The organism is Rickettsia endosymbiont of Villa modesta (assembly GCF_964026485.1).
Taxonomy (GTDB): Bacteria; Pseudomonadota; Alphaproteobacteria; order Rickettsiales; family Rickettsiaceae; genus Rickettsia; species Rickettsia asembonensis.
Genome location: NZ_OZ032157.1, coordinates 57,672 through 173,014, shown reverse-complemented (window position 1 = coordinate 173,014; position 115,343 = coordinate 57,672). Strand labels below are relative to the sequence as shown.

Genomic DNA, 115,343 nt, shown 5'->3' with positions numbered 1-115,343 from the left:
GGAGTTCACAAGACGAGGAACGGAGCGTATACTTAATACGTGAGTACCGCAGTACTTGTAGAACGACGTAGCCAATTTTGAAGTTCATCGAGTATATCCTTTTAAAACCTCAAAATCCTGCCCTTGGAGAAAAAACTTTTCAGGTAATGTAATTTTTGCTACAAAATTCTTTACATCTTCGCTTTGTAAATAGATTGTAGCTTTAGCATTACTCCGGTCCCCATTATTAGTGCGAGCTGCAAGCAAGGTTACTATCTGCCGTAATTCTTCATGATTTTGTGGGTAAAGCTGTAGCTCAAATTGTTTATTATTAATTGCATCCTCAATTGATGAAAAGCTTTTTGCCGTTAGTTTTATTCCTCCTTCATCTTTAACTATATCACAATTAACGACTACCAAACTTTTAACATCGAGTAAATGTACATAATCTTTTAAAACTTCCTCACTAAAAATACTAAGTTCAAATATATTCTCAGGATCGGAAAGCACGAGCGTCATGAATCTACCCCTTGCCGACATACGAGAATCCTTTTTTTGTATTACACCGGCAAGATTTACTCGGTTAGTACCTTCAGGTAAATTATTATGCAAATCCGCACTATTTAAAATATTTAAACGACTAAATATTTCTTGATATTCCGTGAGAGGATGATTAGAGATAAATAAACCCATAGACTCAAATTCATAAAAAGCTAAAGTATTTTTATCGGCATAATCACTTGATACTAAAATAGTTGGACTTAAACTAGAAACTTTAATTAAACTAAATTGATTAGATTCTTGCTCTTCGTGATATGAAGTTGAATAAGCAAGCAATTTTGAAATACTTGAAAATAATTGCAATCGATTATCATGTAACTCATCAAAACAGCCTGATTTAATTAAATTTTCTAGTAATTTACTATTAATAGCTTTTGGCGGTAATCTTTCAATAAAATCGGTAATTGATTTAAACGCTCCTCTTGCTTTTCGCTCGTCCGTCACTAACTTACCGAAATTTGGCGTAACTCCCTTAATAGCCCCTAAGGCGAAGATTATTGCACTCTCGATGTCATCCCGCGACTTGATCGCGGGATCTTTTAAGTCTTTTTCCTGGATACCGCGGTCAAGCCGCGGTATGACAGGCTTTACACTATGCGGGATGGCAGTATCCGAAGACTTTACACTAAAATACCCTTCAGAAATATTAATATTAGGAGCAATAATTTTTATGCCGCTATCTTTTGCTTCTTGTAAAAATAAATTAATTTTATCATGATTATTTAATTCAAGATTTAAACATGCTACTAAAAACTCAGCCGGATAATTAGCTTTAAGATATGCGGTTTGGTATGAAATAACGCCGTAAGCTGCAGCATGTGCCTTATTAAAACCGTAACCTGCAAATTTAGCCACGGTTGCAAAAATGGATTTAGCTTGAGATTCCGAAATATTATTAGCAATTGCTCCTTTAACGAAGATTTCTTCCTGCTCCTCCATTTCTTTTTTTATCTTCTTACCCATCGCTCTACGAAGCAAATCAGCAGCTCCTAGCGTATAACCTGCAAGAATCTGAGCAATTCTTTGTACCTGCTCCTGATATATCACCACTCCATAAGTTTCTTCTAGGATTGGCTTTAATAGCTCATGTAAATAATTAGGCTGTTGTAATTTATGCTTACAAGCTATATAGGTAGGGATATTTTCCATAGGACCCGGACGATATAAAGCCCCAAGAGCTATCAAATCATGTATAGAATCAGGTTTAAGGCGTCTAAGTGCATCTTTCATCCCGATACTTTCAAACTGGAAAACGCCGACTCCTTTACCTTTACACAACATTTGATAAGTCTTATTATCATCAAAGGTCATGTTGTTAAAATCTACTTCTATCCCTTGCTCTTTAAGTAGTTTCTTACAATCGGTAATAACCGTTAGGGTTTGCAGTCCTAAAAAATCAAATTTAATTAAACCGGCAATTTCGGAATATTTCATAGAATAACCGACTACCAGCATATCGGAATTAGCATCTTTATATACCGGTACTATATCGACTAAATCAGTACCTGCTATTACGATTCCTGCAGCATGAGTTGAGGAATGCCTATGTAACCCCTCAAGAATTAACGAAGTATCAAGTACTAGCTTAATTAACTCCGCTTCACCCTCTAAATTATACAACCCATTACCTTTAGCGGCATTTGCAAGCTCCGGAACTTCACGCATCGCCTGTTCAAGCGTAACGGGATTAACCGCACTAAAAGGTACAAGCTCCGTTAGATAATCAGCGAATTTATAAGGTAAGCTAAGCACACGAGCAACATCCTTAATTACGGCCTTTGCCTGCATTTTACCGAAAGTTATAATCTGTCCTACTCTATTATTACCGTATTTAGAGCGCACGTAATTAATTACTTCTTCACGTCTTTCTTGACAAAAATCAATATCAAAATCAGGCATTGAAATACGTTCAGGATTTAAAAATCTTTCAAATAATAAGCCGAATTTAATCGGATCGAGATCAGTAATAAGCAAGCTCCAAGCAACAACCGAGCCTGCTCCCGAGCCTCTACCCGGTCCAACTAAAATACCCTCTTTTTTACTCCATTTAATAAAATCGGACACAATCAAAAAATAACCGGCAAAATTCATATTACAGATAATATCCAGCTCATAATTAAGACGAGCAAAATATTCGGTTTTCAATTCTTCTTGATTCTGCAGTGGAATATTTTCAGATTTAAACTTTGTAGCAAGCCTTGCAAGCAACCCTTCTTTTGCATCTTTTCTAATTAAATCCGTTTCACTAATATCTTTGGTGGCAAAATTAGGCAGCATCGGCGGGTTTGCATGTGCTGCAAAATAACAACGCTCTCTTAAATTCACGGTATTTTGGATGGCACTAGGTAAATCAGAAAAAAGCTCTATCATCTCATGCGGTGATCTAAAATAACAATTTTCACTAACTGTTTTACGATCAGTATATTCTTTAGTAACACCGGCTGATATACATAATAATACATCATGTGCATCATGCATACTTTTTTCGCTAAACAAAACTTTATTAGTAGCAACAAGCGGAATAGCAAGCTCGGCAGCAATTCTAATATAACTATCTTCAATAAACTGTTCTTCCGGTAGATCGTGTCTCATAATCTCAAAGTAAAAACGATCTCCTAAAATTTCCTGTAATTTACGTGCAAATAGCATCGCTTGCTCTTCGCACCGAGCTAGCAAGCATTTTCCGACAATACCGTCGGTATAACAGCATAACGCTATTAATCCCTCTTGATATTCAATTAAATCTTCAAAATCAATGTGATCGCATAGCTTACGATCATTTTTAGTAAAAGTAAGGCTTGATAGTTTGAGTAAATTTTTATAGCCGGTTTCATCTTTAGCTATAAGTAAAATTTGAGCAAAAATATCTATATCGTATTTTATATTTAGAATAACTCCGTGTATCGGCTGCAGTCCTTTTTTTACTGCATATAATGCAAATTCTAACGAGCCGAATAAATTTCCCTTATCTGCCAAACAAATAGCAGGCATTTTATTTGATGAAGCAAGCTCTACTACTTTCTCGATTGTTAATGCACTTTCTAGAAAAGAATAAGAGCTTTGAGTTCTTAAATGAATAAATTCAGGTCGCATTTTTTATTAATGTTAAATTTTATTGTCTTCATGACACTGTGTCACCTAGTTAGCTTGACCACGGGGTCCAGTCTTTTTTAATTTTTTTTGGATCCCGTGGTCAAGCCACGGTATGACACCGGGTGTGTTTTCCGTTCCATACACCAAGGCTAAATCTTACTCCCGACTGCATAATATCTAAAACCGATTTTTTTCATTGCTTCATTATCTAGTATATTTCTAAGGTCAATGATTATCGGGGATTTTACTAAATCATAAATTCCTTGCCAATTAAGTTCTTTGAATTCTAACCATTCAGTTGCAATAACTATAATATCTACTGATTTACAGGCTTCAGCTACCGAATCTAAATATAGCAAATTTTTATGTTCTAAATTCTTTTTAGCATTTTCAAGACCGATAGGATCAAATGCTTTAACATATACATCTTTATTTAATAAGATCTTTACAATTTCGATGGCAGGACTTGCCCTAACATCATCTGTTTCTGCTTTGTATGTTAAGCCTAAAATTGCTATATTTTTACCTTTTAAATCTCCGTCTAACAAAGTAGCTATTTTATCTACCATATTACTTGGACGCTGCTTATTACTTTTAATTACTGCCTTAAGAATTTTACAATCGATATGATGGTTTTCTACAAGGTTATTTAATGCTAGGATATCTTTTGGAAAACATGAACCGCCAAAACCCGGTCCTGCATTTAAAAAATTTTGACCGATTCTTTGATCAAGTCCTACACCTTTAGATAAATCTTTAATATTACCGCCGATTTTTTCACATAAATCAGCCATCTCGTTAATAAAAGCAATTTTGGTAGCTAAAAAGCTATTGGAAGCATATTTAATAAGCTCGCTCGTCACTAAATCGGTAACCACGAACTTTGCACCTTGTTCTATTAAAGGTGCATAAATTTTTCGCAATATTTCCTCTGATTCTTTATTATTTACCCCGATAACTATACGATCAGGATATAAAAAATCTTCTACCGCACTGCCCTCTCTTAAAAACTCAGGATTAGAAGCAACATTAAATGAAAAGCCTTTTGATTTTAAATAAGCTATAATATTACTGCAACTATCAGGCGGAGCAGTAGATTTTATGACTATTAAACAATCTTTATTTATATGCTCGGAAACTTTATCAATAGCATCATAGACATATTTTAAATCTGCTTCTCCCGACTCTTTTGAAGGTGTACCGACCGTAATAAATATTGCCTCGGCATTTTGAAGTTCATTATTATAAATATTTGTAAATTTTAACCTATTAGCTTCTAAAGCTTGCTTAAGATACTCATCAAGTTTAGCTTCATAAATCGGTAATATTTGCTTATTTAATTTGGATATTTTAACCTCATCATTATCAAGACAAGTAACATTATGACCTAAATAGCTCATAATAATACCTGAGACCAATCCCACATATCCGCTACCGATAAATGTAATATTCATAATTTTTTGTGATTTTTATATTAAATTTTTAGATTATACGCTATATTCAACTAACGTGACAAGCCTAAAGCTTTTATCATATTTCAATAGATTTACAAGCTCAAATGAATTTTATTAAAAAAACCTTTATTAGTATTTTTATAATTCTAATTTCATTATCTTTGGCTATAACTCTGACTGTTTATAGTGCAAATAAAGGACACTTAAATGAACCTTTGAAAAAAATAATTGAATTTTATTTAAGTAAAAATGATATAAAGGCTGTACTACATAATTTAGGATTTAAAGAAAAACGATTATCCATAGATAAAATTTCCTTAAGTCTTATAGATAATGCTAGAGGAGAAATTAACGATTTTAATCTTTTCTTTAATTTCAAAAATTTCTTCTCTAATTCGTTAATAGAGGCTAATTTTAATATTGATAAAATTTCCGTAATCTCAAATAACGATGAAGAGATTATAAACACTTCAACAACCGGTGATTATTCGTTAAATATAATTAAAAAAGCTTCCCTAACCGACATACGACTAACTTCAATAAAAAGTGATATCTTAACCGATGAGCAAGGAGCGGACTTACCTCTAGGAAATGCTTTATGCTCATATAAAACCGCCTATTCTAAAGATAATCCAAAGACCGTTAATTGCAAACTTACCTTTGGGGACAAAGCTTTTTTATCACTAAGCGGTATAATAACCGATAAAAATATCGATGCAAGTGCAGCTGCCACAAATATGCCTTTAATAATTTATCAAACAGTCGAAAAAATTATTCCGGATAACCCTATAATCTCATATTTACGAGAACATATAAAACAAGGTTACATCCAAAACGGAGAATTAAATATTAAATTAGATAAAATATTTTTTAAAAAAAATATTTTAGTAGAAGATAATTTAAAAGCAAATTTACATATCTCGAATTTTGAATATAAATATCATACAGATTTACCGCCTTTGACTAAAGTTGATACTAATATAATCATTTCAGGACCGGAAATAAAATTTCTAATTAATGAAGCATATAGCGGTAAAAGCGTTGTTTCAGACGGTATTATGACTTTCAAATGGGAAGGACCGGATAAATCACAATTTGTTTTTAATGCTACTGCTAAAGGTGAAATTAACGACTTAATTGCCTTTGTTCCAAATGATGCCTATCAAAATATTAAAGCTCAAAATATTGATCTTAAAAAAATCAAAGGAACGGCAAATTCAATAATAGAGCTAATAATTCCTATTAGCCCAAATATCCCTAATAGCTATAATGTTTTGTCGACATTAACAAATATCTCTTTTAACACCTTAGACAATAATATCCTATTACAAAACGGTGAAGCCAAAGGTAGCTTTAAAGACAACAAACTAAATATTAACGGTAAGGGTAAAATTAATAATTATGCAAGCAGCTTTACTTATGATCATGATATATCAGATAAAAATAATGAGTGTTTACTTAAAATAAAAAGTAATATTACGGCAAATAATCAAAGATTTGGAGTATTTAAATTAATTTCAGGCAGCAGCATTTTAAATTTTGAGTATACAAAACAGCATAATAATGAGAGTTTTATTACCGTTAATTCTAATCTTGATAATTTAGAATTCTATATAGATAAAGTATCTATTCATAAAAAATTATATAAAAAAGCTAATTTATATTTATATACTAAATTAAATGATAAAAATTTCGATAGAAATATTGAATTTAACCTGTCGGGGCAGGATAATCTAAAAATTAACGGTAATGCCCTAATTAAGAAAAATATTTATACTATTAATCTAGCCTCTGTTAAACATAATCATACGGATTTAAAAGGAAAAATAATCATAGATAACCATAATCTTAATACGGAACTTTATGGAAGCGGATTAGATTTATCAAATGCTAATATGATGCAGTTTTTAGAAAAAGAGGGAGATTCTACACGTAATATTAATTTAAAAACTAATATATCAAAAATAATTTTAAAGAATAATATAATTCTAGGTAATCTTGATTTAGCAATTAAATGTGATAAAGTACGGTGTTTTTCCGGTTTTCTAAATGCTAATATCGATAATAAAAAAGTTAAGATGTCGCTTACTGCTAAGGACAGTTTTGAACAATGGCTAATTGAATCCGATAATGCCGGAGCATTACTTAAGGGCCTTGGAATGTATACCACTATGCAAAACGGTCAGATTAACATCAACTTAAATACAAGAAGATATGAAGTAAAAAAAGGGGAAATAGTGCCGATATTAGACGGCAAATTTTCTATAAAACATTTTACGGTAGTCGATACTCCTTTTTTAACACGGCTTGTTTCCTTTGTTTCGTTGCCGGGTTTTATTAGTTCAATAACTAATAATAAAAATATTTTATTTGAAGATATGACCGGTAAATTTAATTATAGAGGAAATATAATTACAATTTTCGATACGGAAGCACATGGACCGTTCTTTGATTTTACTATGAAAGGTAATATTGATACCAAACAGCAATTAATTACGGTTAAAGGAAATGTTATTCCTTCCTTTTTCTTAATCAGCACTATTGTAACTAAAATACCGGTAGTCGGTAAAATATTTTCCAAAGTAGCACCTTACTCCTTAAAAATGAACTATAAATAGTTATATTCCGTGTACAAAAAATTATATTTAATCGGTATTTTACTTTTAGGCTTAATTTCCGGTCTTACGTTTAATTTAATTTTTTTCACAATTCCATATCAATTATCCGAAGCAAAATACACCACTGATATAATAGGTTCGATATCACTAGCTGCTTTTCCGTATTGCTTAAAGGTCATATGGTCACCTTTTATAGATAAATACTCTATACCTTTTTTATGTTCTAAATTCGGTCATAGGCGTGGCTGGGCATTGGTATCACAAATATTTTTAATCCTAGCGATGACGGGGTTCTTAAACATAAGCCCTTGTAATAACTTATATATTACTGCAATTATCTTATTTATTATTTCATTCTGCAGTTCTACGCAGGATATTGTACTTGACGCATATAGAATTGAGAGACCTATATCTAAAGAAGAGCTTTCAATGGCTTTTACCTTTAGTAGCATAGGGTTTCGTTTAGGTATGTTACTTGGCAGCGTCGGTGCTTTATATTCATCAATTATTTTCGGCTGGGATACAGTATATAAATTTGCTTTATTTATTACTGTAGTGGGTCCTATAGTAATCTTATGTATCAAAGAACCAAAACCTAAAGAAAAACGTCATACGACTACTAATTTAATAGGATTGCAACAATATTTTGAAGTTATTAAAAAAAGTATTATCTCCTTAAAAAATGAACAACAATATTTATTGCTAATTATATTGTTTGTCTTTTTATATAAAGCTGCGGATTCTATACCTATGGCTATGAGTTCGCCTTTATTTCTAGATTTAAGTTTTACTACTCATGAAATTGCCTTTATTTACAAAGCCTACGGGTTACTGATCATGATCGTCGGAGGAGCTTTAGGCGGCGTTTTAGCTACAAAAATGGGTATATTTCATAGTGTCTTAATTGGTGGAGTTATTCAATTATTGTCACCCCTTATGTTTATGATTCTTGCTACTATCGGCTATGATATAAGGATATTTATAATAACCGTTACAGTACAAAACTTTTGTGCAGGCTTTGCAGGAACTATTATCTCTATCTATTTTGCTAGCCTTTGCAATAGTGAATTTGTTGCCACGCAATATTCTATTATTGCATCTTTTAGCTCTCTTAGCCGTATTATTCTAGCTAGCCTTGGCGGTATTTGTGCAAAATATCTTACTTGGTCTGTATTCTTTTTAGGTAACACTCTGTTTAGCATGTTATTTATACCGATATTTTATAAAATATATAGAAAGAAACTAGACTTTGTGAATATTTCTAAAAAGATATGACAATTATTAAAAAAGGTTTATAATATTGATATATACTTCTGCGAAATGAAGAGTCAAAATTTTTATGAAATTATATAGTTTTCAAGAACATTTATTAGAATTAAAAATAAGACTTCTTAGAATATTTACTGCTTTTATAATTATATTTGCTATTTGCTATTATTTTAGCGACAATATTTATAGTTTTTTATTAAAACCGCTTGCTAAGCTAAGCGGTGATACAGTACGAAATATAATTTATACAGGGCTTACAGAAGCATTTTTTACCTATATTAAACTTGCAGCTTTTACTGCTTTTACTATTATTATACCTATAATTGCTTTGGAGTGTTATTTATTTATCAGCCCAGGGTTACACCGCCATGAAAGAAAAATTATCTCTTTTATTCTTTTTATGTCGCCTATTTTATTTTGGTGCGGTAGTATTTTTGTTTTTTACTTTGTAATGCCGAAAGCTTGGAATTTTTTTCTTAGTTTTGAAAAACGTGATATGATAGTACCGATAGTTTTGGAAGCAAGAATTAGCGAGTATCTAAATTTAGTTATTCATTTAATTATTGCTTTTGGAGTTGCTTTTCAACTACCGGTTGTGCTAATAATATTAAATATACTAAAAATAGTTAAGGTACAAACACTTAAGCAAAAAAGACGCATTGCCGTGGTAATTAACTTTATTATTGCAGGAATATTAACGCCTCCTGACATTTTAAGCCAGTTTGCTCTTGCAATACCGCTACTTTTATTATATGAAACTTCAATAATGATATGTAATTTTATAGAAAAACCGAGGACACTAAATGTTAAATATCAAATGGATTAGAGAAAATCAAGAATTATTCGATGAAAAGCTTAGCCAAAGATTTATTGAACCTATGTCTAGTAAAATTGCTATGCTCGACGGAGAGAAAAGAAAAATTACGAGTTTAATTCAAGAATTTCAGCATGCACGTAAGGTAAAATCAAAGATTTTAGGTAATATGGCCTCTAAAAGCGGCGAAGAGTTTGAAGGGCTACAAAGAGATGTCAAACATATAAATGAGAAGTTGGAAGAACTTGAACAGGATCTAAATAATAATAACGAATTAAATGAACTATTAAATATGCTTCCTAATATTCCGGACGAAGAAGTACCTTACGGAATGGATGAAAGTATGAATAAATTAGTTCGTACTTACGGAGAGACAAATCCGAATGCTTTGAATAAACAGCATTTTGAACTAGGTACAAAATTAAATTTAATGGATTTTGAACAAACTGCTAAAATTTCTGGAGCTAGATTTGTAACGTTAAAAGGTGATTTAGCAAAGCTAGAACGTGCTTTAATTAACTTTATGATTGATGTTCATACTAAAGAGTTTGACTTCTTTGAGATATCACCTCCGGTATTAGTTCGAGATAATGCTATGTATAATGCAGGACAACTACCTAAATTTGCCGAAGAGTCTTTTGCAACAACAAATGGTTATAGACTAATTCCAACCGCAGAAGTATCTTTAGTAAATATAGTCGCCGATACTATTATACCAAAAGAAAAATTACCGATGCGTTATGTTGCTTACACCCCGTGCTTTAGATCAGAAGCAGGTAGTAGCGGTAGAGATACAAGAGGTATGATTAGATTACATCAGTTCGGTAAAGTTGAGCTAGTATCTATTACTACCCCTGAAGAATCAAAAAATGAGCATGAATATATAACTAATGCATCAGAGACTATTTTACAAAAACTGAATCTTCCTTATCGTGTTATGTTACTTTGCACCGGAGATATGGGATTTGCAGCAAAAAAAACCTATGATATAGAAGTATGGCTTCCGGGACAAAAGCAATATCGCGAAATTGCTAGCTGTTCTAATTGTGGAGATTTTCAAGCACGTAGAATGAAAGCAAGATATACGGAATTCGGCAGTAACGAAACTACCTTAGTTCATACTTTAAATGCTTCAGGATTACCTATCGGAAGAACTATGGTTGCAATACTTGAAAATTATCAGAATGAAGATGGATCAATAACTATACCTGATGTCTTGATAAATTACATGGGAGGGTTACAAAAAATCACTACATATAGTGAATAATTGTTTATTAAATATAAATAATAAGGTAAAGTTTTGTGATATACTCGTTTAATTTGAAAATTGGCTATGTAGTGTAGAAGATGCGGTTGCATGAGTTGATTTTTCCGTTGTCACCCCGTGGCTTGACCACGGGGTCCAGTTTATAATACTAAAAATTAGTATTGTAAGTTTTTTGCTGGATACCGTGGTCAAGCCACGGGGTGACATAGTATACAAAACGATAATTTAAATTCAGGTTATTTGTGTTTAGTGATTTACGAAAATTTGACAAAGATATATATAATTATAATGCTCCTCATTTTATACCTATAGCATGTCATTATAATGAAAATACTTTACTCACCAAAGACGGTAAATTACTACAAATTATAAAAATACACGGCATTAACTCAGAGAAAATAAGCGATAACATACAAAATTTACGTGAAATGGTTAGAGCTTCTATAAAAAAGAATATAACCAATTATGATTTTGCTTTTTGGCTACATACAATACGAGAAAAACAAAATTTAGATGATTCTACTCCTTACAAAAAATTATTACCGGCAAATATTCATGCACTATGGCAAAGAAAAAACCATTGGAATGATAAATTCGTTAATACTTTATATATATCTATAGTACATGATTCTGCTAAAGTTGACATCAAAAATTTTCACTCTTTAATAAATTCTTTATCTAATAAATTAATTACTGATTTTGAAAATAACTACTTAGATTCAGCTTTTCAAAAACTAGAAAATATCACTAATAATATTTTAAACGATTTAAACGAATTCGGTGCTGAGAAACTCGGCATAATATTTGAAAATGATAATGTTTTTTCTAATCCTTTATTTTTATATAATCGAATAGCTAACCTTAATAATAATGATTGTTTGGTACCTATAATAGATTTATCCGATGCACTAGGTAGAAGTATTTATACAATTAGCGGCGATAAAATGGTAGTTACGGATCATGAGAAAAATAACAAATTCGCTTCTTTACTATCTATAAAAGAATATCAAGAAACTCCTTCTAATACACTAGATAAATTTTTACAGTTACCGATTGAATTAATAATAACTGAAATATTTTACTTTGTTAGCAAAAAACAAGTAATATCCAAATTGCGTGGTCAAGATCATATTCTAAAAATTACTAATGACCCAACTTTACTTAATCATAAAGGGATTAATAAGCTTGATGCAGCTAATTTAGATTTTCAATTTTGTAATCAGCAAATTTCAATTGCCGTTATAGAAGAAGATGAAAATAAACTAGATGCAGCCGTAGCTAAAGCATCAACCGAACTTTTTAAACTTGGTATTATTCATGTAAAAGAAGATCTTAATATTGAACAAATATTTTGGTCACAATTACCTGCTAACTTTGCCTTTATCCGCAGAATGTCACCATTATCCGTAGAATATATTGCTTCTCTTACCGCTCTTCATAATACTACACTCGGTAATCAATATAATCCTTGGGGTAAGGCTATAACTTTACTGCGAACCGAGAAAGGTACTCCATATTTCATGAATTTTCATGATAAAACGAATAAAGGTAATACTTGCATCTTTGGTACGGAAAAAACCGGCAAAACCGTATTATTGAACTTTCTAATATCAGAATCGACTAAATACGATCCAACAATAATTTATATTTCTAATAAGAATGATTCTAAAATTTTTATCGAGTCAATAGAAGGCAAATGGTTAGAACCGGACAAACAAATTATCAATCCATTTTTAGTAGATGATACAGAAAAATCACAAGCTTTCATTTTAGAATTTTTAAAATTAATCAGCGGTCATTACATTGCACCTCTTAGCAAAATAGAGATATCATTTCTAGAGAAATTAAAAAATAAAATTTTATCAATTGAAAAAGAAAAACGTATTTTTTCTGATATTTTAAAATTAGAGGATTTTAAGGAGGAAGGAGGAATACAAATACTTGATAAACTTAAAGTTTTTACCGAAGGACAATTATATTTCGGGTTATTTGACGGACCATCTCTTAACATTGAAGAAGGGAAAGTTATAGGGTTCAATTTATATAAACTTTCTGATGAGCCGTTTTCTAAACAATTTTACCCAACGGAGAGGAAATTTTTAGAACAATTTAATAATAATTTAAAGAAACATCAAAGTATTAGTGCAGCAGTAATTTATGCTTTTACTTATCATTTAAGCCTAGTTGGCACAAAACCTAAAATATTTGCTGCCGATAATTTTGATAAACTTTACAGACCTGAAGTTTATTATGATAATATAAATTTAATCTATACTAATTTATCTCAAAATAACGGTATTTTCGTCAGTAATTTCAATTTTATTTATCTTAAGTCATATCCAAAATATACTATAAAACCTTGGCTTGATTTAATTAATACGAAAATTATTCTACCGTCTGACGTTAAAATAGAAGATTTAGATAAAATTTTAGGTTTAAGCGAGGCGGAAATACGAAAATTATCACAGCTAATACTTTCTGCAAGAATGTTCTTAATTAATAAGGATAATGAATCGATAGCTTCTGAATTAAGTATTGCCGCTTTAATAGGAATTGTCCGTATTTTATCAAGCAGACAAGAGGAAATGGATATTTATAACAAAATACTTGAACAACACCAAGGTCCTCCGGATAATTGGATTAATTACCTATATAATGAGTTAAATACGGACTGATGTGAATAGCTACTAAAACCATTGGTCATTGCGAGACGGTGTTGCATGCGTGGATACCCAAATCGTCATTGCGAGGAGGCGTTGTTGCGTGGACCGATAAAACCCAATGTGTCACCCCGTGGCTTGTCCACGGGGTCCATAAAAACGATAAAAAATACTAATATTATTAGTATTTTTAACTGGATCCCGTGGTCAAGCCACGGGATGACAAAGGTGAAATTGGTCCACACAACAATGCCTTGCGAGGAGCGAAGCTTTGTTGCAATCTAGTTTTAATTTCATGAGATTGCCACGCTCCTTACAGTCGCTCGCAATGACGGAAAATCGGTCCACACGGGCAATGCTTTCTCACAATGACAACAAAACAACGAACATAAAGAATACTCAAAGTGTTAAAAAAATATTTACTACTTTTCTTATTTTCATTTTTCTCATTTAATGTGCAGGCATCTATTTGGGGTGATATAGCCGATTGTCTTAGCGATCCCTGTAATTGCGGACAAAGCGATAGAACGGAAACTTGGAATAGAGGCAGCAAAAATGAAGTAAAAAGAGGCCCCTTTAAACCAGACACATTATGTCCTCCTTGGAATAAAAGCGACGGTCGCGATAATGATACTTGTTTATTAAAATTTGATTACCCAGGTACATTTATCGGTTTTTTACTTAATAGATGTGCGGAAGAAGCCCCTGATAGTAGTTACTTTACTCCAAAAATTCGTATTAGAGTTCAAAGCTGTAATGCCGCAGCTTGTTGGAATCAAAACTCCACCTTAAATTGGGATGGAGAATGTGTATTATGGCCTACAGGTTACGGTCTACCTCTAACTAGAGTCTGTGCTAGAGTTGCCGTACCGGATATGCCTCCACCTCCCGGAATAAATGCCACACCTTCCCCTGCAGATCCAGGTTATACCGATGGAGTACATCTCAATAAAGTCGGTTATACAGAAACTGATAATAAGATAATAGGTGTAGACGGAAAAATAGTTACTTTAAAATCTCCTAAACTTTGTGCTTATAGCGACCCTGGACTTGTTAACCTTGTTTCAGATTCTGGTGTACATCTTGATCCGATGGACTGGAATCCTAATCGTCAACCTCTTCATCAAACTAACGAACTTAGTCCTATTGCAAAAGTATTAAAATTTTTAGTTGAAACGGTAAAAGGAGCAAGTTTACCAAGTTTATTAGGGCAGCTTCTTGGTATGATAGATCAAGATTCAGAATTTATAAAAGTACTTCAATCAATACTTAACGCAATAGGAGAGGTTTTTAATTTTTTCCCTAGTTTAATAATAACAGTTATTGAAAAACTTGGATCATTAAACGGTTCTGTAGATAGCTATTCTTTTGGTTGTGTACAATTACCTTTAGGACCTTTTCCACCGCCATATTGTCCAAATTTAGATTATATTAGTATTAATGCTAAGGCTAATAATATATGTAGCATAAAAAATACCCCAGAGGATATTCAGAAAGGAAAACCTGTATTTAAACAATCTTCAACTTTGCCGCCTTGTGTAGTATCAAATGTTAACAACAATATTGTTAATAATACCATACGTGTTAGCTTTAGCAATCTTGTTCCGCTTTGCACGAGTTCTACCTCTGATCTCAAAACTTGTGTAGAACCACGTAATACAGATTTTCTTTCAGCAAAAATTACTCATACTAATACGGCTTTTAAAGATTTAATTAAATTATGTAAGAATACTTCAGGAGGTACTCCATGTATTAATACAGAAATTTCTACGCCATGTAGTGTTACGGCTAACGGTTGTAATGAGGGATTTAGAATAGTATATTCGCAGAAAATTGGAAATGTAGAAACACCTAGCGATTATTACATAGAGGATATACCGGACTGTCCAAGTTCTAGTTCAACTACCTGCCAAAAAGTATGGGGAGTTAATATAGGCGAATTTAAGGATGTAAGCGTAAAGTTTCCTAAGATACAAGGGCAAGATACAAATAGCTTAATACCTATAAAGACAGATGTCACCCTAAAAGACAATAACGGTAAAGATAGAAAACTTTATGTCTCTATTAGTAATACCGAAGACGATAAGCAAAATCCTAATAATATTTGCTTATTTGAGTCCGGTCAATTAATAGATTGCGTACCGAGAGTAAATCATTCTTATAGTCTAGCTGCTTATGAATGTTCAAGACAATATGCCGGAATTACCTGTACTAATAACAATGCCATCGATGCTTATTATAAACCGCAATTCATTGCTTCAGTGCAAGTAAGAGAGAAACAAACAGATGGGACTATTAACATTGTAGATGAAACAAGCACTCTTGTAACACCGTTAGCATACGCCGGACCTCCACCTCCCAACCCCACGGACACAGAAAGTATAGTAATGCTTGCCGGTTATAAGTATAGTTCTTCCGTTGCGTTTATACCTAAAGATCCACCAAAAGATCCGACAAATGATAAATATATTGCTATGCCGTTTTCAGGAGAGAATGCTCTAAATCAGTTGACTATTCACGGTAAATATAAAGACGATAAAGAACCTTATGATAGCAATGGAAAACCTGACTCAAGTGCGGTATATTTAAAATATTTAGAATATATAAACGGTAAATATATCCAAGGTGGAACACATGCCTGCTTGATGCCGAAAAATTTCCAACATTGTAATCCTATGCCGATTCCTACTTTACCTGATGGATCACCTATTCCCGGTTACAATAATGACTCGATAAATTGTGTACTTGCTAAACTAAACAATAACAATACTATAAATTGTAAGAATTTTAAAAATACATATAGCCTTAAATATCCAAACCTTGGTTTATGCAGCAAAGATATAAATACAAGTAGCTGTACTCTAAAAGAAACAGTGGAAGGTATTACTATTTATGCTTGCAATATAAATAATATTCCAAGTAACTGCTATACTAATAATAAAAGCCCTAATACTCCAGTATGTGTTTTAAGTAGGGATTATAAAGATAGAATCGAGCCAGGACCTGACAAAGGACCAAAATTAGTACCGTTAGATGATAAATCAAAATATTATACAGTGACATACACAAAAGGAGATGAGAACACTCCTCCTGAACCGACATATGAAGCTAAGACTGAGGATGTAAGAGATAAAACTTGGCAAGAGCTAGATCTTTGTGCTCCTATATTAGTACCTACTTGTGCTAAAATTCCTAGCACAGCTGATGCTCCTTCCGGTAGCACCCACGGTAATGCAGAATGGGATGAAAGCGATATAGGTGAACTTGCAATAGGAAGATGCCCGACGAATTGGATAGTTATTGATCCTAGTAAACCTTTAGAACGCCATTGTTTCTCATACTTTGATAGAAAAGTTGTTGAATTTGAACCTTTAGGTCAAAATGTCGGCTGTAGAGAATCTACAGGATTGCCTATAAAAGTTGGTTATAACGACTTTCCATCAAGTCAATTACCTGAGACCCCTTATAATCCGGTAACTAAAATAGGTGACTATATCTTAAACAAAAAACCGGTACCACAGGGGAGCATTATGGCATTTCCAAAGGATGGGGCATTTATAGAGGCAACAAATAAACCGGAAAATACAATATTGCATACTGTAGAATTCAAAGTAACTTTAGATGCAATAATGGACGATATTGAGTATTTTGAAGTAAAAGATTTATGGTATGATGATTGCACATTAATATATGTCAACGGCCAAAAGCTACTTAGCCTCCCCACTGACGTTAATTCTCTAGATGAGAAAAGGTACTGTAACAATGGAAATGACCAAGGTCAAGCATTACAAGCTAAGAACTTACCGATTGATATAAAGCGTTATTTAAAACAAGGAGAAAATACTATCAGATTCCAGCTAAGAGTTATGTTTGGTGGGGGGCTATATTTCCACATGCAATATAAAATGAAGAGATAAATAAATGAGTTGGATTATTTTTTATACGGTAATCGCTGCTTTACTGGTTCTCGATTTGGGAATAGTACACAAAAAAAATACCGTAATAAGCTTTAAAGAAAGCGTACTTTTTAGTCTTTTCTATTTTGTAATAGCTTGTTTATTCGGTATCTATGTTTACTATAATACGGGAGCAGAACATGCTCGTGAATATTATGCTTTCTTTCTCATTGAGAAAGCTATGTCCCTTGATAATATTTTTGTTATCTCTATTATTTTCCAATTTTTTAAAATTCCCGGGAAATATCAACATCGTATTTTATTTTTTGGTATAATAGGCGTAATAATATTCAGAGCCATAATGATTTACGGCGGTATTATTCTTATAAATAAATTTGCTTGGTTATTATATATTTTTGCCGTAATACTTATTGCTACAGGTATAAAAACTTTCTATGTATCACATAAAACTTTTGATATACAGAATTCTTATATTTACAAGTCAATAGTAAAAAATCTAAATATTACTCCTAATCTTGAAGGGGATAAATTTGTTGTTAAACGTAATAATAAACTATATTTTACTCCCCTTTTTATATCGTTAATGCTGATAGAAGCAATAGATTTAGTCTTTGCTATAGATAGTATACCGGCGATATTTGCAATTACTAATGATGTTTATATAATTTATACTTCAAATATTTTTGCTATTTTAGGGCTTAGAGCGTTATTCTTTTGTTTAGCAGAAATTGTAGAACGTTTCAGTTATATAAAATATTCTTTGGCTTTAATTTTAATATTTATTGGCTTTAAAATATTTATTCATCATTATATAGCAATTCCGGCATATGTTTCGCTCATTGTAACTATTACTTTATTACTATTTGGTATAATTGCTTCCATAATTAGAAAAAATATGATTGACCATTAATAAAGGGGGTATATAATATTTTTTTATTTTTTAAGCAATTATAATGACTAAATTACTAAAATTATTTTTTATTACTATCATCATTTTTAATAACATTGCTTTTGCAAAAGAAACAGGGTTCTATATAGGAGCAGAAGGCGGAATAGTTGAACCGGTCGTTAGTAAATTCCGACATAAACACTCAAATACCGAAATAATTTTAAAAAAATCAAGTATGTATAGCGGAAAAATAGGCTATATAATATATCCACAGATAGCTATTGAATTCTCAGCAACTTATCAACCTAAATATCGTCTGCATTACGTATTACCTCAGCAAAATTTAAGTAATGGTCTCACTATTCCTAAAACCCCAGGTAATACTACCGTATTATCAAATATATATATGCTAAATCTTATTTATGATTTAGAAAAAATAAAAACTTTCACACCTTTTGTAATACTTGGAGGTGGAATAGCACAAGTAAAAGTTAAGCCTACCTCCTCTAGGTGGAGTGTTATAAATGGTGATTATTTTAAAGTAAGAAGAACTCATAAAAATTGTGTTGCGTGGCAAGCAGGTCTTGGAGTCTCACAAGATGTAACTTCAAATTTAAGTATTGATGCAACCGCAAAATTACAAACGGCATATAGCATATAGAGTAAGAATTAATTATGATACGCTTGATATGAAAACAGGACAATTCGTGCCGGCAAATCCTATCAAAAAAAACTATAGCCGTTGGAGAATTTGGCGTAGGATTTACTTATAGATTGCCATTTTAAGAATTCTGTGAAATATTTATATGAAAGCTGCAATGTCATCCCGTGGCTTGCCCCCGGGATCTCAGGACACAGCCTGTGATACAAAATCCCGCGGTCAAGCCGCGGGATGACACGAATAATCCAACTATATAAGGAAAAAATATGTCCTCAAAAACTACTAACTCTTCTTCTACCCCTAACGCTCATGATAAGACAGCAAAAACTACCAAGCCTGTTCTGAATGGTGCGGTTTCAAATCATAACACTTATGATGAAGTACCGTATGAAAGCTACCCATATGCTCTTACAAATCCTTATCACTTAAGTACACTTGCAACTCTTTTCGGTGTGAATGCTCCTGAAGTCGAGAATGCAAAAATATTAGAGCTTGGTTGTGCAGCAGGGGGTAATTTAATACCACATGCAGTTCTTTATCCAAAAGCTCATTTTGTTGGGGTTGATTTGTCTAAGGTACAAATTGACGAAGCAAATAAAAATGTTAAAGAACTAGGATTAAAAAATATAGAGTTCCATCATTGTTCGATAACCGATATTGATGATTCTTTCGGTAAGTTTGATTATATAATTTGCCATGGCGTAATTTCTTGGGTACCAAAAACCGTTAGAGATAAAATTTTTGAAGTTTGTAATAAAAATCTTAGTCCAAACGGAATAGCATATATTAGCTATAATACCCTCCCTGGCTGGAATATGGTCCGTACTATTAGAGATATGATGATGTATCATTCTAGCTCATTTGCAAATGTACGTGATAGAATAGCTCAATCTAGATTGTTACTAGAATTTGTTAAGGATAGCTTAGAAAACTCTAAAACTCCTTATGCAGAAGTATTAAAAACCGAAGCAGGGCTGCTTGCTAAACAAACCGATCACTATTTACGTCATGATCATCTCGAAGAAGAAAATGCTCAATTCTATTTTCATGAATTTATGAATGAAGCAAGAAAGCACAATTTACAATATTTAGCCGATTGTAATCTTTCGACTATGTATCTTGGTAATATGCCGCCAAAAGTAGTAGAGCAGTTAAAAGCGGTGAACGATATAGTTAGAACTGAACAATATATGGATTTCATTACGAATCGTCGTTTTAGAAGCACTTTACTATGTCATAGTGATATGAAAATTAATAGAAATATTAATAATGATGATATAACGAAATTTAATATAATCTTTAATATAGTGCCTGAAAAGCCGATTAAAGAAGTAGATCTTAATAATGCTTCCGAAGCCTTAAAATTCTTCTTAAACGGTAATAAAGATTCTAATTTAACAACTAGTTCGCCTTACATGAAAGCTATTTTATACACTTTCAGCGAGAATCTAAATAATCCGTTAAGCTTTGAGAAAATAACCTCTGAAGCCAATAAAAAGCTACATAATACTAAATTAAACGAAATCAAAGCTGAGCTTTTAAATAATGCAATGAAGCTAGTACTACAAGGTTATATTAGTATTACAAATCAGAAGCATCGAAATAACCCTGAGCTTGATAAGCCTAAAACAACAAAAATGGTGATACATCAAGCAACCCATACACCTTCTATGTGGGTTACAAATTTAAAACATGAACCGATCGGCGTTAATTTCTTTGAGAAGTTTGCACTTAGATATATGGACGGTAAACATGATAAAAAAGCAATCATTGAGGCTGTACTTGGTCATGTAGAAAAAGGCGAATTAACTTTAAGTAAAGAAGGTCAAAAAGTAGAAAATAAAGAAGAAATACGCAAAGAACTAGAAAGCTTATTTACTCCGATGATCAAGAAATTTTCTTCTAATGCTTTGTTGGTGTAATATATATTTCGTCATTGCGAGCGACTGTAAGCATTGTTGCATGGATCGTTTTATGTCATTCCCGCGTAGGCGGGAATCCAGTAAAACCTATAAAAACAAGTTTTTATAGGTTTACTTTGTCAAATATGATTTATATTAAGGTTATTTTCTAGATTCCTGCTTTCGCAGGAATGACATCGATGACGATGTAAGCGGTACTCAAAAACACAAAATAACTCATGTTCATATTTTTTTATTTATTTGCAACATTAATAACTATCAGCAGCTTATGCGTTGTTTTAAGCAAAAATTCCGTATATTCGGTATTATGGTTAATTTTTGCATTTATCAACGGTGCAGGACTTATGATTTTGCTTGGAGCAGAATTTTTAGCTATGATGCTGATAGTGATTTATGTTGGAGCTGTAGCAGTATTATTCTTATTTGTGATAATGATGCTAGATATGCATTTTAATCAGACAATAACACAGTTAGAAGAAAATCTTGCTTTAAGTATTTTTATAGCTCTAATAATGTTTGCTGATTTAGTAACAATTATTTTACTTGGCACTAAAAATATTAATTTCAGTTCGGAGGTATCGTTTGCCATAATAAATAGTATCTCAAATACTAAAGCAATAGGTAACGTGCTTTACACCGATTTTATGCTACCGTTTCAAATGGCGGGGCTTATTTTATTTGTCGCTATGATTGCATGTATTACATTAACGCTAAAGAAGCGTGAGGGAGTAAAACATCAAGGTATTACAAAGCAACTCTCCCATAATAAAAGTAATGTTGTATTGATGACAAAGCCTACTCTAAATAAAGGGGTCGAGAATATTAAATATGAATGAATATATTTCGCTTAATCATTATTTAATCTTAAGCAGCTTAGTTTTTACTATTGGGATGTTTGGATTATTTATGCATCGCAAAAATATTATCAATATATTAATGTCCATTGAGTTAATGCTGCTTGCAGTTAACATAAATTTTGTTGCATTTTCTATATATATGCAAGAATTATCAGGACAAATTTTTAGTATTATAATCTTAACCGTAGCAGCTGCCGAAACCTCAATAGGGCTTGCGATATTACTAATATATTTCCGTAATAAAGGCTCAATTGAAATCACTGACATTAATCAGATGAGGGGATAAGATGTATCAAAATCTTGCCATAATGATCATCATGTTACCGCTTGCATCTAGCGTAATAAACGGGTTATTCGTAAAGATAATAGATAAAAAATTAGCTCAAATAATTGCAACCGGCCTCTTATCTTTATCTGCCTTATTCTCATTAATAATATTTTGCGATGCGGGTCTAGACGGGAATATAATCCATATTAAATTATTACCATGGATTGAGGTTGGAACTTTTAAAGTAAATTGGTCGATTTATATCGATCAGCTCACTAGCATAATGTTCATAGCCGTAATATGGGTATCTAGCGTCGTGCATATCTACTCGCTTGGCTATATGGCGGAGGATAAGGGAATTGTACGCTTCTTGTCTTTCCTTTCTTTGTTCACTTTCTTTATGTTAATGCTAGTATCAGCTGATAATTTCTTACAGTTATTTTTCGGTTGGGAGGGCGTCGGCGTTTGCTCATATTTACTAATTGGTTTTTGGTATTCAAAAGAATCCGCCAATAAAGCAGCGATTAAAGCTTTTATAACTAATAGAGCCAGCGATTTTGCTTTTATCTTAGGCGTAATAACGATTATTGTTTATTGTGGTTCGGCAAATTACAAAGATGTATTTTCATCTGCAGAGTTATTATCTAATACAAAAATATTTTTACAATTTTCTATTCTAGATGTTATTTGCTTGTTATTATTTATCGGCTGTATGGGTAAATCTGCACAGATCGGTTTACATGTATGGCTGCCTGATGCGATGGAAGGACCGACTCCAGTATCTGCACTTATTCATGCGGCAACCATGGTAACGGCAGGAGTATTCTTAGTAGCACGCTGCTCATATTTGTTTGAATATAGCCCTTTAGTTCTACAGTTTATTACAATAATAGGCGGTGTTACTTGTCTTTTTGCCGCAAGCATTGCTATTATGCAAAGCGATATTAAGAAGATTATTGCTTACTCAACTTGTAGTCAGCTTGGTTATATGTTTATGGCTTGCGGGGTATCTGCCTATAATAGCGGGATATTTCACTTAGTAACTCATGCCTTTTTTAAAGCCTTATTATTCTTATCAGCCGGCAGTGTAATACATGCAGTTCATGAGCAGGATATTTTTAAAATGGGTGATTTAAGAAATAAAATGCCGGTAACTTACGGAAATTTCTTAATCGGCTCACTTGCATTGATAGGTATTTATCCTTTGGCAGGGTTTTACTCTAAAGATTCGATTTTAGAAGCAGCCTATAGTAGCGGCTCGTTTATGTTCATTTTTGGGATAGCGGCAGCAATACTTACCGCTATTTATTCAATGAAGATTATTATGTTGGTATTTCATGGTAAAACTAAGCTAGAAAAAGATGTTTTTGAGCATGCCCATGAACCGGCTAAAATAATGAATAATCCTCTTATATTACTTGTCGCTGGGAGCTTTTTTAGCGGTATGATCGGCTATTATTTACTTTCTATGGACAAACCAAACGGCTATTTCCATGAAAGTCTATTTAATTTACATATTTATAAACTACTAATTAGCCACCCGCCTTTATATATAAAATTATTACCTATGGTTGTCGGCGTAGTTGGGATTGTTATTGGTATTTACTTATATAAGTCAAGTACTATTATGTCATATCCATCTTCTTCTATGTCATTCCCGCGAAAGCGGGAATCCAGCAAAAATATTAAAAAAGGCTGGATGTCGTGGTTGGGTCACGGTATGGCATTTATATCCAACATACTAAGAAATAAATATTACTTCGACGAAATATATAATTTCTTAATTGTGAAACCTATTAACTGTTTAGCTTCTTTATTTTATCTTGGCGATCAGAAAATAATCGATCGTTTTGGACCAAACGGTTTTTCACGAGTTGTTAATTGCTTTAGCGTTCTTACTGGTAAAACACAAACAGGATATGTTTTTAATTATGCTTTGTATATTGTATCGTTTATTGTTGTTGTAATTAGCGTTTTCGTTTGGAAAGGTTTTTAGTGTCATACCGCGGCTTGACCACGGTATCCAGCACTTTTGTCACCCCGCGAGCTTGTAGCGGGGTCCAGTTAAAAATACTAAATTATTAGTATTTTTAGTTCTTTTTTGGATACCGTGGTCAAGCCACGGTATGACACCGAATGCGTTTTTCGATCCACGCAAGAATGATATATACTACTAAAAAAACTCATCAAATCTTAAAAGAATGTTAGAATTACCTATTATATCTATCAGTATTTTCCTGCCACTAATAAGCGTGCTATATATTTTGCTGTTTATTAGTCAAAGTAAAAAGGCAGATAAAGCGATATATGTAATGTATGTTGCAGTACTTAGTTCTGTTTTAACATTCATCTCAACTATTTATATTTTAATAGAGTTTGACTCCTCAAACCCCGCTTATCAATTTGTTGAACGCTACGCTTGGCTTGATAAAATCGGGCTTGAATTTCATGTTGGTGTTGACGGTATATCAATATTTTTTGTGGCTCTAACTTCTTTTCTTACTCTTATTTGTATAATCGGAAGCTTATTTACCGTTAAAAAATATATTAAAGAATATTTAGTATGTTTTTTATTAATGGAATCTTTTTGTATAGGGGCATTTACCTCAGTAAATTTATTATTATTCTATCTCTTTTTTGAAGCAATATTAGTGCCGATGTATATTATTATCGGCGTTTGGGGAGGTGAGAATAGAATATATGCGGCTCTTAAATTCTTCTTATATACTTTCTTTGGTTCGGTATTTTTCCTACTTTCATTAATTTATATTTATAGCAAAATTCATAGTTTTGATTTAACCTATATTTCTGAACTTACCTATAACATCCCGTTATTTGCTCAGCAAATTTTATGGTGGGCTATATTTATTGCTTTTGCCGTTAAAATTCCTATGATTCCATTTCATACTTGGTTACCCGATGCACACGTACAAGCTCCAACCAGTGGCTCTGTTATACTTGCCGGTATCTTGCTAAAACTCGGCGGCTACGGTTTTTTAAGAGTATTACTACCGCTATTTCCAAGTGTATCACAAGAATTTGCAATTTATGTAATTTACCTTAGCGTTATTGCTATAATATATGCGTCCCTTGTTGCTCTTGCTCAAAAAGATATGAAGAAGATGATAGCCTATTCATCAATTGCACATATGGGATATGTTACGATAGGTATTTTTAGCTTTACTGAAGCCGGAGTTAGCGGAGCAATATTTCAGATGCTTAGCCACGGCGTGATTTCCTCATGCCTATTCTTAATAGTCGGTACTTTATATGAAAGATTGCACACCAAAGAAATAGCTAAATACGGCGGTGTAGCAAGTAAAATGCCAGTGCTTGCCACATTTTTTATGATTGCAATGCTTGGTTCTGTTGGGCTACCCGGAACTAGCGGATTTATCGGAGAATTTTTAAGCTTGCTTGGGATTTATAAGGTGAACGTAATAGCAACCTTTATAGCGGCTCTCGGCATAATCCTTGGGGCAGTTTATATGCTGAAATTATATACAGAAGTTATGCTTGGTGAAATTACCAATAAAGAAATTATGCATTTCAGAGATTTATATAAATATGAAATAATCTCAATAGCTCCTTTAATATTATTGATTATTTACTTTGGTCTAATGCCCAGTTCTATTTTAAACGTATTTCGTTTATCGGTGGAGAATTTATTGGTTAAATTTTAATTGCTTACAAAAAATATAAATGCTACTCTAATTATAGAACTTAAAATTGAAGTCTATATGTTAAAAGAAATAGGAAAAATAAATAAAAAATTAGATGAAGCAACTAGAGATATAGGTCAAGAAGCTAATAAGTTGGTAGGTACAGAGATAAGTCAAGCTCTTAAGCCTAATGCATCTCGTCACAAAGACGCATTAAAATGATGCTCAAGCCAAACTTAAAGGCGATAATAATCAACAAGATAATACAGAATTAACTGGGGCTACACCAGAAGAGCATCATGAAAATTAAATTTAGTGTTGCAATGTCATTCCTGCGGAAGCAGGAATCCAGAAAAAAACAACTTACAGTATTGGTACAAAAATTATATATTTAATAAAAAGCATATAAAAATTCTATATGTTTTACTGGATTCCCGCTTCTGCGGGAATGACATAGTAACAAAAACATGCTATCACTTCATCAATTACAATTTAATCTAGAACAAAGAAATTTATTTGATCTATGTATCACTTTTCTTCCTTCTTCTATCACCTATATAAAAGGAGCTAATGGTTGCGGTAAAAGCTCACTACTGCGAATGATAGCAGGGATTATGCAACCGAGTAGCGGTAATATCTACTATAAAAATAGTAATATCCACAATATCCCTAAACCATACTGCAATTATATCGGTCATAATCTAGGTCTAAAACTCGAAATGACTGTTTTGGAGAATCTAAAATTTTGGTCGGAAATTTATAATTCTGCCGAAACTCTATACGCCGCTATTCATTACTTTAAATTACAAGATTTATTAGATGAAAAATGCTATAGTCTATCTAGCGGAATGCAGAAAGTCGTAGCCGTATCAAGGCTTATTGCCTGCCAATCTGACTTATGGCTACTTGATGAAGTTGAAACTAATTTAAGCAAAGAAAATAGAGATTTGCTAAATAATTTAATTGTTATGAAAGCAAATAGCGGAGGTATTGTTCTTCTATCCTCTCACCTAGAAAATTCCATAAAATCTGCACAGACATTACAGCTGGATATATGAAATTTCGAATGCAAAGTTCGAGATTTCATGGTATAATCTTCTCAAAGATAAAATTATAATTTATGAAAGCTATTGTTAAACGCCCTCATTATTTAGAAAAGATAACAACACAATTTTTAAGTCATAAAATTGTAGCTCTTTTAGGACCAAGGCAATGCGGCAAAACTACTTTAGCCCGTCAATTTGCGAAAGGACAAAAAGAAATACATTTTTTTGATTTGGAAGATATAAGAGATTTAGCTGCTTTAGAAAATCCTTATATAGCTCTTGAAAGTAAAAAAGGCTTAATTATTATTGATGAAATTCAAAGATTACCGGATTTATTTCCTATTTTGCGAGTTCTAGCTGATAAAGATACAGAGCAGTGTTTTTTAATACTCGGTAGTGCTTCAAAAGATTTAATTAGACAATCGTCAGAAACACTTGCAGGCAGAATAGCTTATATAGAAGTGCATCCTTTTTCTTTATTAGAAGTAGATAATGTAGAACAATTACATCTATTCGGTGGATTTCCAAATTGTTATCTCTATCCAAAAACAGGCTTTGATTGGTTAGAACAATATATTAGGACTTTTCTAGAGCAAGATATTCCAAACCTTGGCTTCTCTATTCCGCCTGCTACATTACGTCGTTTTTGGACTATGCTTGCTCATTATCACGGAAATATTTTTAATGCTTCTGAAATTGGGAAGTCTTTAGGAGTGAGTGACCATACCGTCAAAAATTATCTAGATATTTTATCAGGTACTTTTATGGTGCGTCAATTATATCCTTGGTTTGAAAATATTTCCAAACGTCAGAAAAAACGACCTAAAATATATTTTACTGATTCAGGAATATTTCATCATTTAATTGATATTTATTCACCTGAGCAATTATTAAGACATCCAAAACTAGGAGCAAGCTTTGAAGGATTTGCTCTAGAGCAAATAATACGCATTTTTAATAAACGCAGTGAGGATTGTTATTACTGGGGGATACATCAAGAAGGAGAACTAGATTTATTTATAAGACATAAGGGTCTAAAGCTGGGTTTTGAGTTTAAATTTAGCGATGCTCCTACTCTTACTTCTTCGATGTATAAAGCCATAGACTATTTAAAATTAGATGAATTATTTGTTATATATCCAGGTAAAAAAAGATATCAATTAGGAAGCAATATAACCGTTATGCCGGTTAAAGATATAGTAACGCTTGTGTAATTCTATAGTACTGGATCGTTTTTACTCTATGTCATTCCTGCGAAAGCAGGAACCCAGTTAAAATAAAGCTTTTAGAAGCTTTATTTTAAAAAGATAATCTAATTAAAAAAATCTTTAAAACCAAGATTTTTTTAAAATCTCGCTTTATGATGGATCCCTGCTTTCGCAGGGATGACATCGAGAGCTTTTTCAAAAACTATCCGGTACTATAACTATAATTACCTATATTCATAATCCTTATGTAGCTTATTAGCGAGTGCCTGCTCCCATTTGTCACCGTTTTGCAGTAATCTTTCTTTATCGTAAATAAGTGCCGTATGAGTTAGAGTTGCAAACTCAAAATTAGGACCTTCAACTATCGCATCTACAGGGCAAGCTTCTTGGCATAACCCGCAATAAATACATTTTGTCATGTCTATATCATAACGAGTGGTACGTCTACTGCCGTCATCTCGTTCATCCGCTTCAATCACTATCGCTTGTGCCGGACAAATTGCCTCACAAAGTTTACAAGCAATACAACGCTCTTCACCGTTTTCATAGCGACGCAGTGCATGCTCACCCTTAAATCTAGGACTAACAGGACTTTTTTCATAAGGATAATTTATGGTAACTTTGGGCTTAAAGAAATACTTTAAAGTCAAAGCCATTCCCCTTATTATCTCATATAGAAAAAATGATTTTAAATAGTTTATCATAATATTAAAAAAATACCTGTCATCCCGTGGTCAAGCCACGGGATGACAATGTAGAGCAATGATACTCTCCCCCTCTAAACACCAGGCAAATTATCAGTGTAAAAAAGCACACTCGACACTAACACCGCCCAAAATAAAGTTAGAGGTAAAAATACTTTCCAGCCGAGTCTCATTAATTGGTCATAACGATATCTCGGCAAGGTTGCTCTAATCCATAAAAAGCAGAACAATAAGAATCCGACCTTAAATACAAACCAGAAGAACCCCGGAATACAATCTAACCATGATATATTAAACGGCGGTAAGTAACCTCCTAAAAAGAAAGTCGTAGTCATTGCACTAACTAATATCATATTAGCATATTCACCTAGAAAAAATAAAGCAAATCCCATAGAGGAATATTCAACATTATAGCCGGCTACTAATTCCGATTCTGCTTCAGGTAAATCAAAAGGCAATCTATTTGTTTCGGCAAGCACCGAGATAAAAAATACGACACCCATAGGTAGTAGCATTAAATCAATCCACCACAGCATTGTTCTTTGTGCTTCAATAATCCCACTTAAATTGAGAGTACCGGTAGTAAGTAGCACGGTAATAATAACTAGTCCCATCGATACTTCATAAGAAATCATTTGGGCCGAGGAACGTATAGCACCAAGGAAGGCATATTTTGAGTTACTAGCCCAACCGGCAATAATAATGCCGTAAACGCTTAAAGAAGATATAGCAAGAATATATAAAACACCGACATTAATATCTGCAAGAACTACGCCCTTTGCAAAAGGTATAACTGCCCAGCCGATTAAACTTAATATAAAAGTTATCATCGGTGCTAAAATAAATAATATTTTATCGGAATTGGTTGGAATTATCGGCTCTTTGAATAAAAGCTTAACCGCATCAGCAATAGGCTGAAGTAATCCAAACGGACCCACGACATTCGGTCCACGTCGTAGCTGCATTAATCCAATAACACGACGTTCTGCATATGTTAAATACGCAACGCATAAAATTAAAGGGATAGTGATCGCCACCACCTTTAGAGCGATTATAATTAACGGGAAAATATATTCAAAAAAGAGTTCTGTCATAATGTTATTTGATTGTCATCCCGCGACTTGATCGCGGGATCTAAGCAAAATTATTTTATAATATCTTCATATAAATCATACCAATTAGGGTTGTTAGCTTCTATTAAATCTAATTTCCATTTTCTTTTATATTCTTTTAAGCGTTTCTCACGACTAATTGCTAGATTAATATCATTAAACTGTTCAAAATAAACTAATTTATCTAAATTATATTTTGTAGTAAATCCCTTTATTATTTTTTGTTTATGTTGCCAAACACGTTTTATAATATCAGAAGTAACGCCGATATATAAAGTATCGTCATATTTATTTGAAAGTATATAAACATAGTATTCTTTCATGTTTATTTTTAATTATTAGATCCCGCGATCAAGTCGCGGGATGACAATTTCCTCTTGCTTCCTTAGCCTCTATGCACTTAGCCATAGTGACCGAGTTTTTACTAATTACATCAGTCATATAATAATTAATAGGTTCTGTAGTTATAGGCTCTTTTGATAACTTATCTTTAGAGCTAAATTTAGCAAATTTACTCTCTACAATTTTATCAATATTAGCAAATATCTTATATTCTTTAGCAAGCCTTACTCTTACTTCTTGTAAATCACTCATTCCGATATCTATTTTCAGATAACCGGCAAGCTCTTTAATAATTTCTATATCTTCTTTAGCTGTTCCTACAAGCGATACTGCTTTTTCCACTATTTGAGGTCTTCCTTCTAAATTTACGTAAATTCCGCTCTGCTCTGTATAAGCAGCCGCAGGTAAAATTACATCAGCATTCGCAGCACCTGCATCCCCATGATGTCCTTGATATATTATAAAAGCCGATTTTAGCTTATCAAATGGGAGTTCATCAGCTCCAAGTAGGTAAGTGAGTTCTAACTCTTCAAGCTTAATAGGATTATTAAAACCGATGTCAAGACCGCCGACTATAGAAGCATGGTTATGCAATATATTAAAGCCCTTCCAATCATCACGCATAATATTATATTCAGCCACTATCTTATGAATAAGCGACAATATAGCATATCCGTCATCTCTTGCATATACGCCGTCACCCACTATAATCATCGGATATTTTGCTGCTTTTAAGGATTTCGTAAACTCATGAGTACCAATGGCTAGTTCCTCAATAATCTTAATATCACTTCCTAAATCTTGAATTTTATAAGTTTGATTATGCCCTTCGCCTATCCGCACTACTTTTAATGAGCCGGCACGTACTCGCATGCCTATTCTGCTGTTTAATACCGGAGCTATCTGTCTTGGATTCGCTCCGATCAGTAAACATAAATCAGCCTTTTCTACGCCGGCAATAGTTGTATTAAATAAGTAGTTTCCTCGCTCGTTTGTATCTATTTTATAGTTAAACTGATTAACGCTATAATTATTACAGCCAAGCTTTTGCAGTAATGTTTTTAATATAAACATTGCTTCAACAGAAGCAAGAGCACCTGCAATAGCTGCAATTTTCTCCGGTTTTATAGATTTAATTTTATCTGCTATCGTTTTTAAAGCTTCGTTCCAGCTGGTTTCTACTAACTTACCGTTTTTTCTGATATAAGGGCGATCTAAACGCTGATATTTCAAACCGTCATAACTAAAACGGTTTTTATCTGAAAGCCACTCTTCATTTATTTCTTCATTAACACGAGGTAATATTCTCATTACCTCATCGCTTCTACTATCTATACGAATATTGGAACCTTCAGCATCATGTACGCCAATGCTAGCAGTATGTTTTAGTTCCCATTTACGAGCTTTAAAAGCATAAGGTTTGGAATTTAAAGCACCTACCGGACAAATATCTATCATATTACCGGATATTTCGGAATCGAGCGTTTGCTCTAAATATGAAATTACCTCCATATGCTCGCCACGATGGATAGCTCCCATTTCTTCTATTCCGGCTATATCATTTGCAAATCTAATACATCTTGTACATTGTATACATCTAGTCATCGCTGTTTTAATCAGCGGTCCCATATATTTATCTTTAATAGATCTCTTATTTTCATGAAATCTATTAGTACCTTTACCGTATCTAAAAGCCTGATCCTGCAAATCACACTCACCGCCTTGATCACAAATAGGGCAATCTAGAGGATGGTTAATAAGTAAAAACTCCATCACCCCTTCACGTGCTTTTTTTACCATAGGCGTATCGGTGTGAATAACCATACCGTTACTTACCGGCATTGCACAAGAAGCTATAGGCTTGGGTGATTTTTCCATTTCAACCAAGCACATACGGCAATTACCGGCGATTTTTAGACGCTCATGATAACAAAAATGAGGAATTTCTTTACCTGCTTGTGTACAGGCTTGATAAACGGTGCTACCTTCTGATACTTCTATTTCAGAGCCGTCTACGTTCAGTTTTATCATCTTATTTAATCCAATAAGTTATAGGGTTTGGGTATGCCTGATCCTCTATCATATATTTAAAACCGATGGCAACACGAAGTACATACCAAACAGCAAGTGCAAAGTATAGTACTACTCCAATAATGATAAACGTAAATATGAAACATACAATCCACCCAAGTACCCCAAGGCAAAAAGTACGAAATAAAAACATATAATGACTAACTGCAAAATTATCACCTTTATCTTTATTGAGATATGCAAAAAATACCCCTATTAATGGTAATATAGGTGCTACTATCCCGCATAAATATAATATATATACTACAATTAAGTTTTTCTTACCGCTCTCGGTATATTCTTTAAGATGCTTGTCCATATGTTTTTCCTTTTTATGTCGTTCCTGCGTGGCTCGAGAAAAGTGTTGGATGTCATTCCTGCGAAAGCAGGAATCCAGTACTTTTTTATGTCATACCGTGGCTTGACCACGGTATCCAAAAAACAACTAAAAATACTAATAATTTTAGTATTTTTAACTGGATCCCGCGATCAAGTCGCGGGATGACATTAGTTGTGACTAGATTCCTGCTTTCGCAGGAATGACATAAACGACCCGCCCCGTACAACAATGCCCCTATCCTTTCAAACTCTCTACCACAAAATGCATAATACTGCCGTGCTTTATATAATTTATCTCATTATCCGTAAATATTTGCAATATCAAATCGATTGTTCTTGTTTCGCCAGTTTGTTTTTTTATCACGCATTTAACAGGATTATAAGGCTTTATTTGTTCAGTTAAGCCTATAATATCAATAGTTTCCGAACCGTCTAACTTTAAATCTAATCTTGTATTATTGCCGGTAAAAGTTAGCGGTAAAATACCCATACCAACTAAATTTGAACGATGTATTCGCTCAAAGCTCTCGGCAATCACTGCCTTTACTCCAAGCAATTGCGGACCTTTTGCCGCCCAATCTCTAGACGAACCGCTACCATATTCTTTACCGGCAAAAATCACTACAGGTACATCATTAGCTTTATAGTCCATAGCCGCATCGTAAATAGTTTGCTGCGTACTACTTAATTGGTTTATAGTAAAGCCGCCTTCTACTCCCTTACACATTTCGTTTTTTATGCGGATATTAGCAAATGTGCCACGCATCATCACTTCATGATTCCCTCTACGTGATCCGTAAGAGTTGAAATCTAGAGGCTCTATATGATGGTCCGTTAAATATTTAGCAGCAGGGCTGGTTTTACTAATACTTCCTGCCGGCGAAATATGATCGGTAGTAATAGAATCACCGAAAATTGCTAGAATTTTTGCAGATTTTATATCTTTTATATTATTCTTGCTGCCTATATCCTCAAAATAAGGCGGATTATTAATATAGGTACTGTTCTTATTCCAGTTATAAGTAGAGCTAGTTGTAATCTGTAAATCTTTCCACTCTTTCGTTCCGCTAAATATATCGGAATATTTTTCTATAAACATAGAGGCATTAATTGAATTTGCAATAACTTCATCTATCTCTTCTTTGCTTGGCCAAATATCTTTTAAATAAATATTTTTTCCTATCGGCTGATTATTTAAATCTATATTAAGAGTGCCACTAAGTGCATATGCTACTACTAAAATAGGCGAACTGAGATAGCTTGCTTTAGTAAGTGGATTAATTCGCCCTTCAAAATTCCTATTACCAGATAAAACAGAAGCAACGACTAGCCCGTTTTTGTTAATAGTTTCCTCTATTTCCGGATTTAGAGGTCCGGAATTACCGATGCAAGTAGTGCAGCCATAACCTACTAGATTAAACCCTAATTCATCTAAATATTTATCAAGACCGCTAAGCTTCAAATATTCCGTTACGACTTTTGAACCCGGAGCAAGAGAAGTTTTAACCCAAGGCTTTACCTTTAATCTTTGTTCTAGTGCTTTTTTAGCAAGAAGTGCTGCACCAATCATCACGCTAGGATTAGAAGTATTAGTACAGCTAGTAATTGCTGCAATTACCACATCGCCGTTACCGATTTCGTAATTCTGATTTGCTACAACATACTTTTTATCAATGTCTTTATTTTCTAAAGCAAAATTTGGTAATTCATGTTTAAAACTGCTTGCTACATCATTTAGATTTACCCTATCTTGCGGGCGTTTTGGACCGGCGAGTGAACTTTGTACTTTCGATAAATCTAGCTCTAAAATTTCGGTATATTCTGCCTCATGCTCAAAATCATACCAAAGATTCTGCTCGTTTGCGTATTTTTCTACTAATTTGATTTGCGTTTTTTCTCTACCTGTTAGCTCTAAATATTTTATAGTTTCTTGGTCAATCGGGAAAAAGCCACAAGTAGCACCGTATTCAGGCGACATATTAGAAATGGTAGCACGATCGGCAATCGTTAGATTTTTTAGCCCCTCACCGAAAAACTCAACAAATTTACCTACTACTTTCTTTTTCCGTAGCATCTCGGTAACGGTTAAAACTAAATCGGTTGCTGTAGCTATGCCTGTTAATTTTCCTGTTAGTTTTACCCCAATTACTTCCGGTAGAATCATAGTAAGAGGTTGTCCAAGCATTGCAGCTTCTGCTTCTATTCCGCCAACTCCCCAACCAAGCACCGATAACCCGTTTACCATGGTTGTATGGCTATCAGTTCCAACTAAACTATCAGGGTAAGCAAGTCCGTCTTTATGCCACACGACTTTTGCTAAATATTCTAAATTTACCTGATGACAAATACCCGTACCAGGCGGCACTACTTTAAAATTATTAAATGCCTGCTGCCCCCATTTAAGAAATGCATAACGCTCTATATTACGTTTCATTTCCATCTGTACGTTTTTATCGAATGAATCCTTAGCTGCATAAGAATCAACGCTTACGGAATGGTCTATTACCAAATCAACAGGAATAAGCGGGTTAATTTTTAACGGATCGCCTCCTATTTTCTTCATCGCATCACGCATAGCAGCCAAGTCTACAATAGCAGGCACACCAGTAAAATCCTGCATCAAAACTCTTGCCGGCATAAAATCTATTTCCGCATCAGATTTTTTAGTTTTTAGCCATTCTTTAAATACAAGTAAGTTTTGTTTTGAACCATTAGAACGTAATACATTCTCAAATAACACTCTTAAACTATATGGAAGCTTTTTTAAGGGAAGTTCGATATCGCTTGCCGCTTTATTTATATCGTAAATTTTGTAGGCAGTATTATCAATTGATAGTTCTTTAAGATATTCTAAATTATGCACTTTTGACATTTGTTTCTCACTTGATTGCGTGAATTGGTTTTCCTATTGTCATCCCGTGGCTTGACCACGGGATCCAGTAAAAACATCAAAGCAATATAATAAGCTTAAATTGCTGGATGCCGTGATCAAGTCACGGCATGACACCTTAAACCTTATCCCAAAACGTAGATTTTTCAAACAAATTAATGTTGTTCTGATAAAGGTTTTTGAAGTTCTAGAAGCTTAGTTGCTATTTCTGCTTCATTTAAATTTGTAACGTTAATAGCAGTTTCCGTTGCTATATTAACATAACTTCCCGTTACTTCGGTTACACCGCCGGAAACAAGATAAGTAATTTGTGGGTTGTGTATATCATCTATATAAACCTGTACTAAACCGGCTTTTAAACTAACGATCATCGGAGCGTGATTCGGCAGCACTCCAAACATACCCTCCTCACCCGGCATTGTTACCATTTTAGCTTGCTTTTCAAATGCAATACTTAAAGGAGTAATTATTTTGACTAGAGTTGTTTCGTTCATATTTTGGTTTATCCTTAATGTCACCTAGTTCGCTTGACCACGGGGTCCAGAAAAACAACTTGCTATATTGCTACTTTCACTGGATCCCGCAGGTACAAGCCACGGGATGACAATGACTACATCTTCAGAGTTTTCGCCTTCTCAATAGCCTCGTCCATAGTTCCGACCATATAAAAAGCAGCTTCCGGTAAATCATCGTATTTACCCTCTACAAGCCCTTTAAAGCCTGCTATAGTATCAGCTAAATTAACAAATTTGCCTTCAGCTCCGGTAAATACTTCAGCGACATGGAAAGGCTGTGATAAGAAACGCTGTATTTTTCTAGCACGCGACACGGTTAGTTTATCTTCTTCGGATAGCTCATCCATACCTAAAATAGCAATGATATCCTGCAACGATTTATAAGTTTGTAAAATCTGCTGCACTTGTCTTGCTACGTTATAATGCTCTTCACCGACAATCATCGGGTCAAGTACCTGAGAATTACTATCTAACGGGTCAACTGCCGGATAAATTCCAAGCTCGGCTATCTGACGGCTAAGTACTGTTGTAGCATCTAAATGTGCGAAAGAAGTAGCAGGAGCAGGATCGGTTAAATCATCTGCCGGTACATATATAGCCTGCACGGAAGTTATTGAGCCGTTCTTAGTAGAGGTGATACGCTCCTGTAGCTCTCCCATATCAGTAGCAAGAGTAGGCTGATATCCTACCGCTGACGGAATTCTACCAAACAACGCCGATACTTCAGAACCTGCTTGAGTAAAACGGAAAATATTATCTACAAAGAATAAAACATCTTGCCCCTCATTCATATCTCTAAAACTTTCCGCAATGGTCAGACCGCTTAACGCAACTCTTGCCCTTGCTCCCGGCGACTCATTCATTTGTCCATAAACAAGAGCTACTTTTGAATTTTCCGGTTTCTCAAGGTCAATCACACCGGAGTCAATCATTTCATGGTAAAGATCATTACCCTCTCTAGTTCTCTCACCAACTCCTGCAAATACCGTATAACCGCCATGTGCCTTAGCTACGTTATTAATAAGCTCCATAATTAACACGGTTTTACCGACCCCTGCACCACCGAATAATCCTATCTTACCGCCTTTAGTATAAGGAGCAAGTAAATCAACAACTTTAATACCGGTTACTAATATATTACGCTCGGTTGACTGATTGGTAAAATCAGGAGCAGACTTATATATAGAAGAAATATTTGAGCTTTTAATGTCTCCTTTACCGTCAATCGGCTCACCTACAACATTCATAATACGCCCAAGCGTCTCAGTACCTACAGGAATACGAATAGGACTGCCTGTATCTATTACTTCTACACCCCGCACTAATCCTTCAGTAGAATCCATAGCAATACAACGCACCGTATCATCGCCTATATGTTGTGCTACTTCCAGCACTATCCTTTGTGTATCGTTATAGCACTCTAGAGCATTTAAAATTTCCGGTAACTCACCGTTATTCGTAAATTTTACATCCACCACCGCTGAAATAATCTGAGTAATTTTACCGATATTTTTTGTCATAATTTTTTCTTTTGTTTTGTCATCCCGTGGCTTGACCACGGGATGACACAGTCTTATATCTACACCGCCTCAGAGCCGGCTATAATCTCTATCAACTCCGTAGTAATAATAGCCTGTCTTGATCTATTCAACTTTAAAACTAATTTACTTATTAAATCATTAGCATTATTTGTTGCATTTTCCATAGCGGTCATTCTCGCTCCCTCTTCACTTGCTCTACTTTGTAGTAAAGCATAATTTATTTGGGAATTCACATATAAATTAATTAGATTAGAAATTAGATTTTCTCCCTCATACTCATAGTGGTCATTCTCTATTTTAGAATCATCATGATATTTTTCTACCGGTAAAACCTGTTGTCTAGTCATAATTTGAGTCATTGCGTTCTTAAATTTATTAAAATATATAACACAATTACTAACTTCTAGATTTGCGACTAGCGACATAATTTTTTGTTTTACTTCCAGCATCAGATTTTCATCATGAATTTTGGGTAACTCAAAATAACTATCAATATAATTTGCATATTGCCTTTTTAGTGCTTCGTAACCTTTTTTTCCTATAATGATAAGCTTTATTTGTTCGCCTTTATTTTCTAACTCTTTAATATCATTCTTAACTTGCTTAATTATACTGTAATTAAACGTTCCGCATAAACCACGCTGTGATGTCATAACTATCAATAAATTTGCTTTATTCGGTATAGTATTAAAAAATTTCTGCTCTTCTATAGATAACTCATACATATAAATTGATAATATATCGGACATCATTTTACTAATAGCCTCAATATAAAAATTTGAATTGGCTATTTGACTTTTTATTTTTGCCATTTTAGAAGCTGATACTAGTTGCATTGCTTTAGTAATCTTTTGTGTAGATTTAACGCTTTTAATTCTAGTTCTTAATTGCTTTAAATTTGACATATAGTTTTATTTCTTTATAAACCTATGTCACTCCCGCGTAGGCGGGAATCCAGTAATTAAAAAATACAAACATACTAAATTTTTAAAATTAGAAGCTCGATTTATCTCGCTTTAAACTGGATTCCCGCCGTTGCTGGAATGACATAGAGTACGGTAATAACATAACACTAATTAACCTGCTTTCACAAATTCCTTAACGAAATTTTCTAAAAATGCTTTTAGTTTCTGCTCGGTTTCTTTGGTTATACGTTGCTCGTTTTTTATTGATTCCAAAATATCTTTTTTATTTAACCTTATCTCCGTAAGCATTTTATCTTCAAATTCTTTTACTTTCTGAAGCGGTACATCATTTAAATATTTCTTAGTTCCGACATAAATACTTACTATTTGTTCTTCTACCGGAAAAGGATGATATTGAGCTTGTTTTAATATCTCAACTAATCTTTTACCGTGATCGATTTGTGCTTTAGTGGCAGGGTCTAGATCTGATCCAAATTGCGAGAAAGACTCCAGCTCTCTAAATTGAGCAAGTTCTAGCTTTACCGAACCTGCTACCTGCTTCATAGCCTTTATTTGTGCTGCAGAACCAACACGGCTTACTGAAATACCGACATTAACGGCAGGTCTTACGCCTTTATAAAATAACTCACTTTCTAAGAAAATTTGACCGTCGGTAATTGAAATAACATTTGTTGGGATATATGCGGATACATCACCTGCCTGCGTCTCGATTATAGGAAGAGCAGTAAGTGAACCGTTGCCTTTTTCCTCTGACATTTTAGCAGCTCGCTCAAGCAACCTTGAATGCAGGTAGAACACGTCACCGGGATAAGCTTCTCGCCCGGGCGGTCTTCTAAGTAATAATGAGATTTGTCTATATGCGACGGCATGCTTACTTAAATCATCATAAATAATAAGTGCATGCATACCGTTATCACGAAAATATTCGCCCATACTACAGGCAGAATAAGGGGCAATGAATTGAAGAGCTGCAGCTTCCGAAGCAGTAGCCGAAACAACGATTGTATAGTCCATTGCTCCAGCATCTTCTAGTTTTTTTACTATCTGTGCAACACTTGATCTTTTCTGCCCAATAGCTACATAAATACAATAAATTTTATCGCTTTCATTAGTAAGTGAATGAGCTTGTTTTTGATTAATAATAGTATCAACCGCTATCGCCGTTTTTCCGGTTTGTCTATCACCGATTATTAACTCTCTTTGCCCTCTACCTATCGGAATTAACGAATCTATAGCCTTTATTCCGGTTTGTACAGGTTCGCTTACGCTCGTTCTGTCTATTATTCCCGGAGCCTTCATCTCGATATGTCTGTACTCTTTACTTGCAATATCGCCTTTGCCGTCAATAGGGTTACCAAGAGCATCAACAACACGACCAAGCAAAGCTTTTCCTATCGGTACTTCTAAAACTTCTTTAGTTCTTTTGACATTATCGCCTTGCTGTACTTGGTTATCATCGCCCATAATTACAGCACCGACGCTATCATTCTCCAAATTTAAAACAAGACCCTTAACACCGGATTTAAACTCTACTACTTCACCGGATTTTACATTAGCAAGACCGTAAATTTTAGCTATACCGTCACCGACCGAGATTACCTGCCCAACTTCTTCAAGTTCACTCAAGCAATTAATATTGGCTATTTCCTTTTGTAATATTTCAGCTACTTCAATAGGCTTTAGTTTCATGTGGGGTGACTCCTAATTACGCGTTGTCATCCCGTGGCTTGACCACGGGATCCAGTTAAAAATGACAAAATAATATATAGCTTTAGATTGCTTATGGATCGCGTGGTCAAGCCACGGGATGACAATAGTACTCAAGCAGCAACCCTAACTTTCTTTAAAGCTTTCGTTATTTTCTCTAAACTACCTTTTATTGAGTAATCTTGCAACATACTATCATATTTAATTACAATACCTCCGATAATAGTAGAATCAATGTTAAAAATTATTTCTGTTTTTTGATTTAATTCTTTTTCTATACGAGATTTAATCCACTCTTGCTCTTTAGGTTGTAACTTATTTGCAGAAATAACCTGAACTATCTTTATGTTTTTACTTTCATATAGTAAAGTATTATAAGCATCTACTATATTAGATAAAATAGCAGTACGAGAATTTTTTACCAATAACAATAAAAAATTATTCACTATTTTGTTAAATTTAGTATTTTTTACTAACGAATTAACCACATTAATTTTATCATCCTTATTTACTATAGGAGAAAATAGGAATTCTCTAATATCAAAATTATCGGTAATTATACGATTTATAGCGGTAATTTCTTCAAAGATTTTATCTTGTATATTATCAACCATAGCATTATTAAATAACGCCACTGCATAATTCTCGATTAAATTATCTTTGTTCATACATGTATTGCCCTATCAAATGCAGCTAACACCGACTCGTGCATCATTTCCGATAAAGTCGGATGCGGGAAGATAGTATTAATTAAATCCAACTCCGTTCCTTCTAAATTTTTTGAAACCACATATCCTTGTATTAATTCTGTTACTTCCGAACCTATCATATGAGCTCCGAGTAACTCACCGGTTTTAGCATCAAATATAGTTTTAATTAAGCCGTCGCTATCACCGCTTACTAAAGCCTTACCATTAGCCATAAAAGGAAACCTGCCTATTTTAAGCTCATAACCTAAAGCTTTCGCCGCTTCTTCCGTAAGTCCGACGCTTGCTATTTGCGGCGAAGAATAAGTGCAACCCGGTATATTATGCTTATTGATAGCATGGGGCTTTAAGCCAGCTATACTTTCCGCTGCAATAATCCCTTCATGGCTTGCTTTATGAGCTAAACAAGGTACTCCTGCTACATCCCCTATAGCATAAATTCCCGATTCTGCAGTTTGCATTAGTCCGTTAGTAACTATATAGCCATTTTCTATTTTAATTTTGGTCTTTTCAAGTCCTAAATTTTCTGTATTTGCCGTAATACCTACTGCCATAAGTAAGATTTCAGCTTGTAATTTTTGTGTTTTACCGTATAACTCTAGCTCAACTTCTATCTTATCTTTTGATTTTGTTTGCTTAATTAACTTAGCATTTGTAATAATTTTTATTCCCTTTTTCTCAAAATTCTTATGAGCGATTCCGGCAATTTCCGTATCTTCAGCAGGTAATATTCTATTATGTGCCTCAATTACGGTAACATCCACACCAATACTATTATAAAATGAAGCGAATTCTATACCTATTGCACCTGAGCCGACAATAATCATAGATTTCGGTACATGCTGCGGTATCATAGCTTCTTTTGAAGTCCATATTTGCTTGCCGTCAGGCTCAAAGCCTTTTAAAACTCTAGATCTTGCTCCGGTAGCTATAATAATATTATCTGCTTTTACTATAGGTTTATCATTTATACTTATTACCTTACTTCCTGCAAGGCTTGCTACTCCGTCTATCACGGTAACTTTGTTTTTTTTTAGTAGTAACTTAACGCCGCCTGCAAGTTTATTTGAAATCTCTCTTGAGCGTTCGACTATTTTCTTAATGTTGATTTCAGCACCTTTAGAATCAATTCCATAATCTTTAGCATGTTTTATATATTCAAAAACCTCAGCAGATTTAAGCAGGGATTTAGTCGGTATACATCCCCAATTAAGGCACACCCCTCCTAAATGTTCTTTTTCTATTAATACAACTTTTTTCTTTAATTGTGCTGCTCTAATTGCCGCAACATATCCACCAGGACCACCGCCTATAATGGCTACATCGTATTGTTCCATTTTATTTTTGTTTTGTTAATTAGGTTTATTGCCATCTCTGTATGAACTTATGTCATTCCCGCGAAAGCGGGAATCTAGTACTTTAAAGATTTTTTAAAAAGCTCGATTTATCTCGCTTTACCCTGGATTCCCGCCTACGCGGGAATGACACTAGAGTATACTACTCTTCAGCATCCATCTGTTTTTTTCATGCACCTTAATCCGCCCGATAATCATATCGGCTGTCCCTTCATCACCTTCTGCTTGTGCTACTTTGAGTCCCTTATATAATGTATCTCTAATAATATCTTGATCTTTTGTTAGACTTTTAAGCATTTCGTTTGCTGTTACGTTTGGATTTGCCTCATCTATAGATGCAAGCTTTATTAAATTTGATAATGCGGGGACTTTAGCACCTAAACTTCTCACTCTTTCAGCAAGTTCATCTAAGCTTTCAGCTAAATCTTCATATTGTCCTTCAAATAATAAATGTAGACTTCTAAACTCTGCTCCTTCTACATTCCAGTGATAATTCTGTGTTTTAAAATATAAAGCATAACTATCTGCTAAAATTTGTTCTAAAGCTTTTACTACTTGCATAATATCCTCAAATTTTTATGAACTTTTTGACTTTATAACATTTCTTTAGATACTTCAAGAGATAACAGGGTTTATATAAATTCCTGATATATTTCTTTTCTGTGTTTGATTGCAATAATAATTACCGTAGATGTTTCTTGTTCAATACGGTATATACTTCTTTTACCTGAAGAATTGGTAGTATTAGATATTAATTATCCATAAGAACATTGATTATTCGCTCATCTAAATATTCATTTTCCAACTTTTCAAGTTAAAGAAGTATATAATACGATAATCACTTATTCGGAATCTTCTATGACCTTTCAAACTATAGCGTAACGGTTTGCCAAAAGCTATGGGATCAAACATTAATCGTTCTTCAATTGCACATTTGATAAGAGTTTTTGCATTGGAGTAAAGCATTGGGATATGCTTATTTGTTACTTCTTCTAGATAACATATTTTATAATTCATTTCCACGCTTCTTCGTGAGAGTAAGTTTTAGCATTCTCTTTATCAAGCTTTTTAGCAACTTTTGACAGAAATAAATCTTCTCTCATTTCAAGAGCTTCAAGTGTTAATTCTCTGACTAAACTCGATAAAGATTTATTTTCTTGAACTGCTAAATTACTAAGCAAAGTGGAAATTACCGGCTCAAAAGTCACATTAACTCTTGGACTTTTAGACATATAGAATTATTTTTATTGATTAGTATTATTATTGTAACACTTTTACATCACTCAAACAATAAAATTATCAATTAAGACTAAAATTGCAATGATTAAATATTAATTTTTATTAGTAATTTCTTGACTAATCTATTAGTTTTATCTATTGTGCCACCTTGATTTAAAACTTAAGGATAGAACGGCATGAATTACATATTACACTTTTCTTTAACTACCGCAGCAAGACTTACTAATACAATAAAAATAATTGGTGGTCAAGGATATCACATGTTTAAAATAGGGCATAATGTGGCCAGTTACTATCTAACTCCTCCTACCTTTAGTTTAATTGAACCGACTTGCCATAAAGAGAATATATTAACAACTCTGTGTAATAAAGGAATTGAATTATTAAATACTGAAACAAGCAATTTTGTATTTGAAGGAATGTTCAAAATAAAGGAAGTATTAACTGCAAATAAAGCTATTATTACAGCGATTAATGATAATAAGACTATACGGGATTATATATTGCAAAAACAAGGTAATAAGACTTATATATATGAGGAACGCTTGCTTAAAATATGTCAAGAAAATCTTCAAGGAAATCTTACTATTGAGGGTATACTTAATATCACAGGGGATAATAACCCTATTATAGGAGATATTAAAGGGTGCGAAATATTTGAAGTAGCGAAAGAAAATGCTCTACAGGCGATTCTCTCAGAAATAAAGGATTTAATAGCTAACCCGATATCTAGCACTACTCAAGCAAGTGATATTAATACAACCGAGGGATGGACAGAGTCCGTAACAGAATATTTATCTGAAATGGCGACTAATGCAGTTAATAATACAATAACAAATTCTACTGCTGAAATTTCTGAATCAATCTTTTCCGATAACACTGAAAGTTGGACTGAAACGGAAATAAATTTAATTAATAACACCGTAGCAAACCTTACTACTACTGCTTTCAATTCAACTTATAACCCTCAAGAAAATATGTTTGATGAGAGTGATAACGATACTTCCTTAGTTGCTCCGTATATAAAATATGGTATAGCTGGAATTGCCGTTATAGGTGTAGCAATAGTTGCAGGATTAACTTGGTATGTTAGAAATAAAAACGCAAAAAAAGCTAAATTAAAACAATATATTGATGAAATTGAAGCTGAAAGAGCTGCTGAAGATAAACTTGCTGCTAAAGATACTGAAGAGCATAACGCTCCTATACTTAACAACAACACAGAGCATAATGATCACACTACGGTAGATATGACCGGACTCTCCTATGAAGACGAAGGTACTCCTGTATAGATAACTTAGAGTTTTGATTTTTAATCAACAACCAATAGCAAATTCACTGTTGGTTGTTCCTCGAAAATAAACATTGAAATTTATTTCAATGCTTTATTTATCAATTCCTTTAGCTTTTCTTTTGCTGCTTCTTTAGAACGTCTTCCTGCATAAGAATCATAAGGTTTAGTATCTTCAATGAAATGTACAAAGAAAACTGTTCTATCATTTTTTTGTAACCAACCTACAAACCACCCTATTTGACGATCTTGTAGTTTTACGGTTCTATCTTCATTAAGGCGGTTGCCACTACCTGTTTTGCCGTAGAGCTTCCACCCATCTGCAAAATCTTCAATAAACATAATATTTTTTGTCATTTCCTGAGCTTTAAGGCTTACAGGTAATTGATTTGCAACAAGTTTTTGAAGAAAAGCTATTTGTTCTTCCGGTGAAATTTCTAAAGAACTAGAAAGCCATGAATTAGTTAAACCGTTATTCTTTCCTTTATCTCCTGAAATATCTTGGTTACCGTAATTAAATTTTGTCACATAACTATGAAATTTTTCATAACCTAATTCTTTAGTAATAAGACGTGAATACCAAAGACAGCTGTTTTTTATCCAGCTTTTAGGAGTTTGTGACTGCTTCCAAACTTCAAGATAATCGTCGTATCCTTCTTTAAAAGGTAACTCCGGATGAGTTTCATCAATTAAAAAACCATCATCGTAACCCATCAAGCTTAAGACAATTTTAAATGTTGAACATGGAGCATAGTGTGATTTGCAATCACCATCCTCCTTGATAAATTTGTCATTTTCTTTAACTAAAAAGCAATCTGCTCTAGTTATAAAAGGTATAGTAAGTGATATTAGGGCAGTTAGATATAAAATAATTTTTTTCATAGGTTAAAATAAAAATAGGTGGTTTTGTTGCATAATACCGATGTCATTCCCGCTAGGCATTGTTGCGTGGATCGGAAAACACGCTCGGTGTCATCCCGTGGCTTGACCACGGTATCCAGTTTAAAAATAGTAAAACAACATAGACTCTAAACTGTATTTCTGGATACCGTGGTCAAGCCACGGGATGACAGTATACTTAATAAATCTCTTGAGACTGATCCTCTTTACTAGGCACATAATCAAAAATATCATTATTATCGTGATTATCGATCATATCTTCATTCTCAAGCATCTGAACATTATTTACTTTAAATGCTTCTATAACAGTGCCACTTGGCGTAATTTTACCGGTTGCTCTATCTACGGCGATTAGCTTAATTGAATCTGGAACTTTGAAAGGCAGCGATGGCTCATCCTTATAAGCATTACTCATAAAATCAATAAAAATCGGCAATACTACGTTTGAACCTGTTGCTCTTTTTCCAAGCTCTTTCGGTGTATCATAACCCACATAACTGCCGACTACTATTTTTGGCGTAAAGCCTACAAACCATGTATCTTTACTATCGTTACTAGTACCGGTTTTTCCACCGATAATTTTCCCTAACTTCTTCGCAGCATAACCTGTTCCTCTATCTATTGCTCCTGTTAAAAACGAAGTAATTTGATAATCGCTAGCTTCATCCGTAACTCTATAAATATCTTCTTTCGGTATTTCTAATATTGCGATATCTAAATTGGCGTCCGAAACATTACAAGAAAGACATTCTCTATCATCTCGCCTATAAATAATTTTACCGTTACGGTCTTTAATTAATTCTACAAAATGAGGTTCAACTTTTTTACCGCCATTAGCAATAATTGCATAGGCATTAGTCATTCTGCTAAGTGTGGTTTCAATTGAACCAAGTACCATAGAGTAAACTTTTTTTGGTTCATTATTAATACCGAATCGCTTAATTATATCAACGATTTTTGTAAGTCCTACAGCAGTTGCAACTCTTACAGTTATAAGATTACGAGATTTTTCAAGACCGGTACGCATAGTGATTTCGCCTAAAAACTTACCCTCATAATTTTTAGGACGCCAACTAGGCATACCCGGACCTTGCGAAATCTCAATAGGTCCATCGTTAAAAATCTGATTCGGCTTAATACCGTTTTCAAGAGCTGCTAAATAAACAAAGGTTTTACTCAAAGAACCCGGTTGACGAAGTGCTTGAGTTACTCTATCAAATTTACTTGTAGAAAAATCATATCCCCCAACACTTGCAAGTACCTGTCCGGTATTCGGGTTCATAACCATAATAGCCCCGTTTACTTCAGGAATCTGACGCAAAGCATAAGTACCTTTTATGGGTTCAACCACTATTACATCGCCTTTTTTAAGCAAAGTCTTCACTGATTTAAGATTACTTCTTGCCCATTTCATTTCAGCAATAGGAATCTTAGATTTACTGCCGTCTATAAGCCCAATCTCTGCATGATTATCGGTCATATCCAGAACTACAGCTAATTTATACTCTAAAAGCGATGGAGGAGTCGGTAGTTTTTTTAGCTCCTCTTGCCAATTATCAAGAGGAATATTAGCTATAGGCTTTCTAAAACCACGCCTTCTATCAAACTCTCTCAGACCTTTTCTTAGAGAATTTTCGGCTAATTGCTGCATCTTTGCATCTAAAGAAGTGATAATAGTAAGACCTCCGGTATAAAATTCTTCCTTACTATTTAACATCCTAATTACTTCTTCTCTAACCTGTGCAGCATAATAATCTGCCGTAACAGTTTCTTCTTTAGCTCGTTTACGTAAAACTATCGGGCTATCCATAGCTTCTTTCGCAGCATCTTTTGTTATGTAACCATCTTCAAACATACGTGCTATTACATAATCACGACGAGCTTTTACTCTAGCGTAGTTTCTCTCTGGATTAAGTTCGGAAGGGGCTTTAGGCAGTGCCGCAATAAAAGTTGATTCTGCAATAGTAAGTTCCTCTACGGATTTATTAAAATAATTTTGTGCAGCTGCCGCAACACCGTAAGCACCACGACCAAAGAATGTTTGATTAAGATATAATTCTAAAATTTGATCTTTAGTAAATACTCTTGAAATCATATAAGAAAGAATCGCTTCTTTAATCTTACGTTCAAGAGAAACTTCGTTAGTTAGCAGAAAATTTTTAACCACTTGCTGAGTAATTGTAGACGCTCCTTCCATACGCCTATGATGTAAATAATTAGATATATTTAAAAATGCCGATCTAACTATTCCAAGTAAATCGACGCCGGGATGGTTATAGAAATTCTTATCCTCAGCTGCAATAAAACTTTCTATTAATGAACTCGGTACACTATTAATCGGTACAAATACACGACGTTCAAAAGCGTATTCCTCCATTAATTTACCGTTACTAGAATAAATACGCGTTACCGAGGGGGGATAATAACGTGCAAGCTGCGAGTAATCAGGTAAATCACGCGAATAGTGATATATTATATACCCCACAACCGCACAACCTATTAGAATAAGCACGGCAAAAATTTTTAAACAAAAAAACAGAGATTTATACATTTAATAGATAATATTTTTTTACATTATAATAGAATATAGGTATTGCCCGCATGGATACCGATGTCATTCCCGCGTAAGCGGGAATGACATAAAGAGCATTTAAATTATACACTTTATAGGCAGTGCAAGAAATTTGTCAGAAAAACTGATTATTTCATCACCGTTATAAAGTATAATGCCATGCATAATTTGTGGGGCTAATGCTTCTGATAAATCTTTAAGACCCGTAAAATGCCGGCTTTGAATAGTTTCTGTGGCTTTACATTCTATGCCGCAAAATACATCGCCTTTATATAAAAGAAAATCAACTTCTTTTCCTAAATGTGTACGATAAAATGCTTGTTCTATACCCGTAGTTAAGGTTAATATTTTTCTCAGTTCTGCCCATAACCATGTTTCAAATATTGTTCCATAATAAGGACTATTTAACAATAAGTTAGGACTTGTTATGCCGTTTAAATACGATGCATAACCTGAATCATTCATATAAATTTTAGAGGTTTTTATTAATCTTTTACGTGTGTTACTAAACCAAGGCGTTAATTGATTTACTTGAAAAGTTGTTTCTAAAATCTCTAAATATCTTGATATTGTTCTTTGATCCAGTCCTATTTCAATGCTTAAATTTTTTTGATTTAATAAATTACCGCTTTGTAAACCAATTAAGCGAAAAAGTTTAGCAAAGGAAACAACATCTAAAAATTTATTTATATTTCGTACATCTCGCTCAATATAGGCTGATTGATAAGAAGAAAACCAACGTTCTCGAAATCTTTCTTGCTTTTTTAATACAACTTCCGGAAATCCACCATAGAAAATATATTCATTTAAAGATTGGTTATTTATTTTTGGTTTATATTCTAACTCTTTAGTCCATTTGTCTTTTAATTCAGGAATAGTTGCTCCTGAAAAAATATCTAATATAAAAGAAGAAGGGTTATTTTGATTTAAAATTTCTCCTAAACTTAACCCTTCAAGATGTATTATGTCAACACGTCCTGCCAAACTTTCAGATACTCCCGGATAAGAAAAAATATTAGCAGATCCAGTTAAGAGAAAACGCCCCGGTCTCTTATCTTCATCAATTGACTTTTTTATAGCCTTTAAAAGATCAGGGACTCTTTGAATCTCATCAATAGCAAGAGGATAACTTGCATTTTTTATAAATCCGTGAGGATCATTAGTTACTGCTTCTAATTGCGAAATATCATCTAAAGTAATATATGACTTAAAAATTCCTTCGTCATATAATTGTTTTACTACTGTAGACTTACCTACTTGCCTCGCTCCAATAATAAGAACTGCAGAAAAATCTTTTAATGATTGCTTTACAAATGATGTTATATGTCTTTTGATCATGTTGTAAATAATATCATACATGAGCTATTATTTACAACATTTATTTTTGTAATATGTAAATTACATAATTAAACTATCTCTCCACTTAAACTATTCATTCCAGCTTTGGTAATTTTTACATCAATGATTTTACCAAGTAAAGATTTATTAGGGTTTTGGATATATACGGACTGCATGTATGGAGTTTTACCTATTATTTGATCATCGAATTTACCACTACGATCAAATAGAACTTTCATAATACTACCGACACAACTTTCATTAAAAGCTAGTTGCTGAGCCATGAGTTCTTTTTGCAATATAGTTAATCTCTCTGATTTTATGTGTGCCGGAATTTGATCTATTCTAGTCGCTCCCGGCGTACCGGGACGAGGACTATATTTAAACGAATAGCACTGACCGTATTTTACTCTGCGGACCAAATCTAAAGTATCCTCAAAATCTTCATCCGTTTCACCGGGAAAACCGACAATAAAATCAGAGGATAAAACTATATCGGGCCTTGCCTCTCTTAAGCGATTAATTATATCAAAATAATAATTCCGATCATGCTGACGGTTCATGGCTTTTAATATTTTATTTGAACCTGATTGCACTGGAAGATGTAAAAACGGCATTAATTTAGCCTCAGTACCGTGCAGTCTTATTAGATCATCAGTCATATCTATCGGATGTGATGTCATATAACGCAGTCTCTCTAAATTTGGAATTTGTGCTAGATGTCTAAGTAAATTGGCTAGACTAAATGTTTTATCTGCAGGACCTTTACCGTGATAAGCATTGACGTTTTGGCCAAGCAGCATAATTTCTTTAGCACCGCTGCTAACTACTTTTAACGCTTCTCTGTACACCTGTTCTACGTTTCTTGAAAATTCAGCCCCTCTTGTATATGGTACCACGCAGAAAGTACAAAATTTATCGCATCCTTCTTGTACTGATATGAAGGCACTCGCTCCTTGCGGGTATAATTGCTCCGGTAGATTATCAAATTTTGCTTCTTCAACAAAATCGAGATTGATTAAATATTTTTCGTGTCTAACGACTTTTGAGATTAATTCGGGTAGGTTATAATAAGATTGCGGCCCCACTACAATATCAACATAAGGAGTTCTTGAGAAAATCTCTTCACCTTCCGCTTGAGCAACGCAGCCCGCCACAACTATTATTGCAGAGTTTAAGCCTTGTTTTTTTCTCGTATCTTGTAGTTTCTTAATACGACCAAGTTCAGAATAAGTTTTCTCGGCTGCTTTCTCTCTGATATGACAGGTATTTAGAATAATAACATCAGCATCTTCTATATTTTCTGTGGGTTCATAACCGAAAGGATAAAGCAAATCTTGCATCTTAACGGAGTCATAAACGTTCATCTGACATCCGTAGGTCTTAATATAAAGCTTCTTACTCATAAAATTTTTAATATTATAAAAAGTTTTATATTATACTCTATTTAAATAATTTTATCAAATTTTAAATGAGCTGGAAGCAGGATTCATAATCAGCGAATTAATTTAATATTAGCATCTTTTATTTTTAACTCTGCCCATATTTTATCAGCAGTATATATTGTAGTATTAAGTTTAATACCTAAAGCTATACAAGCTCTATCTCCAAGAGACAATCCTTTATGCTGCGTATATGCCTGTAACTCCGCAGCATATTTTGCTTGCTCTAAATCAAACGGAATAATTACTGCTATAAAATCCGTAATTAAAGTTAATGTTTCTGCCGTATCTATATTAGTGCGTTTTAAAGCAGTTAACACCTCGGTAATGTTCACAGTCGACATAATCGTATATGACAGTAGCGGTTTTATTATTTCGCCACCTCTTTCATTTTGAATTAAGGCAAGTAAAGCTGAGGCATCTAGTACTATATTATTCATGTTGTGCCTCTGCTCTTCTTGTTTTAATTAGTTCATCCACTAGAGAAATTTTTTCTCCTGCACTATCCGTATAATCTTTTACTTTTGCTTGCAGCTTTGCTAAAGCCTGACTCGGAGTAGTAATATAAATTACATCTTCTTTCATATGTAGTACTATATCATCGCCAGTTGAAAGATGAAGATTTTGCCTAAAAGCTGAAGGAATAATAACTCTACCTCCTTCACCAAGCTTAGTACGCATAACTTCTTCAAAATTCTCTTTTTTATTAATTTTGTCCTTTATTTGCTTTTTTGCCATGTTAATAACACTTTTGTAAAAAAAATTATTTTTACCTTGTTTTTTAAATATTGTCAAATAAAAGCAAAAATGTCTTTTAAATATTTTTTGGACTATAAAAAAGAAGCATTGCAAAATAAGGATTGATAGCTTGAAAAAACTTCGTCATTGCGAGGAAAAATTGAAAATTTTGACGAAGCAATCTAGTAAAAAATTCTGATTTACAGAATTTTTTTATTATTTTTCCTGGATTGCCGCGTCGCTTCGCTCCTCGCAATGACGGTTTGGGTATCCATGCAACAATGCCCATAATTTACTGATTAATTCTTGCTGTGCATATTCTTTCGGTGATTTCTTTTAATTTTTCTATTCTCTCTATTAAATAAAGCAGTTGTTCTTTTGGAAGTGTTGAGAGATAAGAAATTAAGTAGCGAATTATAGGAAGGATATTTTTTTGGAAGAAATAGTGTTTAAAATTAAGATAATTTTTGTTCAGTATACTTCTTTAACTTGAAAAGTTGGAAAATGAATATTTAGATGAGCGAATAATCAATGTTCTTATGGATAATTAATATCTAATACTACCAATTCTTCAGGTAAAAGAAGTATATATACAAAATTAGTAAAAATCAGTGGAGATTTTGTTATTATCTATGCGTTATCCATTATAATATTAGCTAGCCGTTAAAACGGTTAAGCGTTTCAAATTAAAACATATAGCATTCATAAATTCCGAGAATTGATTTTTGGCAATACCAATATATCTGACACGTTTATTATCTTGTGAGAATACTCTTTCAAAAGGTGCTCTAATTTTTGTATAATATCTATCAAGGTCAAAATTTTTATCTTTCATGTTATTTTTCTTTACAGCACAAAGATGCACTTCTTGCCTAGTTGCTGTATCTTTGGTAGACTTTGTACAATATGCTTTATCTACATATGCAGCACCGGAGCGTGGCATAACGTGTTTAAAACCTTTGCTATCAGTAACATTTGCAGAGGTAACTGCAACCTTATTAATAATCCCTGATTGGATATCAACGCTAACATGTTTTTTATAACCATACCAAAACTTATTACCTCCTTTACAACCAATTTTAGCTTGTTTATCATTCGCAACTTTGGGCAAAGTCTCATTATTTAGCTTGTCATATTTTTGCTTCCTCAACTCATCACGTTCCGTCCAAAGACTAGCTTTTGAGATCAAATGAGAGGCATCTACAAAGGTAAATACCTCGCTCATATAACCTTGCTTTCATAGTTGTTCTCTAAAGTTTGCAAATATTTTTGATAGTAAGTTAGTACCTATTTTCTTACGTATTTTACTAAACACACTATAATCTGGAGTCGTCTCTGTAAGAGCAAAATCACAAAACCATTTGCCGGCATTACTATCAGCCAAATAACGTTCTAATTCTCGATCAGATAAGTCTTCCATAAATTGTAGAAGTAAACATTTAAATAACCTCAATGCTCCATAGCCTTTATAATTAGCTTCAGTTTCTATCGCTAATAACTCTCTTGCAACTGCTTTGAAATTAAATTAACTTTTAAATTTACGATATTGATGTTCCGGGCTAACTAATTCATCTAAACTGACCATTGTTATTTGATGCTCTGACATTTTTTACTTTCTTATTTTTTTATCACATTATAACCTTTTACTCTTCATAGCTCAACACTCCCATAGAACGTCAATATGGAGTAATCTATACATTAGCTGGGGTAATCAAGCTGTTACACAGACTTGGTTTTAGTTATAAGAAACCTAAGTTAATTCCTGGAAAAATAGATTTAGCTAAGCAAGAGGAATTTAAGCTGCAATATAGTTTGCTAAAAAATAATTTAGCTAAAGATGAGTCTATTTATTTTATGGATAGTGTTCATCCTCAATACCAAACTCGAGCAAAATTTGGTTGGATTAGAAAGAATGTAGTTAAAACATTACCAAGTTTCAGTGGTTGGAAGCGTAAACATATTATTGGTGCTATTAATCTTAAGGATTTAGAGGTAGTAACAACTGACAATCCTAAGGTTAATGGTGATTATATTATTGAATTTTTAAAGAAATTAGAAGCAAATAATCAAGATAAAAGTAAGATTTATTTGATATGCGATAATGCTGGATATCATAGGTCAAAAAAGGTAAAAGAATATCTACAATACAGTAAAATAGAGTTACTATTTTTGCCAGCATATAGTCCTAATTTGAATCCAATTGAACGACTGTGGAAATTTATGCATTCTGTTGTAAGTAACAATAAATTTTATGCGAATTTTGAGACATTTACTGATTCTATACGAATATTTTTTGAAAATATTGAAAAATATAAAAATAAAATTTCTTCATTGGTAAATGACAATTTTCAAACCATTGTGCCTAATCATTTTAACAACTCTTCATGTTGAAGAAGTATATTATGGTAGATAGTAATGCTTCAGATGACGAAGAAGATGAGAATAATAACGGTAATAATAATGAAGTAGCCCGCCTTCCTTATGGTGATAATGGTGAAGTTGATGGGCTTGGTATTGTCTCTCAACATCTAGAAGTTTGACGTTGCGATGTCATTCCTGCGAAAGCAGGAATCTATTTTGTCATCCCGTGGCTTGACTGGCGTTGTTACATGGATCGATTTTTCAGTTGTCATACCGCGACTTGATCGCGGTATCCAGCTTTAAATACTAATGATCATTAGTATTTAAATTATTTTTCTGGATCCCGTGGTCAAGCCACGGGATGATACATTACACCGAAAAAGAATTACCGCAGCCACATTTTGCTTTAGCTTGTGGATTACTAATGTTGAAATATGAACTGCCGAGTTCCTCTATAAAATCTAAAGTACAATCTAGCATAAATTTTTGAGAGATAGGATCAATAATAATTGTAGCATTATGTTTAGTAATGACATAATCATCTTGCTCTATATTATTTTTTGAGACTAGTTCGTAATTATACATAAGTCCTGAACAACCGCCGCTATCAACAGAAACTCGCAGTACTAAATTCTTATTTTTTTCTAGCTCTATTAACTCGCAAACTCGTTGAAAAGCTCTATCCGTAATTGTTATCGTCACAAAAATTACCTTGTAAAAGTCTTGTAAATTATATAATATAATGAATATTTTTTCAAGATGGCGTTGTGGTGTAGCTTTGGTACAGAGGTTCTATGTCATTCCCGCCTACGCGGGAATGACATAAGAGACTCATAATAACGCCTTTCAAAATAAAGGATAACAATGCTTGCTTCATACGCTTCTGATCCTCTTAAAAGTAGGGGAAGGTTATATAAAGAAATCCCTACCTCTTATAGAAATGAGTTTGAACGTGATCGTGATCGCATTATTCATACCAATGCATTTAGGCGTTTGCAATATAAAACTCAGGTTTTTATTAATCATGAGGGAGACCATTACAGAAATAGGCTAACTCATTCCCTAGAGGTTTCGACTGTCGCACGTTCGGTTGCTAATACTTTAAATTTATCAAGTGATTTAGCTGAGACAATAGCACTTGCTCACGATCTTGGGCATACGCCTTTCGGTCATGCGGGAGAGAGAGCTTTAAATGAATGTATGAAAGAGTATAACGGCTTTTCCCATAATGCTCAATCTTTGAAAATATTAACACTACTTGATAAGAGATATGCGGCTTATAACGGAGTAAATTTAACATGGGAAGTTTTAGAAGGAATCGTAAAACATAATGGTCCTATAACTGGTGAAATAAATGAATATATAGCGGAGTATAATAAACAAAATGATTTAGAGCTTAGTACTTATGCGTCGGCAGAGGCTCAAATAGCAGCACTTGCCGATGATATTAGCTATATTTCGCATGATTTAGAAGATAGTATCGGTGCTAAAATTATTGATTTTAATAGTCTTGCTGAACTTAAATATATTGACCAACATGTTTTTGAGATTAAAACAAAATTTAAGAATATTAGCTCCTCTTGTCTGATTTATGAGGTAGTACGTAAGCTAATACATGAATTGATTACCGATTTATTATGGCAAACAAAAGAAAATTTAAATAAAGAAAAAATTACTAATATAGACGAAATACGTAACTTAAATTATCAGATAGTGGATTTTACCGAAAAAACTAATGACCGTATTAAGGAAACTAAAAAGTTTCTGCATGAGCGAGTTTATAAAAGTAATAAAATTACGGCCATCAGCCTTAAATGTACTAAAATTGTTCAAGGTCTGTTTAAGGTTTATATGGATGATATTAATTTATTACCGGTTAATTGGAAAATGCTAATAGATTCTAATGAAACATATAGTAAAGCTAGAGTTATTGCCGATTATATAGCAGGTATGACCGACCGTTTTGCCATTCGAGAATATAATCAGCTTTGTTCGCTGAATTTTAATAATATCTAAAAACTTAATTATGAATATATTTAATCAATTAAAACAAGATATAATTGCGGCAAGTAGGCAATTATATAATAATCAAGGAATAGCAAATAATGCTACTATTGAAACTCCGAAAGATAGTTTTAACGGCGATTTATCAAGTAATATTGCAATGATTATTGCTGCTAAAGAAAATATTTCTCCTCGGGAAGTGGCTTTAAAGTTTAAAGAAATTCTTATAACATTACCTTATATTGCAAGTATAGAAATAGCAGGACCCGGCTTTATTAACTTTACTATAAAAGCCGAAACTTGGCAGATAGCAATTAAAGATATTCTACAGCACGAAGAAAAGTTTTTTGAAATTGATATAGATAAAAGCAGAAATATTAACATCGAGTATGTTTCGGCAAATCCCACCGGTCCAATGCATATAGGGCATGCTAGGGGTGCGGTATATGGTGATGTGCTAGCTAGAATTTTGCAAAAAGTAGGTTATTCCGTTACAAAAGAATATTATGTTAATGATGCAGGTTCGCAAATAAATGATTTAGTTAGTACGGTATTATTACGTTATAGAGAAGCTCTGGGCGAGAAAATTACTATCCCTACCGGTTTATATCCGGGCGAGTATTTGATTCCGCTTGGGCAAATTTTGGCGAAAGAATACGGTAATAAATTATTAACTATGAACGAGAATGAAAGATTCAAAATAGTCAAAAATTTTGCCGTAGAAAAGATGCTTGATTTAAATAAAAAAGATTTAGCGGATCTCGGTATTAAACATGATATATTTTTTTCTGAACAGTCATTGCATGATAAAGGCGAAATAGAGGAAACGGTGAAATTACTTACCGGTATGGGGCTGATTTATGAAGGAACACTCCCTGCTCCTAAAGGTAAAGTTCACGATGAATGGGATAACAGAGTTCAAAAATTGTTTAAATCTACTGACTATGGTGATAGTCAGGATCGTCCTATAGAAAAAGCTGATGGAAGTTGGTCTTATTTTGCTTCCGATCTTGCATATGCTAAGGATAAAATAGATAGGGGAGCGAGCCACCTAATTTATGTACTTGGTGCTGATCATAGCGGGTATGTTAAAAGAATTGAGGCAATAGTTAAGGCTCTAGGCAAAGAGCAGGTTAAAGTAGACGTTAAAATCTGTCAATTGGTCAATTTTGTTGAAAACGGTGTGCCGGTTAAAATGTCAAAACGTCTTGGGAGCTTTGCTAGTGTACAAGATGTAAACCATGAGGTAGGGCAAGACATCATAAGATTTATGATGTTAACAAGGCAAAATGATAAGCCGCTTGATTTTGATTTAGTAAAAGTGAAAGAACAATCAAGAGAAAATCCTATCTTCTACGTACAATATGCTCATGTAAGAACAATATCGATTTTATCGAAAGCTATGGAACTAATGCCTGAATCTTATAATGACTTTGAAGAAGGCAAGTATGATTTATCGCTGTTATCGTCAGAAGAAGAAATTGAGATCATAAAACTTTTGGCTAGCTGGACCAAAACATTAGAAACATCTGCAAAATATTTTGAACCGCACCGCATTGCATTTTATTTAATAAACTTAGCTTCAAAATTTCATTCTATGTGGAATTTTGGTAAAGAAAATAGCGATTATAGATTTGTAATTGAGAGCAATAAAGAATTAACTACTGCTCGTCTTGCTCTTGCAAGTGCCATACAGAAAGTTATAGCTAGCGGCCTTGAAGTGATAGGTGTAGAGCCTATGAAAAGTATGTAGTTCTTTTCTTAGATGTTGTTGCGTAGATTGATGTCATTCCCGCGGAGGCGGGAATCCAGCAAAACATGTAAAAAACAAGTTTTTTATATGTTTATTTTGTCAAATATGTAATTTTTTACCAATATTAAGATTATTTTTTCTGGATTCCCGCCTCCGCGGGAATGACATACAATATGATCAATAATATTTTTATTAAAATATTTCTAGTGTGCTTGATATGTATATCCGCTATTTATTTTGGTTATCAATATTACCAGAATAGCAAGCCGGTAATTACTATTTATCCTGATGAGCTGCCTACAAAAATAAAACCGTCTATAATAGAAAATAACCAAATAGCAGCAGTACATAGTAGTATATATGAAAATCTTATTGCTAAAGATACAAATATTAAAACCGTAAAATTGCTTCCTGACCCTGAGAAACCTATGAATATAGATTCTCGTAACCAAAGTCAAAGCAATGAATCTTTTGATGAAATATCTAACCTGATCGCATTAATAGAGCCAAATAATAACGCCAAAAATGAAACGGATTTAAATATAATAAAGCTTGAAAAAGGAAGTAAGGATAAGGTTAGTAATGCTAAAAATTGTAAAAATAATGAGAGTTATAAAATACAGCTTGGTTCGGTAAAATCTGAAGCAGAAGCAATGCAAGAAGGGGAAAGAATAAAAAAGAAATTCCCAAAAATTCTTAAAAATGTTGTTATTACAACCAAAAAAGTTAAATATGACGACGGCAAGTTTTTCTATTTAATCTTAGCCGGTGATTATGGTAGTCTTAGTCAAGCTAAAGCAGTTTGTAAGAAACTAGCTTATAATAAGCAAAGTTGTGTGTTGAAGTGATACTTTAGTGTCACCCCGTGGCTTGTCCACGGTATCCAGTTAAAAATACTAAAATTATTAGTATTTTTTATTGTTTTTATGGACCCCGTGGTCAAGCCACGGGGTGACACAGTGGGTTTTACTGGTCCACGCAACAATGCTACGCGGGAATAACAAACGATCCATGCAACAACAACTGCTTGTAATGACGATAAATAAAAATTAAATAACTTATGAAAGAAGCTAAAATAGAAAATATTGACTTTGGTAATGCGTTATCGGAGCGTTATCTTGCTTATGCGTTGTCAACGATTATGTCACGTTCGCTTCCTGACGTACGCGATGGACTTAAGCCTGTACATCGTAGGTTGTTATACGCAATGCTACAGCTAAGACTTGAGCCGAATTCTGGTTATAAAAAATGTGCAAGAGTGGTAGGTGACGTAATAGGTAAATACCACCCGCACGGTGATGTGGCAGTGTATGATACCTTGGTACGTCTTGCTCAGCATTTTTCGCTTCGTTATCCTTTAATTGACGGGCAGGGTAATTTCGGCTCTATAGACGGTGATAATGCAGCAGCTATGCGTTATACCGAATCACGCATGACGGAAATATGTACTTTATTAATGGTAGACATTGATAAAGATACGGTAGATTTTCGCCCTACTTACGACGATTCAGATTTAGAACCGATAATAATGCCGGCAAGTTTTCCGAACTTACTAGCTAACGGTTCGGAAGGTATAGCAGTCGGTATGGCAACCAATATACCGCCGCATAATTTACATGAGTTATGTGATGCTCTAATGCATTTAATCGACCACCCGAAAGCTGAAATTAACGATATAATGAACTTTATCAAAGGTCCTGATTTCCCGACCGGCGGCATAATTATTGATAAAGCCGAACTTATAAATGCTGCATATACTACCGGACGCGGTAGTTTTAGAGTGAGAAGCAGATGGGAGAAAGAGGAGCTAAGTTACGGTACATATCAGATAGTCGTAATCGAGATACCTTATCAAGTTCAAAAATCAAAACTTATAGAACAAATAGCGATATTACTAAAGGATAAAAAAATCCCGCTTGTTAGCAATATTAGAGATGAATCAACCGACATTATAAGATTGGTTATAGAGCCGAGAGATCGGGGATGTGATCCACAAATAGTTATGGAATCTCTATTCAAGCTAACGAATTTAGAAAGCCGTATTCAGCTAAATATGAATGTGATCGGCAGTAATAACGTGCCGAGAGTAATGAATATTTTAGAGGTTTTACAAGAGTTTTTAGCTCATAGACAAAATATTGTTACTCGCAGGTCAACTTATCTTTTAAACAAAATCAAGCATCGTTTAGAAATTCTAGAAGGTCTTAGAATAGCTTATCTAAATCTTGATGAGATAATTAAAATTATTCGTGAAGAGGATGAGCCGAAAGCTATAATGATGAAGCGGTTTAAACTAACCGAAATACAAGTAGAAGCAATATTAAATACTCGTCTTCGCTCACTTCGTAAACTTGAAGAGCAGGAAATCATTAATGAGCATAGTAACTTGCAGAAGCAGCAAGCTATATTAGAAGAGATTTTAAATAATCCAAAAGAATTATGGAAAGTAGTAAAAAAGGAAATAAAAGCAGTACAAACGAAATTTGGATTAAATACAGTAATAGGAGCTAGACGTACAAGCTTTGAAGAAGTAACGCTTATGAATCAGGTAGTTGATATAACGGCGTTTATTACTAAAGAACCGATTACTATTATTTGCTCAAAAATGGGATGGGTGCGTTCATTAAAAGGTCATAACACCGATTTATCGACTATTAAATATAAAGAAGGTGATGCAGAGAAGTTTATTATAGAGGCTTACACGACCGATAAGATACTAATAGTAAGTTCGGAGGGTAGGTTTTTTACTTTGCTTGCCGATAATATTTCTAAAGGTAAAGGAACAGGAGAATCTATAAAGCTGCTTGTGGATATAGGCAATAACGATATTACTAATATTTTAGTCCATAAACCTGATCAGCTTTTATTACTCGCAAGTAGTGTAGGTAAGGGGTTTTTAGTTAATTCAAACGAAGTAATGGCTCAAACAAAAACAGGAAAGCAAATTATGAACATGCCTGATGGTCACACATGTATAGCGTGTTTACCTGTAAACGGGGATAGTATTGCTTGCATCGGTGAAAGCCGTAAATTACTGGTATTTAATATAGATGAGATACCGGAAATGAAAAAGGGGCAAGGCGTAACGCTGCAAAAATTTAAGAATGCAAAGTTACTTGATATTAAGATATTCAATAAAGAAGATGGTTTAAGCTGGAATAACAATGGAAAAGTAAAACTTGAGAAAAACATCATTGCATTTTTAGGAAAAAGAGGTAGTACCGGTAAATTACCGCCTATGGGCTTCCCTAAAAATAATAGATTTTCATCATAATTATAATAAAGATTGAGTGTATACTTCTTTAACTTGAAAAGTTGGAAAATGAATATTTAGATGAGCGAATAATCAATGTTCTTATGGATAATTAATATCTAATACTACCAATTCTTCAGGTAAAAGAAGTATACACTATCAAGTGCTCTATTCTGCCAGGCAGTAACTTCCTCTAAAATACCATCAGTTACCTTTGATATTAACTCAGATGATACCTTGGTAGCATATAGTTCTTCTAAGTGTCCTTGTATTTCCCTAATGGTCATTCCCCTAGCATATAAGGATATTACTTTATCATCAAATCCTTCAAATTTTCGTACTCCTTTTGGAATGAGTTGAGGTTCAAATTCTCCATCCCGATCCCTTGGCACTTCTACTGTCAATTTACGACCTTCAGGATCTATTAAAGTCTTTTCATAATTGCCATTACGTCTATTCTCTGACTCCTTGGCATTCTTAGAATGCTTCTCATAACCTATATGAGATTCCATTTCTTTCTCTAAAATCTTATTTACTATCTGCTTTTTAAATTCCTGAAATATCCCTTCTTTGCCAAATATCTCAGATGGATCACTTTGTGATAGTATTTCTGATACTACTTTTTCTATAGTCGGATTTGATACTTTGCTCTTATTCTTCATATTAGCCTCATGTAAGTTGTTTTAATTAATTTTATTCTTAACTATTTTTACAACTTACACAAACTTTCTAACACCCTCTTATCTTGTGAGAATACTCTGTCAAAAGGTGCTCTAATTTTTGTATACTTCTTTTACCTGAAGAATTGGTAGTATTAGATATTAATTATCCATAAGAACATTGATTATTCGCTCATCTAAATATTCATTTTCCAACTTTTCAAGTTAAAGAAGTATATAATATCTATCAAGGTCAAAATTTTTATCTTTCATGTTATTTTTCTTTACAGCACAAAGATGCACTTCTTGCCTAGTTGCTGTATCTTTGGTAGACTTTGTACAATATGCTTTATCTACATATGCAGCACCGGAGCGTGGCATAACGTGTTTAAAACCTTTGCTATCAGTAACATTTGCAGAGGTAACTGCAACCTTATTAATAATCCCTGATTGGATATCAACGCTAACATGTTTTTTATAACCATACCAAAACTTATTACCTCCTTTACAACCAATTTTAGCTTGTTTATCATTCGCAACTTTGGGCAAAGTCTCATTATTTAGCTTGTCATATTTTTGCTTCCTCAACTCATCACGTTCTGTCCAAAGACTAGCTTTTGAGATCAAATGAGAGGCATCTACAAAGGTAAATACCTCGCTCATATAACCTTGCTTTCGTAGTTGTTCTCTAAAGTTTGCAAATATTTTTGATAGTAAGTTAGTACCTATTTTCTTACGTATTTTACTAAACACACTATAATCTGGAGTCGTCTCTGTAAGAGCAAAATCACAAAACCATTTGCCGGCATTACTATCAGCGAAATAACGTTCTAATTCTCGATCAGATAAGTCTTCCATAAATTGTAGAAGTAAACATTTAAATAACCTCAATGCTCCATAGCCTTTATAATTAGCTTCAGTTTCTATCACTAATAACTCTCTTTCAACTACTTTGAAATTAAATTAACTTTTAAATTTACGATATTGATGTTCCGGGCTAACTAATTCATCTAAACTGACCATTGTTATTTGATGCTCTGACATTTTTTACTTTCTTATTTTTTTATCACATTATAACCTTTTACTCTTCATAGCTCAACACTCCCATAATATGTTTTCTTATCCCTTCATCACTCAGTAATAACACTTTCGATATCTCATCAATACTATAGCTATCATCATACATGAGAACAGCCTTGATTCTATCACAAATCCTCTTATCCCTTTCGCTTCTATGGTAAAGCTTTAATTCTTCTTTTTCTACTGATGTTAATTTTCTATAAATCATTCTTACTTAATAACACTTGCTGACTTCTTTGACAATTTTTCATTTACTAGAGGTATATTACGTTTGAGAGTAGTTGTCCTTCAAACTCTATGAGAGCTGCAGTAATAATAGGCTCTTTAATTTCTGCATTATTTGGCGTAGCCGTTCTAAAATATTGTACTAGCAAAGAGTAAAGAACCTAAGAAGCTCTACCTTGAGTAATAGACCCATTTTGTGACGGGCGTGAGGAGCGAAGTCTATAACTAATAGGCAAGCCAATGAACAACAAAGACATTGTTGCGTGGACCGATAAAACCCACGGGCTCCATAAAAACAATAAAAAATACTAATAATTTTAGTATTTTTAACTGGATCCCGTGGTCAAGCCACGGGATGAGACAGAGATAAAATTGATCCGCACAACAATGCTAACAACGAAGCACAAAGTGGGGATCAGTTTACTATACTCATTAAATAACGATGATAGGATTTTAATAACACATCATATTTTTGTTTAGAAAAAACAGGATATGGTACTATATAGATAGTATTAGAAGAAGGAATCGCTTTTTCAAGCTTATTTAGCATAAAAGGCATATTATAATTATGCTCTACTAAAATTATTGAAGTAAGATTGTAAGTTACAATAAAATCAACCTCTTTCTTAATATTATCTTCTTCAGACATTATTTTATTCGGAGCAAGTATTACCTGCTGTTCTATAACATTACGTTCCTTTAACAAATTTTTTAATTGCTCTGTAGATTCTATACCGATAATAAATAATATAGGTGCATAGCCTGCTTTAAGCAAAGCAATACCGGTTTCAATTTTATGTCCTCCTCCTGCAAATACTATTATTGCATTAGTGGTATTACTATTGAGCTTATAAGAATTTATTAAATATAAATAATAACCAAGACCACCAACCCAAAGAGCAAAAATTGCTAAAATTGTGAGTAAAAATTTTCTGATCATTTAAATATTTTATTAAATTCAGTTTGAATAATTTTATCAAATTCAGACATTTCAATATGAATTCCTAACTGATTTAAAGATGTTACTAAAGAATTTTCAAGTCCACAAGGAATAATCCCACTAAACTTACTTAAATCTGTTGAAATATTTATAGCTACACCGTGATATGTAACCCATTTTCTTACTCTAACACCTATTGCAGCAATTTTAGCAAATTCATCTTTTCTTACTTTTACCCAAATTCCTACTTTATCTTTAATAATATATGCTTTAATTCCAAAATAATTTAAGCTATTTATAATCCATTCTTCAAGCATTTTTATATATAGCTTTAAATCTTTGTGTCGATTTGGTGAAGCTAAATTAAGAATTGGATAAATAACACGCTGACCCGGTCCATGAAAAGTAAATTTACCGCCACGTCCTGTGTAAATTACCGGAATATCACCGTAATTTAATAATTCTTCTTGTTTATAATTAGTACCGGCTGTATATACTTCCGAATGTTCAACTAAATAAACAATTTCCGGCTCATTATCACTAATTACTTTGTTAACGTAATCTTCCATTAATTTCAAAGTAACCCGATAATCCATAAGATTCGGTATAGTTATAAATTGTAGCATATTATAAATGTGTCATACCGCGAGCTTGTAGCGGTATCTATATATTAATTTTTTGTATACTGCCACAAGCTCGCGGTATGACATCAACTTTGTTGTATCATATTAATTACTTAACTCAGATTTATATTTCAATATTAATGCATCTAAAATTGCTATGGTTTCAGCATCCAAATCGCCAGAAAAATTACTAGGACGAAAATGTATTTGAAACGAAATTATAACATCTTTCATTTTAGAATCTAAAATTCCGGTAGCTTCGAGTTTATAACCGTATGTAATAAATTTTTGCTGAATTGCTGCAATATCGGTTATGTCGATTTGCGGCAATAGATCGTTAAACACTTGTTCATCATACCAAGCTCCAATATCGTTATCATATAATAGTTTCCAAGGAAATAGCGGACCAGGGTCCTGTTTTCTACCTGGAGCAATGTCAGAATGCCCAACCACTCTAGTAGGTTTAATATCATATCTAGCGATAATCTGTTTACACAAACTTATGACACTATTAATTTGTTGCTTTGAATAAGGCAGCCAGGTTATATTATTGTTTTTTGCATTTACTTCAAAAGCAGGATTTACGATTTCAATACCGATTGATGTATCATTAATACGCTCATGACCTTGCCAGTAACTTACTCCGGCATGCCATGCTCTATCATGCTCTTCTACTAATTGAAATATATGTTCAGGGTTTTCATTGTTTATTAAATAATGGCTACTTAACTTTTCACCGGTTAGAAAATCTAAAGACTGCTTAAAATCACACTGTGTATAATGTAGCACTAGGAATTTAATACGTTTATCAAACCCCACAGCTCTATAAGATGTTTTATCGATTACTATCATAGTTTAAAGGATGTTAATCTTAGTTAAAAAACGGCTTTGTTGCATGGCTCTTATGTCATTCCTGCTTCCGCACATGAAGGGCAATTTAAAAGTATAAATACAGCAAACTTTTGAAATTAAAAGCTCGATTTATCTCGCTTTATGATGGATTCCTGCTTTCGCAGGAATAACATCAAGCCGTTTTTTGAGCCATGCAACAAAGCTTTGTTCCTCGCAATGACAATTTGGTATCTAATACAACAAGAATTGATAGCTCCAACAAGAAAAATTTTGATGGTGCCGGATATCGGATTTGAACTGATGACCTACCGCTTACAAGGCGGTTGCTCTACCACTGAGCTAATCCGGCATATTAATATGATTATAGAGAAAAATATATAAAAAACGTTATCGTATGGATCTAAAAACGCGCTCGGTGTCATACCGTGGCTTGACCACGGTATCTATTTAAAAATACTAAAATTATTAGTATTTTTTATTATTTTTATGGACCCCGTGGTCAAGCAACTAGGTGACATACAGTGGGTTTTACCGGCATACGCAACAATGCCTGCTCACAATGACGAAAATACACTATAAATTAAGCTTCTTTAGCTTCCTTTTTATTTGGTCTAGCTTTGCGGTTTTTTGCTTTAACTTCCATTTCCTTTTTAACTTTCTCAGGAAGAGTAACACCTGCTTGCTCAATAAATTTTGCGACTCGCTCGGTTGGTTTAGCACCGGTGCCAAGCCAATATTCTATACGATCTTTTTTTAAAACCACACGCTCACTATTATCTGAAGCAAGCATTGGATTATAAGTTCCGACTTTTTCTAAAAAGTCACCGTCACGAGGTGCTGTTGCGTTAGCTACTACTACACGGTAAAAAGGACGCTTTTTAGCACCGCCTCTAGCTAAACGAATTTTTACTGCCATATATTACTTACAATTATTTTATTTTTTCTTCTTTAAAAAGAACATGTTTTCTAACTACTTTATCATACTTACGAAAAGAAAGCTTCTCGGTTTGGGTTTTCGGATTACGTTTTTTTACCCAAAAAACACCTGTGCCAGCAGTACTTACTAGCCTTACCAAAACATTTTTATTTTTCTTTGCCATTAGCTGACACCTTAAATCAAGATATTATTTTATTATTACTCAAGAAAAGCAGAATAAAACGAAATTGAAAAATAGTCAAGTAAAATACTTTACACAGAGAATAATACATACTCCAATAATAGTAACGAAGTTTTATTTGGAAAAGAGCAAGGCGTTTCATATTTTTTGACCGCAGCGTAGATAAACTACGTGAGGATCAAAAAATATGAAACAACGACGCCAATTTTTCAAATAAAACGAGTTACCGTCCAAATAAGCGTTCGATATCCTTAAGCTTCAACTCAATATAAGTAGGTCTGCCGTGATTACATTGACCTGAAAACGGCGTATTTTCCATTTGACGCAGTAAGGAATTCATTTCATCTGCCGATAATTTTCGTCCTGCTCTAATAGAGTAATGACAGGCATAAGTTTCCGTCACATGCTCTATTAACTCCGTCAAAGCTATATTCTCACCGAAATCCGATAAATGATCAGCGAGATCCTGAATTAACTTTTGTACGTTTACATCTCCAAGGATATTTGGAATTTCAGTCACTATAATAGATTTCTCACCGAATTTTTCTAGAGTTAAACCAAGTTTATATAGTTTTTCTCTATTTTCATATAAACAATCTGCTTTTCTTTCATTTGGCAGTTCTACTATCTCAGGAATAAGCAAACGCTGTTTTATTAACTCTTCCGTTTTAAGATAATCTTTTATTTTTTCATATCCTAAACGTTCATGTGCTGCATGCTGGTCGGTAATTACTATACTATCTTCGGTTTGTGAAATAATATAAGTAGTATGAAGTTGTGCTTTAGCTGCCCCAAGTTTATATTGTTTATGGGCTTGCTGCTCATGTTCTATACGTCTTTCTACTTCTTGTTCTATTTTAGCGTGCGGTAATGTATCGATTAGTTTTTGACAAGCAGTATTTGGCGTAGGTTTAAAACTAGGCGACATAGCAGGTTTATAATCTGCCGGTTTACTATTCACGCTTACAGCCTTACTTACTGACGGTTGTTTGTTAACTAAAGGATTTTTAAATAACTGAAGAGCATCAGAGGCGATAGTAGTAGAAGTAACATGGCTTTTATTTATTAAAGCATTTTTAATTGCTTCTATTAATAAGTTTCGTACATAATTCGGGTCATGAAACCTAACCTCTGCTTTTGCTGGATGTACGTTAACGTCAACAAGTTGCGGATCAATTTGTAAGAATATAGCACATAACGGATAACGATCACGAGCTAAATAATCCTGATATGCTACCCTTAAAGCTACTTGTAGCAACTTATCTTTTACCGGTCTATTATTGATAAATAAAAACTGATCTTCACTTGAAGCTCTATTATACGTCGGGATACTAGTATAGCCGCAAATAGAGAAATCAGGAGTTTTGAAATCTATATAAGCGGCATTTTTTATAAAATCATCACCTATTACATCAATTATACGCTGTTTTAGGTTAGTTTCTGCATCTTTATTTTGTCCTTTAAACTTTAGCAGATTTCTGTCATCATGCGTTAAGCTAAAAGAAATTTCAGGATGTGCTAGAGCGATTTTCTTAACCACGTCTGCGGTTGCTGCAAGTTCAGTCTTATCGGCTCTTAGAAATTTTAAGCGAGCAGGTGTTGCAAAAAATAAATCACGTATCTCTATTTTAGTACCTTCATTATGGACAGAAACAGTAACTTGTTTTTCATTTCCACCGATTAACTTAATCTGAAATGCTTTGTCAGCCCCTTGTTTCTTAGAAGTAATTAGCATTTTGCTAATGGCAGCAATAGACGGCAGTGCTTCACCTCTAAAACCGAAAGTATGAATATTTAGGAAATCGCTTTCATCAAGCTTAGAAGTTGTGTGACGTTCAACGGCAATTTCTAATTCCTTATCAGTCATACCGATACCGTCATCGGAAATAATGATTAGATTTTTACCGGCACGTTCTAAAATAATATCTATTTTGGTACTACCAGCATCAACAGCATTTTCAACTAATTCCTTTACTACCGATGCGGGTCTTTCTATAACCTCACCGGCAGCAATTCGGTTGATAGTACTTTCTGAAAGAAATTTGATAGTCATTTTGTTACTAATTTAAATTTCTTACTACAATATGGGCAGATAACTTCCTTTTTTTCTTTATCTATCTCTAAATAAACTTTTGGATGGTCATATGGAGGTTCTTTGCCCTGGCAAGATACAGATGCATCAACGCTATTAACAATTTCCATAGATTTATACATTATTTCTTTAAGTGAAATCTAGTATAAGTTACTTTTAAATAAAAGACAAATAATACTTGATTAACTATGTCATGCCGTGGCTTGTACCGGCTAAATCGTCATTGCGAGCAGCCGTAGGCTGCGTGGCAATCTCATGAAATAATAACAAAACTCCTGAGATTGCGGACGTACAATTGCTACGCAATTTCCTCGCAATGACGGTTTAGCTTACAAGTCGCAGAATGACACACGACAGGAGGTGAAAATGAAAGACAAAGTAGTAGTTATTACCGGTTCTACTAGCGGTATCGGGCTTGAGATAGCAAAACATTTTGTAAAACTTGAGTCTAAAATAGTTATTAACGGTTTTGCAAAAGAAGATGAAGTAGCCAAAATTTTAGCAGAATTGAAAGAGCTTGGTGCAAGTAGCGTATTTTATCAAGGAATAAATTTGGCAGAACCTGAAGAAATACGTTCTATGTTTGAGAGAATAATAAAAGAATTCGGTAAAATAGACATATTAGTAAATAATGCCGGTATTCAGCATGTTGCTCCTATCGATGAATTTCCTGAAGATAAATGGGAACAAATTTTGCGTATAGATTTAATAGCCTCTTTCTATACTACGAAATATGCAATACCGATTATGAAAAAAAACGGTTTCGGGCGAATTGTTAACATCGCTTCCGCTCACGCATATGTTGCATCACCTTTTAAGTCGGCATATGTAGCAGCAAAGCATGGTATCCTTGGGCTTACCAAAACCGTTGCTTTAGAAGTGGCTGAGAATAATATTATAGTTAATGCTATCTGTCCCGGTTATGTCAACACACCGCTCGTGCAGAATCAAATAGCAGATACTGCTAAAGCTAGACATATCAGTGAAGAATCGGCACTCCGGGATGTAATCCTTAAATCTCAAGCTACGAAAAAATTTGTAGAAGCTGATGAAATAGCAAACTTAGTAATATTCTTATGTGATGAAAAAGCATCATCAATAACAGGTAGTAGACTCTTGATAGACGGCGGCTGGACGGCACAGTAGTTTTTAATTCTTAATATTTGTTAGTTATTGAGAAATAACTAACAATAAAAACTTCTTGCAAAAATTTAATTTACTCCTTTACACTTGAAATAAATCAAAATTTATTCAAGGAGGAATTTATGCCAGAAAAAAAACATCTACATTTTCAAACTGAAGAAATTGAATTAAATAGAGTAAAAAATGCCAAATTAATTCATTTTAAAGATGAACTGGGTAGACCCATAGATGGGCAGTTAGTTATAGGAGAAGTTAAAGAAGTAAAAGAAAAAGAATTTTCTAGACCCGTAGAAGTTGAGGTAAAGCGTAATTTGGGTAAGTTTAAAAAAGCTCTAGCCTATCTTGGAATTATTAAAAATACTAAAAAAGTTATTAAAGAAGAAAACTATACGGAAAAAGTAGTAAGCAAAGAAGAGAAAATTATAGGTACTTATGAATTAGGCAATTTTACTAATGATAAGAATTCCATAGAGAATTTTTTAAACAACTTAGATTTTCATGAAGAAAAACTTTACGCATATGATCTTAGCGGTAAAAAAATTGGAGAGGTAGGTGATTTTGGAAAAGTAGTATTAGATGAGAATATTAAGCTTGATGAAACTATTCTTCAAAAAAATGGAAAAGTATTTGCTATTGAAAAAAATGGTAAATTCTTAGATTTAGAAGGCAAAGCTTTACAAAATCAAAATAAGTTTATACAAAAAAGTAGTGGAGTTTATCATTTAAGCACTTCTACAGACATAAAATATTTTGACAAAGATGAAGATATTAAGACTTCAAGAGGTATTACGAATCTTAACACAAAGCCTGTAAAAAGTGCTCTTAAAGGTAGCAGAGAAGCTACAAAAATAGGAGAAAAGCTACGAAAACAACAAGAAGAACAGAAATTTGCAGGAATTAAAAAGCCAAAAGGAGCTAAACTTACACAAGTAGGAATTCCGGTAGTTCCCACTAGAGGATAACTAAGTTATAAGTGCTTGACCATTATAACGTGTATATTATCATAGTTATGACCAAATTAATATGCACGTTATAATAGTCATAATAAATATATGAAAAGGATTTATGAAGTAGTAATAAAAAATCACCTGTACGAAAACAAGCAAATGATTTTTATAGAAGGAGCCCGTCAAGTCGGTAAAACTACTTTAGCTAAAAAAGTAATAGATAAAAATTACTACTTAAATTGGGATGAAGAAAAGGCTCGTTTGCTAATTCTAAAAGGAACAACAGCAATAGCAGATTTTATAAATCTACATATTCCGGATCAAAATAACCCTATCGTGATTTTTGATGAGCTACATAAATTCTCAAACTGGCAAACTTTTTTAAAAGGATTTTATGATGTTTATGGAGAACAAGCTCACATTATAGTTACCGGCAGCTCAAAGCTTGGAGTATATAAAAAAGGCGGTGATAGTATGATGGGGGAGATATTTTCCATATCGTATGCACCCTTTGACACTAGCTGAAGTAATAGAAAATTTTAGTAGTCTAACCAAAGAAATAAATCTACCAAAAAAAATATCTGAAGAACAATTTGAATCCTTATTTAAATTTGGTGGTTTTCCTGATCCTTATCTTAAGAATTCTTCCACATTTTGGCATAGATGGAAGAAAACTAAAAATACTCAGCTTTTTAAAGAAGATATTAGAGAGTTAACACAAATCCAAGAGTAATCCAAATGGAAGTCTTAGGAAACTTTTTGACTTCCTCTATAGGAGGACACGCATCTTATAGCTCTCTTGCAAATAAAATTAAAGTATCAATTCCAACCATTACAAGATGGCTTGAATCATTTGAGTCATTTTTTTATAGTTATCGTATTTATCCATGGTCCAATAATATTCCTAGAAGTTTAATAAAAGAGCCGAAAATATATCTATGGGACTGGTCGCTTATAGAAGATATGGGAGCAAAATATGAAAATTTTATTGCAAATCATTTATTAAAATTCTGTCATTTTTGGAGTGATTTAGGATTTGGTGAATATGAATTATATTTTATTAGAGATAAACAAAAGAAAGGAGTAGATTTTTTAGTAAAAAAAAATAACAAACCATGGACGTTAGTTGAAGCTAAAACTTCTTCAAATCAAGAATTAAACTCAAATTTAAAATATTTTCAGGGAGTGTTGAGCTATGAAGAGTAAAAGGTTATAATGTGATAAAAAAATAAGAAAGTAAAAAATGTCAGAGCATCAAATAACAATGGTCAGTTTAGATGAATTAGTTAGCCCGGAACATCAATATCGTAAATTTAAAAGTTAATTTAATTTCAAAGCAGTTGCAAGAGAGTTATTAGCGATAGAAACTGAAGCTAATTATAAAGGCTATGGAGCATTGAGGTTATTTAAATGTTTACTTCTACAATTTATGGAAGACTTATCTGATCGAGAATTAGAACGTTATTTCGCTGATAGTAATGCCGGCAAATGGTTTTGTGATTTTGCTCTTACAGAGACGACTCCAGATTATAGTGTGTTTAGTAAAATACGTAAGAAAATAGGTACTAACTTACTATCAAAAATATTTGCAAACTTTAGAGAACAACTACGAAAGCAAGGTTATATGAGCGAGGTATTTACCTTTGTAGATGCCTCTCATTTGATCTCAAAAGCTAGTCTTTGGACAGAACGTGATGAGTTGAGGAAGCAAAAATATGACAAGCTAAATAATGAGACTTTGCCCAAAGTTGCGAATGATAAACAAGCTAAAATTGGTTGTAAAGGAGGTAATAAGTTTTGGTATGGTTATAAAAAACATGTTAGCGTTGATATCCAATCAGGGATTATTAATAAGGTTGCAGTTACCTCTGCAAATGTTACTGATAGCAAAGGTTTTAAACACGTTATGCCACGCTCCGGTGCTGCATATGTAGATAAAGCATATTGTACAAAGTCTACCAAAGATACAGCAACTAGGCAAGAAGTGCATCTTTGTGCTGTAAAGAAAAATAACATGAAAGATAAAAGTTTTGACCTTGATAGATATTATACAAAAATTAGAGCACCTTTTGAAAGAGTATTCTCACAAGATAATAAACGTGTCAGATATATTGGTATTGCCAAAAATCAATTCTCGGAATTTATGAATGCTATATGTTTTAATTTGAAACGCTTAACCGTTTTAACGGCTAGCTAATATTATAATGGATAACGCATAGATAATAACAAAATCTCCACTGATTTTTACTAATTTTGTATATATACTTCTTTTACCTGAAGAATTGGTAGTATTAGATATTAATTATCCATAAGAACATTGATTATTCGCTCATCTAAATATTCATTTTCCAACTTTTCAAGTTAAAGAAGTATATAAGAACGTATACCTCTAGTAAATGAAAAATTGTCAAAGAAGTCAGCAAGTGTTATGAAGTAAGAATGGATTTATAGAAAATTAACATCAGTAGAAAAAGAAGAATTAAAGCTTTACCATAGAAGCGAAAGGGATAAGAGGATTTGTGATAGAATCAAAGCTGTTCTCATGTATGATGATAGCTGTAGTATTGATGAGATATCGAAAGTGTTATTACTGAGTGATGAAGGGATAAGAAAACATTTAATAGATTATCATAATGCTCAGAAGCTTAAGCCTGGAAATGGCGGTAGTGATAGTAAACTTACTAGACAGGAGGAAGCAGAGTTAATAGTTCATCTAGAAAATAATAATTATGTGTATGCTAGAGATATAGGTTTGTTCATAGAACGTCAATATGGAGTAATCTATACATTAGCTGGGGTAATCAAGCTGTTACACAGACTTGGTTTTAGTTATCAGAAACCTAAGTTAATGCCTGGAAAAATAGATTTAGCTAAGCAAGAGGAATTTAAGCTGCAATATAGTTTGCTAAAAAATAATTTAGCTAAAGATGAGTCTATTTATTTTATGGATAGTGTTCATCCTCAATACCAAACTCGAGCAAGATTTGGTTGGATTAGAAAGAATGTAGTTAAAACATTACCAAGTTTCAGTGGTTGGAAGCGTAAACATATTATTGGTGCTATTAATCTTAAGGATTTAGAGGTAGTAACAACTGACAATCCTAAGGTTAATGGTGATTATATTATTGAATTTTTAAAGAAACTAGAAGCAAATAATCAAGATAAAAGTAAGATTTATTTGATATGCGATAATGCTGGATATCATAGGTCAAAAAAGGTAAAAGAATATCTACAATACAGTAAAATAGAGTTACTATTTTTGCCAGCATATAGTCCTAATTTGAATCCAATTGAACGACTGTGGAAATTTATGCATTCTGTTGTAAGTAACAATAAATTTTATGCGAATTTTGAGACATTTACTGATTCTATACGAATATTTTTTGAAAATATTGAAAAATATAAAAATAAAATTTCTTCATTGGTAAATGACAATTTTCAAACCATTGTGCCTAATCATTTTAACAACTCTTCATGTTGAAGAAGTATATAGCCATTTCAGCCCTAAAATAATCATCATGCTCTTGGTCCGTCCATTTATATTGCTCTAAACTTGCATATGCCGATAACACAATTTCATTTTTAATTTCTTTTGGCGGTTCTTGTTCTTGCGAAGCATATTTAAATAAATGCAACCATTCATCGGTATCATCTTTAAGATCATTTTTTTAAAATTTTCCTAGTTCAATAAATACATAAGTTAATGAAAACAAATATTGTTTATGGGTATTGCTTTCTTTTATATGATGATAGCTAACATACGGCAATTCATCAGGCAAAGCTTTTGTTCCTATGATAGAAATTATTACTACCGGCAATAAATCCCTATGTTTCATACCTTTCTTAATTTGACTAACATAGGTATAACAACCGTAAAGCTGCGTTCTATTAAGATAATCTTTCTCCATTTTACGCTGCATTTCGATTATATACCATCTACCGGTTTCATCTTTAACTTTTAGATCGAATAAACTTCTTTTCCCTTCAAGAAATAAAGGCAATTGTTCAGTAGTTATATAGCTTAAATCTATGATTCTATCTCCTTTCGATAACCTAAGAAGAGAGTTCAATAAATTTATTAATTTTACTTTATCGCTAAATAATTTTTTAAATGCGACATCATTTGTACCGTCTAAATATCTTTGCATAAATAATTATATTTTTAGTAAGTTTGCCTATATAGCAAATTAACCTCAGATAGTAAACTACTTTTACAATTTATTATAAGTATTAGACTTCTTGCATAACTTATCTTATAAAGAGGAATCCCCCTAGAAACACGGAAGCACTTGCCACCACAGCGTATATAAATACGTGAGGATGCTAGTACCGGATTGATGTACAAATTACCTTTAGAAGGAGGTTATGCAAAAAGTCTATTAATACCTATCATTATCATCATATACCCCCCAAATTACTTTCTTAGAAATCCAACCTGTGTAATTCTTACATGTAATTTGACAGAATTGTTCTTTGCATTTTTTTAAACTGCAGCGAACCTTGGGCATTAATTTTGCTATAACTCGGCTTTTATGGTCTGCGGATTTGGTAAGCTCTATTTCCTTACCGGAGGTAATAACTACTGATCTTTTACCTGATAAAACGCTTGAATGTATCCAACCGCCTTCGCCGTTAATGTCACATACTTGTCGCCATTGTTCGTACTCTGCAGTTATTTCTACCGGTTCGCCTTTTTTAACAAAAACCCATTCTACGGCGGATTTAGCGGTTGGTCCGCTCCTTGCATTTACTTCATTAGATTTTATTGAAACAAATCTTGGAATAGGCAATTTTTTATTATCGGCGTTAATTGTTGTTGATAATATTATCGTAATTAAAATGATAAAAACTTTAATCATTATCTTCCACTTCAGATAAAGCATCCTCTTTTTTTGCTATTATATAATTACCAAGCCTAAATTGTACTTTTATTCTATTAATTTCCTGCTCGCTAATACCTATATTTTTTAGGACTGTTCCACCGATTTGTAAGCCAGTCTCATAACTTTCCGGAATAATAGTTGTGGCACCTAAATCATAAAACTCTCTAGCATTTTTTAAATTTTTTAACTTAACGACAACTGGTATATCCTGATAATTACCACTAATTGTTTTAAGCGATTTCTTAATAGTTACTTGATTATTCATAGTAAGTATTATAGCGAATGCTCTTTCCGTACCTAATGCCTTCAGAGTATCGGCTTGCGATACGTCACCTTTAAAAACCGGTAAACCGTTTGATAGCTCTTCTTTGACTCTATCATCATCTAAATCAAGTATTACGTAACTTATACCTTCCGCTTCCAAAACTCTTGCTACCATTTTACCGGTATTACCAAGGCCGGCAATAATAATATGGTTTGTTAAATCTCTTGCCCCAAGCTCAATCATTTGAGTCGGAGTTTTACCGAGTCCTTTATCGACTTTCTCGGCAATCTTTTTCCCTAAAGCTGCGAGTAATGGAGTAAGTGCCATAGTAAAAGTAACTACGAGTAATAATATATCGGCAGTACTTTCTTCTAATACTCCACTATCTTTACCTAAACTGAATAATATAAAACCAAACTCTCCACCTTGCGATAATAATAAGCCTGAATAAAAAGCAACTCCTTTATTAAAACCAAATAAAATACAAAAAGCTGTTATGATTAAGGTTTTTATACCTATTAAAACAATAGATAAAGTAAGAATATGAGATATTTTTTCATACATTTCTAGTGCGTCGATATTCATACCGACGGTCATGAAAAACAATCCTAAAAATAAACTTTTGAAAGGATAAATACTTTCTTCTGCCTGCAATCTAAATTCGGTTTCTGCAACTAATACTCCGGCAACAAATGCTCCTAGAGCTAAAGATAAACCAAATGTTTCGGTAGCCCAAGCAGCAGAAAGTACTATTAACAAAGTCATTGAAATAGGTAACTCGCTTGCATTATTACTTTCTGATGAAATGAAAGAAAATACAGGACGAAGAAAAACACGACCGACAGTAAATATTGTAAGTAAGGCCGTTACGGCTTTTAAGAGTGCAATACCAAGAGCCGCTGCAAGCGAAGCTTTATTACTATCGGCAAGTAGCGGCACTACCACAAGCAATGGAACTACGGCCAAATCTTGCAGTAACAGAATAGCTAAAGAAACTCTTCCTATTTGGGTTGATTGACTACGATTTTCCTCAATAACCTGCATAACAAGTGCCGTAGATGAAAGGGCAAGACCACCGCCGGTAATAATAGCCGCACTACTATTATCGTCTATAAGTACCATTGCACCGGCAATTACTATAGCAGTCGTTAAAACTTGCAAACTACCGAGACCAAAGACATATCGTCTCATAGCTTTTAATCGCTCGAAGGATAACTCAAGACCTATTGCAAATAATAGAAATACTACACCAAGTTCACCTAGTAACTTAGTTTGGTCATATGTTACGATTTTTAAACCGTGATCACCTATTGCAGCTCCTGCAATTAAGTAACCAAGTACCGGACTTAATCTAAGACGCTTAAGTATAGCCACGATAAAAACCGCAGTACCGAGTAAAATTATAACGTTAATAAGAATATGATCGTTCATCTTTTCCAAATTTCTTCTAGCTTAAAATGCTCCCGTGCTTCAGGATAAAAAATATTAATTAAAATAGTACCTGCATCTATTAGTACCCACTCTGATTTACCAAGCCCCTCAATATTACTATTTATACCGGCATTATTTTTTAATTCTAAAGCTACATATTCAGCAATTGCTCCAACATTTTTAGTCGAACGACCGCTAGCAAATATAATATAATCAGCTAATTTATGTTTTCCTGTTAAATTAATTACCTCAATATCTTCTGCTTTTTTCTCATTCAAACATTCTAAGATAAATAATTTTAATTCTTCAGCTTCTTTTTTCATAATAATTAATAAATGACATAATAATATTAATTATTATATGCATAAGAGTAGAGTTTATCAATGAATGTTTAAAATTCTATAATAAAAATTCATATAAAGCTTTACTTTAACCAAAAAAAACTTTAATTAAAATTTAGGCTTTTATATCTAAAAAGTGATAAAATAATGGCAATATCCGCAGAAGAGTTAGAAAAAATACTTAAGTAATCCTTTCCAAACAGCATAATAAAAATTACTAATTTAGTAGGAGATCAAGACCATTATGCATTAGAAATATCAGATGTTCTGATTAATGGACTTTCTTTAATTAATCAACATAAATTAGTAAAAAACGCCCTGTCTGAAATATTAAATAAAAAACTACATGCAATTACCATAAAAACTATCGCAGTTCCTGCAAAATAATTACAAATATTAATATAATAAATCTTGCACAAATTTAACTTATTATTTACTTAAGCTTATACTTACTTAGTTTCTATGAAGCTTTCTAAAAAGATTTAATTTTTCTGATAAAACCAAATTTTAAATTAACTTTTGCATTAGTCAACAATATGTTGACTTCTATTCTTACATATAGAATAAATAAAGGAAAGTTAGAAATTCTAGTAATTAATGTTGATGTTAGAGGATAGGTATATAAATGAGTAATAAACATATAATAGAATATCAAGGAAAGCCTGCTTTTGTTGTTATACCTTTTAATGAATATCAGGAACTTATCAATAAAAAACGAGGTATTACTGATGAAACATTATACGCTGAAGCTATAGCCAGAAATGAGGAATATTTTCCTGAAGATTTGGTACAAAAAATTCTAAACGGTGAAAATCCTATTAAAGTTTATCGTGAATATAGAGGATTATCTCAAGAACAATTAGCTATTAAAATTGGTAAAACTAAGCAATATATATCATTTATTGAGAAAGGATTACGAAAAGGCACAATAGATATGCTAAAAAAACTAAGTACTGTTTTAAATGTTGATTTAGATATGTTATGATTTGCAGCAAAAAATAACCAGAATTAAATCTTTATTATAAATATTCACAGAGCTAATATTTATAATGCTATAATGGACTGAAAAAATTAGACAAAAAAAGAGTTAGATTAACTTGGTAATAAGTTAGAATAAAGAAATAACTTATAGGAGATAAAATGACTAAGAAACAGATACGGAATTTCAGTGCTGAAGAGAAGACAAAGATAGTGTTAGAATTATTAAAAGAAGAAGTAACAATATCACAGTTATCGTCTAAATATGAGGTGAGTAGCAATAGTATATCACATTGGAAGAAACAATTTTTATCAAATGCATCAATAGCATTTGAACCAGCTAAGGTAGTGAGTGAATATCAAGAACAAATTAAAGAACTTAAGGAGCAAAATGATGCGTTGGCAAAGGCTTTAGGAAAAACTACAATTGAAAGAGATTGGGCTGTGGGAAAGCTCAGAAGCTTGGATTTATCAAATAGAAAGAGTCTTGTCATATCCAAGCTAGAACAGTTACCAAAGACAAGACAATGTGAATTATTAGGGGTTAACCGTTCTTCAACATATTATAAAGAACAATCACTTAGTAGCTATAATTTAAATATGTTAAATAGAATAGATGAGATATATACAGATAATCCAGAATTTGGTTATCGTTATATGTATCAGCAATTATTAGAAGATGGTTTTAAGATAGGTCAAGACCGAGTGCTAAAATATATGAGATTAATTGGTATTGAAGCGATATACCCTCATAAAAAGAAACTGGCTACTATAAAAGATAGTGAGCATAAAATATACAGCTACCTACTTGATAAATACTGGATCACAACTGATAAAACTAAGAAAGTAGTTGTTTCTACTGCTAATCAGGTCTGGAGCGGAGATATTACATATATTCGCACTAACGGAGGCTTTATGTATCTAGCAGCCATTATAGATTGGCATAGCAAAGCCATATTAAGCTATAAACTGTCGAATAGCATGGACGGGACATTAGTAACTGATATATTGAAGGAAGCATTAAATAAGTATCAAGCTCCACAGATATTTAATAGTGATCAAGGTAGTCAATATACCAGTAATGATCATATACAGATTCTTAAAGATTATAATATTCAGATATCAATGAATGGTAAAGGCAGAAGTATTGACAATATTGTTATTGAGCGTTTCTTTAGGACGCTGAAATATAATTGTATATTTATTAATGATTATCAAAATATAGGAGAGCTTAAAGAGGGTATCAATGATTATATCAGTAAATATAATTATCAGAGATTTCATTCAAGTATTGGGTATAAAAAACCCATGAATGTCTATCTCGATAGTATACAATATCATACACAAATGGCAGCTTAATTTTGAACAAAATTACCAAGTAAATTGCTCAAAATCTTGGCTTGATTTTTCAGTCCATTATAGTACTAGTATTACCGCCGGCTACGGTAGTCATTAGTTTAAATACCGATGCAGGATTCACAAATGTAACACCCAGTGCATTTAACATAAAGTCACCGTTTAGTGCGTAAGTACCGGGACCGGTATTATCACCGATATTGATTTTGGCAATTTGTGCCGAGGTAATTGACTGGTCGGCAAATATTGCTCCATTTCCAATATTAAGAGCAAGTGCATTACTTACGTCTAAGCTATTACCGCCACCGACAACGCCGACCTCACTACCCGCAGTAACATTTATAGCAGCTAGTTTATTTGCGACGGTACCAAGCGTTTTAGTAGCATCACTGCCTTGAATTTCAAGTTTAGCACCTTTTGTACTGCTTAAATTGACGTTACCGCCACCGCCGGCAAAACCGCCGAAACTATTTGCAAAGGTAACTTGCTGATTAGCATTAGTCGTTAAGCCAAATACTGAGTTCGTATCACCGAAATTGATAGTAACGCGAATTTAGGATAAGGAAGAAGAGAAGCATGGAATAAGAATAAAGTATTTGCAAGTTAAGAGTGTTGGGTTACTGAAGTTTTTCAACAAAAAAACAAGAACCCAACAATGAAAAAATGTATCACAACTTTATTTTATATACTAGACAATTTTTGTGAAATATATGAAGAATGGGAGAAGCAAAAATTAATACCAACAGATAGAAAACGCCGGAAAGAAGGGAATTTAAGCCTTTCAGAGCTTTTAACTATCGTATTATATTTTTATATATCGCCGTGCAAAGATTTTAAGAATTATTATTTATATCACTTATCATATAAATATAGAGGTTATTTTAAATTACCAAGTTATAGTCGAATAATACAATTATGGTCAAGATTAATTCTACCGCTTGTTATAATGTTGCAACTATTTAGAGGAGAGGAAACAGGAATTTATTGCATAGATTCAACTAAATTATCGATATGTCATACAAAACGTACAAATAGCAATAAAGTATTTAGTGGTATAGCTAAAATAGGGATGAGTAGTTATGGATGGTTTATGGGGTTTAAGTTGCATATAGTAATTAACAATAAGGGAGCGATTATGGCGATCAAAATTACCAAAGCAAATAATAGTGATTTATCGGTAGCAGACGATATAACTGATGGATTACAAGGTAAACTCTTTGGTGATAAGGGATATATTTCTAAGGAATTATTTACTAAATTATTAGGTCGTGGATTACGCTTATTTACAGGAATTAGAAAAGATATGAAGAATCATTTATTGGAAATGGAAGATAAAATACAGCTTAGAAAAAGGTCGTTGGTTGAGTCAGTATTTAATGTCCTAAAAAATAATATGAATCTTGAACACTCAAGGCATCGATCACCTACTAATTTTTTAGTTCATATTCTAGCTTGTGTTAATGCTTTTAATATTACTAAAACTAATATTTTAAACTCTTTTTTCGATAATCTTAAACTCTTCTTATCCTAAACTGGCGTTAGTACTACCTGCCGGCTGCAAGAGAGTTCAAAGCCCGTTACTGACGTCTACGGTAAATGTCTTAGGAGCGGCAGCTTGTCCGATATTAATTGTTTGTACCGTACCGATAGATACATCCGTAGCAGTTAAGTTAGCAAAAGCGTTCAATGCTCCGGTAGCACCGTTGGTAACTACGCTATTAAACGTATAACCTGCAGGATTTGCTCCTGAAAATTCTAAGATACCGCCGGCTCCAAAATTTACATTACCGGTAGTGGTAAGTGATCCTTGTAAATTCGCTGTTGCACCATTGCTGAAGACTAAAGAAGCAATAGACACGTCTTGCTGGAAAGTCGCTATTTTACCGGCCACACCGTCAATTGTTATTGTATACCTCTAGTAAATGAAAAATTGTCAAAGAAGTCAGCAAGTGTTATTAAGTAAGAATGGATTTATAGAAAATTAACATCAGTAGAAAAAGAAGAATTAAAGCTTTACCATAGAAGCGAAAGGGATAAGAGGATTTGTGATAGAATCAAAGCTGTTTTCATGTATGATGATAGCTATAGTATTGATGAGATATCGAAAGTGTTATTACTGAGTGATGAAGGGATAAGAAAACATTTAATAGATTATCATAATGCTCAGAAGCTTAAGCCTGGAAATGGCGGTAGTGATAGTAAACTTACTAGACAGGAGGAAGCAGAGTTAATAGTTCATCTAGAAAATAATAATTATATGTATGCTAGAGATATAGGTTTGTTCATAGAACGTCAATATGGAGTAATCTATACATTAGCTGGGGTAATCAAGCTATTACACAGACTTGGTTTTAGTTATAAGAAACCTACGTTAATTCCTGGAAAAATAGATTTAGCTAAGCAAGAGGAATTTAAGCTGCAATATAGTTTGCTAAAAAATAATTTAGCTAAAGATGAGTCTATTTATTTTATGGATAGTGTTCATCCTCAATACCAAACTCGAGCAAGATTTGGTTGGATTAGAAAGAATGTAGTTAAAACATTACCAAGTTTCAGTGGTTGGAAGCGTAAACATATTATTGGTGCTATTAATCTTAAGGATTTAGAGGTAGTAACAACTGACAATCCTAAGGTTAATGGTGATTATATTATTGAATTTTTAAAGAAATTAGAAGCAAATAATCAAGATAAAAGTAAGATTTATTTGATATGCGATAATGCTGGATATCATAGGTCAAAAAAGGTAAAAGAATATCTACAATACAGTAAAATAGAGTTACTATTTTTGCCAGCATATAGTCCTAATTTGAATCCAATTGAACGACTGTGGAAATTTATGCATTCTGTTGTAAGTAACAATAAATTTTATGCGAATTTTGAGACATTTACTGATTCTATACGAATATTTTTTGAAAATATTGAAAAATATAAAAATAAAATTTCTTCATTGGTAAATGACAATTTTCAAACCATTGTGCCTAATCATTTTAACAACTCTTCATGTTGAAGAAGTATACCTAGTCAATATAAAACTCCAAGCCTAAATTCCCCCGATTCAGAGAGAGAAATGAAACCTGCATCGGTAAAGAGTGATATAGAGGAGCTGGAAGTGTTGTTTAAAGATAAAACAAAAAGCAGCATAAAAGCTTTTAATAGTGCATTAAAGGTATGTATTGAAAATAATCCCACTGCCTTATTACACGAAGCGGCTGAGCATGGTAAAAAAGAATTAGTGATAGCAATCTTAAAAGTAAATCGGGATTCTATAGATCTAAGACTCTTCAGGGGCTATCGGTGTTACATTCGGCAATTGCAGGGGTTAATTAAAGATGTTATTGAAATTCTATTACAGGCAGAGCCTACTTTAGTAACAACAAAAGATGCTTCAGGTCTTACTCCATTAGATTATTCTACATATTATGGAAGTAGGGTAGAGATAGTAGAAATATTACAAACTTACACTCGCGATGTTAAAGATCGAATTCCTATAGAATCATCAAAATACAATAAGGGAGTGTTGAGCTATGAAGAGTAAAAGGTTATAATGTGATAAAAAAATAAGAAAGTAAAAAATGTCAGAGCATCAAATAACAATGGTCAGTTTAGATGAATTAGTTAGCCCGGAACATCAATATCGTAAATTTAAAAGTTAATTTAATTTCAAAGTAGTTGAAAGAGAGTTATTAGCGATAGAAACTGAAGCTAATTATAAAGGCTATGGAGCATTGAGGTTATTTAAATGTTTACTTCTACAATTTATGGAAGACTTATCTGATCGAGAATTAGAACGTTATTTGGCTGATAGTAATGCCGGCAAATGGTTTTGTGATTTTGCTCTTACAGAGACGACTCCAGATTATAGTGTGTTTAGTAAAATACGTAAGAAAATAGGTACTAACTTACTATCAAAAATATTTGCAAACTTTAGAGAACAACTACGAAAGCAAGGTTATATGAGCGAGGTATTTACCTTTGTAGATGCCTCTCATTTGATCTCAAAAGCTAGTCTTTGGACAGAACGTGATGAGTTGAGGAAGCAAAAATATGACAAGCTAAATAATGAGACTTTGCCCAAAGTTGCGAATGATAAACAAGCTAAAATTGGTTGTAAAGGAGGTAATAAGTTTTGGTATGGTTATAAAAAACATGTTAGCGTTGATATCCAATCAGGGATTATTAATAAGGTTGCAGCTACCTCTGCAAATGTTACTGATAGCAAAGGTTTTAAACACGTTATGCCACGCTCCGGTGCTGCATATGTAGATAAAGCATATTGTACAAAGTCTACCAAAGATACAGCAACTAGGCAAGAAGTGCATCTTTGTGCTGTAAAGAAAAATAACATGAAAGATAAAAATTTTGACCTTGATAGATATTATACAAAAATTAGAGCACCTTTTGAAAGAGTATTCTCACAAGATAATAAACGTGTCAGATATATTGGTATTGCCAAAAATCAATTCTCGGAATTTATGAATGCTATATGTTTTAATTTGAAACGCTTAACCGTTTTAACGGCTAGCTAATATTATAATGGATAACGCATAGATAATAACAAAATCTCCACTGATTTTTACTAATTTTGTATATATACTTCTTTTACCTGAAAAATTGGTAGTATTAGATATTAATTATCCATAAGAACATTGATTATTCGCTCATCTAAATATTCATTTTCCAACTTTTCAAGTTAAAGAAGTATATTTCTTGTTTTCTCATTAATTCTCCTAAATTTATCAATGACGCAAATAGCAAATTATTACATAATCCGCTATTCGCATTAAATATCTATATTTTTGATGAGGACTACTATATCTACTCCTCCGGGGAAGCTCCCAAAAGATTTGAATATAGTTCATATTCTTCTGAGCAAGGGTCTGGGGCTTTTGTTATTAAACATTGAGTTATATTCCATGTTAAATTAGGAGCTAATTTTTGCATATACTTAATTAAAGCAGATTCTTTACTGTTAACTGCTAAATACAGTATCTCCTCTAAATTTGAGAGGGGGCATATAAGGCAGGTCTTGTTATATGTGATAGGTCAGCACATGAATTAGATCTCGTCATATCTAATAAATATTGTGTACAAATTTCTAATTTATTGTTGTTGTGCAGGTACTTTAAATAATTTAACATATTTTCAGCATTGCATAATTCTTCCTTATTCATTAATTCTCCTAAAATTAAGATTATAAATTTAGGAGTAATAATGCAACAAACCGAGTTGAATTGATTGCGGCTTAATTGATTAAGAATTGTTAATTTATCACAATCGATTAGTTACTGAAGTTTTATATTTTCCATATCCCAATCATGAGAAACAGTATTATACTTTAATATATAAGGCTTGGTATCTATAGAATCCAAGGTTACATCGGCAATCATATCATCATGTGAGGAGATAAGTTCGTTATAACCGAAATTAGCGTAATAAGGTTGATAATTTTTAAATCTAACCGTTATAAATTTCTCTTTAGTAATAGCAGGTAAGAATTTCACCAAATCTTCAAGATTACTTAAGGCCAAATCTTTCATCTCAAAAATTTGTAATCTATAAACATTTTTATAATCTTTGGTAAAGAATGTCGGTATAGCGCTAAAGCTACTACCGGATTGAACGGAAGCTATACTTAAAGCTTTAAGCGGGACACCTGATTTATTACTAAAATAATCATCGGCTTCAAAAAATACCGCACCACCGAAATTTATCATTTTAGCGATTTTATTATTGTTCACATCATATAAATCTACTGCTTGTTCTAACTTTTTTCCATCACGAAATATAGTAAGTTTAATAGCTATTCCTTTAAAATTATCCATTTCTCTATCAAATAATGCTAGATTACTGCCGAGTTCCTTATCATTAACTGCCCAAATAATATCACCGGCTTTTAAAGATTTTTCAGCAGGCGAACCGGCTAGAACTGCCTTAACGCTTATCACCCTATTTCTACTGTCAAGAAATTTATTTATATATTTGTCCATTTCTTCTTTAGGAAAATTATGATGTCTAACTGCTTTATTTAAAGAATATAACTCGCTTATTATTCCTATATGTTTTCTGCTCGGTTGTTTATTATTCTTTAAACTTTCTAAGGTGCGAGCTACATAATCACCGTGCAGTGCTAGAGAATGAGTTTTACCGCCGCCGTATAATACTCCTATAGCCTCAATTTTATCGTTTAGTACCGGTGAACCGCTAGCACCGCTAGTACTATTTAAATTAATAACATAAGTACATTGCGGCATTAAACCTTCAATATTATAAAGATCGGACAAATAACCGGTATGGAAAGAAAAACCTTTTGCTTCCGTGTTACCAACTACAAAAACCTTTTGATTTAATTTTGGAATCTCATTTGAGAAAGTTATTTGTGTTGCCAATGCCGGTATATCTTTGCTCTCTACTTTTAAAACGGCATAATCCTGCCAAATATCGTAATAGATAAGTTTTGCTTCTGCCTGCTCGCCATTATAAAAAGTAACAAAATAAGTTCCGATAGACGCACCGCCGACAACATGAGTATTAGTAATTATATAACCGTTATTCTTATCGTTAATAAATCCCGTTCCTGTCCAACTACTTGTATCATCATATGCCGATACGGCAATTCTAGTATCAATTGTTACAATTGCTTTCTTCGCTTTTTCAAATATAGCACTGCTTGCTTCAGAAGATGCTAAAACTATATTATTTAGGAAAACTAAATTAATAATAAATAAAAGTTTTAGTGAAATCGGTAGTTTTTTCATTTTCACCTCTTGTAAAATCATTTAAGCCGCACTATATCAAATAAAAAGTCATAATAAAATAAAAAAAAGAAAACGAGGAATCTTATGGGAAAAGTAATAGGTATCGACCTTGGGACTACTAACTCTTGTGTTGCGGTCATGGAAGGTAAAGAGCCAAAAGTAATAGAAAATTCAGAAGGCGAGAGAACTACGCCGTCAATAATAGCTTTTGCAAACGGCGAAAAATTAGTCGGGCAGTCTGCTAAGAGACAAGCAGTAACCAACCCTCGCAATACTATATATGCGGTAAAGCGATTAATCGGTAGAAATTTCACCGATCCTATGGTTAAGAAAGACCAAGATATCGTACCGTATAATATAATTAAAGCCGATAACGGTGACGCATGGGTCGAAGCTGATAACAATAAATATTCACCAAGCCAAATTAGTGCTTTTATTTTACAAAAAATGAAAGAAACCGCAGAGAATTATTTAGGCGAAAAAGTAACACAAGCAGTAATAACCGTGCCTGCTTATTTCAATGATGCACAACGTCAAGCAACAAAAGATGCCGGTAAAATAGCAGGTCTTGAGGTCCTTAGAATAATCAACGAACCGACTGCTGCAGCTCTTGCTTACGGTTTTGATAAATCGGCAAGTAAAACTATTGCAGTATACGATCTTGGCGGCGGAACGTTCGATATTTCAATTCTTGAAATCGGTGACGGTGTTTTTGAAGTAAAATCAACAAACGGCGATACATTCCTTGGCGGTGAAGATTTCGATACAAGAATATTAAACCATTTAATAGATGTATTCAAAAAAGAAATCGGTATAGATTTACGTAACGATCCTTTAGCACTTCAGCGTTTAAAAGAAGCAGCGGAAAAAGCTAAGAAAGAACTATCTTCTGCAGTAACTACCGATATTAATTTGCCTTATATTACGGCTGATAGCAGCGGTCCAAAACATTTAAATCTTAAATTTACTAGAGCTGAACTAGAAAAGTTAGTAGATGATTTAATTGAGAAAACTATTGAACCTTGCCGTAAAGCGTTAAAGGATGCAGGTTTAAAGCCTGCCGATATTCAGGAAGTAGTACTTGTCGGCGGTATGACTAGAATGCCGAAAGTGCAAGAAGCCGTAGAGAAATTTTTTGGACGTGCACCGCATAAAGGCGTAAATCCTGATGAGGTTGTAGCTCTTGGTGCTGCTATTCAAGGTGGAGTGCTTAATAAAGAAGTAACGGATATATTATTATTAGACGTTACGCCTCTGTCCCTTGGTATTGAAACGCTTGGCGGCGTATTCACAAGATTAATCGATCGAAATACTACTATACCTACTAAAAAAAGTCAGGTATTCTCAACTGCTGACGATAATCAGCATGCCGTAACTATTAGAGTGTTTCAAGGTGAACGTGAAATGGCAGCTAGTAATAAATTACTCGGTCAGTTTAATCTTGAAGGCATACCTCCGTCGCCTAGAGGTGTTCCACAAATAGAGGTAACATTTGATATTGATGTTAATGGAATAGTGCATGTTTCGGCTAAAGATAAAGCAAGCGGTAAGGAGCAGAAAGTAACTATTCAGGCTTCCGGCGGTCTTAGCGATGCCGAAATCGAACAAATGGTTAAAGATGCTGAGCAGAATGCCGATGAAGATAAAAAGCGTAAGGAACTTATTGAAGCGAAAAATGCTGCCGATAGTTTAGTTTATTCTACTGAAAAGAGTCTTACGGAGTATGGTGATAAATTATCATCAGAAGATAAAGGAGCTGCTGAAGAAGCACTATCTGCTTTAAAAGCTGTTCTTGAGTCGGAAGATGCTGCTTTAATTAAAGAAAAGACAGAGAGCTTAACTGCAGCTAGTATGAAAATCGGTGAAGCAATGTATAAAGCACAAAGCGAAAGCCAGCCTGCTGAAGAAAATACTGCTAATGATGAAAAAGTAGTAGATGCCGATTTTCAGGATGTAGAGAAGAAGTAATAATGTTAATGCGGTAACGGCTTCTGTGTCATTCCCGCGGAGGCGGGAATCCAGAAAAATAACCTTAACATTGGCACAAAGATTACATATTTAACAAAGTAGACATATAACAACAAGTTTTTATATGTCTTGCTGGATTCCCGCCTCCGCGGGAATGACATTAAAACCATATAACATAATTTCATGTCACAAGATTATTATCAAATACTAGGCGTTAGTAAAACAGCTAGTCAAGCTGATATTAAAAAAGCCTACCTCAAATTAGCCAAGCAATATCACCCTGATACTACTGACGCTAAAGATGCTGAAAAGAAATTTAAAGAAATAAATAGTGCTTATGATGTTCTAAAAGACGAGCAGAAAAGAGCCGCTTACGACCGCTTTGGGCATGATACTTTTCAAAATCAACAGTCACGAGGGGGAGGAGGAAATCACGGCGGTTTTCATCCTGATATTAACGATATTTTCGGCGACTTCTTTAGCGACTTTATGGGAGGTGGTAGAAGAAAGCCTACATCAAGTAATGCTAGAGGTTCGGATTTAAAATATGATCTGACAATTAACCTAGAGGAAGCATTTCACGGTATAGAAAAAAATATTAGTTTTTCTAGCGAAGTAAAATGCGATACTTGCCACGGCACTGGTTCTGAAAAAGGTGAAACCGTAACTACTTGCGATGCTTGCGGCGGTGTTGGAGCGACTAGAATTCAGCAAGGATTCTTTACGATCGAACAAGCTTGTCATAAATGCCAAGGTAACAGACAAATTATAAAAAATCCTTGTAAGAAATGTCATGGCATGGGACGTTACCATAAGCAACGAAATTTATCAGTAAATATTCCTGCCGGTGTCGAAAACGGTACTAGAATAAAACATACCGGAGAAGGAGAAGCAGGTATTAGAGGCGGAAATAGCGGTGATTTATACGTTGATATAGCAATAAAACCACATGATATTTATAAAGTAGACGGAGCAAATTTACATTGTAAACTACCTATTAGTTTTGTAAATGCCGCTCTTGGAGGAGAAATAGAAGTACCGGTAATTGAAGGTGGGAAAGTCAACTTAACAATTCCGGCAGGCACACAAAACGGTGATCAATTAAGGCTACGCAGCAAAGGTATGTCTAAAATGAGGTCAACTATTAGGGGTGATATGCTTACACATATTCATGTCGAAGTACCTAAAAATTTATCTAAAAGACAACGTGAACTACTAGAAGAATTCAAAAAAGAATCCATAAATGAAAAAGAAAATGACGGTAGCTTTTTTAATAAAATGAAAAGTCTATGGTCATGAATTTTATTTAACTTTCCTATAGAAATGAAACCTCCGATGTTATAAAATATTATAGTCATATGTCATTCCCGCGTGGCATTGGCATTGTTGCAAGACTCAGTAAACCCCACTATGTCACCCCGTGGCTTGACCACGGGATCCAGAAATATACTTCTTTTACCTGAAGAATTGGTAGTATTAGATATTAATTATCCATAAGAACATTGATTATTCGCTCATCTAAATATTCATTTTCCAACTTTTCAAGTTAAAGAAGTATACTTAAACGTTCAGTACCGCAGGACTTGCTAGACGACGCTGCCAATTTTTGAAATTCACCGAGTATTTTTAAATTGAATCCTTGAAATTCTTTAAGCCTATATGTATATTTAGTTATTAACTGAATTTAAGTTCTTATGAAATTAACAAAATTATCGAGTACCCTTTTAGTTATAGGGTTAGTTTTCAGTGGATGTAAAAGCAAAAAAAACAGTGATGATATAGTAGTTCCTATCCCTACTCTTTATAACGAAGGTGTTACTTTGTTAGAAAAGAAAAAATATAAGAAAGCTGCGGAAGAATTCGGAAGAGTATTTTACCAACATCCGGGTAATGAAATGACCCCACAAGCCGAATTGATGCAGGCTTATTCTTTATTCCTCGCCGCTCAATATGAAGAAGCGGTTGATGTGCTTGATATGTTCATTAATTTGCACCCTGCAAATGTTGACATTGCTTATGCATATTACCTTAAAGCATTATCATATTATATGTTAATTTCAGACGTAAATCATGATCAATCTAGAACTTTCTTAGCTAAAGATAGTTTTGAAGATGTAATAGCAAAATTCCCAAATACTAAATATGCTATTGATTCATCTTTAAAAATCGACTTAGTACACGATCATTTAGCGGGTAAAGAAATGATGGTAGGTCGGTTCTACTTAAAGAAAAAGAACCCGATGGCAGCTATTAATAGATTTGAAGAGGTAATTGATAATTATCAAACTACTTCTCACTCGGTAGAAGCTCTTTACCGTTTAGCTGAAAGCTATATGATGCTTGGGCTGCCGGATGAAGCAAAAAAATATGCCTCAGTGCTAGGTTACAATTATCCTGATAGTCAGTGGTATAGTTATGCATATAAGTTGGTCAAGTAGTAAGATATTCATGGTTCTTAAAAAGTGTTCAATGTCATTCCCGCAGAAGCGGGAATGACATAAACGAACCGTGCAACGCAGCTTTTCAAATTCATCGAGTATAAATATGTTTCATAGTCTCTCAGTTAAGAACTTCATTCTGATAGACGAGCTGGAAATTGAGTTTAATAAAGGTTTATGTATTATTACCGGTGAAACGGGAGCCGGTAAATCTATTTTACTTGATGCTATTTTATTTTGCCTTGGTTATAAAACTTCAAATAATATAATAAAGCGTGGAAAAGATTACGCTGTTGTTAATATAATATTCTCTTTAAATGAAGAAATAAAAAATTTTCTGATTCAAAATTTGATTGAACCTGAAGAATTATTGCTTGTAAAGTGTTTACAAAAAGCCGAAGGACGGAAAAATTTTTTTATTAATAATCAAGTAGTTAATAAGGCTATCATGCAGCAATTAGCTACTTACTTATTTGAACTTCATGGGCAAAATAATAATATTTCCCTTCTAGAAACAAGTACGCAGCGTGATATTTTAGATAGTTACGGAAATCTTTTAGGCTTCCGAGAGGAGCTTTCCAAATGTTATCAGACTTGGCAAAATATTCGAAAAGAAATTGCCGAAATAACATTTAAACAAAATTCTATAGACCAAGAAATTGAGTATTTAAGTTTTGCAACGGAAGAATTAATTAAATTAAACATTCAAATAGGCGAAGAAGAAAAACTCGCAAATATACGAAAAGATTTGCAAAATAAAGATAAAGATTTACAGCTAATAAAAGATATTCTAGAACAGATTAATAATCCCGAAATAAATACATCGATTAATAGAGCAGAGAAATTATTAGTAAGACAAGGTGATAATAAGCGTTTTGAAACTATAGCTACAAGTTTAGAAGAAGCATATAATAATCTAGAAGAAGCACGCCAAGAATTATCAAATCTGTTAGATAGTTTTAATTATGAGGAATATAATCTTGAAGAAACAGAAGAAAGATTATTTTTAATAAAAGCTATTAGTCGTAAATATAACGTTCCCACTGATGAACTCGGAATATTTTTAGATAAATCTTTAGAGCAGCTCGGTATATTAAAAAACAAAATAGCAAATAGTAATGAGTTAAAAGCTCAAGAAGTGCTATTGCAGAAAAAATATTATGAACTAGCCGGCGATTTATCCGCAAAGCGTCTTATCGCTGCAAAACATTTAGAAGAATCGTTGCATCAGGAACTAAAACAGCTTAAAATGGCGAAAGCAATTTTTGAGATTGAGATAGAAGCTAGAAAAGAGCCGGCAGCCGGTGGCAGTGACGATATTGTGTTTAAAGCTTCTACTAACCCAGGAACGGCAGCGGAAGCAATTAATAAAATCGCTTCCGGCGGTGAATTATCAAGGTTCATGCTTGCTTTAAAAACTTCTTTGTTTGATAAAATGGTAAAACCATCTATTATATTTGATGAAATAGATGTCGGGATTGGTGGAGAGGTCGCAGATAAAGTAGGTGAGCGATTAAAAAAACTTAGTAGCGTTACTCAAGTAATAGTTATTACGCACCAGCCGCAAGTAGCAGGTAAAGCGGATTTGCATATAAAAATCGAGAAAACACAGCTAGAGAAAGAAACGAAAGTAACGGTAAAAGCTTTAAATTTAGCTGAAAGACAGGAGGAACTCGCCCGCATGATTTCAGGTAAAACAATCACCGAGGCAAGTTTAAAAGCAGCAAAGGAGTTGTTATACTCCGATGTCATTCCCGCATAAGCGGGGTGTTGTTGCATGGCTTGAGAAAAGTGCTCGATGTCATTCCTGCGAAAGCAGGAATCCATCATAAAGCGAGCTTTTAATTTTAAAAATTTGCTGTATTTATACTTTTTTTGGATTCCTGCTTTCGCAGGAATGACATAAAGAAAATGGGACTGACATAGCAGGAAAAAAATATGAACAACAACTATACAAAACTAGAAAACGAATTTGCGACCATTTCGCATTTTAATAATATTTTGAGCATATTATACTGGGATGTTGCCGTAAATATGCCTATGGGTTCAGGTGAGAGTAGGACAAACGAAATAGTAACTTTAACGTCGCTCGTTCACTTGCTGCTCAAATCTCCTATGCTAAAAGAGCTAGTTAGCAAGGCAAAAGAAGAATCAAAGAGTCTTGACGATTGGCAAAATGCTAATATTAGAGAGATTGAGAGGCAAATAATAGATGCAAATTGTATTGACGAGCAGCTACAAAAGAAACTAGTAGCAGCGACTACCAAAGCTGAACTTGTTTGGCGAGAAGCAAGAAAAAATAATGACTATACTTTATTCAAACCGCATTTACAAAAAGTTTTAGATTATACGCAAGAAGTTGCAAAAGTACGAGCAGATGCTTTTAATTGCGGATTATACGACTCATTAATAGATATGTTTGATCCAAGCAGAAAGAAGTAGCGAAATCAAACAAGTTTTTTCAGTGCTTAAAAAGAACTCCCGCAGCTCATAAATAAAGTTTTAGCAAAACAGAAAAGCGAGAAAGAACTAGTAAAGAACGCCGAACTAGCTCCTGAAATGCAAAAGCGTATCGGAAAACGCATTATGGATTAGACGAATCTACTCATCCTTTTTGCGGTGGAACACCAAACGATATACGTTTAACTACTAGGTATTATAAAGATAATTTCATAAGCGGTTTAATGGGAATTATTCACGAAACAGGTCATGCTCTATATGAGCAGAATCTACCGGAAATGTATAAAGGACAGCCGGTAGGACGTGCTAAAGTATGGCTTTTCATGAAAGCCAGTCTTTATTTATGGAGATGCAAGTAGGTAGATCAAGAGAATTTACGGAGTTTTTAGCTAAATTACTTCGAGACGAATTTGCTTTTAAAAGCGAAGAATATTCAGCAGAAAATTTATATAGAAAGATTACTAAAGTTAAACCTGATTTTATAAGAGTGGATGCAGATGAAGTAACTTAGCCATTGCATGTAATATTGCGTTTTGAGATAGAGGAGCTACTCATCACCGGTGATTTGAATCTTGATGAGCTACCAAGCTTTTGGGATAATAAGATGCAAGAATATTTAGGCATTAAACCGGTAAGCTTTAGTAATGGCTGTCTTCAAGATATTCACTGGTCACACGGAAATTTCGGTTACTTTCCCGCTTATACAAACGGTGCAATTATCGCATCAATGGTGATGAAAAAAGTAAAAGAGATGTATCCTAATATAAAAGATGATATATTAAAGGGTGATTTTAGTAATCTAAATAATTATCTAAATAAGAATTTTAGAAATCTCGGTTCGTTAAAAAATTCAGCCGATTTATTAAAAAGTGCTAGCGGTGAGGAAAAAATTAACCCTGAAGTGTATATAGGGTATTTAGAAGGGAAATATTTATAGGCGAATAACCGATGTCATCCCGTGGCTTGACCACGGGATCCAGAAAAACAATAAAAAATACTAATAAATTTAGTATTTTAACTGGATCCCGGGAACTTCGTCCCGGGAATGACACCAAAAAGGACTGGATTCCCGCTTTCGCGGGAATGACATAAACGAGCCCTACAACAACGTCCGTAGGTGGAATGACATACTTATGTGCAATCAAACAATACAAACAACAATATGGAAGAATATCTAAAAAAAACCGGTTATTTATTTGGCGGGAACGCTGTTTTTGTTGAAGAATTATATAGGCAATATCTAGCTAATCCCGCTTCAGTTGATCAAACTTGGCAAGAATTTTTTGCCGGCATTAAGGATAATAGTGCTGTGCTTAATAAAAGTACGGCAAAGATAATTATTCCGTATGAAATAAAAAAAGAACCGTTAAATAATTTATCTTCTGAAGGCTTAAGTAGTTTAAAAGCTAAAGAAATGATTAATGCTTATCGCAAGCATGCTCATTATTTAGCAAATCTTGACCCGCTTGGTCTTGAGCTACGTAAAACAAAAAATGATTTAAAGCTTAATATAGAAACTTTTGGTCTTGATAGCGGTCAGCTAGAAGAAAATATCAATATTACGGATGAATTTGTTGGTAATTGGAACTGTAAATTATCTGAATTAGTTACCAAGCTCGATAAAACTTATACAGGTTCTATCGGGGTTGAATTTGAACAAATAGAAAATGTAGAAGAAAAAAGCTGGTTATATAGTCAGCTAGAAAACGAAGCTACATTTTCTCCTGAAGACAAAAAAACTATCTTAAATGATTTAGTAGAAGTAGAAGGATTTGAGCAGTATTTACATACAAAATTTCCTGGAGCTAAGCGTTTTTCCATTGAAGGGGGTGATGCTTCTATAGTTGCTATGAGTAAAGCTATAGATTTATCCATGAACCAAGGCGTTGAAGAAATCGTTATCGGTATGGCACATCGAGGGAGATTAAACACTCTGACTAAAGTAGTAGGTAAGCCATATAAAGCTGTTATTGCGGGCTTCATAAGCGGCAGCGTATTCCCTGATGAATTAAATGTTTCAGGTGACGTGAAATATCATTTAGGCTATTCATCGGATAGAGTCATTGGGGATAAAAAAATACATTTATCACTAGCTGATAATCCTTCACATTTAGAAGCGGTAAATCCTATAGTTGCAGGGAAAGTAAGAGCAAAACAGGATATTCTTGTAGATACCAAACGCAGTAAAGTTAAGGCTATTTTAGTGCATGGTGATGCTGCTTTTTGCGGTCAAGGCGTAGTTGCCGAAAGCTTATCAATGTCACCGCTCATTGCTTATGATATCGGCGGAATATTACATTTCGTCATTAACAACCAGCTAGGTTTTACGGCTAATGCTGCGGATACTAGAGCTAGCAGATATTCTACGGAGTTTGCTAAAATCATCGCTGCTCCGATTTTACACGTTAACGGTGATGATATAGAGGCAGTGTTAAAAGCCACCAATATTGCGGTAGAATATAGGCAAAAATTCGGTAAGGATGTTGTAGTCGAAATTATTTGTTACCGCAAATACGGACATAATGAGGGCGATGAGCCGATGTATACTCAAGGCAAGATGTATAACATCATTAAAAGCAAACCGACTCCCGGCAATATTTACGCAAATGAGTTAGTAAAAAGCGGTGTAATTGACAATAACTATTTTACTAAGTTAAAAGAAGAATTTAAAGCAAAGCTAGATAAAGAGTTTGAGCAAGCCAAGAATTATAAGCCGGAAGCACATTTCTTAGGTGGGTTATGGCAAGGCATTTCTCGTACTCGTACACAAGCTGCAATAACGGGCGTCGGGAAAAAAACATTACAAGATTTAGGAACTAAACTATGCGAAATACCGAAAGATTTTGCCGTTAATCCAAAACTTGTAAAACTATTTGAAGCTCGAAAAGTCAATCTAACGGCTGAGCAGCCTATTGATTGGGCAACGGCTGAGCAGCTAGCTTTTGCAAGCTTGCTTGCTTCAGGTACCAATATAAGGCTAACCGGACAAGACTGCGGACGCGGTACTTTCTCGCATCGTCATTCAGTATTGCACAACCAAATTGACGATACTACCTATATACCTCTAAATAATTTATCTAAAGAACAAGCAAAATACGAGGTAGCCGATAGTAATTTATCTGAATATGCGGTGCTTGGTTTTGAGTATGGTTATTCACTCGCAAATCCAAAAAATTTAGTTTTATGGGAAGCACAATTCGGTGATTTCGCTAATGGAGCTCAGATCATTTTGGACCAGTTTATTTCAAGCAGCGAAACAAAATGGCTTCGTATGAGCGGACTTGTGGTTTTGTTACCTCACGCATTTGAAGGACAAGGACCGGAGCATAGTTCGGCAAGACTTGAGAGGTTCTTACAGTTGGCGGCTGAGGATAATATATATGTTACATATCCAACTACTCCTGCCTCGATTTTCCACCTGCTACGTCGTCAAATACTTGATGATACCCGCAAACCGCTAATCGTAATGTCGCCGAAATCATTATTACGTCATAAATATGCCGTATCTAAACTTAATGAGCTAAGCGAAAATACTACTTTCCTACCGGTTTTAGATGAAGTAAATAAACTAGACACAAGCAATATTACTAAAGTAATTTTATGTAGCGGTAAGGTATATTACGATCTATTTGAAATGCGTGACAATAACAGTAATATAGTGATTATTAGGCTTGAGCAATTATACCCTTTTGAAAAAAAACTTGTAGCATCACTATTAAAAAAATATAATAGGACGCAGGAATTTATTTGGTGTCAGGAAGAACCAAAGAATATGGGAGCTTGGCATTATATAGCTTCTTACTTAAATGATGCTTTAAAAGAAGCAGGAATTAATAATGAATTTAAATATGTAGGTAGAGAGGAATCAGCCTCTCCGGCAGCAGGTTCGCTGCAAACACATAATAAACAGCAAGAGAAGCTATTAAGGGAAGCATTAAAGGTGTGAATATTGTGGTTCTTAATGTCATTCCCGCGTAGGCGGGAATCCAGCATAAAGCGAGATAAATCGAGCTTTTAATTTTAAAAATTTAGTGTGTTTGTGCCTTTTAATTACTGGATTCCCGCCTACGTGGGAATGACATAGGAAACGCATTTTTAGGAGTAAAATAAATTATGAGCGTTAAAATTATAGTACCGTCGCTTGGAGAGTCCGTAACGGAAGCAACTATTGCCAAATGGTATAAGAAAGAAGGTGATTCGGTTAAAACCGATGAATTACTGTTAGAAATTGAAACCGAAAAAGTAACTTTAGAAGTTAATGCTCCTTGTAACGGCACTATAGGTAAAATATTGAAAACTGACGGTGCAAATGTAGCGGTTGGCGAAGAAATAGGCGAAATAAATGAAGGGGCATCTGCAAATACTGCGGGTACTAATAATGAATCTGCTAAAGCTCAAGCAGTTACGCAGCCTACTTCAGAAAAGCCTGTAGAAAAACCTGCCGTGGTTAATAATATTCTTGCTCCTTCCGTACAAAAATTAGTTACCGAAAATAAGCTTGATCCCAATAATATAAAAGGAACAGGTAGAGACGGTAGAATTACCAAAAGTGACGTGCTTGAAACAATAAACACACCGTCTGCTGCTACTTCTACTCCTACAGTAAACAAAACTAATGAAGAAAGAGTACAGCGTGTTCGTATGTCACGCTTACGTAAAACTATTGCACAGCGTTTAAAAGATTCACAAAATACAGCAGCTATTTTGACTACTTTTAATGAAATCGATATGTCAAAAGTAATTGCCTTGCGTAATCAATATAAAGAAGAGTTTGAGAAAAAGCACGCTGTGAAACTTGGCTTTATGTCGTTTTTTGTTAAAGCAACAATTGAAGCTTTAAAGCTTATTCCGTCGGTAAATGCTGAAATAGACGGCGATGATTTAGTATATAAAAATTACTATGATATAGGTGTAGCTGTCGGAACAGAGCAAGGGCTTGTTGTACCGGTTGTTAGGGATGCCGATAAAATGGGATTTGCCGAAGTGGAAAAAGCTATAGGCACTTTGGCTAAAAAAGCTCGTGAAGGTAAGCTTTCTATGGCTGATTTGTCAGGGGGGACATTCTCGATTTCTAACGGAGGCTTATATGGCTCATTATTATCTACACCGATTATTAATCCTCCTCAATCAGGTATTCTAGGCTTACATAAAACCGAGGAAAGAGCTGTAGTTATAGACGGTAAAATTGAAATACGTCCGATGATGTATATAGCTTTATCTTACGATCATCGTATAATTGATGGGAAAGAAGGAGTATCGTTCTTGGTAAAAATTAAAGAGCTTATTGAAAATCCAGAGAAGTTACTACTGAATTTGTAGAAAGTTGTCATACCGACGTTGCCCGCATGGCTCGTTTATGTCATTCCCGCGTAGGCGGGAATCCAGGGTAAAGCGAGATAAATCGAGCTTTACATTTTAAAAATTTGCTGTATTTATAATCTTTTTCTGGATTCCCGCCTACGCGGGAATGACATTGAGTAGGTTTTTCGAGCCATGCAACAAAGTTGGCTTGACCACGGCATGACAATAGAGAAAGGAAGTATATAATAATGATAAAATGTACTCGTCGTATTGAGTTCGATGCAGGACATAGAATTATAGGACATCAAAATAAATGTCAATTCCTGCACGGTCATCGCTATGTTCTTGAGATCGCTATAGCCGCAAACAAAACCGATAAACTTGGTATGGTAATCGATTTTGGTTTAATTAAGGATTTAGCTAAAAAATGGATTGATGAAAATTTTGATCATAGCTTAATCCTACATCAAGACGATAAGGAAATGGGGCAGCAAATAGAAAATTGTACCGGTCAAAAAATATATTACATGCAGAATAACCCAACTGCAGAAAATATAGCGACGCATTTAAAGGATGAAATTTTTCCTAAACTTTTCGTAGGTCAAAACTTCTTCGTAGCGAGCCTCAAACTATATGAAACACCTAATTGTTTTGTTGAGGTTTAAGCATGCAAGATTGCTGTTTAATTTTAACGACTACTAATGATTTGCAAATTGCCGAGAAAATAGCATTTGTTTTGTTAGAATTAAATCTTGCTGCCTGCATTCAAATTGACGATGTCAAAAGTTACTTTAGATGGGATGGTAGAGTGACTTTAGAAACTGAATATAGACTTGTAATTAAAACAAAATCTTCTAATTATAACGAAATTGAAAATAAACTCCTTGAAATTCATAATTATGAATTACCGCAAATAATAAAAATAAATATTGACTATGGCTTTCAAAAGTACTTAGAATGGATTGACCAAAATAGTAAATAAACTTATAGTTGAGTAAATTTAAAAATTAAGTAAGTAAATTATGAAATTATGGCAAAAAGTTACCTTAGGGTTAATCTTAGGTATTATATTTGGTATATACTTACCACAATATGTTAATTATATTAAACCTATCGGTGACATTTTCTTACGCTTGATAAAAATGATCATTACCCCTTTAATTTTCTTTAGCTTGGTTTCCGGTATCACTAGTATGAATGATACTTCCGCCCTTGGCAGAGTAGGAATGAAAGCGGTAGCCGCTTTTTTAGGTACTACTTTTTTTGCCACGGTTTTTGGTCTTACTGTTGCCTTAGTATTAAAGCCGGGAGTAGGCATACATATAGATTTTACCTCTTCAGGAACGACTAGTAGAACTTCATTTAATATAATTGATTTTTTTGTAAATATCGTCCCTGATAATGCTGTTGGGGCTTTTGCAAACGGTGATGTCTTGCAAGTTGTATTTTTTGCTATTTTTGTTGGGATTACCTTAAACAAAATGAAATCTATCGGTGAACCTGTTACTGATTTAATTCATGTAATGTCAAAATTAATATTAAAAATGATATCGTTTGTTATTCAATTATCCCCTTACGGTGCTTTTGCTTTAACAGGCTGGATTGTAGGCATGCAGGGAGTTGAAGTAATGATTAGTTTATCGAAACTTGTTGTAGCGGTAGTTGTGGCGATGACATTTCAATATTTAGTTTTTGGCTTACTTATATATGTATTCTGCCGTGTTTCCCCTATACCTTTTTATAAAAAAAGTTTTGAATATCAGATACTTGCTTTTTCTACTTCAAGTAGTAAGGCAACTCTTGCAACTACTATGCAAGTTTGTCGTGAAAAGCTTGGCATTTCAGAGTCTAGTACTTCATTCGTACTTCCGATAGGGGCGTCAATTAATATGGACGGATTCGCCATAAATCTATCTCTTACTACTATATTCTTTGCTCAAATGATGGGAGTAACGCTTGCTCCTCACGACTATTTAGTAATTATTCTTACCTCAACACTTGGCTCTATCGGCGGAGCCGGCATTCCCGGGGCCTCTTTGATAATGCTTCCTATGGTTCTTTCTTCGGTTCACTTACCTATAGAGGGAGTAGCAATTATTGCCGGTATTGACCGAATACTTGATATGCTACGTACTACTATCAATATTACCGGCGATGCAACAATTACTATGATTATAGATAACAGCGAAGATACTTTAGATAAGGAAGTATATTTATCTTAATGCTTATCTACATTTCTAGCTAATTATGTCATTCCTACGAGGCATTGTTGCGTGAACCGGTAAAACCCACTGTGTCAAGCCACGGGATAACAGAGGTAAAACTGATCCACACAACAATGCTCACTCGTAATGACGGCTTAGGTATTAACAAACAATACTCCCCCCTATTCATTTACTTGAAGTATAATTATCAAAATTTTTTCTCTTATTTTTTAATTTTTAATTTAAAAATGCTATTGACTTTAGAATCTAAAGTATGTATTACAATAGTAATATTAACTTAAAGTTGAGGATATATACCTCTAGTAAATGAAAAATTGTCAAAGAAGTCAGCAAGTGTTATTAAGTAAGAATGGATTTATAGAAAATTAACATCAGTAGAAAAAGAAGAATTAAAGCTTTACCATAGAAGCGAAAGGGATAAGAGGATTTGTGATAGAATCAAAGCTGTTTTCATGTATGATGATAGCTATAGTATTGATGAGATATCGAAAGTGTTATTACTGAGTGATGAAGGGATAAGAAAACATTTAATAGATTATCATAATGCTCAGAAGCTTAAGCCTGGAAATGGCGGTAGTGATAGTAAACTTACTAGACAGGAGGACGCAGAGTTAATAGTTCATCTAGAAAATAATAATTATGTGTATGCTAGAGATATAGGTTTGTTCATAGAACGTCAATATGGAGTAGTCTATACATTAGCTGGGGTAATCAAGCTGTTACACAGACTTGGTTTTAGTTATCAGAAACCTAAGTTAATTCCTGGAAAAATAGATTTAGCTAAGCAAGAGGAATTTAAGCTGCAATATAGTTTGCTAAAAAATAATTTAGCTAAAGATGAGTCTATTTATTTTATGGATAGTGTTCATCCTCAATACCAAACTCGAGCAAAATTTGGTTGGATTAGAAAGAATGTAGTTAAAACATTACCAAGTTTCAGTGGTTGGAAGCGTAAACATATTATTGGTGCTATTAATCTTAAGGATTTAGAGGTAGTAACAACTGACAATCCTAAGGTTAATGGTGATTATATTATTGAATTTTTAAAGAAATTAGAAGCAAATAATCAAGATAAAAGTAAGATTTATTTGATATGCGATAATGCTGGATATCATAGGTCAAAAAAGGTAAAAGAATATCTACAATACAGTAAAATAGAGTTACTATTTTTGCCAGCATATAGTCCTAATTTGAATCCAATTGAACGACTGTGGAAATTTATGCATTCTGTTGTAAGTAACAATAAATTTTATGCGAATTTTGAGACATTTACTGATTCTATACGAATATTTTTTGAAAATATTGAAAAATATAAAAATAAAATTTCTTCATTGGTAAATGACAATTTTCAAACCATTGTGCCTAATCATTTTAACAACTCTTCATGTTGAAGAAGTATATATCTTCTCTAGGCGTAGAATTACGAAATAATTCATAGCATATAATAATAACCGCTTGAGCAATATTTAATGAGCTAAATTCAGTGGTGTTAATAGTGATAATCTTATTGGCAAGTGCGATTTCTTCATTACTAAGCCCGTTATTTTCCCTCCCGAACATTATCCCGACTTTTGCAGAATTTGGATAATCTAAAGGTAAATTTTGTGAAAATACATAATCTTTATTCATAGCCCTTTTAATGCAAGTAGTAGCATATAAATATTCGAGGTCTTTAATACAATCTTCAAGACTATCATAAACTTTTGCATTATCTATAATATTAACTGCTCCGACTGCATTACTACGTGCTTGCTCATTTGGCCATCCGTCTCTTGGAGTTACGATTCTAAGCTCACTTAAGCCAAAATTCTTCATTGCTCTTGCAGTAGCACCGATATTCTCACCCATTTGCGGGGCAACTAATATTATAACCGGCTTCATTTAAACCCTCATAACATGACAAGTATAAGCGATTGCAACTGCATCAGCTTCATCAGAGTTGGTAATAGCAGAAGTTCCAGGCAAAAGTAACTTTATCATATGCAAAATTTGGTCTTTCTCTGCATGCCCATAACCGGTCACGGTTTTTTTTACCGTATTCGGCTTAAACTCCCGCATGTCCAAATTATATCTACCGATTAGCGACATTATTGCACCTCTAGCATAGCCGAGCTTTAACGAAGTCACGCTATTAGTATTAACAAATGTTTCTTCAATCGCTGCCATATTTGGTTGATATTCTAATATTACTTTTTCTAATGTACTGTTAATAAAGGCAAGTCTATTATGAATTTCATCCTTACTATTTGTTTTAATAATACCGCTAGCTAAATATTTCAGCTTTGCGGTATCCTTTGCAACCACTGCCCATCCAAGACTCCCAAGTGCCGGATCAATCCCAAGTACTATCATTGTTATTTAGCTATCTCTTTTAATAATAATTGATCCATATCGTGTGTATGAGCATGATTATGTAGAAAAAATGCTTTGTTAATTTCCTCCAATAAGAAATCATTTTGTCCCAATTTATATAAGATTGAATCTCGTATTTTATATAAAGCCTCATCTTTTAAAACCATAGGAATTGGTTCTATAGCTTTATTACAAGCCTCAAACACTTGGTTATATTGCTCCAATTTATCCAAAGTTAAACTTCTTAGCTCCGTGTTATCATCATCATCTTCTTTATTATAAATTTCAAGTAATCGGTTATATGTTACTAATTTATCCAAAATTAAACTTTTTAACTCATATAAAACTTTAGGATTTAATTCTATAGCTTTATTACAAGCTTCAAGTAATGCACTATATACTTCTTTTACCTGAAGAATTGGTAGTATTAGATATTAATTATCCATAAGAACATTGATTATTCGCTCATCTAAATATTCATTTTCCAACTTTTCAAGTTAAAGAAGTATACCCACCTGCTTTGTAAGATTTAACACTCCGGTTATAATATTCTATATAATCAACAGTTTTATTTTCTGAGTCACTTTTACCAATTACCGGAAAAGTAAATAATAATGCGACAAGGAAAAATTTAAAATATTTTCTCACTTCACTTTACTTTCATATATACCTCTAGTAAATGAAAAATTGTCAAAGAAGTCAGCAAGTGTTATTAAGTAAGAATGGATTTATAGAAAATTAACATCAGTAGAAAAAGAAGAATTAAAGCTTTACCATAGAAGCGAAAGGGATAAGAGGATTTGTGATAGAATCAAAGCTGTTCTCACGTATGATGATAGCTATAGTATTGATGAGATATCAAAAGTGTTATTACTGAGTGATGAAGGGATAAGAAAACATTTAATAGATTATCATAATGCTCAGAAGCTTAAGCCTGGAAATGGCGGTAGTGATAGTAAACTTACTAGACAGGAGGAAGCAGAGTTAATAGTTCATCTAGAAAATAATAATTATATGTATGCTAGAGATATAGGTTTGTTCATAGAACGTCAATATGGAGTAATCTATACATTAGCTGGGGTAATCAAGCTGTTACACAGACTTGGTTTTAGTTATAAGAAACCTAAGTTAATTCCTGGAAAAATAGATTTAGCTAAGCAAGAGGAATTTAAGCTGCAATATAGTTTGCTAAAAAATAATTTAGCTAAAGATGAGTCTATTTATTTTATGGATAGTGTTCATCCTCAATACCAAACTCGAGCAAAATTTGGTTGGATTAGAAAGAATGTAGTTAAAACATTACCAAGTTTCAGTGGTTGGAAGCGTAAACATATTATTGGTGCTATTAATCTTAAGGATTTAGAGGTAGTAACAACTGACAATCCTAAGGTTAATGGTGATTATATTATTGAATTTTTAAAGAAATTAGAAGCAAATAATCAAGATAAAAGTAAGATTTATTTGATATGCGATAATGCTGGATATCATAGGTCAAAAAAGGTAAAAGAATATCTACAATACAGTAAAATAGAGTTACTATTTTTGCCAGCATATAGTCCTAATTTGAATCCAATTGAACGACTGTGGAAATTTATGCATTCTGTTGTAAGTAACAATAAATTTTATGCGAATTTTGAGACATTTACTGATTCTATACGAATATTTTTTGAAAATATTGAAAAATATAAAAATAAAATTTCTTCATTGGTAAATGACAATTTTCAAACCATTGTGCCTAATCATTTTAACAACTCTTCAGGTAAAAGAAGTATACTCATAAAAATCAGAGTTATTTTCCCACAGTTCACGCACCTTAACAAATAAAAATAAATGAACAGGGAAGCCAAAAAACCGCTCCATTTGCATTCGAGATTTTGCCCCTATTTCTTTGATTTTAGAACCGTTTTTACCAAGTATTATAGTTTTATAGCTCTCTCTTGAAACTACTATAACCTGATTAATCTTTACGGATTTATCTTTGAGTTCTTCCCATTTTTCGGTTTGTACGGTTAATTTATAAGGTAGCTCTTGCTGCAAATTAAAAAATAATTGCTCTCTCGTGATTTCTGCGGCAATAAAACGCATCGGTAAATCCGTTATGTCGTCTTCTGCATAAAGCCAAGGAGAAATTTTTGCCTTACCTGTTATATATTCAAGTAATCCATCAATATTTTTGCCCGATAAAGCAGATATAGGAAAAAGCAAACTATCAGGATGATTTTCCGTTAAAAAAGCCTTAATGTCATCTATATATTTTGATTCGATGTCTATTTTATTCAATAAAAATATCGGAACAATATTAAGTGAACGAAGCTTATTTAAAATATCGTGCGTTACATCATCAAACGGTTTTAAACTATCGATAATTAACATTACTAAATCCGCACTATGCAAACTAGACCACGCACATCTGACCATCGCCTTCTCAAGCGTTCCTTTCGGCTCAAATATTCCCGGCGTATCGTATAAAATTACCTGCGTATCTTTTAAGGTAATAATACCGGTAATAATTGACCTAGTAGTTTGAACTTTTGGGGTAACGATTGAAAGCTTCTCACCGATCATTCTATTTAACAAAGTCGACTTCCCACTATTTGGTCGCCCAATGATACAAACCGAAATTGTTTTTTGAACTTGTTTTGTCATATTTTAATACATCTAGCTTCCTAACGCCAGTTTAGGATAAGAAGAGTTTAAGATTATCGAAAAAAGAGTTTAAAATATTAGTTTTAGTAATATTAAAAGCATTAACACAAGCTAGAATATGAACTAAAAAATTAGTAGGTGATCGATGCCTTGAGTGTTCAAGATTCATATTATTTTTTAGGACATTAAATACTGACTCAACCAACGACCTTTTTCTAAGCTGTATTTTATCTTCCATTTCCAATAAATGATTCTTCATATCTTTTCTAATTCCTGTAAATAAGCGTAATCCACGACCTAATAATTTAGTAAATAATTCCTTAGAAATATATCCCTTATCACCAAAGAGTTTACCTTGTAATCCATCAGTTATATCGTCTGCTACCGATAAATCACTATTATTTGCTTTGGTAATTTTGATCGCCATAATCGCTCCCTTATTGTTAATTACTATATGCAACTTAAACCCCATAAACCATCCATAACTACTCATCCCTATTTTAGCTATATACTTCTTTAACTTGAAAAGTTGGAAAATGAATATTTAGATGAGCGAATAATCAATGTTCTTATGGATAATTAATATCTAATACTACCAATTCTTCAGGTAAAAGAAGTATAGTTACCTAACTGAGCTAAAACCATAGCTTTATTATAATATAATCCTGCATTATTAGGATTTAATTCTATAGCTTTGTTAAAATTTATAAGTGCCAAAGCATATTGTTTTGAACTATATAAAACTCTAGCTTTATTATAATATGAATAAAAATTTTCAGGTTCTGATTCAATACATTTATTAATAGCTTCAAGTGCTACATCATATTTTCCTTCTACACTAAACATACAAGCTTTAATAGCATAAAGGTTTTGAGAAGTAGCTTCTTGTACTAAATCTCCTACTAAATCTTCTTCACATAATTGGGCTACACTTAAAGCTTTATCAACACAAAAAACTGCGTCATCACGTTTCAAATTAAATGCCTTAATAAAGTCTTGAGACAATTTATTTTTATCTAACTTTTGTAGAATAACATTTTTATCATGGTATAAATCTGCATTATTTGGATCTAGCTCAATCGCTTCATCATAAGCCTCAATAACTGCATCATATCTACCTTGATTTGTGAGGTCTAAATCTATAGATTTATTTATTACTTTAAATGCTGATTCATAATCACCTAATTTAATTAATGTTATACCTTTATCATGATACAAATCCGCATCATTAGGGTTTAACTCCATAGCTTTGTTGTAACTTTCTACTGCTAAGTCATATTTTTTTAATGCTACCAACGCCAAAGCCTTAGCAGCATGAACATTTAAATTATTATCCGCTAATTTAATAGCTTCATCAAGACTCTTTACTACTAAATCAAATTTACCTAGCGTAAATAAAAATTTGCCTTTACTCTCATAAAAAATGGGGTTATTAGGATTCAACTCAATAGCTTTGTCAACGGCTAAAATAGCTAATTCATGTAAACCTAAGTTATATAATGTTGTTCCTTTATTGTGGTAAAAAAATGCGTTTGTGGGATCTAAAGTAATAGCTATATCACAATTCTTAACCGCTAAACTATACTCTTGTAATTTATTTAGAACGAATGCTTTAAGATGATAAAATTCTGAGCGAGTAGGATTTAATTCAATGGCTTTATTTATACTATCAATAGCTATATCATGTAAATTTGATGCATATAAAGCCCTCCCTTTATTATAATAAGCATCTGAACGGTTCGGAGCTATTATAAAATAGCTTTATTATAAGCTTCGATTGCTAAATGGCATCGACCGAATCTTAATAACTTATTACCTTTAGATATAGAAAGTGACCACCGTAAATATTTTATCATATTATGCTCTCGCTGTTATATTACATTTTGATAATTATTTATTTGAGCTTATGTAATAATTTCCTTGCTGCGTTTTTTTCGGCTTCTTTTATAGAATACCCCGTACCTGTTTGTTCATAATCTTTTACTTTCACAAGCACTGTAAAAGTTGATGAATGGGCTGCTCCTTCTCTTTTTATCAGACGGTATATAGGTAGGTGATGGCTACTCGCTTGAGCCCATTCTTGTAAAGCAGTTTTTGGATCATAATCCGTTAAATTCTGAACTTTTATAAATTCTGCCCATAATTTCCCGATAATATTATGGGTTGTTTCAATATTGCTATCAAGATATATAGCTGCAATCAAAGCTTCCGTGGCATTTTCTATATTATTAGGATTATCTCGCCCTCCTGCTACTTCTTCACCATGAGTTATAATTATATAATCTTTTAAAGCAAGTTTAGCCCCAACCATACATATTGTTTCTTTGCAAACTAAATATGATCTAGTTTTAGCTAAATTCCCCTCATTATAATTTGCAAAATTTCTAAATAAAATTTCCGTGACTACTAAATTTAATACAGCATCACCTAGGAACTCTAATCGTTCATAATCTTTATTATCCTTATACTCATGATGTTGTCTTAAAGACGGGTGACTCAACGCCTCTATTAAAAGCTCTTTATTTTTGAAACTATAGCCAAGCAGCTTTTCTAACTTCTCAAATGCTACCATTAAACCTCTGATAAATGTGACGCCGATGTAGACGAGATTTAATTTGGAAAAGAGCAAGGCACTTTGAAGCTTATAACCGCAGCGTATATATAATACGTGAGGATTATAAGCGAAAAGTAACGCCGCCAATTTTTCAAATTAAATGAGTATACTAATCCGTGTTATAAAGATTTCTGAAAATTCGATTTAACCTAACAGATTCAATCCATGGTTTTAACCTTAGTACTAGATTAATAACTCCTATATCATTATCCCACCAAGTTATTTTTGTTGAGAACCAAATAAATTGTGCTTTAGCAATAAAATTTTCAAACGGTACAAATCCAAGATTTACTCTACTATCATTTGACTGATCTCTATTATCCCCTAAAAAGAAATATTTTCCTTCAGGTACATAAAAAACATCCGTGTTACCGTATCTATCATTATATATAACGCCAAAAATAGGAACAAGCTTATAAGAAAAATATGTTCTACCGTTTGGCAAGGTTTCTTTAAACTTCAAATATTTTATTCCCTCTTCGCTTATATAAGTTCCAACTTCCATGCGTTCTATTTTTTTATCGTTAATATATATTACGTCATCAATCAATTGAATTTTATCGCCGGGTAGCCCTATTAAACGCTTTATATATCTAACATTCATATCGTTAGGCGGACGAAAAACTATAATATCGCCACGCTCCGGTTCACAAGCAAATATTCGTCCTTTAAAAAGAGGAATAAAATCGAAAAAAGATAAAGAATAATTACTATAACCATAACTATATTTCGTAGAAAATATATAGTCATTCTCAAGTATGGTTGCTTTCATAGAACCGGTCGGAACGGTAAACGGCTCCATAATAAGTATTCTAATAAGTAAAGCGATACATATTACAAAAGCAAAAGACCCCCACTCTTGCCTAGCTGTTTTATTAGTGTTTGATTTTGTATTATCTGTTTGCATAATATTTTTTTTAATTAATCAAGCTTAATATTAGTGGTGGTGCATAGCTCAATTCCACTCCTGTCATCCCGCGACTTGATCGCGGGATCCAGTTAAAAATACTAATATTATTAGTATTTTTATTGTTTCCTGGATACCGTGGTCAAGCCACGGTATGACATAGAAAGGTACTGGATTCCCGCCTACGCGGGAATGACATCCTGAACGTTCATATAGCACTGGACCACCCCTTTATCCTCTCCTCAATCTCGCTTCTAAAATGGCGTATCAGCCCTTGGATCGGCCAAGCTGCCGCATCACCTAAGGCACAAATAGTATGCCCCTCTATTTCTTTCGTAACATTAAGAAGTTCATCTATCTCGGATTTTTGGGCATTACCTTTAACTAGCCGCATCATAACACGCCACATCCAGCCCGTACCCTCACGGCAGGGAGTACATTGCCCGCATGATTCATGCATGTAAAATTTACTAAGCCTTGCTATTGCATAAATAATGTCGGTAGATTTATCCATAACTATAATACCACCTGTACCAAGTCCAGAACCTGCGGTTCTTAAACTATCAAAATCCATATCCACTTCACATAATGACTTAGGAAGTAAAGGCACCGAAGAACCGCCCGGAATTATGGCTTTAAGATTATCCCAACCGCCTCGAACACCACCGGCATATTTCTCAATCAATTCTTTTAACGAAATCCCCATTACCTCTTCAACATTGCAAGGCTTATTAACATGCCCCGATATGCAGAAAATCTTAGTACCGGTATTGTTAGGCTTACCGATAGAAGCAAACCAACTAGCTCCTCGTCTTAAAATGGTCGGCACTACTGCAATAGACTCAACATTATTTATAGTAGTCGGGCAGCCATATAGCCCAAATCCGGCAGGAAAAGGCGGCTTTAAACGAGGCATGCCTTTTTTACCCTCTAAGCTTTCAAGTAATGCAGTTTCCTCACCGCAAATATAAGCCCCCGCCCCGCGGTGTAAATAAATATTACAATCGAAACCTGAGTCACAAGCATTCTTTCCTATTAACCCGTCTTTATAAGCTTCATCTAAAGCACGCTGAATATTAGAAGCTTCATTATAAAACTCACCTCTAATATAGATATAGCAATCATTCGCTCCTATAGCAAAGCTTGCAAGCAAACAGCCTTCTATTAATTTGTGCGGCTCAAACCTTAATATATCACGGTCTTTGCAAGTACCTGGCTCAGACTCATCAGCATTTACTACTAAATAGCAAGGCTTCTCTGAATTTTTAGGCATAAATGACCATTTCATGCCTGTAGAAAACCCAGCACCGCCTCGCCCTCCAAGCCCTGATTTCTTGACCTCTTCAATAATAAACTCTCTACCTTTGTCGAGCAAAGCTTTAGTATTATCCCAATCGCCTCGCTTCTTGCTAGATTTCAAATCATGGCTTTGCTGCCCATGTAGGTTAGTAAAAATTTTGTCTTCTTCTTTTAGCATAAACTATTCTCGTTATGGCTTAAAAACGTCATTGCGAGGAAAGACGAGCGTTGTTGCATGGATTAGTTTTTCAGTTGTCATCCCGCGAGCTTGTAGCAGGATCCAGTTAAAAATACTAATAATATTAGTATTTTTAGTTTTTTTATGGATACCGTGGTCAAGCCACGGTATGACACCGAGAGCGTTTTTAGATCCACACAGGCGATGCCCGCTTGCAATGACGATTTTTTACCTTTCTATTACTTTTTTATCAAACTTTCTATTAGCGAACATTGTAAGTATCGGAGCGGAGATAAAAATTGATGAATAAGTACCGGCTATTATCCCAAAAAATACAAGGACACTAAAACTACGGATTGCCTCACCACCAAAAAGAATAAGGGCTAAATTGGCAAGTAGTGTAGTAATTACCGTTAAAATAGTTCTTGATAAAGTCTCATTGATACTTAAATTTATAATTTCCGTGATATTTTTTTTATGATATTTACGTAAATTTTCTCTAATCCTATCATATATTACTACCGAATCATTAACGGAATAACCTATAATAGTTAACACTGCGGCAATAGTGCTTAAGTTAAAATCAAGCTTTGTCATACTCATAAACCCAAGAGCGAGTATTACGTCATGCACTAAGGAGATAAGTATACCAAGACCAAAATACCACTCAAAACGCACCCAAATATAAACCATAATAGCTAAGAAAGAGAACAGCATCGCCATAGCCCCCGCTTCTATTAGCTGCCTACCGACTTGCGGACCGACAAAATCTACCTTACGATATTCAAACTTATACGGAAAATTACTTTGCAAAGATGCTTTAATTAACTCAATATTTTTCATGAGATTTTCTTCGCTACTACTACCGAATCTAATCGATAAATCACGCTCACTACCGAAATTCTGTAAGACCACCTCACCTATTCCAAGCTCACCTAGAACCCCCCGCATTTTTGGCAAATCAGGAGCTTGATCAAGCCTTACTTCAATAACTATACCGCCGGCAAAATCAATACCGAAATTAAATTTATATATCCCGATCCAAATAAAGCTAATGAGTGATAAAATAATTGAGAAAGTGTAACTGACTTTTTTAAAGTTCATAAAATCAAAATCGATTTTATTAGGTAAAAGCCTTAAAGGATAAATTTGCATTATTATATATTGAATAAGAATTACATTATTTGTATTATATAGTAATTTTAAAAAGGTTAAATGATTTTTTATGTCAGAAGTAGTAGTAAAAGAACAATTAGAACAATATATAAGCAAAATAGAAAGATTAGAACAAGAAAAAGCTGATTTATCTCAAGAAGTAAAAGATATTTTCCAAGATGCTTCTTCACATGGATTTGATGTTAAAGCTATGAAATCTATATTAAAGCTGAAAAAATTGGATAAAGACAAACTTGCCGAGCAGGATGCTATGCTTGAACTTTATAGAGATACTTTAGGGATTTAGTAGGTTTGCTTGCATGAATACTTAAGTCGTCATTGCGAGCAGCCATAGGCTGCGTGGATCTAAAAACGCCTCGGTGTCATACCGTGGCTTGACCACGGTATCCATAAAAAAACTAAAAATACTAACAATGTTAATATTTTTAACTGGATCCCGCGATCAAGTCGCGGGATGACACTGGAAAGCCAATCCACGCAACAACACCAAGCATATTTAAGCTTTTGCTGCTTTGGTTTTAGCAATAGGGATATGTCTCTCTTTAATTCTAGCAGACTTACCGCTTCTATTTCTTAAATAATAAAGTTTAGCACGACGAACTACCCCGTATTTTACTACATCAATAGAGTATACTATCGGCGAGTAAGTCATAAAGCGTCTTTCGACACCTTTACCATGGCTAATTTTACGTACTAAGAAAGATGAAGTAATACCACGATTTCTTTTTGCGATAACTACACCTTCATAAGCTTGAAATCTTTCCGTTAATTTTTCCTTACCGTCTTTCTCAATCGATCTATCAATAATTTTAACAGTTACCTTAACTGTATCGCCGGCTTCAAAATCAGGAATTTTTTTATTTGCAGTAAGCTTTGAAATATTTTCCTGTTCAAAGCGGTCAATAATATTCATTTTTTTAACTCCTTAACTCTATAAATCTTTAAGTAACTCCGGACGGCGTAATTTAGTAATCATACGTGATTGCTCTTTTTTCCACTCATTAATTAGACTGTGGTTACCGGATAATAAAACACTCGGTACAGCTCGATCACGCCAAATTTCAGGTCTTGTATATAGACCGCATTCAAGCCCGCCCTTAAATTCCCCGTCTTCTTCAAAAGACTCGGAAGATAAGGTATTTTGGTTCATTAAAACACCTGGCAGTAGTCTAATTAAGCAATCGAGAATGGCAAGGGTAGGTATTTCTCCGCCGGATAAAATGTAGTCGCCTACACTAATTTCCTCAACATTATACTCTTCAATTACACGTTCGTCAATCCCTTCGTAACGTCCACATAAGAATATAAGGTTTTTATTTTTTAACATCTCCTTAGCAAAGCTTTGAGTAAAGACTCTACCGCGAGGTGAAGGATAGTAAATTTCAGCATTAGGATTTAAAGAAAGGGCATAATCTATACTACTGCCTAAAACATCAGGACGCATTATAAGCCCGTCACCACCGCCGTAAGCTTCATCATCGACATTTTTATGCTTAGTTAGACCGAAATCCCGAATATTGATAATATCATATGACCAAATATTTTTATGCAGTGCTTGCCCTGCTAAAGAATACCTCAGAGTACCAGGAAACATTTCAGGAAAAACTGTTAAGATTGTAGCGTGAAGTATAGACATACCTTAAAATAGTAGCCAGTACCAATTAATGCAATAAAATTATAATTTAATTATTTACCCCACCCACCTGTCCTATAATCTTCTTTTCTTTGTTTTTTAGCAGCAGCTGTTGCACCACTCCTAAATGCTTCAGCTTTTTGTTGATTCGTTTTATGAGCTGGATCACTTTGAAATTTTTGAAATTCTGCTTTCTTAGTAGCTTCTATATAACGACTTTTTATTTTCTCTAAGCGTCTCATAGCATCTTTATCTAAACTAATACCTGCTTCTTTTGCTTGCTGCTCTATTTTTAATGCTGTCTTACAACCTGCTGCTGCGTTTTTAGCTATAACTTGCTTCTGCATAAAATTCACTCTAGAATCTTTCTTCATTGCATCATTATATATGGATTTATCTTATTATTTTTAATATCCTTTATTTGTTTTTCTGCTTTCTTTTTATCAAAATCTTCCGGCATAACTTCCCTCAAAATTTAAGTTAAAAATATATCTATAGTTGCATATATTTTATTTCAAAAAAAGTTAATAAAGAAAAATAGAGGTAGAAGTAATTAAAAATTAACCAATTTGTGTTATAAAAACTTCATCACTTCTTCAGCGATGATTAGCTCTTCGTTTGTCGGCACAGCAAAAACTTTAACCTTACTATCAGATGCACTTATTAGATGCTCGTTTTTTTGGTTTTTTGTATCATCTATTTTAATGCCTAGCCATAAAAGTTTTTCGGTAATCATTTCACGTATTACAGGGGAATTCTGTCCGACACCGGCAGTAAAAATTAGACAATCAAGCCCCTCAAGAGCAGCAGTTAGCTTACCTATTTCAAGTACAATGCGATACACGAATAAATCTATAGCAAATTTAGCATCAGGTGAGTTACTGGCAAGCAAAGTACGCATATCAGAGCTCTCACCGGACATACCGAGTAACCCTGATTTCTTATATAGTAACTCAGTTACTTCTTTTTAAATCACCGAGTGCTTCTACTAATTTATGGCTATTAGCAAAATTTCCTGCTTCATTATGATTGCCGTAATGATCAAAATTTAGTAATAGTTCTTCTTGAGAATTTTTATAAAAAATGTTGGTAAATAACCGCATTTCGCCGTCAATTTTAACTTCTACTGCTTTATTTTGTAAAAATTTAACTCCGTTGATACTTGTTTTACAATATGTAATACCTAAGGTTATTATCTAGTTTCTTTTCAACTT

114 protein-coding genes, 1 tRNA gene and 5 pseudogenes are annotated in these 115,343 nt (G+C 33.5%); 56 read left to right on the top strand and 64 right to left on the bottom strand.

The features are described 5' to 3' along the window. Window positions 1-84: 84 nt before the first annotated feature. From dnaE to AC5584_RS00920, 3 genes are read right to left on the bottom strand one after another with little or no spacing between them, the layout of a single operon-like run. The gene (dnaE, locus tag AC5584_RS00930; protein WP_499216552.1) at window positions 85-3,633 is read right to left on the bottom strand and encodes a DNA polymerase III subunit alpha; all 3,549 of its coding nucleotides are present in this window, start codon (window positions 3,631-3,633) and stop codon (window positions 85-87) included. A 45-nt stretch (window positions 3,634-3,678) separates the two neighbouring features. Next, window positions 3,679-3,777, bottom strand: a complete 99-nt coding sequence (locus tag AC5584_RS00925; RefSeq protein WP_410526464.1) for a permease — start codon at window positions 3,775-3,777, stop codon at window positions 3,679-3,681. Between the two features lie 5 nt (window positions 3,778-3,782). Further along, the gene (locus tag AC5584_RS00920; RefSeq protein ID WP_499162514.1) at window positions 3,783-5,087 is read right to left on the bottom strand and encodes a UDP-glucose dehydrogenase family protein; all 1,305 of its coding nucleotides are present in this window, start codon (window positions 5,085-5,087) and stop codon (window positions 3,783-3,785) included. A 104-nt stretch (window positions 5,088-5,191) separates the two neighbouring features. On the opposite strand from AC5584_RS00920, the gene AC5584_RS00915 reads away from it, so the two are divergent. The 4 genes from AC5584_RS00915 to serS all read left to right on the top strand — a co-directional run bounded on the left by AC5584_RS00915 (window position 5,192) and on the right by serS (window position 11,055). After that, on the top strand, window positions 5,192-7,705 hold the full coding sequence (locus tag AC5584_RS00915; protein ID WP_499216551.1) for a transporter AmpG 3: 2,514 nt from the start codon (window positions 5,192-5,194) through the stop codon (window positions 7,703-7,705). A gap of 9 nt (window positions 7,706-7,714) precedes the next feature. Next, window positions 7,715-8,980: an MFS transporter gene (locus AC5584_RS00910; RefSeq protein WP_499216550.1), complete on the top strand. Its 1,266-nt coding sequence runs from the start codon at window positions 7,715-7,717 to the stop codon at window positions 8,978-8,980. Window positions 8,981-9,044: 64 nt separating this feature from the next. Then, window positions 9,045-9,800: a twin-arginine translocase subunit TatC gene (gene tatC, locus AC5584_RS00905; protein ID WP_499216549.1), complete on the top strand. Its 756-nt coding sequence runs from the start codon at window positions 9,045-9,047 to the stop codon at window positions 9,798-9,800. Further along, the gene (serS, locus tag AC5584_RS00900) at window positions 9,778-11,055 is read left to right on the top strand and encodes a serine--tRNA ligase (RefSeq protein WP_499216548.1); all 1,278 of its coding nucleotides are present in this window, start codon (window positions 9,778-9,780) and stop codon (window positions 11,053-11,055) included. Before tatC ends, serS begins: the two co-directional genes overlap by 23 nt. Before the next feature lie 48 nt (window positions 11,056-11,103). Here serS and AC5584_RS00895 read toward each other — a convergent pair whose 3' ends face one another. Continuing rightward, the gene (locus AC5584_RS00895) at window positions 11,104-11,262 is read right to left on the bottom strand and encodes a hypothetical protein (protein WP_499216547.1); all 159 of its coding nucleotides are present in this window, start codon (window positions 11,260-11,262) and stop codon (window positions 11,104-11,106) included. A gap of 35 nt (window positions 11,263-11,297) precedes the next feature. Here AC5584_RS00895 and AC5584_RS00890 point away from each other — a divergent pair, with 35 nt between their 5' ends. From AC5584_RS00890 to nuoL, 9 genes and pseudogenes are all read left to right on the top strand, one after another. Further along, on the top strand, window positions 11,298-13,730 hold the full coding sequence (locus tag AC5584_RS00890; RefSeq protein ID WP_499216546.1) for a VirB4 family type IV secretion/conjugal transfer ATPase: 2,433 nt from the start codon (window positions 11,298-11,300) through the stop codon (window positions 13,728-13,730). 81 nt (window positions 13,731-13,811) lie between these two features. Further along, the gene (locus AC5584_RS00885) at window positions 13,812-14,000 is read left to right on the top strand and encodes a hypothetical protein (RefSeq protein WP_499217100.1); all 189 of its coding nucleotides are present in this window, start codon (window positions 13,812-13,814) and stop codon (window positions 13,998-14,000) included. A 119-nt stretch (window positions 14,001-14,119) separates the two neighbouring features. Continuing rightward, window positions 14,120-17,632, top strand: coding sequence for a hypothetical protein (locus AC5584_RS00880; RefSeq protein WP_499216545.1), 3,513 nt, complete (start codon window positions 14,120-14,122; stop codon window positions 17,630-17,632). A 4-nt stretch (window positions 17,633-17,636) separates the two neighbouring features. After that, complete coding sequence (locus AC5584_RS00875; protein WP_499216544.1) at window positions 17,637-18,542, top strand: TerC/Alx family metal homeostasis membrane protein; 906 nt, start codon at window positions 17,637-17,639, stop codon at window positions 18,540-18,542. A gap of 43 nt (window positions 18,543-18,585) precedes the next feature. Then, window positions 18,586-19,307 (top strand): annotated as a pseudogene (locus tag AC5584_RS00870) (outer membrane protein). Window positions 19,308-19,448: 141 nt separating this feature from the next. After that, the gene (locus tag AC5584_RS00865) at window positions 19,449-21,104 is read left to right on the top strand and encodes a methyltransferase regulatory domain-containing protein (protein ID WP_499216543.1); all 1,656 of its coding nucleotides are present in this window, start codon (window positions 19,449-19,451) and stop codon (window positions 21,102-21,104) included. Between the two features lie 218 nt (window positions 21,105-21,322). Further along, a complete protein-coding gene (locus AC5584_RS00860; RefSeq protein ID WP_499216542.1) occupies window positions 21,323-21,940 on the top strand; it encodes an NADH-quinone oxidoreductase subunit J in 618 nt (205 codons plus the stop codon). Then, window positions 21,933-22,247, top strand: a complete 315-nt coding sequence (nuoK, locus tag AC5584_RS00855) for an NADH-quinone oxidoreductase subunit NuoK (protein ID WP_011271556.1) — start codon at window positions 21,933-21,935, stop codon at window positions 22,245-22,247. The genes AC5584_RS00860 and nuoK overlap by 8 nt, the downstream gene beginning before the upstream one ends. 31 nt (window positions 22,248-22,278) lie before the next feature. Beyond that, window positions 22,279-24,225 carry an NADH-quinone oxidoreductase subunit L gene (gene nuoL, locus AC5584_RS00850; protein WP_499217073.1) on the top strand — a complete coding sequence of 649 codons (1,947 nt, stop codon included), beginning with the start codon at window positions 22,279-22,281 and terminating at the stop codon, window positions 24,223-24,225. Between the two features lie 39 nt (window positions 24,226-24,264). Here the strand turns inward: nuoL and AC5584_RS00845 are convergent, their stop codons facing one another. Further along, the gene (locus AC5584_RS00845; RefSeq protein WP_499163047.1) at window positions 24,265-24,387 is read right to left on the bottom strand and encodes a hypothetical protein; all 123 of its coding nucleotides are present in this window, start codon (window positions 24,385-24,387) and stop codon (window positions 24,265-24,267) included. A gap of 43 nt (window positions 24,388-24,430) precedes the next feature. Here AC5584_RS00845 and AC5584_RS00840 point away from each other — a divergent pair, with 43 nt between their 5' ends. From AC5584_RS00840 to AC5584_RS00825, 4 genes are all read left to right on the top strand, one after another. Then, the gene (locus tag AC5584_RS00840) at window positions 24,431-25,912 is read left to right on the top strand and encodes an NADH-quinone oxidoreductase subunit M (protein WP_499216541.1); all 1,482 of its coding nucleotides are present in this window, start codon (window positions 24,431-24,433) and stop codon (window positions 25,910-25,912) included. 57 nt (window positions 25,913-25,969) lie between these two features. Continuing rightward, window positions 25,970-26,113, top strand: coding sequence for a hypothetical protein (locus tag AC5584_RS00835; RefSeq protein WP_499216540.1), 144 nt, complete (start codon window positions 25,970-25,972; stop codon window positions 26,111-26,113). 245 nt (window positions 26,114-26,358) lie between these two features. Further along, a complete protein-coding gene (gene ccmA, locus AC5584_RS00830) occupies window positions 26,359-26,949 on the top strand; it encodes a heme ABC exporter ATP-binding protein CcmA (protein WP_499216539.1) in 591 nt (196 codons plus the stop codon). Between the two features lie 62 nt (window positions 26,950-27,011). Continuing rightward, a complete protein-coding gene (locus AC5584_RS00825; RefSeq protein ID WP_499162499.1) occupies window positions 27,012-28,151 on the top strand; it encodes an ATP-binding protein in 1,140 nt (379 codons plus the stop codon). A gap of 218 nt (window positions 28,152-28,369) precedes the next feature. Here AC5584_RS00825 and nuoI read toward each other — a convergent pair whose 3' ends face one another. The 8 genes from nuoI to AC5584_RS00785 form a co-directional block, all read right to left on the bottom strand. After that, window positions 28,370-28,849 carry an NADH-quinone oxidoreductase subunit NuoI gene (gene nuoI / locus AC5584_RS00820; protein ID WP_410526446.1) on the bottom strand — a complete coding sequence of 160 codons (480 nt, stop codon included), beginning with the start codon at window positions 28,847-28,849 and terminating at the stop codon, window positions 28,370-28,372. A 74-nt stretch (window positions 28,850-28,923) separates the two neighbouring features. Beyond that, a complete protein-coding gene (nuoH, locus tag AC5584_RS00815; protein ID WP_499216538.1) occupies window positions 28,924-29,943 on the bottom strand; it encodes an NADH-quinone oxidoreductase subunit NuoH in 1,020 nt (339 codons plus the stop codon). Window positions 29,944-29,993: 50 nt separating this feature from the next. Continuing rightward, window positions 29,994-30,284, bottom strand: coding sequence for a GIY-YIG nuclease family protein (locus tag AC5584_RS00810; RefSeq protein WP_499216537.1), 291 nt, complete (start codon window positions 30,282-30,284; stop codon window positions 29,994-29,996). A 28-nt stretch (window positions 30,285-30,312) separates the two neighbouring features. Further along, window positions 30,313-32,334: an NADH-quinone oxidoreductase subunit NuoG gene (gene nuoG / locus AC5584_RS00805; protein ID WP_499216536.1), complete on the bottom strand. Its 2,022-nt coding sequence runs from the start codon at window positions 32,332-32,334 to the stop codon at window positions 30,313-30,315. 1 nt (window position 32,335) lies between these two features. Continuing rightward, window positions 32,336-32,692 (bottom strand): DUF4870 family protein, encoded by a 357-nt coding sequence (locus AC5584_RS00800; protein WP_499216535.1) that lies wholly within the window; start codon window positions 32,690-32,692, stop codon window positions 32,336-32,338. Window positions 32,693-32,777: 85 nt separating this feature from the next. Then, on the bottom strand, window positions 32,778-32,942 hold the full coding sequence (locus tag AC5584_RS00795; RefSeq protein WP_499217099.1) for a hypothetical protein: 165 nt from the start codon (window positions 32,940-32,942) through the stop codon (window positions 32,778-32,780). A 5-nt stretch (window positions 32,943-32,947) separates the two neighbouring features. Continuing rightward, the gene (acnA, locus tag AC5584_RS00790; protein ID WP_499216534.1) at window positions 32,948-35,584 is read right to left on the bottom strand and encodes an aconitate hydratase AcnA; all 2,637 of its coding nucleotides are present in this window, start codon (window positions 35,582-35,584) and stop codon (window positions 32,948-32,950) included. Window positions 35,585-35,757: 173 nt separating this feature from the next. Further along, window positions 35,758-36,096, bottom strand: a complete 339-nt coding sequence (locus AC5584_RS00785) for a F0F1 ATP synthase subunit epsilon (protein ID WP_499216533.1) — start codon at window positions 36,094-36,096, stop codon at window positions 35,758-35,760. Between AC5584_RS00785 and AC5584_RS00780 the strand changes: the two genes are divergently transcribed. After that, a complete protein-coding gene (locus tag AC5584_RS00780) occupies window positions 36,084-36,206 on the top strand; it encodes a hypothetical protein (protein WP_499216532.1) in 123 nt (40 codons plus the stop codon). The genes AC5584_RS00785 and AC5584_RS00780 overlap by 13 nt on opposite strands. Before the next feature lie 6 nt (window positions 36,207-36,212). On the opposite strand, the gene atpD is transcribed toward AC5584_RS00780, so the two are convergent. The 8 genes from atpD to AC5584_RS00740 form a co-directional block, all read right to left on the bottom strand. Beyond that, window positions 36,213-37,637, bottom strand: a complete 1,425-nt coding sequence (gene atpD / locus AC5584_RS00775) for a F0F1 ATP synthase subunit beta (RefSeq protein WP_499217072.1) — start codon at window positions 37,635-37,637, stop codon at window positions 36,213-36,215. A gap of 59 nt (window positions 37,638-37,696) precedes the next feature. Then, the gene (gene atpG / locus AC5584_RS00770) at window positions 37,697-38,563 is read right to left on the bottom strand and encodes an ATP synthase F1 subunit gamma (RefSeq protein WP_410526437.1); all 867 of its coding nucleotides are present in this window, start codon (window positions 38,561-38,563) and stop codon (window positions 37,697-37,699) included. 171 nt (window positions 38,564-38,734) lie between these two features. Then, entirely contained in the window at window positions 38,735-40,273 is a 1,539-nt protein-coding gene (atpA, locus tag AC5584_RS00765) for a F0F1 ATP synthase subunit alpha (RefSeq protein WP_499216531.1), read from the bottom strand. A 12-nt stretch (window positions 40,274-40,285) separates the two neighbouring features. Continuing rightward, window positions 40,286-40,408 (bottom strand): hypothetical protein, encoded by a 123-nt coding sequence (locus AC5584_RS00760; protein WP_499216530.1) that lies wholly within the window; start codon window positions 40,406-40,408, stop codon window positions 40,286-40,288. Further along, window positions 40,405-40,959 carry an ATP synthase F1 subunit delta gene (atpH, locus tag AC5584_RS00755; RefSeq protein ID WP_499162492.1) on the bottom strand — a complete coding sequence of 185 codons (555 nt, stop codon included), beginning with the start codon at window positions 40,957-40,959 and terminating at the stop codon, window positions 40,405-40,407. The genes AC5584_RS00760 and atpH overlap by 4 nt, the downstream gene beginning before the upstream one ends. Then, entirely contained in the window at window positions 40,956-42,335 is a 1,380-nt protein-coding gene (gene lpdA, locus AC5584_RS00750) for a dihydrolipoyl dehydrogenase (protein ID WP_499216529.1), read from the bottom strand. Before lpdA ends, atpH begins: the two co-directional genes overlap by 4 nt. A 150-nt stretch (window positions 42,336-42,485) precedes the next feature. Then, entirely contained in the window at window positions 42,486-42,914 is a 429-nt protein-coding gene (locus AC5584_RS00745; RefSeq protein ID WP_410526434.1) for a Dps family protein, read from the bottom strand. Between the two features lie 452 nt (window positions 42,915-43,366). After that, entirely contained in the window at window positions 43,367-43,585 is a 219-nt protein-coding gene (locus AC5584_RS00740) for a DUF6290 family protein (protein ID WP_485440729.1), read from the bottom strand. 288 nt (window positions 43,586-43,873) lie between these two features. Here AC5584_RS00740 and AC5584_RS00735 point away from each other — a divergent pair, with 288 nt between their 5' ends. Continuing rightward, a complete protein-coding gene (locus AC5584_RS00735) occupies window positions 43,874-44,884 on the top strand; it encodes a hypothetical protein (RefSeq protein WP_499216528.1) in 1,011 nt (336 codons plus the stop codon). A gap of 80 nt (window positions 44,885-44,964) precedes the next feature. Here the strand turns inward: AC5584_RS00735 and blaOXA are convergent, their stop codons facing one another. Further along, a complete protein-coding gene (blaOXA, locus tag AC5584_RS00730; RefSeq protein WP_499216527.1) occupies window positions 44,965-45,765 on the bottom strand; it encodes a class D beta-lactamase in 801 nt (266 codons plus the stop codon). Between the two features lie 24 nt (window positions 45,766-45,789). On the opposite strand from blaOXA, the gene AC5584_RS00725 reads away from it, so the two are divergent. Beyond that, entirely contained in the window at window positions 45,790-45,915 is a 126-nt protein-coding gene (locus tag AC5584_RS00725) for a hypothetical protein (RefSeq protein WP_499216526.1), read from the top strand. A gap of 46 nt (window positions 45,916-45,961) precedes the next feature. On the opposite strand, the gene AC5584_RS00720 is transcribed toward AC5584_RS00725, so the two are convergent. From AC5584_RS00720 to AC5584_RS00690, 7 genes are all read right to left on the bottom strand, one after another. Then, window positions 45,962-48,334, bottom strand: coding sequence for a penicillin-binding protein 1A (locus tag AC5584_RS00720; protein ID WP_499216525.1), 2,373 nt, complete (start codon window positions 48,332-48,334; stop codon window positions 45,962-45,964). A 99-nt stretch (window positions 48,335-48,433) separates the two neighbouring features. Beyond that, window positions 48,434-49,714, bottom strand: a complete 1,281-nt coding sequence (locus AC5584_RS00715) for an ATP-binding protein (RefSeq protein ID WP_499216524.1) — start codon at window positions 49,712-49,714, stop codon at window positions 48,434-48,436. A 47-nt stretch (window positions 49,715-49,761) separates the two neighbouring features. Further along, window positions 49,762-51,099 (bottom strand): tRNA (N6-isopentenyl adenosine(37)-C2)-methylthiotransferase MiaB, encoded by a 1,338-nt coding sequence (gene miaB, locus AC5584_RS00710; protein WP_499216523.1) that lies wholly within the window; start codon window positions 51,097-51,099, stop codon window positions 49,762-49,764. Window positions 51,100-51,188: 89 nt separating this feature from the next. Continuing rightward, window positions 51,189-51,575, bottom strand: a complete 387-nt coding sequence (locus AC5584_RS00705) for a type II toxin-antitoxin system VapC family toxin (protein WP_499216522.1) — start codon at window positions 51,573-51,575, stop codon at window positions 51,189-51,191. After that, on the bottom strand, window positions 51,568-51,930 hold the full coding sequence (locus AC5584_RS00700; protein WP_499216521.1) for an AbrB/MazE/SpoVT family DNA-binding domain-containing protein: 363 nt from the start codon (window positions 51,928-51,930) through the stop codon (window positions 51,568-51,570). Before AC5584_RS00700 ends, AC5584_RS00705 begins: the two co-directional genes overlap by 8 nt. Before the next feature lie 595 nt (window positions 51,931-52,525). Beyond that, window positions 52,526-53,098: a transposase gene (locus AC5584_RS00695; protein WP_499216520.1), complete on the bottom strand. Its 573-nt coding sequence runs from the start codon at window positions 53,096-53,098 to the stop codon at window positions 52,526-52,528. 12 nt (window positions 53,099-53,110) lie between these two features. Next, window positions 53,111-53,362: a transposase gene (locus tag AC5584_RS00690; protein WP_499217071.1), complete on the bottom strand. Its 252-nt coding sequence runs from the start codon at window positions 53,360-53,362 to the stop codon at window positions 53,111-53,113. Window positions 53,363-53,541: 179 nt separating this feature from the next. Here AC5584_RS00690 and AC5584_RS00685 point away from each other — a divergent pair, with 179 nt between their 5' ends. Both AC5584_RS00685 and AC5584_RS00680 read left to right on the top strand, forming a co-directional pair. After that, window positions 53,542-54,264 (top strand): IS630 family transposase, encoded by a 723-nt coding sequence (locus tag AC5584_RS00685; protein ID WP_499216968.1) that lies wholly within the window; start codon window positions 53,542-53,544, stop codon window positions 54,262-54,264. Next, window positions 54,258-54,413 carry a hypothetical protein gene (locus AC5584_RS00680; protein WP_499216519.1) on the top strand — a complete coding sequence of 52 codons (156 nt, stop codon included), beginning with the start codon at window positions 54,258-54,260 and terminating at the stop codon, window positions 54,411-54,413. Before AC5584_RS00685 ends, AC5584_RS00680 begins: the two co-directional genes overlap by 7 nt. A 190-nt stretch (window positions 54,414-54,603) precedes the next feature. Here the strand turns inward: AC5584_RS00680 and AC5584_RS00675 are convergent, their stop codons facing one another. Beyond that, window positions 54,604-54,936: an iron-sulfur cluster assembly accessory protein gene (locus tag AC5584_RS00675; protein WP_499216518.1), complete on the bottom strand. Its 333-nt coding sequence runs from the start codon at window positions 54,934-54,936 to the stop codon at window positions 54,604-54,606. Between the two features lie 162 nt (window positions 54,937-55,098). Between AC5584_RS00675 and AC5584_RS00670 the strand changes: the two genes are divergently transcribed. The 3 genes from AC5584_RS00670 to AC5584_RS00660 all read left to right on the top strand — a co-directional run bounded on the left by AC5584_RS00670 (window position 55,099) and on the right by AC5584_RS00660 (window position 58,839). After that, on the top strand, window positions 55,099-56,250 hold the full coding sequence (locus AC5584_RS00670) for a deoxyguanosinetriphosphate triphosphohydrolase (RefSeq protein ID WP_499216517.1): 1,152 nt from the start codon (window positions 55,099-55,101) through the stop codon (window positions 56,248-56,250). A gap of 10 nt (window positions 56,251-56,260) precedes the next feature. Continuing rightward, window positions 56,261-57,991 (top strand): arginine--tRNA ligase, encoded by a 1,731-nt coding sequence (gene argS, locus AC5584_RS00665; protein WP_499216516.1) that lies wholly within the window; start codon window positions 56,261-56,263, stop codon window positions 57,989-57,991. 173 nt (window positions 57,992-58,164) lie between these two features. Continuing rightward, window positions 58,165-58,839: an SPOR domain-containing protein gene (locus AC5584_RS00660; RefSeq protein WP_499163024.1), complete on the top strand. Its 675-nt coding sequence runs from the start codon at window positions 58,165-58,167 to the stop codon at window positions 58,837-58,839. On the opposite strand, the gene AC5584_RS00655 is transcribed toward AC5584_RS00660, so the two are convergent. After that, window positions 58,809-58,976, bottom strand: a complete 168-nt coding sequence (locus AC5584_RS00655) for a proline/betaine transporter (protein ID WP_499216515.1) — start codon at window positions 58,974-58,976, stop codon at window positions 58,809-58,811. The two genes, AC5584_RS00660 and AC5584_RS00655, sit on opposite strands and share 31 nt — an antisense overlap. A 75-nt stretch (window positions 58,977-59,051) precedes the next feature. Here AC5584_RS00655 and parC point away from each other — a divergent pair, with 75 nt between their 5' ends. Then, the gene (gene parC, locus AC5584_RS00650; protein ID WP_499162369.1) at window positions 59,052-61,265 is read left to right on the top strand and encodes a DNA topoisomerase IV subunit A; all 2,214 of its coding nucleotides are present in this window, start codon (window positions 59,052-59,054) and stop codon (window positions 61,263-61,265) included. 104 nt (window positions 61,266-61,369) lie between these two features. On the opposite strand, the gene AC5584_RS00645 is transcribed toward parC, so the two are convergent. Continuing rightward, on the bottom strand, window positions 61,370-61,906 hold the full coding sequence (locus tag AC5584_RS00645; RefSeq protein ID WP_499215983.1) for a transposase: 537 nt from the start codon (window positions 61,904-61,906) through the stop codon (window positions 61,370-61,372). Between the two features lie 222 nt (window positions 61,907-62,128). Beyond that, the gene (locus AC5584_RS00640; protein WP_499216514.1) at window positions 62,129-62,833 is read right to left on the bottom strand and encodes a transposase; all 705 of its coding nucleotides are present in this window, start codon (window positions 62,831-62,833) and stop codon (window positions 62,129-62,131) included. A 631-nt stretch (window positions 62,834-63,464) separates the two neighbouring features. On the opposite strand from AC5584_RS00640, the gene AC5584_RS00635 reads away from it, so the two are divergent. Continuing rightward, window positions 63,465-63,578 (top strand): proline/betaine transporter, encoded by a 114-nt coding sequence (locus AC5584_RS00635; RefSeq protein WP_499216513.1) that lies wholly within the window; start codon window positions 63,465-63,467, stop codon window positions 63,576-63,578. Window positions 63,579-63,623: 45 nt separating this feature from the next. Here the strand turns inward: AC5584_RS00635 and AC5584_RS00630 are convergent, their stop codons facing one another. The 8 genes from AC5584_RS00630 to AC5584_RS00595 form a co-directional block, all read right to left on the bottom strand. Then, window positions 63,624-64,148 carry a YdcF family protein gene (locus AC5584_RS00630; protein ID WP_499216512.1) on the bottom strand — a complete coding sequence of 175 codons (525 nt, stop codon included), beginning with the start codon at window positions 64,146-64,148 and terminating at the stop codon, window positions 63,624-63,626. After that, window positions 64,145-64,774, bottom strand: coding sequence for a lipoyl(octanoyl) transferase LipB (gene lipB / locus AC5584_RS00625; RefSeq protein WP_041078448.1), 630 nt, complete (start codon window positions 64,772-64,774; stop codon window positions 64,145-64,147). The genes AC5584_RS00630 and lipB overlap by 4 nt, the downstream gene beginning before the upstream one ends. Window positions 64,775-64,876: 102 nt before the next feature. Next, entirely contained in the window at window positions 64,877-65,623 is a 747-nt protein-coding gene (locus tag AC5584_RS00620) for an N-acetylmuramoyl-L-alanine amidase (protein WP_499216511.1), read from the bottom strand. 274 nt (window positions 65,624-65,897) lie between these two features. Next, window positions 65,898-65,972: transfer RNA gene (locus AC5584_RS00615), tRNA-Thr, on the bottom strand. Window positions 65,973-66,203: 231 nt separating this feature from the next. Continuing rightward, window positions 66,204-66,539, bottom strand: coding sequence for a 30S ribosomal protein S16 (rpsP, locus tag AC5584_RS00610; RefSeq protein WP_499216510.1), 336 nt, complete (start codon window positions 66,537-66,539; stop codon window positions 66,204-66,206). A gap of 13 nt (window positions 66,540-66,552) precedes the next feature. Next, on the bottom strand, window positions 66,553-66,723 hold the full coding sequence (rpmG, locus tag AC5584_RS00605) for a 50S ribosomal protein L33 (RefSeq protein WP_004997072.1): 171 nt from the start codon (window positions 66,721-66,723) through the stop codon (window positions 66,553-66,555). A 241-nt stretch (window positions 66,724-66,964) separates the two neighbouring features. Further along, window positions 66,965-68,794, bottom strand: coding sequence for a DNA mismatch repair endonuclease MutL (gene mutL / locus AC5584_RS00600; RefSeq protein ID WP_499216509.1), 1,830 nt, complete (start codon window positions 68,792-68,794; stop codon window positions 66,965-66,967). Next, window positions 68,791-68,955, bottom strand: coding sequence for a zinc-finger domain-containing protein (locus AC5584_RS00595; RefSeq protein WP_008579257.1), 165 nt, complete (start codon window positions 68,953-68,955; stop codon window positions 68,791-68,793). The genes mutL and AC5584_RS00595 overlap by 4 nt, the downstream gene beginning before the upstream one ends. A 244-nt stretch (window positions 68,956-69,199) precedes the next feature. Here AC5584_RS00595 and AC5584_RS00590 point away from each other — a divergent pair, with 244 nt between their 5' ends. The 7 genes from AC5584_RS00590 (at window position 69,200) to AC5584_RS00560 (ending at window position 74,404) form a co-directional block, all read left to right on the top strand. Next, the gene (locus tag AC5584_RS00590; RefSeq protein ID WP_499216508.1) at window positions 69,200-69,979 is read left to right on the top strand and encodes a 3-hydroxybutyrate dehydrogenase; all 780 of its coding nucleotides are present in this window, start codon (window positions 69,200-69,202) and stop codon (window positions 69,977-69,979) included. A 119-nt stretch (window positions 69,980-70,098) separates the two neighbouring features. Beyond that, window positions 70,099-70,938, top strand: coding sequence for a hypothetical protein (locus AC5584_RS00585; RefSeq protein WP_499216507.1), 840 nt, complete (start codon window positions 70,099-70,101; stop codon window positions 70,936-70,938). Between the two features lie 144 nt (window positions 70,939-71,082). Continuing rightward, the gene (locus AC5584_RS00580) at window positions 71,083-71,448 is read left to right on the top strand and encodes an ATP-binding protein (protein ID WP_499216506.1); all 366 of its coding nucleotides are present in this window, start codon (window positions 71,083-71,085) and stop codon (window positions 71,446-71,448) included. Further along, entirely contained in the window at window positions 71,435-71,656 is a 222-nt protein-coding gene (locus tag AC5584_RS00575) for a hypothetical protein (protein WP_499216505.1), read from the top strand. The genes AC5584_RS00580 and AC5584_RS00575 overlap by 14 nt, the downstream gene beginning before the upstream one ends. 5 nt (window positions 71,657-71,661) lie before the next feature. After that, window positions 71,662-72,129, top strand: coding sequence for a DUF4143 domain-containing protein (locus tag AC5584_RS00570; protein WP_499216504.1), 468 nt, complete (start codon window positions 71,662-71,664; stop codon window positions 72,127-72,129). A 154-nt stretch (window positions 72,130-72,283) separates the two neighbouring features. Continuing rightward, the gene (locus tag AC5584_RS00565) at window positions 72,284-73,120 is read left to right on the top strand and encodes a transposase (RefSeq protein ID WP_499216958.1); all 837 of its coding nucleotides are present in this window, start codon (window positions 72,284-72,286) and stop codon (window positions 73,118-73,120) included. A gap of 246 nt (window positions 73,121-73,366) precedes the next feature. Continuing rightward, window positions 73,367-74,404: an IS630 family transposase gene (locus AC5584_RS00560; RefSeq protein WP_499217070.1), complete on the top strand. Its 1,038-nt coding sequence runs from the start codon at window positions 73,367-73,369 to the stop codon at window positions 74,402-74,404. On the opposite strand, the gene AC5584_RS00555 is transcribed toward AC5584_RS00560, so the two are convergent. From AC5584_RS00555 to rsfS, 5 genes are all read right to left on the bottom strand, one after another. Continuing rightward, on the bottom strand, window positions 74,385-74,558 hold the full coding sequence (locus AC5584_RS00555) for a hypothetical protein (RefSeq protein WP_499216503.1): 174 nt from the start codon (window positions 74,556-74,558) through the stop codon (window positions 74,385-74,387). The genes AC5584_RS00560 and AC5584_RS00555 overlap by 20 nt on opposite strands. A 33-nt stretch (window positions 74,559-74,591) precedes the next feature. Continuing rightward, window positions 74,592-75,071 carry an Rpn family recombination-promoting nuclease/putative transposase gene (locus tag AC5584_RS00550; RefSeq protein WP_499216502.1) on the bottom strand — a complete coding sequence of 160 codons (480 nt, stop codon included), beginning with the start codon at window positions 75,069-75,071 and terminating at the stop codon, window positions 74,592-74,594. A 231-nt stretch (window positions 75,072-75,302) separates the two neighbouring features. After that, entirely contained in the window at window positions 75,303-75,782 is a 480-nt protein-coding gene (locus tag AC5584_RS00545; RefSeq protein WP_499216501.1) for an SH3 domain-containing protein, read from the bottom strand. Further along, window positions 75,775-77,502, bottom strand: coding sequence for a monovalent cation:proton antiporter-2 (CPA2) family protein (locus tag AC5584_RS00540; RefSeq protein WP_499216500.1), 1,728 nt, complete (start codon window positions 77,500-77,502; stop codon window positions 75,775-75,777). Before AC5584_RS00540 ends, AC5584_RS00545 begins: the two co-directional genes overlap by 8 nt. Beyond that, entirely contained in the window at window positions 77,499-77,825 is a 327-nt protein-coding gene (gene rsfS / locus AC5584_RS00535; RefSeq protein ID WP_499216499.1) for a ribosome silencing factor, read from the bottom strand. Before rsfS ends, AC5584_RS00540 begins: the two co-directional genes overlap by 4 nt. A 222-nt stretch (window positions 77,826-78,047) precedes the next feature. Between rsfS and AC5584_RS00530 the strand changes: the two genes are divergently transcribed. The 5 genes from AC5584_RS00530 to AC5584_RS00510 all read left to right on the top strand — a co-directional run bounded on the left by AC5584_RS00530 (window position 78,048) and on the right by AC5584_RS00510 (window position 81,708). Continuing rightward, window positions 78,048-78,230 carry a BolA/IbaG family iron-sulfur metabolism protein gene (locus AC5584_RS00530; RefSeq protein WP_499217069.1) on the top strand — a complete coding sequence of 61 codons (183 nt, stop codon included), beginning with the start codon at window positions 78,048-78,050 and terminating at the stop codon, window positions 78,228-78,230. Between the two features lie 238 nt (window positions 78,231-78,468). Beyond that, window positions 78,469-78,828: a helix-turn-helix domain-containing protein gene (locus tag AC5584_RS00525; RefSeq protein ID WP_499216498.1), complete on the top strand. Its 360-nt coding sequence runs from the start codon at window positions 78,469-78,471 to the stop codon at window positions 78,826-78,828. 155 nt (window positions 78,829-78,983) lie between these two features. Continuing rightward, on the top strand, window positions 78,984-80,180 hold the full coding sequence (locus AC5584_RS00520) for an IS3 family transposase (protein ID WP_499216242.1): 1,197 nt from the start codon (window positions 78,984-78,986) through the stop codon (window positions 80,178-80,180). Window positions 80,181-80,383: 203 nt separating this feature from the next. Next, window positions 80,384-80,575, top strand: a complete 192-nt coding sequence (locus tag AC5584_RS00515; RefSeq protein ID WP_499216497.1) for a hypothetical protein — start codon at window positions 80,384-80,386, stop codon at window positions 80,573-80,575. 257 nt (window positions 80,576-80,832) lie between these two features. Beyond that, window positions 80,833-81,708: an IS982 family transposase gene (locus AC5584_RS00510; protein WP_499216496.1), complete on the top strand. Its 876-nt coding sequence runs from the start codon at window positions 80,833-80,835 to the stop codon at window positions 81,706-81,708. A 36-nt stretch (window positions 81,709-81,744) separates the two neighbouring features. Here AC5584_RS00510 and AC5584_RS00505 read toward each other — a convergent pair whose 3' ends face one another. Continuing rightward, on the bottom strand, window positions 81,745-82,068 hold the full coding sequence (locus AC5584_RS00505; protein ID WP_499216495.1) for a hypothetical protein: 324 nt from the start codon (window positions 82,066-82,068) through the stop codon (window positions 81,745-81,747). Between the two features lie 78 nt (window positions 82,069-82,146). Between AC5584_RS00505 and AC5584_RS00500 the strand changes: the two genes are divergently transcribed. The 3 genes from AC5584_RS00500 to AC5584_RS00490 all read left to right on the top strand — a co-directional run bounded on the left by AC5584_RS00500 (window position 82,147) and on the right by AC5584_RS00490 (window position 84,703). Next, on the top strand, window positions 82,147-83,184 hold the full coding sequence (locus AC5584_RS00500; protein ID WP_499217068.1) for an IS630 family transposase: 1,038 nt from the start codon (window positions 82,147-82,149) through the stop codon (window positions 83,182-83,184). Between the two features lie 60 nt (window positions 83,185-83,244). Beyond that, window positions 83,245-83,712 (top strand): ankyrin repeat domain-containing protein, encoded by a 468-nt coding sequence (locus AC5584_RS00495; protein WP_499216494.1) that lies wholly within the window; start codon window positions 83,245-83,247, stop codon window positions 83,710-83,712. Between the two features lie 154 nt (window positions 83,713-83,866). Beyond that, entirely contained in the window at window positions 83,867-84,703 is an 837-nt protein-coding gene (locus AC5584_RS00490; RefSeq protein WP_499217046.1) for a transposase, read from the top strand. A 756-nt stretch (window positions 84,704-85,459) separates the two neighbouring features. On the opposite strand, the gene AC5584_RS00485 is transcribed toward AC5584_RS00490, so the two are convergent. Beyond that, entirely contained in the window at window positions 85,460-86,953 is a 1,494-nt protein-coding gene (locus AC5584_RS00485) for a S1C family serine protease (RefSeq protein WP_499216493.1), read from the bottom strand. A 63-nt stretch (window positions 86,954-87,016) separates the two neighbouring features. Between AC5584_RS00485 and dnaK the strand changes: the two genes are divergently transcribed. The 12 genes and pseudogenes from dnaK (at window position 87,017) to AC5584_RS00425 (ending at window position 102,715) form a co-directional block, all read left to right on the top strand. Continuing rightward, a complete protein-coding gene (gene dnaK / locus AC5584_RS00480; RefSeq protein WP_499216492.1) occupies window positions 87,017-88,900 on the top strand; it encodes a molecular chaperone DnaK in 1,884 nt (627 codons plus the stop codon). A gap of 183 nt (window positions 88,901-89,083) precedes the next feature. Then, the gene (gene dnaJ / locus AC5584_RS00475; protein ID WP_499216491.1) at window positions 89,084-90,199 is read left to right on the top strand and encodes a molecular chaperone DnaJ; all 1,116 of its coding nucleotides are present in this window, start codon (window positions 89,084-89,086) and stop codon (window positions 90,197-90,199) included. 395 nt (window positions 90,200-90,594) lie between these two features. After that, on the top strand, window positions 90,595-91,338 hold the full coding sequence (locus AC5584_RS00470) for an outer membrane protein assembly factor BamD (RefSeq protein ID WP_410527556.1): 744 nt from the start codon (window positions 90,595-90,597) through the stop codon (window positions 91,336-91,338). Between the two features lie 106 nt (window positions 91,339-91,444). Further along, a complete protein-coding gene (gene recN, locus AC5584_RS00465; protein WP_499216490.1) occupies window positions 91,445-93,100 on the top strand; it encodes a DNA repair protein RecN in 1,656 nt (551 codons plus the stop codon). 176 nt (window positions 93,101-93,276) lie between these two features. After that, window positions 93,277-94,735, top strand: a pseudogene (locus AC5584_RS00460) (carboxypeptidase M32). An 11-nt stretch (window positions 94,736-94,746) separates the two neighbouring features. After that, window positions 94,747-94,890: a hypothetical protein gene (locus AC5584_RS00455; RefSeq protein WP_499216489.1), complete on the top strand. Its 144-nt coding sequence runs from the start codon at window positions 94,747-94,749 to the stop codon at window positions 94,888-94,890. A gap of 70 nt (window positions 94,891-94,960) precedes the next feature. After that, window positions 94,961-97,744 carry a 2-oxoglutarate dehydrogenase E1 component gene (locus AC5584_RS00450; protein WP_499217067.1) on the top strand — a complete coding sequence of 928 codons (2,784 nt, stop codon included), beginning with the start codon at window positions 94,961-94,963 and terminating at the stop codon, window positions 97,742-97,744. Between the two features lie 167 nt (window positions 97,745-97,911). Then, window positions 97,912-99,117 (top strand): 2-oxoglutarate dehydrogenase complex dihydrolipoyllysine-residue succinyltransferase, encoded by a 1,206-nt coding sequence (odhB, locus tag AC5584_RS00445; protein ID WP_499216488.1) that lies wholly within the window; start codon window positions 97,912-97,914, stop codon window positions 99,115-99,117. Between the two features lie 230 nt (window positions 99,118-99,347). Next, window positions 99,348-99,764: a 6-pyruvoyl trahydropterin synthase family protein gene (locus AC5584_RS00440; protein WP_041078891.1), complete on the top strand. Its 417-nt coding sequence runs from the start codon at window positions 99,348-99,350 to the stop codon at window positions 99,762-99,764. A gap of 2 nt (window positions 99,765-99,766) precedes the next feature. Next, window positions 99,767-100,081, top strand: a complete 315-nt coding sequence (cutA, locus tag AC5584_RS00435) for a divalent-cation tolerance protein CutA (RefSeq protein WP_499162289.1) — start codon at window positions 99,767-99,769, stop codon at window positions 100,079-100,081. A 40-nt stretch (window positions 100,082-100,121) separates the two neighbouring features. Beyond that, window positions 100,122-101,321: a dicarboxylate/amino acid:cation symporter gene (locus AC5584_RS00430; protein ID WP_045812655.1), complete on the top strand. Its 1,200-nt coding sequence runs from the start codon at window positions 100,122-100,124 to the stop codon at window positions 101,319-101,321. A gap of 356 nt (window positions 101,322-101,677) precedes the next feature. Then, window positions 101,678-102,715, top strand: coding sequence for an IS630 family transposase (locus AC5584_RS00425; RefSeq protein WP_499217066.1), 1,038 nt, complete (start codon window positions 101,678-101,680; stop codon window positions 102,713-102,715). Window positions 102,716-102,719: 4 nt separating this feature from the next. Here AC5584_RS00425 and AC5584_RS00420 read toward each other — a convergent pair. From AC5584_RS00420 to AC5584_RS00410, 3 genes and pseudogenes are all read right to left on the bottom strand, one after another. Then, window positions 102,720-103,205, bottom strand: a pseudogene (locus AC5584_RS00420) (RNA methyltransferase); the annotation flags it as partial. Continuing rightward, window positions 103,206-103,676, bottom strand: coding sequence for a crossover junction endodeoxyribonuclease RuvC (gene ruvC / locus AC5584_RS00415; protein WP_410527763.1), 471 nt, complete (start codon window positions 103,674-103,676; stop codon window positions 103,206-103,208). It abuts the pseudogene before it with no gap. A gap of 2 nt (window positions 103,677-103,678) precedes the next feature. Beyond that, window positions 103,679-103,996: a hypothetical protein gene (locus tag AC5584_RS00410; RefSeq protein ID WP_499216487.1), complete on the bottom strand. Its 318-nt coding sequence runs from the start codon at window positions 103,994-103,996 to the stop codon at window positions 103,679-103,681. Window positions 103,997-104,402: 406 nt separating this feature from the next. On the opposite strand from AC5584_RS00410, the gene AC5584_RS00405 reads away from it, so the two are divergent. Further along, the gene (locus AC5584_RS00405) at window positions 104,403-105,500 is read left to right on the top strand and encodes an IS630 family transposase (protein ID WP_499217065.1); all 1,098 of its coding nucleotides are present in this window, start codon (window positions 104,403-104,405) and stop codon (window positions 105,498-105,500) included. Here AC5584_RS00405 and era read toward each other — a convergent pair. The 8 genes and pseudogenes from era to secF all read right to left on the bottom strand — a co-directional run bounded on the left by era (window position 105,432) and on the right by secF (window position 112,475). Beyond that, the gene (gene era, locus AC5584_RS00400; RefSeq protein ID WP_499216486.1) at window positions 105,432-106,322 is read right to left on the bottom strand and encodes a GTPase Era; all 891 of its coding nucleotides are present in this window, start codon (window positions 106,320-106,322) and stop codon (window positions 105,432-105,434) included. The two genes, AC5584_RS00405 and era, sit on opposite strands and share 69 nt — an antisense overlap. Window positions 106,323-106,353: 31 nt before the next feature. After that, window positions 106,354-106,827, bottom strand: a pseudogene (locus AC5584_RS00395) (IS982 family transposase); the annotation flags it as partial. A gap of 98 nt (window positions 106,828-106,925) precedes the next feature. After that, window positions 106,926-108,071, bottom strand: a complete 1,146-nt coding sequence (locus AC5584_RS00390) for a tetratricopeptide repeat protein (protein WP_499217064.1) — start codon at window positions 108,069-108,071, stop codon at window positions 106,926-106,928. A 145-nt stretch (window positions 108,072-108,216) separates the two neighbouring features. Continuing rightward, entirely contained in the window at window positions 108,217-108,894 is a 678-nt protein-coding gene (gene rnc / locus AC5584_RS00385) for a ribonuclease III (RefSeq protein WP_499216485.1), read from the bottom strand. Window positions 108,895-109,045: 151 nt separating this feature from the next. Continuing rightward, window positions 109,046-109,843: a signal peptidase I gene (gene lepB / locus AC5584_RS00380; protein WP_499216484.1), complete on the bottom strand. Its 798-nt coding sequence runs from the start codon at window positions 109,841-109,843 to the stop codon at window positions 109,046-109,048. A 63-nt stretch (window positions 109,844-109,906) separates the two neighbouring features. Then, window positions 109,907-110,062 (bottom strand): hypothetical protein, encoded by a 156-nt coding sequence (locus AC5584_RS00375; RefSeq protein WP_499217098.1) that lies wholly within the window; start codon window positions 110,060-110,062, stop codon window positions 109,907-109,909. Then, window positions 110,052-111,320 carry an NADH-quinone oxidoreductase subunit NuoF gene (gene nuoF, locus AC5584_RS00370; protein WP_499216483.1) on the bottom strand — a complete coding sequence of 423 codons (1,269 nt, stop codon included), beginning with the start codon at window positions 111,318-111,320 and terminating at the stop codon, window positions 110,052-110,054. The genes AC5584_RS00375 and nuoF overlap by 11 nt, the downstream gene beginning before the upstream one ends. A 228-nt stretch (window positions 111,321-111,548) precedes the next feature. Beyond that, a complete protein-coding gene (gene secF / locus AC5584_RS00365; RefSeq protein WP_499216482.1) occupies window positions 111,549-112,475 on the bottom strand; it encodes a protein translocase subunit SecF in 927 nt (308 codons plus the stop codon). A 70-nt stretch (window positions 112,476-112,545) separates the two neighbouring features. Here secF and AC5584_RS00360 point away from each other — a divergent pair, with 70 nt between their 5' ends. Beyond that, on the top strand, window positions 112,546-112,782 hold the full coding sequence (locus tag AC5584_RS00360; RefSeq protein WP_004996682.1) for a DUF2312 domain-containing protein: 237 nt from the start codon (window positions 112,546-112,548) through the stop codon (window positions 112,780-112,782). 210 nt (window positions 112,783-112,992) lie between these two features. Here the strand turns inward: AC5584_RS00360 and rplS are convergent, their stop codons facing one another. The 5 genes and pseudogenes from rplS to AC5584_RS00335 all read right to left on the bottom strand — a co-directional run bounded on the left by rplS (window position 112,993) and on the right by AC5584_RS00335 (window position 115,232). Continuing rightward, window positions 112,993-113,409, bottom strand: a complete 417-nt coding sequence (gene rplS, locus AC5584_RS00355; protein ID WP_499216481.1) for a 50S ribosomal protein L19 — start codon at window positions 113,407-113,409, stop codon at window positions 112,993-112,995. 18 nt (window positions 113,410-113,427) lie between these two features. Continuing rightward, the gene (gene trmD / locus AC5584_RS00350) at window positions 113,428-114,132 is read right to left on the bottom strand and encodes a tRNA (guanosine(37)-N1)-methyltransferase TrmD (RefSeq protein ID WP_499216480.1); all 705 of its coding nucleotides are present in this window, start codon (window positions 114,130-114,132) and stop codon (window positions 113,428-113,430) included. 50 nt (window positions 114,133-114,182) lie between these two features. Continuing rightward, window positions 114,183-114,476 carry a hypothetical protein gene (locus AC5584_RS00345; protein WP_499217063.1) on the bottom strand — a complete coding sequence of 98 codons (294 nt, stop codon included), beginning with the start codon at window positions 114,474-114,476 and terminating at the stop codon, window positions 114,183-114,185. A 227-nt stretch (window positions 114,477-114,703) separates the two neighbouring features. Continuing rightward, a pseudogene (locus tag AC5584_RS00340) lies at window positions 114,704-115,093 on the bottom strand (acetate/propionate family kinase); the annotation flags it as partial. Beyond that, on the bottom strand, window positions 115,083-115,232 hold the full coding sequence (locus tag AC5584_RS00335; protein WP_499216479.1) for a hypothetical protein: 150 nt from the start codon (window positions 115,230-115,232) through the stop codon (window positions 115,083-115,085). The gene AC5584_RS00335 and the pseudogene AC5584_RS00340, both read right to left, overlap by 11 nt. Between the last annotated feature and the right edge of the window lie 111 nt (window positions 115,233-115,343).

Bases quoted from the DNA above. Each gene is read 5' to 3' on its own strand.
- AC5584_RS00865 (WP_499216543.1), top strand. From the start codon at position 19,449: ATGTCCTCAAAAACTACTAACTCTTCTTCTACCCCTAACGCTCATGAT.
- AC5584_RS00360 (WP_004996682.1), top strand. From the start codon at position 112,546: ATGTCAGAAGTAGTAGTAAAAGAACAATTAGAACAATATATAAGCAAA.
- dnaK (WP_499216492.1), top strand. From the start codon at position 87,017: ATGGGAAAAGTAATAGGTATCGACCTTGGGACTACTAACTCTTGTGTT.
- AC5584_RS00520 (WP_499216242.1), top strand. From the start codon at position 78,984: ATGACTAAGAAACAGATACGGAATTTCAGTGCTGAAGAGAAGACAAAG.
- atpA (WP_499216531.1), bottom strand. From the start codon at position 40,273: ATGAAACTAAAGCCTATTGAAGTAGCTGAAATATTACAAAAGGAAATA.
- AC5584_RS00720 (WP_499216525.1), bottom strand. From the start codon at position 48,334: ATGTATAAATCTCTGTTTTTTTGTTTAAAAATTTTTGCCGTGCTTATT.
- recN (WP_499216490.1), top strand. From the start codon at position 91,445: ATGTTTCATAGTCTCTCAGTTAAGAACTTCATTCTGATAGACGAGCTG.
- AC5584_RS00835 (WP_499216540.1), top strand. From the start codon at position 25,970: ATGTTAAAAGAAATAGGAAAAATAAATAAAAAATTAGATGAAGCAACT.
- AC5584_RS00695 (WP_499216520.1), bottom strand. From the start codon at position 53,098: ATGAGCGAGGTATTTACCTTTGTAGATGCCTCTCATTTGATCTCAAAA.
- AC5584_RS00430 (WP_045812655.1), top strand. From the start codon at position 100,122: ATGAAATTATGGCAAAAAGTTACCTTAGGGTTAATCTTAGGTATTATA.
- atpG (WP_410526437.1), bottom strand. From the start codon at position 38,563: ATGTCAAATTTAAAGCAATTAAGAACTAGAATTAAAAGCGTTAAATCT.
- AC5584_RS00745 (WP_410526434.1), bottom strand. From the start codon at position 42,914: ATGCAAGTAGTAAAAGCTTTAGAACAAATTTTAGCAGATAGTTATGCT.
- AC5584_RS00895 (WP_499216547.1), bottom strand. From the start codon at position 11,262: ATGTCACCCCGTGGCTTGACCACGGTATCCAGCAAAAAACTTACAATA.
- AC5584_RS00715 (WP_499216524.1), bottom strand. From the start codon at position 49,714: ATGTATGATATTATTTACAACATGATCAAAAGACATATAACATCATTT.
- cutA (WP_499162289.1), top strand. From the start codon at position 99,767: ATGCAAGATTGCTGTTTAATTTTAACGACTACTAATGATTTGCAAATT.
- ccmA (WP_499216539.1), top strand. From the start codon at position 26,359: ATGCTATCACTTCATCAATTACAATTTAATCTAGAACAAAGAAATTTA.
- rnc (WP_499216485.1), bottom strand. From the start codon at position 108,894: ATGGTAGCATTTGAGAAGTTAGAAAAGCTGCTTGGCTATAGTTTCAAA.
- ruvC (WP_410527763.1), bottom strand. From the start codon at position 103,676: ATGATAGTACTTGGGATTGATCCGGCACTTGGGAGTCTTGGATGGGCA.
- AC5584_RS00660 (WP_499163024.1), top strand. From the start codon at position 58,165: ATGATCAATAATATTTTTATTAAAATATTTCTAGTGTGCTTGATATGT.
- AC5584_RS00550 (WP_499216502.1), bottom strand. From the start codon at position 75,071: ATGCAAAGATATTTAGACGGTACAAATGATGTCGCATTTAAAAAATTA.
- odhB (WP_499216488.1), top strand. From the start codon at position 97,912: ATGAGCGTTAAAATTATAGTACCGTCGCTTGGAGAGTCCGTAACGGAA.
- argS (WP_499216516.1), top strand. From the start codon at position 56,261: ATGAATATATTTAATCAATTAAAACAAGATATAATTGCGGCAAGTAGG.
- AC5584_RS00585 (WP_499216507.1), top strand. From the start codon at position 70,099: ATGCCAGAAAAAAAACATCTACATTTTCAAACTGAAGAAATTGAATTA.
- AC5584_RS00645 (WP_499215983.1), bottom strand. From the start codon at position 61,906: ATGAAGAATAAGAGCAAAGTATCAAATCCGACTATAGAAAAAGTAGTA.
- AC5584_RS00620 (WP_499216511.1), bottom strand. From the start codon at position 65,623: ATGATAGTAATCGATAAAACATCTTATAGAGCTGTGGGGTTTGATAAA.
- AC5584_RS00680 (WP_499216519.1), top strand. From the start codon at position 54,258: ATGTTGAAGAAGTATATTATGGTAGATAGTAATGCTTCAGATGACGAA.
- AC5584_RS00840 (WP_499216541.1), top strand. From the start codon at position 24,431: ATGTTAGAATTACCTATTATATCTATCAGTATTTTCCTGCCACTAATA.
- miaB (WP_499216523.1), bottom strand. From the start codon at position 51,099: ATGAGTAAGAAGCTTTATATTAAGACCTACGGATGTCAGATGAACGTT.
- AC5584_RS00470 (WP_410527556.1), top strand. From the start codon at position 90,595: ATGAAATTAACAAAATTATCGAGTACCCTTTTAGTTATAGGGTTAGTT.
- AC5584_RS00525 (WP_499216498.1), top strand. From the start codon at position 78,469: ATGAGTAATAAACATATAATAGAATATCAAGGAAAGCCTGCTTTTGTT.
- AC5584_RS00875 (WP_499216544.1), top strand. From the start codon at position 17,637: ATGAGTTGGATTATTTTTTATACGGTAATCGCTGCTTTACTGGTTCTC.
- AC5584_RS00455 (WP_499216489.1), top strand. From the start codon at position 94,747: ATGTCATCCCGTGGCTTGACCACGGGATCCAGAAAAACAATAAAAAAT.
- nuoL (WP_499217073.1), top strand. From the start codon at position 22,279: ATGTTACCGCTTGCATCTAGCGTAATAAACGGGTTATTCGTAAAGATA.
- AC5584_RS00595 (WP_008579257.1), bottom strand. From the start codon at position 68,955: ATGTATAAATCTATGGAAATTGTTAATAGCGTTGATGCATCTGTATCT.
- AC5584_RS00590 (WP_499216508.1), top strand. From the start codon at position 69,200: ATGAAAGACAAAGTAGTAGTTATTACCGGTTCTACTAGCGGTATCGGG.
- secF (WP_499216482.1), bottom strand. From the start codon at position 112,475: ATGCAAATTTATCCTTTAAGGCTTTTACCTAATAAAATCGATTTTGAT.
- AC5584_RS00825 (WP_499162499.1), top strand. From the start codon at position 27,012: ATGAAAGCTATTGTTAAACGCCCTCATTATTTAGAAAAGATAACAACA.
- AC5584_RS00335 (WP_499216479.1), bottom strand. From the start codon at position 115,232: ATGCGGTTATTTACCAACATTTTTTATAAAAATTCTCAAGAAGAACTA.
- AC5584_RS00785 (WP_499216533.1), bottom strand. From the start codon at position 36,096: ATGAACGAAACAACTCTAGTCAAAATAATTACTCCTTTAAGTATTGCA.
- nuoK (WP_011271556.1), top strand. From the start codon at position 21,933: ATGAATGAATATATTTCGCTTAATCATTATTTAATCTTAAGCAGCTTA.
- rsfS (WP_499216499.1), bottom strand. From the start codon at position 77,825: ATGAAAAAAGAAGCTGAAGAATTAAAATTATTTATCTTAGAATGTTTG.
- AC5584_RS00545 (WP_499216501.1), bottom strand. From the start codon at position 75,782: ATGATTAAAGTTTTTATCATTTTAATTACGATAATATTATCAACAACA.
- AC5584_RS00630 (WP_499216512.1), bottom strand. From the start codon at position 64,148: ATGATCAGAAAATTTTTACTCACAATTTTAGCAATTTTTGCTCTTTGG.
- dnaE (WP_499216552.1), bottom strand. From the start codon at position 3,633: ATGCGACCTGAATTTATTCATTTAAGAACTCAAAGCTCTTATTCTTTT.
- AC5584_RS00540 (WP_499216500.1), bottom strand. From the start codon at position 77,502: ATGAACGATCATATTCTTATTAACGTTATAATTTTACTCGGTACTGCG.
- AC5584_RS00810 (WP_499216537.1), bottom strand. From the start codon at position 30,284: ATGAAAGAATACTATGTTTATATACTTTCAAATAAATATGACGATACT.
- AC5584_RS00510 (WP_499216496.1), top strand. From the start codon at position 80,833: ATGAAAAAATGTATCACAACTTTATTTTATATACTAGACAATTTTTGT.
- AC5584_RS00740 (WP_485440729.1), bottom strand. From the start codon at position 43,585: ATGTCTAAAAGTCCAAGAGTTAATGTGACTTTTGAGCCGGTAATTTCC.
- mutL (WP_499216509.1), bottom strand. From the start codon at position 68,794: ATGACTATCAAATTTCTTTCAGAAAGTACTATCAACCGAATTGCTGCC.
- nuoH (WP_499216538.1), bottom strand. From the start codon at position 29,943: ATGACAGAACTCTTTTTTGAATATATTTTCCCGTTAATTATAATCGCT.
- nuoI (WP_410526446.1), bottom strand. From the start codon at position 28,849: ATGATAAACTATTTAAAATCATTTTTTCTATATGAGATAATAAGGGGA.
- AC5584_RS00440 (WP_041078891.1), top strand. From the start codon at position 99,348: ATGATAAAATGTACTCGTCGTATTGAGTTCGATGCAGGACATAGAATT.
- AC5584_RS00495 (WP_499216494.1), top strand. From the start codon at position 83,245: ATGAAACCTGCATCGGTAAAGAGTGATATAGAGGAGCTGGAAGTGTTG.
- AC5584_RS00915 (WP_499216551.1), top strand. From the start codon at position 5,192: ATGAATTTTATTAAAAAAACCTTTATTAGTATTTTTATAATTCTAATT.
- tatC (WP_499216549.1), top strand. From the start codon at position 9,045: ATGAAATTATATAGTTTTCAAGAACATTTATTAGAATTAAAAATAAGA.
- blaOXA (WP_499216527.1), bottom strand. From the start codon at position 45,765: ATGAAAAAAATTATTTTATATCTAACTGCCCTAATATCACTTACTATA.
- rplS (WP_499216481.1), bottom strand. From the start codon at position 113,409: ATGAATATTATTGACCGCTTTGAACAGGAAAATATTTCAAAGCTTACT.
- AC5584_RS00580 (WP_499216506.1), top strand. From the start codon at position 71,083: ATGATTTTTATAGAAGGAGCCCGTCAAGTCGGTAAAACTACTTTAGCT.
- nuoG (WP_499216536.1), bottom strand. From the start codon at position 32,334: ATGATAAAACTGAACGTAGACGGCTCTGAAATAGAAGTATCAGAAGGT.
- lpdA (WP_499216529.1), bottom strand. From the start codon at position 42,335: ATGGAACAATACGATGTAGCCATTATAGGCGGTGGTCCTGGTGGATAT.
- AC5584_RS00450 (WP_499217067.1), top strand. From the start codon at position 94,961: ATGGAAGAATATCTAAAAAAAACCGGTTATTTATTTGGCGGGAACGCT.
- nuoF (WP_499216483.1), bottom strand. From the start codon at position 111,320: ATGCTAAAAGAAGAAGACAAAATTTTTACTAACCTACATGGGCAGCAA.
- AC5584_RS00860 (WP_499216542.1), top strand. From the start codon at position 21,323: ATGTTCATATTTTTTTATTTATTTGCAACATTAATAACTATCAGCAGC.
- AC5584_RS00670 (WP_499216517.1), top strand. From the start codon at position 55,099: ATGCTTGCTTCATACGCTTCTGATCCTCTTAAAAGTAGGGGAAGGTTA.
- lipB (WP_041078448.1), bottom strand. From the start codon at position 64,774: ATGCTACAATTTATAACTATACCGAATCTTATGGATTATCGGGTTACT.
- lepB (WP_499216484.1), bottom strand. From the start codon at position 109,843: ATGCAAACAGATAATACAAAATCAAACACTAATAAAACAGCTAGGCAA.
- rpmG (WP_004997072.1), bottom strand. From the start codon at position 66,723: ATGGCAAAGAAAAATAAAAATGTTTTGGTAAGGCTAGTAAGTACTGCT.
- AC5584_RS00920 (WP_499162514.1), bottom strand. From the start codon at position 5,087: ATGAATATTACATTTATCGGTAGCGGATATGTGGGATTGGTCTCAGGT.
- era (WP_499216486.1), bottom strand. From the start codon at position 106,322: ATGACAAAACAAGTTCAAAAAACAATTTCGGTTTGTATCATTGGGCGA.
- atpD (WP_499217072.1), bottom strand. From the start codon at position 37,637: ATGACAAAAAATATCGGTAAAATTACTCAGATTATTTCAGCGGTGGTG.
- acnA (WP_499216534.1), bottom strand. From the start codon at position 35,584: ATGTCAAAAGTGCATAATTTAGAATATCTTAAAGAACTATCAATTGAT.
- AC5584_RS00705 (WP_499216522.1), bottom strand. From the start codon at position 51,575: ATGAATAATATAGTACTAGATGCCTCAGCTTTACTTGCCTTAATTCAA.
- AC5584_RS00570 (WP_499216504.1), top strand. From the start codon at position 71,662: ATGGAAGTCTTAGGAAACTTTTTGACTTCCTCTATAGGAGGACACGCA.
- atpH (WP_499162492.1), bottom strand. From the start codon at position 40,959: ATGAACAAAGATAATTTAATCGAGAATTATGCAGTGGCGTTATTTAAT.
- trmD (WP_499216480.1), bottom strand. From the start codon at position 114,132: ATGTCTATACTTCACGCTACAATCTTAACAGTTTTTCCTGAAATGTTT.
- AC5584_RS00485 (WP_499216493.1), bottom strand. From the start codon at position 86,953: ATGATTTTACAAGAGGTGAAAATGAAAAAACTACCGATTTCACTAAAA.
- AC5584_RS00345 (WP_499217063.1), bottom strand. From the start codon at position 114,476: ATGCAGAAGCAAGTTATAGCTAAAAACGCAGCAGCAGGTTGTAAGACA.
- rpsP (WP_499216510.1), bottom strand. From the start codon at position 66,539: ATGGCAGTAAAAATTCGTTTAGCTAGAGGCGGTGCTAAAAAGCGTCCT.
- serS (WP_499216548.1), top strand. From the start codon at position 9,778: ATGTTAAATATCAAATGGATTAGAGAAAATCAAGAATTATTCGATGAA.
- parC (WP_499162369.1), top strand. From the start codon at position 59,052: ATGAAAGAAGCTAAAATAGAAAATATTGACTTTGGTAATGCGTTATCG.
- AC5584_RS00800 (WP_499216535.1), bottom strand. From the start codon at position 32,692: ATGGACAAGCATCTTAAAGAATATACCGAGAGCGGTAAGAAAAACTTA.
- dnaJ (WP_499216491.1), top strand. From the start codon at position 89,084: ATGTCACAAGATTATTATCAAATACTAGGCGTTAGTAAAACAGCTAGT.